Below are 114,632 nucleotides of genomic sequence, written 5' to 3'. Positions count from 1 at the left end.
GCCGTGCTCGGCTCGATCCAGTACGGCGTGGCGGAGCTGCGGGTCCCGCTGGTCCTGGTCCTCGGCCACGAACGCTGCGGCGCCGTCGCCGCCACCCTGGACCATCTCCGCTCCGGCACGCCCGTCCCGGGCCATCTGGAACTCCTCGTCGCCGAGATCGCCCCGGCCGCCCGCCGCACCAGGGCGCTGCCCGGCGACTGGGCCGAGCACACCGTGCGGGCGCACACCGCGTGGGTGCGGGACGCGATCCGGGCGGACTCCGCGTTCGCGGCGGCCTCGGTGGTCGCGGCACGGTTCGACCTGGACAGCGGTCTGGTGTCGCTGCTGCCGTGAGGGCGGACCCCCGAACGAACGCGGGGGATTACCCCAGTGCGGCGGGCGCCCCCGCTCTCTACCGTGGGCGCCATGACGGACGCGCGTGACACCGACCTGCAGAAGGACCTCGCCGCCACCCTGCACGCCCGCAGGGAGCTGGGGCCGGAGTACGAGTCGGAACTGGCCGACTCCTTCATGGAGAAGCTCGACCAGCGCATCGACGGCGCGGTGGAGCGGCGGCTGCGCCGGGGTCTGGCCGAGCAGCAGATGCGGGTGGCCCGGGGTGTGCGCCGGCCGAAGGGCACCGACTCCTGGGGCGAGCGGTTCGGTTTCGGCATCGTCTCGCTGGTGCTGGCGATCCCGCTGTCGGCGATCGGCGGTGCCTTCGGGGGCATGACGGGCCTGATCGCCACCTGGGTCGGCATCGCCGGTGTCAACGTGGCCCAGGCGGTCCGTCTCAACCCCGGCCTGTTCCGCCGGGGCGACCGCGAGGACTGAGCCCGGACCCCGGCACGGGGACCGGGGTGGGAAAAGTAATGCGCGGGGACCGCCGCACCCCCGTTACCGGGGGGCGGGACGACGGCGGTCCCCGCGAGGGACGCGAGCCGGGTCAGGGCCGGGCTTGCGCGTCCGGGCGTCCATGGAGGTCCGGGAGCCGCTCCGGAGGTCCTTGGACGTTCGGTGCCGGCCGGGGCGGGGAGCCGCTCCCGCCCTGCCGACACCCACTAATCTGCCGGACCCGTGTTAAGCGTGTGCTGCGCGGACGTGACACGCTCGTACCACTTCCGCGAAGTCCACCATTCGGACGGGAAACCGTAAGTTCCCCGGCGTCACGGCCAGTTCACCGCACGTTCGCTACTGCTTGCCGCCCTTGGCGAGAAACGCCAGCAGGTCCTGCCGGCTGACCACACCGGTCGGCTTGCCCTCGACGAGGACGATCGCCGCGTCGGCCGCGCCCAGCACCTTCATCAGGTCCGCGACCGGCTCGCCGGAGCCGACCTGCGGCAGCGGCGCGCACATGTGCTTCTCCAGCGGGTCCTCCAGCGAGGCGCGCTTGCTGAACAGCGCGTCCAGCAGCTCGCGTTCGACGACCGAGCCGACGACCTCGGCGGCCATCACGTCCGGGTGGCCGGCGCCCGGCTTCACGACGGGCATCTGCGAGACGCCGTACTCGCGCAACACCTCGATGGCCTGTCCGACGGTCTCCTCGGGGTGCATGTGGACGAGGGAGGGGATGACCCCGCCGGCCTTGTCGCTGAGCACGTCGCCGACGCGGGCGCTCGGACCCTCGTCCTCCAGGAAGCCGTAGTCGGCCATCCACTCGTCGTTGAAGATCTTGCTGAGGTAGCCACGGCCGCTGTCCGGCAGCAGGACGACCACGACGTCGTCCGGGCCGAGCCGCTCCGCGACGCGCAGCGCGGCCACGACCGCCATCCCGCAGGAGCCGCCCACCAGCAGGCCCTCCTCCTTCGCGAGGCGCCGGGTCATCTGGAAGGAGTCCTTGTCGGACACGGCGACGATCTCGTCGGCGACGGTCCGGTCGTAGGCGGTCGGCCAGAAGTCCTCGCCCACGCCCTCGACGAGGTACGGCCGCCCGGACCCGCCGGAGTAGACGGACCCCTCCGGGTCGGCGCCGACCACCTGGACGCGGCCGTCACTGGCGTCCTTCAGATAGCGGCCGGTGCCGGAGATCGTGCCGCCGGTGCCGACGCCCGCCACGAAATGGGTGATCTTCCCCGCCGTCTGCTCCCACAGCTCGGGGCCGGTCGAGTGATAGTGCGACAGGGGGTTGTTCGGGTTGGAGTACTGGTCCGGCTTCCAGGCGCCGGGCGTCTCGCGGACCAGCCGGTCGGAGACGTTGTAGTACGAGTCCGGGTGCTCCGGGTCCACGGCCGTCGGGCAGACCACGACCTCGGCGCCGTACGCCCGCAGCACGTTGATCTTGTCGGTGCTCACCTTGTCGGGGCACACGAAGATGCACTTGTACCCCTTCTGCTGGGCCACGATCGCCAGCCCCACCCCGGTGTTCCCGCTGGTCGGCTCGACGATCGTCCCGCCGGGCAGCAGCTCCCCGCTCTTCTCCGCCGCCTCGATCATCCGCAGCGCGATCCGGTCCTTCACGGACCCGCCCGGGTTGAAGTACTCGACCTTGGCGAGCACGGTGGCCCGGATGCCCTGGGTGACGCTGTTGAGTCTCACCAGCGGGGTGTTGCCGACGAGGCTGATCATCGAGTCGTGGAATCGCACCGTTGTCTCCGGTTGCTTGCAAAAGGTGTGGTCCTAGTGGTGTGGCCAGCCTAAGGCCCCGCTCCGGAGGTTCACTCCCCGTTGAGATTGACGCACGGGCTGTACGGGGCAAGGAGTGGATGAGCGGCAACGAGGAGGTGGCGGCGACGCATGACGAACATGTCGAGGGCGCGGGTGGCCCGGCGGATCGCGGCCGGGGCGGCGTACGGCGGCGGCGGGGTCGGGCTGGTCGGCGCGGCCGCGGTGGGCCTGGTGCTGGCCGAGGTGCGGATGGCCAGGACGGCGGTGGGCAACGGCAACAGCGGCGGACGGGTGCCGGCCGCCGACGGCCGTTACGGCGACGCGTACGACAGCGGTGAGCCTCCCCTGCGGCTGACGATGCTCGGCGACTCCACGGCGGCGGGGCAGGGCGTGCACCGGGGTGCCCAGACGCCCGGCGCGCTGCTGGCCTCCGGCCTCGCGGCCGTGGCCGAACGCCCGGTCGAGTTCAGCAACGTGGCGCAGCCCGGCGCCCAGTCCGACGACCTGGACCGCCAGGTGGCGCTCGTCCTGGGCACCGCCTCGCCGGTCCCCGACGTCTGCGTGATCATGATCGGCGCCAACGACGTCACCCGCCGGATGCCGCCGACCCGTTCCGTGCGCCACCTCTCGGCGGCGGTACGACGGCTGCGCACGGCGGGCGCCGAGGTCGTCGTCGGCACCTGCCCCGACCTGGGCACGATCGAGCCGGTACGACAGCCGTTGCGCTGGCTGGCCCGGCGGGCCTCCCGGCAGCTGGCGGCGGCCCAGACGATCGGCACGGTGGAGCAGGGCGGCCGCACGGTGTCGCTGGGTGACCTGCTGGGCCCCGAGTTCGCGGCGAACCCCCGCGAGCTCTTCGGCCCCGACAACTACCACCCCTCCGCGGAGGGCTACGCCACGGCGGCGATGGCCGTCCTCCCCACCGTCTGCGCGGCCCTCGGCCTCTGGCCGGCGGACGAGGAGCGCCCCGACGTCACCCGCCGCGAGGGCTTCCTCCCGGTCGCCCGCGCGGCAGCGGAGGCCGCGGCCGAGCCCGGCACCGAGGTCACCGCGGCCATGCCGACGGGGCCCCGCGGACCGTGGGCCCTGCTGAAACGGCGCCGCCGCCAGCACGTGGAGGCGCTCCCGTCCGACCAGGCTTCCGAGGAGGCGAGGTCGAGGGCGGGCACCACCGACTAGGGAGCCCGCTCCGGTAGGGAGCCCGCTCCAGCCAAGCAAGCGCTTAGAAAGTGCGGCCAGTGTCACACCCCGACACCGGTGACCGATGACATACGTACGGGTAACTTCCCAAGCACCCCTGCCAGTCCGTACAGACGTCAATGGAGCCGTGAGATGCCCGAAGCAGTCATCGTCTCGACCGCCCGTTCCCCGATCGGCCGCGCCGTCAAGGGCTCTCTGAAGGACCTGCGCCCCGACGACCTCACCGCGACGATCATCCAGGCCGCCCTCGCCAAGGTCCCCGAGCTGGACCCCAGGGACATCGACGACCTGATGCTCGGCTGCGGCCTCCCCGGCGGCGAGCAGGGCTACAACCTCGGCCGGATCGTCGCCGTACAGATGGGCATGGACTTCCTGCCCGGCACCACGATCACCCGCTACTGTTCCTCGTCCCTGCAGACCAGCCGCATGGCGCTGCACGCCATCAAGGCAGGCGAGGGCGACGTCTTCATCTCGGCCGGTGTCGAGATGGTCTCCCGCTACGCCAAGGGCAGCTCGGACGGCCTCCCGGGCACCACCAACCCGCTCTTCGACGAGGCACAGGCCCGCACGGCCGCCACCGCCGCGTCCGAGGGCTCGACCTGGCACGACCCGCGCGAGGACGGCCTGCTCCCCGACCCGTACATCGCGATGGGCCAGACCGCGGAGAACCTGGCCCGGATCAAGGGCGTCACCCGCCAGGACATGGACGAGTTCGGCGTCCGCTCCCAGAACCTCGCCGAGGAAGCCATCAAGAACGGCTTCTGGGAGCGCGAGATCACCCCGGTCACCCTCCCCGACGGCACGGTCGTCAGCAAGGACGACGGCCCGCGCGCCGGCGTCACCCTGGAGGGCGTCTCCGGCCTGAAGCCGGTGTTCCGCCCCGACGGCCTGGTCACGGCCGGCAACTGCTGCCCACTGAACGACGGCGCCGCCGCGGTCGTCATCATGAGCGACACCAAGGCCCGCGAGCTCGGCCTCACCCCGCTCGCCCGCATCGTGTCCACCGGCGTCACCGGCCTCTCCCCCGAGATCATGGGCCTGGGCCCGGTGGAGGCGAGCAAGCAGGCGCTCCAGCGCGCCGGCCTGACCATCGGCGACATCGACCTGGTCGAGATCAACGAGGCGTTCGCCGCGCAGGTGATCCCCTCCTACCGCGACCTGGACATCCCGCTGGAGAAGCTGAACGTGAACGGCGGCGCCATCGCCGTCGGCCACCCCTTCGGCATGACCGGCGCCCGCATCACCGGCACGCTCATCAACTCCCTCCAGTTCCACGACAAGCAGTTCGGCCTGGAGACGATGTGCGTGGGCGGCGGCCAAGGCATGGCGATGGTCATCGAGCGCCTCAGCTGATCCCCTGAGTGACCGTCACGGAACGCACCGTGACAGCACGGCCCGGTGTTCGAGAAAACCCCGAACACCGGGCCGATTTGTGATCCAATCTCCCTCAGGATGTGACCTATCTCCCTCTGCGGGGATATCGCCGCAGGTCAGCGCCACTGTCCGGGTAAACCCCAGGACCAAAGTCCTGTCCGTTTCGTGACGTTACGCACTGACAGCTGGATAGTCCACCCTTCAAGCTGATGTAGGAAGTCGGGGGTCGACTTTGAACCGGGAGTACGTCAGTGAGCGCCATGCCGATCGCCTTGCTGCTCACCACGGCCGCCACGGGCGCCGTGGGCGTCGCTGTCCTGCGCACCGTTCTGAAGCTGCGCCGTCAGGTCGCCGAGCTGCACACCCAGCTTGCCCAGAACCAGGCCGCGACGATGCGGGCCCTGCTGCCCGCCGCCCGCAGCCACGCCGACACGGACGAGATACGCGCCGCCGTGGCGGAGGCGCTGGCCGAGGAGCGGGAGCGGGAGCTGGCCGAGGCACGCGCCTTCTGGGCCGCGCAGGAGGCGCGTGACGTCTCCGACGCGCCGTCGCTGCTGGGCCTGGCGGACAACGAGCTGTTCCTGCCCCGGCAGAGCGACTTCGTGGGCCTGGAGCCGGTCGCCGAGCCGGCGACGGAGGCCGACGAGTTCGCCGGGGAGTCCCCGGAACTGTCCGCGGCCCGCCGCCGGCACCCGTCCCACCCGGACTTCGTACCGGTGCAGTCGCCGGTCGTGAACGACCACGAGCGGACGGTCGCGACGCTGGAGCAGCTGGCCGAGTCCCAGGTCGAACTCTCCGACGTGCGGCCCGGGCCGCTGGGCACGCTGGACGTCTATGTCTTCGCCGACGGCACGACCCTGTGCATGACGCCGGGGCACCGGGAGACCGCCGAGCGGCTGGCCGCGGCGCTGGGCGCGGGCGAGACGCCGTTCCTGCTGGGCGGCTCCGGGATCTCCGGCGCCTACACGCTGACGTTCGCGTGCGGCGAGGAGAACGTCTACATCCTGGCGGACCGGGTCATAGCGTCCCTGTGATGCGTCGGGTGCGGGTGCGTGGGGGTTGCTCGCGCAGTTCCCCGCGCCCCTGAAGGGGCGCTCGTCGCAGCGCCCCTTCTTTTGCCTTTAGGGGCGCGGGGAACTGCGCGACCAGCCACAGCGCACCCGCACCCGACGACGCACCCCTCACACCCCCGCCCTCTTCTGCGCCTCTTCCACCAGCCGCACCGCGTCGCCGACCTCGGCGTCGCTCAGCAGCACCACCGCCAGATCGTTCCCGGCCACGGTGATCTGGTCGGCGACCGCGAACATCCCCGCGTCCGGCATCTCGCGTGCCGCGGCGTCCGGTTCCTCGACGGTCCGCGCCCAGTCGGCCAACTGCCGGGCCAGCGCCAGCGCTTCCGCGGCGGCGCCCCGCTGCAGGCGGCTCTGCGGGGCCGCCCGCAACTTGTCGGCGAAGTGCTCCACGGCACGGGTCAGAGGTGTCGTATCAACCACGGCGTGAGCGTAACGCGTGCCGTCGGCTGTCCTGTCAGGACTGTTGCCAACACGCCAACACTCAGGCACGGTGACGTGAAGGACCGGCTACAACCCCCTTTGCGCACCGGAGGCGCCGATGTCCCAAGTCTTCTCCGAGGAGACCCATCGCAACATGCTCGCCCGCATCCCCCACTGCACCGGTCGTGAAGTGTCCGACTGGCTGCGTACCGTCGACGAAGGCCCGTCCCTCTTCCGCTTCGAGGAGAAGGTCAGCTGGCTCCGCCATGAACACAACCTCGCGTACGGCCACGCGAAGGCGTTGATCCACGAGTACGACCTGAGGAGGGCCGCGCGCAAACTTCTCTAGGCGCGCACGCGCACAGACGGCGAAGGGCCCCGGGGTGACGACCCCGGGGCCCTTCTCAGCTCGTCTCGCGCGGCTAGTCGCTGCTGTTGAAGATCGCCACCAGGCGCAGCATCTCGACGTAGATCCACACCAGCGTCATGGTGAGGCCGAACGCGGCCAGCCAGGACTCGTTCTTCGGGGCGCCGTAGGCGATGCCGTCCTCGATCTGCTTGAAGTCGAGGGTCAGGAAGAACGCGCCGAGCAGGATCGCGATGATGCCGACGATCGCGCCGAGCGGGCCGAAGCTGCGCAGACCGCCGTCCTCGGCGACGCCGAAGGCGACCAGCAGCAGGTTGACCGCCATGACCACCACGAAGGCGATGGCGATGGCCATGCCGATACGGGCGTAGCGGGCGGTGACCCGGATCCAGCCGGCCCGGTAGACCAGCAGGGTCGCGCCCGAGACCGCCATGGTGCCGAGCACCGCCTGGAACGGGGCGCCGCTCCACTGGGTGTTGTACATCTCGCTGATGACGCCGAGGAAGACGCCCTCGAAGGCGGCGTATCCCAGGATCAGCGCGGGTACCGGGGTGCGCTTGAAGCTCTGGATCATGGCCAGGACGAACGCGATGATCGCGGAGCCGATGGCCAGGCCGTAGCTGGTGCTGGAGACCGGCAGCAGGGCCCAGGCGAGGACCGCGCCGACGGCGACCGTGCCGAGCGTCATCGCGGAGCGCGTGATGACGTCGTCCATGGTCATCCGGCCGGTGGTGGCCGGGGCCTGCGGCGGGGCGCCCTGCTGGACGTCCTGCTGGGCGTAGGGGTTGTTCGCGTACGGGTTGCCCTGTGCGTACCCGGCCTGCGGCGCGGTGTTGAAGCCCGCGTAGCCGTTGTCGCGGCTGAACCCCCGTCGCGAGAAGACCGGGTTGCTGCTCCTCATTTCACTCCTCCATGGCCACCTCGCGTGGCCTTGGCATCAAGAGTAATGGATTGGCAAAAGATTGACCCTACTACCTGCGGAGGATCTTTCCCTCACCGTGCTGCGCAACACGCTACGCGGAGCCCTGATTCCCGGCCATGGAGACCTTCATTCCCACTTCATTCCAGCGGGAAGCCCGTGTACGCCTCCGCGAGATCGGTCTCGGCGGCCCGGGAGGAGGTGATCCGGCCGAGCCGGGCCAGCTGGAGCCGGGCGTCGAAGGGGGTGTCGCCGGGGCCGGGGTGGAGCAGGGTCGTCATGTCGTACGAGAACCGCTCGGCCTGCCACACCCGGCGCAGGCAGGTCGCCGAGTAGGACTCCAGCAGGTCCGGGGAGCCCGTCTCCCGCTCGTGGGCCAGGGCGCGGGCGAGGGTGACGACGTCGCCGACCGCCAGGTTCAGCCCCTTGGCGCCGGTCGGCGGCACGATGTGGGCGGCGTCCCCGGCGAGGAGGACCCGGCCGTGCCGCATGGGCTCATGGACGTAGGACCGCATGGGGGTGACCGACTTCTGGGTGATCGGGCCGCGCTCCAGGCGCCAGTCGTCGTCGGTCTCGAAGCGCCGCTCCAGCTCGTCCCAGATCGCCTCGTCGGTCCACGCCCCGGCGTCCGTGTCCGCCGGGACCTGGAGGTAGAGGCGGGAGACGGACGGGGAGCGCATGGACAGGAGGGCGAAGCCGCGCTCGTGGCGGGCGTAGACCAGCTCGTCGTGGGAGGGAGCGACGTCCGCGAGGATGCCCAGCCAGGCGTAGGGGTACGTGCGTTCGAAGACCCGGGAGAGGGACTCGGGGAACGCGGTGCGGGCCACTCCCCAGAAGCCGTCGCAGCCGACGACGTAGTCGCACTCCAGGACGTCCTCCCGGCCCTCGTGCCGGAACCGGATGCGCGGCCGCTCGCTCTCCGCGTCCTCCACCGCCAGCGCCTCCGCCTCGAAGAGCAGCGGGCCGCCCTCCTTGAGCTGGAGGGCGATGAGGTCCTTGCAGACCTCGGTCTGGGCGTAGACCATCACGGACCGGCCGCCGGTGAGACCGGGGAAGTCGACGCGGTGGCGCTGCCTGGCGAAGCGCAGCTCGATGCCGTCGTGGCGCAGCCCCTCGCGGTCCATGCGCTCCCCGGCGCCGGCCGCGCGCAGCACGTCCACCGTGCCCTGCTCCAGGATCCCGGCGCGCTGGCGGTGCTCGACGTAGGAGCGGTCGCGGCTCTCCAGGACGACCGAGTCGATGCCCGCGTTGTGCAGCAGCCGCGCGAGGAGGAGCCCGGCGGGTCCGGCTCCGATGATGCCGACGGTGGTGCGCATCGGTCGTTCCCTTCCCTGGACGGGGCGCCGTCGCCCCGCTCTGCCCGTGTGGTTCACATGGCTCTCGTTGTTCGCGTGGTGAAATTTCCTTCACCATGTTCCTCCGAGTCTCCGCCGGGTCGTACTCCCTGTCAATGGACGCGCCCGGCCGCCCGGCCCGCTGGAGGCGGTCGTGGGCCGGGCGGCCGGGAACGGAACGACGGGGCGGGGTCAGTGGCCCGGCCAGCCGTCCAGGTGGCGGTGCAGGGTGACGTCGGTCTTCGGGTCGCCCTTGGGGGCGTTCGCGACCGCGTCATGGAGGACGGCGGTGACCTCGGCGGCCAGTCCGTCGGCCCGCGTGCGCAGGTCGGCGGCGGGCAGGGTGGAGCGGGTCAGCTCGTCGAGCCGGCGGTGGATGTCGTCCAGCTTGCCGCGGGTGGCGGCGTCGAAGCGCAGCGCGGTCGGGGTGGAGACCACGAACTGGTAGGCGCCGGCCAGGGTCTGGCAGCCGGTGCACTCCTTGTTGGCGGCGTCGCTGAGGTTCACCGCGTTCAGGTGGGTGCGCTCCCCCGCGATCGTGACGATCTGGAAGGACAGCGCGACCGACCGGCAGTGGTCGTCCACCGAGCAGCCGGCCCCGACGGCGTTGGCCTGGTTGCGTGCGGTGGCCGCGTTCACCGTGCCGAACTGACGGACCGTGAAGGAGTCCCTGGCCTGGGTGTGGTGGCCCCGGTCGGCGTGGCTGAAGACATGGTCGGAGGCGAACGCGGCGTGCGGCGCCAGGGTGGCCGCCTGGGCCGGTACGGCGGTGGCCGCCCCGGCGACCCCGGCGGCGAACAGGCCGATCCGGAGAGCCCGCCGGGAGAGCGGACCTGAGGTGGTGCGTGGTTTTCGGTGACTGCTCATGGATTGCTCCTGCGGTAAGCGGTAAGCGGTAAGCGATGAGTGGTGCGGTGACCGAGGGGCCGGCGGACCCGGTACGGCGGCCCGGTGCCGTGCGTCAGGACGTGGCCGGGGCCGGGCTCGGCGAGTCGCTGACCGGCGGCGAGGACGGGCTGGGCGTCGGGGACACCGGGACGCTCTCCGAGGGGGTGGGCGTCAGGGACGCCGGGACGCTCTCGGACGGCGAGGGCGTCGGCGCGGTGGCCGTCCCTCCGGTGGCCGGCGCCGGCGACTTGGTGGGCCCCTGGCCGGGGCCGCCGGGCACCGACGCGGACGGCGACGCCGAGGCGGAGGCGCCCCGCGAGGTCTGCTCGGCCGAGGGCCCCGCGCCGGCCCCGGCCGAGGGCGCCGGCTCGCCGGACACGGTGTCCGACGGGGCACCGGATTCCTCCGGCTGGTCCGGGGTCGAGGCCTGCCGTGGCGGCGGTTCCTCGGTCGGCACCCCCGGCTGGAGGATCGGTGCGATCGGCGGCTGCTTGGGCAGCGGCTTCGGGGTCACCCCGGACATCCAGGCGTAGCTGAGCCCGGTGAGCCCGGCGAGGGCGAGGGCGCAGATCACCAGCCGGAGCCGGGGCCGGCCCGCGGTGGTGCGTTTCGCGGCCCGGATGATCCGCCCGCCGATCTTCACGGACAGGTAGACCACACCGGCCATCGGGCAGAGCAGCATCACGCTGCCGATCGTCCCGACCAGGCCCTCGACGATCTTCCCGTCCACGAACGCCGAGCCGGTGCCGAGGAGTTGCTCGGTCAGCGAGCGGGTCATCGTGGTGAGGATCCGGGGCAGGTTCCACAGCGCGTAGCCGAGTTCGCCGATGATCAGCGGGACCATCGTCAGCACCCAGGTGGCGACGATGGCACGCGCCGACTTCTTCAGCCCGGCGACCTCCTCGCGGGCCTTGTCGCCCTTCGCCCCCGGCACCAGCGCGAGCAGGATCGGCTTGATCTTGCCGTACAGGTCCGGCACGCCGGCCAGGTCGCCGAGGATGTAGTAGCCGTCCAGCCGTACGGCCGGCATCAGCTGTTCCATGATCTCGAAGTGCCCGAGGTACACCGTGGCCAGGAAGAACTGGGCCCCGGTGGCGAAGTAGGCGCCGACCATCGCCAGCATGAAGACGACGTTGAAGTAGACACCGCCCAGGTCGGTGCGGAGCCGGCCGCCCCGTCCGATCCGGTAGACGTCGGTGACGTCGGTGTACATCGACGGCCAGATGAGGAAGAGCCCGCACCCGATGCAGCCGGGCCGGGCTCCGCCGTATCTGCACGCGGAGGCGTGGCCGAACTCGTGGAAGACGAGGGAGGCCACGGTCAGCACGAAGACGACGAGGATCAGGACCGGCTGGTCGAGCACCTCCAGGACGGGCTCGATCGCCCCGAAGAACCCGAACAGCCACACGTCCATGGCGACGGCCGATCCCAGCACCAGCGCGACCACGGCCGGCCGGTGCAGCCACGCCAGCGAACGCGCGATCTTCGCCGTCCGCTTCTCGTTGAAGATGACCCGGTGGCCCTTGAGGGCGAGCAGCAGGTCGGAGCGCGGGGCGTCGACCTCGTCGTCCTCCTGGCCCTCCGGGACCGTCACACCCAGCGGTTCCAGCTTCTTCTCGACGAGGAAGCGGATGTTCTCCCCGCTGACCTCGCGGCCGAAGCGGGCGCTGACCCGGTGGGCGATGGCCTCGGCATCGCGCACGCCGTCGACCGACGACGCCACCAGGTACAGCAGCCTGGACAGCTGGACGACCTGCCCGTCCCCCCGACGGGCGATGTACTTGGGCTCGGTGAAGCCCGACCCCTGGTACTCGCCGTGCAGCCGCAGTCCCGCGCTCAGCCTCGGCACCGGCGAGGCCGGGTCGACCACCGGCAGGTTGCCCGTCGCCACCTGCTCGTAGGTCACCGGCCAGCCGCCGGGTCCGGGCACCGGGCCCGTGTCGTACAGCGCGGCGGTCCCGTCTCCGAGCACCGTCATATGTGGTCTCCCCCCGGATCCCGCATGCCGTTCCCCCCCCATGCCGCGAGCGCCACCGCCGGGGCGACGGCGGTGGCGCTCCCGGGAACTACTGGGTGACGCTGATCGTCTGCGCGGCCGACGACTGGGCGGACGACCAGGCCGAGTGGTCGTTCAGCGCGGCGGACTGGTTGGACGCGTCGATGTTGGCGACGTGCTTGGTGACGTTGACCGTCTTGCCGAAGCTGAACTTCAGGCGGCCGAGGGCCTCGCGGCCCGGCAGCAGCTCGGCGGACTCGTTCTCCAGCTCGTTCATGTCCATGCTCATGACGGATGTCCTTTCGTTTCGTGTGCGATGAGGTCGATGCCGATACCGGCGGTCCCGGCGCCGTGCGCGCCGGGGCGGTGTTACTGGGTGACGCTGATGGTCTGGGCGGCGCCGGAGTCGGCCACCGACCACGAGGAGTGGTCGTTCAGCGCGGCGGACTCGTTGTGGGCGCTGATGTTGGCGACGTGCTTGGTGACGTTGACCGTCTTGCCGAAGCCGAACTTCAGCCGGCCCAGGGCCTCGCGACCCGGCAGCAGCTCCGCGGACTCGGCCTCGAGCTCATGGGCGTCCATCATGATCTTTTCCCCCTCAGGGATAGACATTTCCGATCGGGACGAGTCAGGTTCCCCCCGGACTCCGTCCAATCTGGTCGGACGAGCTGTCCAACGAGATTGGACACTACGGGCTCGGGAACCCCTCGCGCAACCCCTTCGGAAAATCACCCCCTCGGCCTATCGGCTACCCGACCGTAGAATCGGGCCCGACATGGCGGACTCCGCCGGCGGCGAGCAGGAAGTGACGGTCAGTGGCCAACGCACTGCAGCAGTTGATCCGTGAGCACCTCGACCGCAAGGGCTGGTCCTACGGTGACGTAGCGCGCCGCGGCTCCATCCCCCGCTCCACCGTCCACCACCTGGCCACCACCGACCGCGTGGTCCGCATGCCCCAGACGACCACCCTGGAGGGCCTGGCCAAGGGACTGGAGATCCCCCTGGAGACGGTGCGCCGCGCCGCCGCCGAGGCCTGCGGGATCCACGTGTACGACACCTCGCCGGACGCGGATCCGAACACACCCGCCGCCGACCCCGAGGTCGCGCTGCTCATCGCGAGCGTCCAGAAGCTGTCGTCCGACGACCGCCGCCATGTCGCCGCGCTGGTCGAGTCCCTGCTGGACCGCGCCCCGCGGGAGAAGTGACCGCCCCGGACCGCGCCCCGGCGGATCGCCACCGAACAACTTTCGTACGCGCTTCCGTCAAGTCGGAAAAAGAATCCGACTCCGCACGAAAGCGGGAAGATCCAGGGCTAGTCTCTCGTTCTGCCCGGGACGCGAGAGCCGCACGACCACGGGCTCTCAGGGGGAAGATGTGTTGTTCGTGCACGGCGGACCCGCGACAGCCGTGGTCCGAAACCCCGACGGCGAGTCCGTCGTCCTGCTGTCGGGGGACCTCCCCGAGGTGCTCACCGACGCGTCGGTCGCCGAACTCCTGGACCTGGCCGCGGCCATCCTGGACGCCGGCGAACTGAGCCTCTTCGAGGAGTGCCTGGACGCCCTGCGCCGCAACGGAATGCGCGCGGGCCGCCGCATCGAGGTCGACGGCGCGGTCCTGACCGTCTACGAGGGATGAGCCGAGCAGGCCCCGACGGAGGCCCGCCCGGCCGAAGCGGGAGGCGCGCTGTCAGGGGGGCGTCTGCATGCCGCGCAGGCGGAGGCCCGGCGCGGGCAGACCTCTGCCGAAATCAGCAGGTGACGGGTCCTCCGGCCCGTATGGGCCCTGCACAACGCTGTTGTACTCACCTCCCCCGAGGCGGTCGAACAGCGGTACGGGAACGGTCGGCGCCGGAGCACCGTGCCGCCGGTCGCCGTTCCGCTCCGTCACCAGGGTGGTGAGGCGGCCGGAGGGCTCCACGCCGAGTTCGCCGACCAGCAGGGTACGAAAGCGCTGGTACTCGCGGTGGGCCTCGACGAGGTTGCCCTCCGCCAAGTGCACCAGGATGACGGCACGCCGCGCGCTCTCCCGCAGCGGGTCGCCGCGGACGGCCGCGAGTGCCGCGTCCAAGGCGGCCGCGTACTCCCCGCCCGTGCACAGTGCGGTGGCGGCCGCCTCCAGCGCGTGGAGGTGGAGTTGACGGAGCCGGTCCCGCTCGAAGACCACCCAGTCCTCGTACCATCCGGGTAATAACTCGCGGATCCTCAGATTCGGCAGGGCCCCGTTCCCGGTGCCGGCGTCGGTCGGCCGGGCGGTGACCCGGTGGACGAACTCGGTCACGTCGGCGCTGATGAAGCTCGCCAGCGCCAACTGGCGGTGCTCTCCGGTGACCAGTCCCGGAACCACATGGTTGATCCGCCACACCGTCGTCCGGAGACTGGCGAGCGCACGTTCCTCGGACACCTCCCCCCACAGAGTGCCCGCGACGACCGTTCGCGGCGACGGCCCCTGGATGGTCAGATAGGCCAGCAGCCGCTGGGCGCTGTCGGCCAGGTGAACCCCGTCCTCCCCCATCTCCAGACGGAAGCCGTCGAACAGCTTCAGGTGTCCGCGCCTGGTCATGGGCGCATCGGGCTGCTTGGGCACGACACTCATGCCACTTGCTCCCCCCTCGAAACTTGTTTAATTGCGCAAGAAATATATAGACGCGGGTGTCATCGGAGTGCAGGTTTCGCGCCGTCTTCATCACGCGTTGCACACACGGTGCAACGAATGTGACGGTCCTGTGACGGAGGCGGTCATAGCCTCGCGACCGGCGAGCCACCGGCCGCCTGACCGTCCGGCCTTCGCGCGCGGCCCGCCGCGCCGACGGCCCGGAGAGGGGAGCACCGTGACCACCAGCACTCCCTACCCCGGCGTCTACGTCCAGGAGATCGCCAGCGGGGTGCGGACCATCACCGGCGTCGCGACCTCCATCACGGCGTTCGTCGGCAGGACCCGACGTGGCCCGGTGGACCAGGCCACGGTCGTCAACGGCTTCGCCGATTACCAGCGGATCTTCGGCGGACTGTCGCCGGACAGCACGGTGAGCTCCGCGGTCCGCGACTTCTTCGCCAACGGCGGCGGGCAGGCTCTGGTGGTCCGGGTGTCCCCCGGCGCCGTCCAGGCGACCTTCGCCCGTCTCACCCGCCCGGCGGCGACGTTGAGCGGCAAGGACACCGGCGACGACAAGGACACCGGCACCGACATCGCCGCCGCCACGGGCCTGGTGCTGACGGCCGCCGAACCCGGTTCGTGGGCCAACCAGTTGACCGCCGCCGTCGTCTACGACGGCACAGTGGACCTGACCGAGGTGGCCACGAGGCTCGGCACGACACCCGACCAGCTGTTCAACCTCGTCGTCACGGACGGCAGCACCGGGCAGCAGGAGACCATCCGGAACGTCACCGTCACCGCCGGCGCCCGACGGCTGGACCAGGTGCTGCAGGCCGAGTCACGGCTGGTGCGCGTGCCCGACCCGGCGGGCCTGCCCACGCAGCGCCCCCGGGAGACGGCGGCCGGTCAGCCGCTGGCCGTCGCCGAGGCCGACGCCGGTACGGACGGCGGCGACCTGACGGAGGACGACTACACCGCCCCCGCGCTGCAGGCCACCCACGGCGGACTGTACGCCCTGGACCAGGCCGACCTGTTCAACCTGCTCTGCGTCCCGCCGCCCGTCGCCGGAGGCGACACCCCGCCGGGCGTCTACCAGGCCGCGCTCGCCTACTGCGTGCGGCGCCGGGCGGTACTCGTCGTCGACCCCCCGGGCGGGATGACCGTGGCGACCGCCGCCACGACTCTGTCCGGCCTCCAGCTCACCGGCCCGGACGCGCGCAACGCGGCGCTGTACTACCCCCGCATCCTCCAGGCCGACCCGGCGGCCGGCGGTCGGCTCGGCACATTCCCCGCGTGCGGGGCGATCGCCGGGGTCATCGCCCGTACCGACGCCTCGCGCGGAGTGTGGAAGGCCCCCGCCGGACTGGACGCCGCCCTCTCCGGCACGGCCGATCTCGCGGTCGGCCTCACCGACGCGGAGACCGGCGAGCTCAATCCGCTGGGCATCAACTGCCTGCGGTCGTTCCCCGGCGCCGGGCTGGTGGTGTGGGGCGCGCGCACGCTGCGCGGCGCGGACCAACTGGCCGACGAGTACAAGTACCTGCCCGTGCGGCGGCTGGCCCTCCACATCGAGGAGAGCCTGTACCGGGGCACGCAGTGGGCGGTCTTCGAGCCCAACGACGAGCCGCTGTGGGCGCAGATCCGGCTCGACCTGGGGGCGTTCATGCAGGGCCTGTTCCGGCAGGGGGCCTTCCAGGGCAGCACCGCCCGCGACGCCTACTTCGTCAAGTGCGACCGCGAGACCACCACGGCGGACGACGTGAACCTCGGGCGCGTCAACATCGTCGTCGGCTTCGCGCCGCTGCGCCCGGCGGAGTTCGTGATCCTGCAGATCCAGCAGATCGCCCAGGCGTAGGCCGTACCGGGCGCGAGGAGCAGACCAATGGCCCAGTTCAGCGTGAACGCACAGCGCTTCGATCCGTACAAGAACTTCAAGTTCCGGGTGCGCTGGGACGGCCGCTATGTCGCGGGCGTCAGCAAGGTCGGAGCGCTCAACCGCACCACCGAGGTGGTCACCCACCGGGACGGCGGGGATCCCAGCAGCAGCCGCAAGTCGCCGGGCAGGACCGAGTACCAGGCCATCACGCTGGAGCGCGGCGTCACCCACGACACGGACTTCGAGACGTGGGCGAACAAGGTCTGGACGCACGGTTCCGGCCTGGGCTCCGAGGTCTCCCTGCGCGACTTCCGCAAGGACATCGTGATCGAGATCTACAACGAGGCGGGCCAACTCGCCCTCGCCTACAAGGTGTTCCGCTGCTGGGTCTCGGAGTACGAGGCGCTGCCCGAGCTCGACGCGAACGCCAACGCCGTGGCCATCCAGCACCTCAAGCTGGAGAACGAGGGCTGGGAACGCGACCTCGACGTGCCCGAGCCGACCGAGCCGAGCTTCACCCCGCCCGGCGGGTGACGCGCGTGATGCGGCAGGCGGTGGACGCGGCGGACTCGTCGTGGACGCTCGCGGCCTGGGAGCGCGGGCTGCGCGAGGACCCGCTGGACCGGGCCGTGACACTGCTGTGCGCGGTCACCGGGCTGCGGCGCGAGGACGCCGAGCGCACCGAACTGGGTGACCGGGACGCGGTCCTGGCGACGGCACTGGAGCGGCTCGCCGCGGGCGCCGCCGTATGGGGTTGCGTGCACTGCGCCGGGTGCGGCGAGCGGCTCGACGTGCCGGTCCGTCCGGCGGCCCTGCCCCGCGGGCCGCGGTACGACCCGGCGCGGCCACTGGAGGTGGAGGTGGCCGGCGTCCGGATCGCCTTCCGGCTGCCCGACACCGGCGACCTGCGGGCGCTGGCCGGCACCGACGATCCTCGGGCCGGCCGGTGGCTGCTGCTCGCGCGCTGCCTGCCGGACGGCGTGGACGGCGTCGACGAGGAGGCCGCGGCGGTGATCGAGGCCGCGATGGAGAAGGCCTCACCGGGCGCCGCGGTGACCCTTGCCGTGGACTGCCCGGTGTGCGCGGCGCCGACCGTCGCGGCCCTGGACGTCCCCGCCCTGCTGTGGGCCGAGGTCCAGACCCGGGCTCTGGCACTGCTCCACGAGGTGCATGTGCTGGCCCGCGCCTACGGCTGGACCGAGCCGGACGTCCTCGCCCTCAGCCCGGCGCGGCGCGCCGCGTACCTGGAACTGGCCGCCGGATGAGCGGGCTGCTGACCGACCTCGTCGAGCGCGCCCTGGGCCTCGTACCGATGCTGGAACCACGGCCGAGATCGCGCTTCGAACCCGTGGCCGAGGACGGTTTCGAACCCGTGGCCGAGGGCGGTTTCGAGGTGGTCGCGCCCAAGCCCGTGGACGGCCTCCCGCAGGCGGACAGGGCGCCCCTGGACACGCGCCCGCCCGGCGCCGACGCGGCATCCGCGCAGGCGCCGCCACGGGGACAGCAGAGCGAGGGACCGGCTCCGACGCGGCCGGAGCCGAACGCCCCCGAACGCGAGCCCGCTGACGACGGCACGGCACCCCCGCACGCCCCGCAACGGGAACAACGGACCGAGCGACCCGTACCGGGGATCGTGCCGGTACCGGGAACCCCCGCCGGCGGCGCGGCAGCCGCGCACGCCCCGGAACCGGTCCCTCGCCCTGCTGTCCCCGTACCGGCGCCGACGGGGCCGAACGCCCCGGTGCGCGGGACCCCCGACGCCGACGCACCCCCGCACCCGCCCGCGCCGCTGCCGCTGCCCCTGCCCCTGCCCCTGCATCTGTCCGTAAGCGACGGGAAGCCTCCGCGGGGAGAGCGGGCCGCCGCGCGGCCGGCACCCGCGCCGCCCCCGAACAGGCACCGGCCGGACGCGGCGGAGCCTGCCCTTCCGGCGCCCCAGGTGCGCAACACCTTGGACCGCGACGTCCCCGAGGAGCCGCGCGCCGCCGTGGACGGGCGTCCGCGGCACCGTTCCGGCCACGGGTCCGCCGCCTCGGAAGCACCGGCCAGAACCGGCGCGGCCGCCACCGGCCCCGCCCCCGGACGGGAAGCCGCCACCGCGTCCGGCGTGCCGCGCGGCGAACACGGCCCGCCGGTCACCGGCCGGAAGGACGGTGGCGCGGCCGCTCCCCCGCCCGCCGGTGACACGCGCCCGGTCCCCGGGCCCGTCCGCCCCCCGGGAGAGCCGGCGGGCCTGCCACCCGACAACGCGGCCGCCGCCCGTGCCGTGCTGCGGCGGGCCCTCCCCGTGCAACCGGCGGCGGCCGGTCCCCCGGAGCCGCAACGGGCCACCGTGGCACCCCACATCACCGTCAACGTCGGCCGGGTGGAGCTGCGGACCGCGCCCCGGACCGCCCCTTCCGGCACCACCCGTCCCGTCGGCCCCAGGCCGGGCCACGACCCGGCCGACGGCACCCGGCCGCTGTCGCTCTCCGACTACCTCGCGGGCCGCGACCAGGGAAGTGGCGCATGAGCAACCACCTCGCCGTAGCGATGGTCACCGCCGTGATCAGCCGGCTGCTGAGCGAGTCACTGGCGGCGGCCGGGCCCGGCGGTGTGGAGAACGCCACCGTGACCACCCTGCGCCCGGGGACCCTCGCGGCAGCGTCGGACGACACCACGCACGGCATCAACGTCTACCTCTACCGGGTCGTCCCCAACGCGTCCTGGGCGGCGTCCGCACTGCCGACCCGCCGTGCCGACGGCACCCTGGTGGACCACCCCAGGCAGGCGGTCGACCTGCACTACCTCCTGACCTTCTCGGGCGACGACTCCGCGCTGGAACCGCAGCGGCTGCTCGGGCTCGCGGTCACCACGCTCGCCGCGCATCCGGTGCTCGGCCGCGAACTGGTGCGGTACGTGGTCCAGCAGGCGGCGCAGACGGACAAGGCGGGCTGGCAGCAGTACGCGGACCTGGACCAGCAGCCGGACGTGGTCCGCACGAGCCTGCTGCCGCTGGACGTGGAGGAGATGAGCAAGCTGTGGTCGATGCTCTTCCACTCCCCCTACCGGCTCTCCCTCGCCTACCAGGCGACCGTGGTGCTGCTGGACGCGCAGGAGTCCCCGGCCGCACCGGCGCCCGCGGTGGTCACCCGGGTGGTGACGGTGCAGCCGTCGACCGCGGTTCCCGCGGGCGGCGGAAGCTGAGCGCCCGATGACCGAACCCACCGAGGCCGCCGAACCCGCCGAGCCCACGGACGCCTGGCTGTCGGCCAACCACCGCTACCTGGTCGCGGCTCTGGAGACCCTGCGCCGCCGGCTCGATGCCGACGGCGATCCCGCGCCGCTGCGGAAGGCCCAGAGCACCCGCAACCGGGTGCGGCGTGCCATGTCCGAGCCGCCCGCGCTGGAGCGGATCGCGGACGGCTTCGGCCTGTCGCCGTTCGAGCGGGACGTGCTGCTGATGGCCGCGGGACCCACGCTCGACACGCCCTTCGCACACGTCTGCGCGCAGGCGCAGGGCGACGGTGCGCGCACCTACGCGACCTTCGCCCTGGGCCTGGCCAAGCTGCCCGAGGCGCACTGGAGCGCCCTCAGCCCGGCGGGCCCGCTGCGCCGGACACCGCTGCTGCGGCTCGCCCATCCCGACATCCCCACGACGAGCGCGCTGTACGTCGAGGAACGGATCCTGCACGCGCTGACCGGTGTCTCGTACCTCGACCCCGAGCTGGAACCGCACACCGCGCCGCTCGCCGAGCCCGAGGCCCTGTCCCCCGCCCTCCGGCAGGCCGCGCGGGCGGTGGCGGCGATCTGGTCGGCCGAAGGGGCACCAGGGGCGGTGCCGGTGCTGGTGCACGGTCGTCAGCGGGCCGGGCTGCGGCACACCGCGGCCGCGGCACACCGGTCGGCGGGGCTGCGGCCGGTCTGCCTGCGGGCGGCCGATCTGCCGACCGACCCGGCGGCGCGGGACCGGCTGGCGCGGCTGTGCGAACGGGAGTCCGTCCTGGGCGGGATCGGCTGGATCATCGACGTGGACGACGCGGTGCCCGAGTGCGGCCGGACGGCGATGGACCTGGCCGGCCGGCTGGCCGCGCCCGTCGTGATAACCGCACGGGAACCATTGGACGGACCGGGACCGCGCCGTCCCGTCCAGGTGGCGGTCGACCGCGCCTCGGCGGACGAACTGCGCACCGTCTGGCGACAGGCCCTCGGCCCGGCCGCCACGGGCCTGGACCGCTGGATCGACATGGCCGCCGGTCAGTTCGACCTGGACCCCGACGCCGTGGCCGCCGTGGCCGGGCAGGTTCCGCCAGCGGCCGACGGTACGGCGGCCGACCCGGACGAGGTCGGGGCGCGGTTGTGGGACGCCTGCCGCCGCCAGGCCCGGCCCGCCCTGAGCGGCCTGGCGGAACGGATCGAGCCCCGCGCCCGCTGGGCGGACCTGGTGCTGCCGGAGGTCCAGGTACGGGTGCTGCGGCAGATCGCCGCCCACGTACGGCACCGGCTCACCGTCTGGGAGGACTGGGGCTTCGCGGCCCGCAGCGGCCGGGGCCTGGGCACCGCCGCGCTGTTCTCCGGGCCCAGCGGCACCGGCAAGACGCTGGCCGCCGAGGTGATCGCGGGCGCGTTGCGGCTCGACCTGTACCGCATCGACCTGAGTCAGGTGGTCGACAAGTACATCGGCGAGACCGAGAAGAACCTCAGCCGGGTCTTCGACGCCGCCGAAGCCGGCGGTGCCGTCCTGCTCTTCGACGAGGCCGACGCGCTCTTCGGCAAGCGCAGCGAGGTCAAGGACAGCCACGACCGGCACGCCAACATCGAGGTGGGCTATCTCCTCCAGCGCATCGAGGCCTACCGGGGGCTGGCCGTCCTGACCACCAACCTCAAGGACACCCTCGACCCGGCGTTCCTGCGCAGGCTGCGCTTCACGGTCCCCTTCCCGTTCCCGGACGCGTCCGCCCGCGAGGAGATCTGGCAGCGCGTCATCCCCGAGCGAACGCCCGCCGAGGGCCTCGATCCGGCGGCCCTGGCCCGGCTGTCCGTCTCCGGCGGCACCATCCGCAACATCGCCCTCGGCGCCGCCTTCCTCGCCGCCGACGCGGGCCGCCCACTGAGCATGGACCACCTGCTGGCCGCGGCCCGCACCGAGTACGCCAAGTTGGAACGCCCGCTGACCGGTACGGAGTTGACCGGTTGGACGGTGCGGTGAGCGGAGGGGGTCGCTGATGTCCTTGGACAATAACGGGGCCGCGTCGGCCGGGTCTCGGGCACGGCTCATGCTCAAAGTTGCCCGCCGCGCCAAAAAGGCGTCGCCGGATCGCATGGACGACGAGCCGCTCCCTGCCGCGTCAGCGCTTCCGGCCCCACCCGCGCCATCTGGCGGCGGCATGGACATCAAGGCGGCCTCTTCTGCGCCGGCCACGGGAAAACGCGGCCGGGACGACAACGCCCCCCGACGGGGCAAGAAGGCCCGGGCCGAGAAACCGGAACCCGCTACATCACGAATGGACGTTGCGGCGGTCTCTTCCGGGCCCGCCACGGGAAAACGCGGCCGGGACGACGACGCCCCTGGGCAGGGCAAGAGGGCCCGGGCCGAGAAACGGGAACCCGCCACATCACAAAGCGTCATGGCAGGCCCCGCCTCGGGCCTCGATCCGATCCCTGGCGGCGGCGCGACAGGTACGGCATCCGATGGCGCCGCCACGCACCCGCCGGTCTCCGCACCGGTCCGACGCCTCGCCACTCAGATCACCGGCCTCGGCAGCGGGGGCGAGACGACGGCTCTGATGATCTCCGGACGCCCCGAGTCCCCCTTCTCGGACACCATGGGCGACCACTCCACCGCCTTCATCGTGCAGCAACAGGCGATCGCGAACGCCGTCCTGGGCCAGACGCCGGACGCTGCGGCGAAGCGAGTCCAGGAACTCCTCAAGGCATCCCGCGACCTGCCCGGATACCACTTGATCCCCTCCCTTCCCGCTGACCACGCGCAACGGCTGAAGACCTGGGAAGAACACACACACGACATCGCGCAGACGCTGGTCACCGGCCGGTCGCCCGAAGCGGACCGGGTGCTGCTGGTGCAGGAGTTGGTGTCGGCGTTCCTGAGGTTCCGCGAACTGATCCCGCTCACCACGATCAGGACCAGACAGATCGAGCCGGCCAATGCGGGCAAGGGGCACGGCGAGGCGAAATGGGCCTCGACCCTCAACGAATTCGCGGCCCTGAAGGACAGGGACAGAGCCTCCGAAGCGCGGAAGACCGAGGCGCGCGACGCGGTACTGCACCTGCTCGACACCCGGGGCCTCGCCCTCGTCGCCCTCGAGCCGGACCCGCACACACTGGCGGCGCTCGCGCCCGGAATGGGCGCGGCAGGGGACCGCAAGTCACGGCGCGACGCCATCGTCGTCCAACACATACGATCGATCGCCATGCGCCACCCTGGCGTGATCGAAACGTTGTGGGGAAGTGCGTCGCAGGCTGGTGACTGGCTCGCCGCATACGCCGATCAGCGCATGGAGCAACGCTCCCAGGAGGACCGGGAGTTCTACGGGGGCAGAGTCAAGGCCGTCGACGAGTGGATGAAGTGGCTCCTGTTGGGCGGGCACCGGCACCCCGAGACAGGGCTGCTGGACGGCGCAGACCTCGACGAGTGGACCGCGCTCGGCAATCAGCGCGCGGACCATGCCGCGCGTGTCGTCGCCAGCGGGGGAACCGTTCCGCCCGCGCCGGCGCACACGGCGAAGTCGGATGGCAGATCGCTGCGTCCCAGACTCCCGCAGTCCGCTGCGCCCAGGGGAGCGTCCACGCCCCCCGCCTCGCGCATGAGTTCAAGCTCTTCGGACTCGAGTTCTTCGAGTTCCGGCTCGGCCCCGTCGCGTTCCGGCAAGGACTCCGCGGACGAGGACGCCATGGACGTGGCCGCCGTGATGACACAACCGAAGACGGGCGAGACGGACCAGGTGGGCAACCTCGCCGCGCAACTCGTGCTGAACGGCGGAGTGATCGAGGACCTGGTGGTCGCCGGTCGACCGCATCGGGCGTTCACCGGTTCGATGGGCGCCCATACGACGGCTTGGGTCGCGCATTACGACGCGGTGCGGAACGCCGTGTTGGGACGTACCCCGGACGATGCGCTGAAGGACCTACGGGACCTGAAAAAAGCGACGGGCGATGACGAGAAGTTACTTGCCAAGGCCGGATTCAAGTTCGACAAGCACCGCGGGAATCTCATGGCCGCCCTGGAGGAGCGCCTCGACAAAGCGCTCAGCGACACCCCCAAGGCGCCGGCGGTCTTCAAACCGCTGCTCCTCCAGAAGTGCGTGGTCCTGCTCCTCGCCTACATCGAGAGTCTGCCGGGTGCCACGGTCAACGCGGCGAATACCGATGGGCACGGGGAGGGCAGGCCGCGCAACGCACTGCGGAATCCCGGCAACGTGTCCGAGAAGGAGCTCAAGGACTATGTGTGGTCTCTCCTCGACATCTCGTCACCGGAGATCACGGCCGACCAAAAGGTCGTGCTGAAGAAGATCCACAAGCGGGTCATCCGGCGCGCCTACCCGGAGGCCGCGAAAAAGATAGGGCTTTCCTAGGAGGGGAGGACGAGATCAGGTATCCGGGGCCGCTGAAACATCGCGAGGCCGTCTTCAGGGCCGGGCACGCGGAGCACCGCACACAGTTCGACCGCGTGACGCCGGACCTGACGGTCGAGATCGACACCCTGGTCGTGGAGGTGGACGAGGCGACCGCGCGCGCCGTCGCCGAGGGCCGTGTCGAGGCCCTGGCGCCGGCGCTGCTGGCCGCGCTGCGCGATCACCCGGCGTTCACGGACGCCGTCCGGCGGGTCAGCCGGCGCCCAGTCGGATGACCCACAGCGCCGGCTCGTGCAGGGACGCCATCGCTTCGGGGGCGCCGCCGCTGGCCGTGAGCTGCAGGTTGCGAGTACCCGCGAGCACCCGGGTGGTGCCGATCGCGGTGATCGGTAGCCACGTGTCCTTCGAAGCGGCCAGATAGCCCCTTCCCCACTCCACGCCTTCGCCGTCGAACGTGCCGGTGGTGACCCCGTCGACCTTGATGCGCATGGTCAGTGGGTGGTTCACGTCCGCGGTGGTGCCGTGGCCATGGCCGACGAGCAGCAGGGTGGTGTCCGTCTGGAACGGGACATCGCGGTTGATCATCTTGACCTCGGACACGGTGATGTTGTCGAAACTCGCCTGCTCCGGCGTCAGCAGTTGCACGCCGAGGGACTGAGGCGCGGTCAGCCCGCCCTGCGCCGTGAGCAGGCCGGTCACCGTGCCGCCCGTGAGGTCGAGCTTGCCGGTCTCGTGCCGCAGCACGGCTGCCGCGAGGTCGTTCCAGTCGGCTGACCGGACCGGGTCGCCGGGGGCCTTGTCGGCCGTGTTCTGGTCGAGTGTCATCGCCGTATCTCCTCATCGGCTCGCTGCCATCGGCAGATCACTGGAAAACCCCCTGGTCGAACGACGATGTGTCGAACACCGCGCCATCGCGGGAAAGCTGCACCCAGAACCAGCAGGTGAAGTCGGCTCCGCGCACGTCGTCCACGGTCGGCAGCTGCAGGTCGGTGCCACCGTCCTCGGGGCGGAAACGGGGAAGCGCCAGCCCGTTGAGGACCCGGTCGGGGTGGTCCGCGTGGACCACGGCGCGTCCGCTGACGGTGAGACGGCAGTAGAGCCGGTCGGCCGGCGCGCCGTCGAGCAGCTGGATCGCCAGCTGCTCCAGCCAGCCGTGGAGTGCGTCGGCCGGTTCCCAGGTGAGCTGCCGGCCGGTGATGGCGGTGCGGCCGGCCAGCGTCACCGGCTGGGTGCCGAGGACGGTGCCGGCCGGCAGGTGCCAGTCGGCGCGGTCGGCGGACGACAGCGGAAACGGCAGGTCCATGGTGACCGTGAGCACCGGACGGCCGGTGGTCGCCACCGGGGCGGGCGGGCCGTCCAGCGCCACGGCCAGGCCGCCCAGCAGGTCGGTCTGGCTGATCCCGGTGTCGTTGCGCAGCTCGCGGCCGGCGCCCGTCAGCAGCACCTGCACGACGTGCAGGCCGGGGGTGAAGGGCGGCGTGGACGGGTCGGGGCGTGTTTCGGCGAGCGGGGCGAACAGCGCCCGGCAGTCGTATGCCGTGGTCCAGGCGCCGTCGGTGAGGTCGAGCAGGGCGATGGCGGCGGTGTGGTGTTCGATGCCGTCCGGGGGCCGGAACGCCGGTGTGCCGTCGGGGTCGCGGGGCCATTCAACGGTGCCGGCGAGATCCGGGTCGAGGTCGGTGTCCGCCCAGGCGGCGGTCCTGGCCGGGATCAGCCAGTAGTCGCCGGTGCGGTGCCAGCGGTAGTCCTCGAACTGGACCTGTACGCCGTCCTCCAGGGCGACCCATCCGTCGCGGACGGGTAGGGCGCCGGGCGAGTCCCAGCGCCGTACGACGACCGGGTCGGCGAGGTCCCCGTCGGCCGGGGCGGGGCCGCTCCATTCCGTCACGCCCAGCGTGGTGCCGTCGGCCTCGTCGAGGCGGCCCAGGAAGCCTTGTTCGCCGCGCCGGGTGCGGGCCGGGTCGCAGACCTCCACCCAGTCGCCCTTGGCGAAGCCGAGCCGTTCGTCGCGGGCGGGGGTGTCGATCGTCAGGGTGGTGGCGGTCGCGTCGGTGGTCAGGCGGACCACCAGGGCGGCCACCGTGCCGTTGTCCCGGGACCACACGAACGACGGGACGCCGTCGTCGCTTTCGCGGATCTCGACCCGGTACAGCTGGTTCTCCAGACGGCGGTAGCCGGCGGAGGGCGGGAGGACGCACGGCGTGGTGGCGGTGGGGTCGGGCTCGGCGCGGGCCCGCATCCGCCCGGACGGCCGACTGCCGCTCGGTTCCCATGGCGCGGCGACGTCGGCGGGCACCGCCTCGGGGCCGGGGGCCGGCTCCAGCCGCACCTGCCAGACGGTACGGCTCCTGGTGCCGGTGTCGGGGCCGCCGAGGGCGACCTCGCGCAGTTCGGGGCGTTCCAGGGCGGTGAGGTGTTCGCGCCACACGTCGAGGTAGGCGACGTAGCGGCCGTTGTCGGTGGGCAGCGGGACGCCGGGCAGGTCGGGCTGGGCGGCGAGCGGCACCGGGGTCTCGATCTCGCACAGCACGCCGTTGACGTAGTAGCGCCCGGCGGACAGCGTCAGGTCCGCGCCGGGGCTGGCGGCCGGGGTGCCGCCTTCGGGAGTGGTGATCGCGAAACCGGCCGCGTCCTTGGGGCCGCCGTGGACGCCGACGGCGTCCCGGGCGGTGGTCTCGTCCAGGTGCAGCTGGATGTCCAGCTGCTCGTTCCAGTCGGCGTCGAGCGCGACCCGGCCCTGTTGCAGCAGTACGCCGCGGTAGTGGTTGCCGGGACGGAACGTCCGCCGGGTGAAGTCGCCCTTCATCGCTGTACCTCCGCCGTCGTGTAAGCCCGATCGGACCGCTCAGTCCGCAAGGAAGACACCCGCCTCCAGGCCGAACCGCACGTGGTCGTCGAGCCGGCCGGCCAGGTCGGCCAGCCGCCCGGGTTGCCGCAGGAAGCGGTACGCGCCCATCTCCTCGCCGTTCTCCGCGCCCTCGGCGATCTCCGTGGGGCAGCGTGCGGCGAGCCGCCCGAAGCCGGGCGCGGCCGGGTCGAGGGCGTCGAAGGCCGGGGCGACGCGGCGGGCCGCCGTGTCGTCGGCGGGCTGGCAGCGGTAGCGGCGCGGGACGCGGGAGTCCGGTGGCGCGTAGCTGAACCGCAGGTAGCCCTGCTGGCGCCAGACGACCTCGGCGCGGTCGCGCAGGATGCTGTCGCTGACCGTCAGAGTGCGGGCGGTGGTGCGGCCCAGTACGGTGCTCGCCTCGATCCCGGCGTCCGCCGACTGCGCGTCGAGGGCGAGCCCGTCGGCGCGGGGACCGACGATGCTGTCGGCCAGATCCAGCGTGGGGACGTCGCTCAGCCGGACTCCGGCGCAGACGGTGCGCGCCAGTCGTACGGCCAGTCGTGGATTGTCCGCAGCCGAGATCAGGCCCCCGTCGGGGAGGGTGGCGGCGCGGTCGCCGGCCAGGGTGCAGCTGGAGACCACGAGGCTGTCGAGGTTCCCGGGCGCGACGGTGATCCGGCCCTCGACCGACAGGCCGTCCAGGACCAGCTGGGACGGCTGCGCCGCCTGACCGCCGGGGGCCGCCGCCTCGATGGTGCCGGTCAGGTGCGGCCGCAGGCCGAAGGCACCCAGGGCGGCGGGGCGCCCGCCGGCGGCCAGGACGATCAGCCGGTTGCCCGGCGGGATGAGGATGCGCCGGGGGCCGGTGAGGTCCTCGTCGTAGGTGGCGCTGTCCTGGACGGCGATGACGCCGACCTGTCCGGGGCGCGGGTCGGGGCGCTCGTTCCAGGCGGTGACGGCGGCGCCGAGGGTGGTGACGGTGGGCACGGACGAGGGCGCGGACGAGGGCGCGGACGAGGGCGCGGACGAGGGCACGGACGAGGGCACGGACGGGTCGCCGGAACCGGCGGGGTCGCGGCGCACGGCGATCTGCCAGTCGGGCGCGTCGGGCCAGGGGGTGCCGGCCGCGGCGAGCGCGGTCGTCAGGGTGGCCCGGCGGTCGTACGGGCCGGCGCCGAGGTCGCCCGGGGAGCCGTACGAGTAGGCGACGCGCACCCGGTCCGGCGCGATGCCGGGCGGCAGGGTGAGCCGGCCCAGGGCCGGGTCCACGGCGATCTGCGGGGCCGCGCCGTCGGACGGTGCGGGCGGGCGGTCCCAGCCGGTGAGGTCGGCGCAGATCAGCCGGGCGGGCTCGACCGGGCCGTCGGGCAGCGTGACCGTCAGCAGTGGGTCGGGGCCGTCGAGCAGCGTGGACGGGGATCCGGTGCGGAGCGCCGTCAGTTCCTGATGGAGCCTCAGGCGGCGCAGCGGAGCCGGGACGTCGGTCTCTTCCGCGGGGGACGCGGCCGAACGGGGCCGGCTGAACAGCGGCAGGTCGCGCCCGGCCGGGTCGAACGTCCAGCGGCCGGCCGCCGCGTCCACCGCCCGGGCGTCCACGCCGGTGCAGGGGTGGGCGGTGAGCCGCCACAGGTGCAGGCCGACCACGCCGATGTTGTGCCGGCCGCGCCGGCGGTCGGCGTGGCCGGAACGGCGGTCTGCGTGGCGGACGTCCACGGTGCGGGAGGTCCGGTCGAAGGGGGTGCCGATGAGGGCCAGCCGGGCGGTGTCCCGCAGGTCGGGGGTGCGGACGTCGCCGGGGCGCGGATGGTTGACGTTCTGGGTGGTGCCCAGCAGTGGGAAGTACTCCACGACCCGGACCGGCCGGCCGGTGATGTCCCGGGCGGCCTCCTCCAGCGCGCCGGGGGTGCCCTTGCGCCGCCGGTGGGCGAGGGTGTGGGCGACCAGGGAACGGCGCGGGACCGTGCCGCCGGGGTCGCCGGTGGGGTCTCCGGGCCCCAGCAGGTCGGCGAGGTAGGGCAGCACCCATGCGGCGCAGGTCTCGACGAACCAGTTGTCGTAGAGCCCGTCGATGTCCTCGCGCAGGCGCAGCAGTTCCTCCTCGACCACCTCCAGCAGGGACCGCAGGGGGTGGCCGAGTTCGGCGTCGCGGCTGCGGTGGACCTCGGGCAGCAGCCGGTAGACGGGGCGGTCGGGTTCGGCGGGGGTCACGGCACCAGCTCCGTCACGGTGATCCGGCCGGGGTCGGCCAGCAGCAGTTCGGCGGGGAGCACCCCGGTCCGGCCGAGGCGGGCGGGGTGCGCGACGAGCACCTCGGCGACGGTGTCGCCGTCGGGGGCGTCGCCGAGGTGCAGCGCGCGTACGGTGGCGGCCAGCACGCCGGGCACCTGCTGGACCAGGGTGAGCACGCCGGAGGCGGGCACGGGCCGGGCGAAGTCGCCCCGGTCGAAGGAGTAGGCCGTGCGCAGCGCCTCCCGCACGGCGTCGGCGACCTGCTCCCGCTCCCGGTCGGGGGCGGCCAGGACGGCGACGGTGACGGCGAAGGACAGCGGCCGGTAGGTGTCCAGGCCGAGCCGGCCGGGGGGCCGTCCGGCCGCGTCCAGCGCGGCGCGCAGGGCGGCAAGGGTGTCCGCGGGCACGTCCGCCCCGCCGGGGCCGGCCACGGTGAGGTGCACGAAGGGGTGGCGCGCGCCCGGCAGGGCCGTGGCCGTGGCCTTGGCGATGCCGGCGAAGGCGCGGGCGAAGTCCTGGTGGTCGCCGAGGGAGACGACCCGGTCGAAGGTGCGCACCGACAGCGGTGCGGCGGTCCTGCCGTCGTCCGGCCCTTCGGGGGCGGTGCCGCCGGTGGCGGGCACGGGGTTGGTCACGTCCCGGACGCCCAGCGGCCGGACCAGGAGCAGGGAGAGCGCCCCGGCGGCCACGTTGCCCGCCGGGCCGGTGCCGGTGCGGTAGTCGGCCCGGACGTTGTCCTGCCCGGACGGCAGGCGGGCACCGCGCTCGCCGTCGCCGAACAGCACGCCGACGCTGCCGTCGTCGCCGATCCTGACCACGTACCCGCGGCCGTGCGGGCCCAGTTCGTACAGCGAGGCGGCCTCGGTCCACTCGACGTCGTCGACCCGGACGCTCAGCGAGTCGCGCACCCCGCCGGGCACCGCCGCGGTGGTGTGGGTGAGGTCCCCGCGCAGCAGGGTGAAGCTCTGGTTGGCGGTCGCGCCGTCGCCGCTGCCGAGGACCTCGCCGGTGACGCTCTCCCCGGCGGTGGCGGCGACGACGTTGCCCAGCACCCGTACCGAGGCCGGATCGAGCGGCAGCGCCGGCGGCTCGGCGAGGGTGAGCCGGGTGCCGTCGGCGGTGGCGGTGCTGTCGACGACGGTCACGGGCTGGGTGGTGGAGCGGCCGTCCGGGGTGCTGCCGGTCACCACCACGGTGCTGCCGCGGGTCAGCGCGAGCGGCCGGTCCAGGAGCAGTTCGGGTCCGGTCACCGGTGCGGTGACCGGCTCCTCGGCCGGCTGGAGGCGCTCGCTTCGGGCGTACACCGTCGTGGTGCGGCGGTCGAAGGGGGCGATCGGGCCGGAGCCGCGCAGCACCAGCCGGGTGGTGGTGGCGGTCAGGCCGAAGTCGGCGACGGCGGACAGGTCCGCCGTCACCACCTCGTACAGCTCCGTCAGGCCCGGGGCGCGCAGCACCAGCCAGGAGCCGGGCAGCACCTCGGGGTAGGGCGCGTCGAGTTCGAGGACCGGCTCGCCGCCGGCGGCGGGGTCGGTGAGCGCGAACCCCGGCCACTGGGTGGGCAGCGGGGTCGCCCCGCCGCCGTCCGCCGAGTCGGCGGACACGTAGTTGCGCCGGACGGTGTCGGGCATGATCCGCCAGTCCGGGGCGTTGTGGCCGAAGACCGCCGCCCGCTGCCGGAACGCGTGCACCTCCACCGGTGCCGGAACGGACTCGCCGGCGGCCGGGTCGGACAGGTCCAGCGGCTCGTCCCAGCGGACCAGCGTGGTCGCCGGGCTCCCGGAGGCGTCGGCGGGGTGCGGCTCGACGCCGGTCAGCACCCGCAGCTGCCAGGGCTGCCGGCCGTCGGGGCGGCGGACGAGCAGCGGGTCGCCGGGGCGCAGGCCGGTGATGACCCCGGAGAGCAGCACCTGGGTGGCGCCGGTGGTGATCAGCTGCGGGCGGCTCAGGCGCAGTCGCATCGCGTTGCGCTCGGCGCGGGCGGTCAGCTCCTCGGCCGTCTCGAAGGTCTGCGGCAGTCCGCCCTGGCCGGGGATGCTCTGTACCCGGGTGCCGGCCGGGACGACGGCCTGGGCGCCGGGATCGACGGCGTCCTCGACGGTGAAGGACAGCCAGGTGGCGGCCGCGACGCCGGGAGCGAGTTCGTAGCCGATCGTCCGGGCGAGTTCGAGCACCGACCGGCGCTCGGTGGCGGTGCGCAGGAAGCCCTCACGCGCGATCCGCTCCTGGTAGAAGGTGACGATGTCGGCCACCGTGGCCCAGGCGTCCAGCAGCGCGGCGGCGGGGTCGTCCGCGTCCTGCGCGGTCAGGGCGGGCAGCCGCAGGCGCAGGGCGGTCAGGGCGCGGTCCAGCACCTCGGCGTGGGTACCGGCGCGGTAGGACAGTCCGGTGCGGCCGGCGGGGGCGGCGGGCGCCGCGGTGTCGTCGGAGCTCACGCGCCGCCCTCCGTCAGGAAGTCGATCCGTCCGTGCTCCGGCCGGCTGGGGTCGCTCAGGCAGCGGGCGACCTCCTGGCGGCCCATGGCGATCAGCCCGGCCGCCCGCTCGCCCGCGGCCGGCCGTCCCCAGCGCCGGAAGCGGTTGGGGCTGGGCGGGGTGTCGTCGGTGTCGATCCAGAGCACGCCGGGGACGCCCGAGGCGGCCGCGACCACGTGGCTGAGATAGACCGGCCCGCCGAAGGCGAGGCGCGCGGGGTGGAAGAAGCCGGGGGTGCCGTCGGTCCGCAGCCCGGCGGTGAACACCTCCAGCAGGTCCTGTCGCACGTCGCTGCCCAGATGCCCGGGCGCCACGTGCGCCGTCAGGACGATGTCCAGCGCCACCGGCACGACCGCGGTCACCCGTACGTCCCCGCCGGCCATCCGGTAGTCCTCCAGGTGCGCGGCGGTCACGGCCCGGAACGCGCGGTCCGCCGGCAGGCCGTCGGCGCGCTCCACGGTGACCGTCTCGGTGTGCCACGAGCCGGTCCAGCGACGGGCGGCGACGGCCTGCCGCACCTCTGGCAGCCGGCCCGTCACCTCGGCGTAGTCGGCGTCGGTGACGGCCCGCTGCCGGACCCGGAAGGCCTGCGGCGCCCATTGCCTGACCTGCTCGACCGGTTCCGGGTCGGTGCCGCCCGCGGCCGGCAGCGGATTGCCGACGCGGACACCGGTGACCGGTACGGACAGCCGGGTGAGGGTGTCGCGGCCCACGTTGCCCGCCGTGCCGCCGCCGGTCCGGTAGGCGGCGGTGAAGGCCGTCCCCGGCACGGGGGCACGGCCGCCGTCGCCGTCGCCGAAGCGCAGGAAGGCCCGTCCGTCGTCCTCGGTCTCCACGACGCACTGCGCGGCGTACGGGCTCGCGTCCAGCAGGTCGCGCACCGCGGTCCAGGGTCCCGTCCCGTCGTGCAGCGCGGCCAGCGCGGGCAGCGCCAGGGCCGGGTCCACGGCGAGCGCCTCGGCGGCCGGCCGGCCGAGCGCCTGCCGGTGGTCGTACGGTACGGCGTGGGCGAGTCCGGGGCGCGCGAGCCGGGGCCGGTAGCGGCCGCGCACGGGGACCTCGGCCGGAACCAGCGGCTCGGGGCCGACGAGGGTGCCGTGCTCGGCCAGTACGACGTTGGCCCGGGCCACGGTGGCCCCCACGGTGCCGGAGTCGCCGTCCGGGAACCGCCACAGCCGCAGCGGGAACGGCGGCGCGTCCTGCCGGAACCAGCTCACCCGCACCAGTTCGGTGCCGGTCAGCGGATCGGTGTCCGCGACCGGGTCCGCGTCCAGGCGCACCGGGTGGCGCCGGACCGGGTCGGCCGTCCCGGCGCTTCCGTCGTCGCCGAGCACCTCCTGGAGGACCAGCACGTCGCCTGCCGTCAGGCCGAGCCCGGCAGGGGTGCCGACCAGGGTCGCCCCGGTGGCGCCGGCCGGCAGCCAGGCGCGCTCCTCGCCCCAGGCGTACAGGTCGACGGCGTTGCGGGCGGTGCGGGCGGTCAGCGGGTGCAGGGTGTGGAAGACGGCATCGGTGCCGCCGTCCGCCGCACGTGCCTCCGCGCCGGCCTCCGCGCCGGCCGGGAACGCGGTGCCGTCCGCGCCCGGGTCGGCGTCCAGGGCGAGCCAGACCCGGGCGGCGGCCCCGTCGTGCATCGGGTAGTCAAGGAGCCTGGCGTGGCGGCGCACCGACACGCGGCGGCGTGCCGTGCCGAGGTAGGCCTCGGTGGCCACCGCGTCCTGGGCGTAGGCGAGTTGGTCGCCGAGGTAGGCGAGGATCTCCATGACGGTGACGCCGAGGTCGGCCGGGCTGCGGTCGCTCCAGCCGGGCAGCCGCAGTGACAGCCGGTCCAGCAGGAGCCGGCGCAGCCCGGCGTAGTCGCGGCTGAGGTAGTCGGCGGCCGGCACGGGCGCGGGCACCGCCGGGACGGAGCGCGGCGGGCGCGGGTCGAGGTCGGCCGGGCAGTCCACCTTGAAGGTGAACGGCACCCGGGAAAGCCGCGGGTCGAAGCCGTACCGCTGCGCGTCGGCGAGCACCAGGGAGTACGGGGAGAAGTCGCCGGAGGAGCCGGTGCGCACCACCAGCAGCCGGTCGGGGTCGGGCAGCGTCGCGAAGGCCGCCACGTCCCCGGCGGTGACCCGGTCGGGGTGCGCGAGCCCGTCCTCCCCGGCGGCCTGCGCGGCGGCGAGGCCGCTGGCGGGCAGCGCCCACACCACCGGCACCGGGTTGAGCGCCCGGTCCCCGCGGACGCCGCCCGCCACCGTGAGCGAGCCGGCGTCGAGACCAGCCGGCACCGGGCGCAGGCAGCGCACCAGCAGGGTTCGCTGGGGCGGCACCTGCGGCGGATGCCCGTCGTCCACCTCCAGGCCCTCGAACGCGTTGAGCCTGCCGTCCGCGCGAACCGCCGCGAGCCGCAGCAGCGTCGCCTCGCCGGACCCGCCGGGGGCGCCGTACACCGGGGTGGCCATGTCGGACGCCGGGTCAGATGTCATGTCAGACCGCCCGGCTGATGACGGCGGTGACGGGGGCGGGCGCGCTGCGGGTGCGGTACTGCACGGTGACCCGGACGGTGGCGTCGTCGGCGACGACGTCGACGGCCTGCACCTGGATCTCGGCTCCCAGCCACTGCTGCAGCGCCGCCTGCACCAGCGCCCGGGTGGCCGTGGCCAGTTCCCCGGAGGCGGGCTGGAACAGCAGCTGGCGCAGGCCGCTGCCGAAGTCCGGCCGGTTGACGCGCTCGCCGGGCGCGGTGAACAGCACCTGCTCGATCAGCCCGCGGACGTACTCCTCGTCGTCGGGGCTCACGGTGCGGCCGCGGTGGTCGACGCGGAAGGGGAAGCCGATGTGCACGGGTCACACCCCCCGCACTCGGGTCTGGGCGCCCGCCTGCGCCCTCAGCGGGGTGCTGGTGGGCACGCACTCCGACTGGCTGTCGGGCACGGAGAGCACCACCGCCAGGCCGCCGACCCGCACCCGGATCGCGCCGCTGGTCCACCTCCCGCTGATGCACGGCACGGTGTTCGAGCAGCCGGTGACGGTGTACGGCGCGCCGACGACGATCACCGTGGACTTGTCGAGCAGGACGCGGGCGTCAACCCCGGTCGACGTCGCCAGGCCGCTGTGCGCGCAGTTCACGGTGGCACCGGCGTGCAGCAGGAAGCCGGGCATCAGGTGACCTCCAGGGCACCGTCGTTGATCGAGACATGGTCCGGGGTGAGCTTCACGCTGCGGATGCCGTTGACCAGCTCGATGGCGTCGGCGGTCAGGGCCAGCCGCAGCTCCGTGGACACCAGCGGCGGGGAGACCACGACGGTCAGCCCGCCGGAGCCGGACACGTCGTCCACGGTCACGGTCACCCCGTCGGTGCGGAACACCTTCTTCTGCGCGTCCGCCGGTGCGACGGGCAGCCGGCCCGTGCTCCAGAAGCAGCCCGCCCAGATCGGGTAGTCCGGATCGCCGCCCTCGAACTCCACCCACACGTCGGCGCCCACCGGCGGCAGCGCGAACAGCCCGACCCCGGGCCCGGCGTAGGGCACGCAGGGCATCGCCCAGACCGGGTTGCCGTCCCCCAGGACGGCCGGGCAGCCGACCTGCACCCGGCCGAGCTGCCTGGGGTCGGCGTTGCCGGTGACCTTCCCCCGGTACTTGCCGTAGAAGGGCTTCATCGCGCACCTTTCCGCGTTCGGCCGGCGGTCCTGCCGCCGTGGGTCCTGGCCCGCTTCCGGATCGTCGCGGTCACCGGCTCACCGCCCCGCCCCGGACGGCGGTGGCAGCAGCGGCACGGTGCTCCCGGTGCCCTCGCGGGACAGCGTGAACTGCTGGGTGTACCGGCCGCGGGCGAGGGCGTGGGTGACCTGCCGCACGTAGTACAGCCCGTCGTGCTCCCATCCCGCCCCGCGTACGCCCACCAGGCCGCCCGCGGTGAGCAGCGCCCCGTAGCGCGCGGTGTCCAGGGTCCCGGTGGCCACCAGCGCGTCGTTGGACGCCTCGGCCGTGCCCTGGGCACGAGCGGCCGCCTGCACCGCGCTCGGTCCGCTCTCGCGGAAGGCGACCGTGCGCACGTGGGACCGGTTCACCGCCCAGTCGGGCTCGGTCGCCAGCGGCGGCCGCACGCTGCCGGCCCCGCGCACCGGCAGCACGGTGTCGCTGAGCGGGTCGAGGACGGATCCGGAGACCTGGACCGGGGCCAGCGCGTCGCTCCGGAAGGTGATCTGCCGTACGTTGGCGGCCGGACCGGCGGCGACCGACAGGGCGGGGGCCGGCGGTCCGACGCGCTGGGGAGGCCCCCAGTAGGCGGTGTTGACCAGCGGCGCCGGACCCGGGGTGATGTGGAAGACGTAGCCGAACCGCCGGGCCATCGTCGTCAGGTACGCCAGGTCGGTGCCCTGCTGCACCGGGATCCGGTCGATCGGCAGCGGCGGGTCGATCACCGGCGGCGGGATCACCTGCGGCACCAGTCCGTACCGGGCGTAGCCGAGGATGAGCCGGGCCGCGATGGCTGCCTCGTCCTGGGCGGGGTAGGCGGCCGACTTCTCCTCCAGGTCCATCATCACGCTGACGTCCTCGCCGGTGACCGTGAGCCGGGTCGAGCCCGGGACCCTGCCCGGTATCAGCTCGCGGTGCGTCACCACCCCGTCCATCAGGACCACCGGCCGGCCGTCCGTCGTGACGATCAGGACCACGCGGTGGAACGCCTGCAGCCAGCCGCCGCCCAGCTGCGGGAAGTCGGTCAGTCCGGCACCGCGGTCCCGTCCGGCGCCCAGCACCAGCTGGAAGCCGGACCGGGCGTCGGCGGAGGACGTCACCTGGACCTCCTCGATGCACCGCACCAGCTGCGCGGGTGCGGGAACGGGCACCGACGGCCCGAGAAGCAGGGTCAGCCTCGTACTGCCCGACAGCATGCCCGGCCCTCCCCTCGTGCGGGCCGCCGTCCGCGGATCACGGCTGCGGGAACGGGACGCGGACGGTCCCGCCGATCCGGTCGTCGGCGGTGAGCTCGTCCGGGTGGATGACGAGGGCGGCGTCGCACACCCGCCAGAACAGCGTGGGATCGCCGAGGTACGCGGCCGCCACCAGGTCCGGCCGGTCGCCGCGGGCCACGGTGTGCAGCGCGAGCGTCTGCGGGCCGCCGGGCGGCGGCAGGAACCTGCGGCGCAGACAGCGCACCTCGCGGGTGCCGCCGGAGGGGTCGGGGACCTGGGCCGTCGCGATCTCGGTGGTGGCGTAGCGGCTCGTGGGGTCGATCACCGGGCCGCTCCCTCGGTGCTGCTGCCGGTCGCCGCCGCCCCGGCCGCCGAGGCTCCCAGCCGCAGGGGCACCGAGACGCTGCCGAGCACGGCCAGCGCCTCCTTCGCGACCTGATGGACGAGAAACAGGTGATATCCCGGGTCGGTGACCGGCAGGTCGTTGTAGGACAGCACCCGCAGCTCCAGATCCACCCGGGCGCGCAGCGGGGTCAGATCGGCGTCGTAGGCCTGCTCCACGATGGAGAAGTCGCTCAGCCGCACCGGCAGCACCCGGCCGGGGCCCCAGACGAAGAGCGTCAGCGGCGCCCGCGGCGGCACCACCTCGATCGTTCCCAGCAGTTCGAGCGCGTTGTTCGCGAGGACGGTCGCGCTCTTCGGGTACAGCATCGTCTCCAGAGCCGAGAGCTGCGGATACACCCCCAGCAGCGCGGCCGCCGGATCCTCCGCGGCCGCCCGGTCGTTGGCGTCCAGTTCCACGGCGAGCGAGATCGTCTCGATCGGCGCGCCCTCCAGCCGCAGCGCCTCGTCGCGAGCCCCGCCGTACGCGTCGCCGTCCGCCCCGGCGGCCGATCGCGCCCGCAGCCGACGGGTCATCTCCTCCGGGTTGTACTGGAACACCACCGTGGAGGCCACGGGGTTGCTCTCGTCCACCGCGACCAGCGCGCCCCGCAGGGCTCGCGGGGCATCCGTCACCCCCGTCATCGGCACCCACCGCACTTCCCACCCCGGATACGCATGCGGCGATGGTGACCCGGCCCCGTCACGCCGACGTCACAGTGCCGTCACCGCCCTCGTCGGCCCGGCGCCGGCAGCGGTGCCCGGTTCACTGGAGCCGTACGAGATCGCCGCTTCCGTCGAGTGCGGTTCGTCCGGAGCCACGCGGCCGTAGCGGATCCGCGGACGGAGAAGGGGTGCGCCACCGACCGGTCTCATCGGCAGCTGAACCGCAGTGGCAGCGTAAGTGCCCGGAACCGGACTTGAACCGGTACGCCCGCGAGGGGCAGCGAGGTTTAAGCTCGCCGTGTCTGCATTCCACCATCCGGGCAGGCCATGGGCTCCGCTACGAGGCTCCGACCCTATCGGGAGGCGTCCCCCGAACAGCGGACGGACGACCCGATGTTGTCTTATTTTATTGACGTCTGAGGGAGCATCAGCACCCGGAACGAGCCATCCGCACTTGCCAATAGCGTTACGCGCGGTGGGTGCGTGCGTACGTGGAATGACGGAATTTCACCGTCCGAACAAGGGGGCTCCACCTGTTCTCGACGACTGGGAGCGACCGGCTCCGGATCGCGGTCTCGGGGTCGCCGTCATCCCCAGGTATGACGCGGCACCCCCGCGGTCCGTCCTCGGTCGCCCCCCGGAACCGGAACAGCGGCTGACTACACGGGCCGCGACGGCGGAGACGATGGTGCGGTCGCCATGAACACCACCGTCCCGACAGGAGCGCCCTCCGTGTCCACCACACCCATCGCCGACCGGCGGACCACCTCCGTGGCCGCTCGTGCCACGGACCTCTCGAAGATCTACGGCCAGGGCGAGACCCAGGTGGTCGCCCTGGACCGGGTCACCGTCGAGTTCCGGCAGGCCGAGTTCACCGCGATCATGGGGCCGTCCGGCTCCGGCAAGTCCACGCTGATGCACTGCGTGGCCGGCCTCGACACCTTCTCCTCCGGTTCGGTCCGCATCGGTGACACCGAGCTGGGCTCCCTGAAGGACCGGCAGCTGACCAAGCTGCGCCGGGACAAGATCGGGTTCATCTTCCAGGCGTTCAACCTGCTGCCGACGCTGACCGCCCTGGAGAACATCACGCTGCCGATGGACATCGCGGGGCGCAAGCCGGACCAGGCGTGGCTGGACAGTGTGATCCAGATGGTCGGTCTCAAGGACCGGCTCCGCCACCGCCCCGCGCAGCTCTCCGGCGGCCAGCAGCAGCGCGTCGCCGTGGCCCGCGCCCTCGCCTCCCGGCCGGAGATCATCTTCGGTGACGAGCCGACCGGCAACCTCGACTCCCGCTCCGGCGCCGAGGTCCTCGGCTTCCTGCGCAACTCGGTGCGGGAGCTGGGCCAGACGGTGGTCATGGTGACCCACGACCCGGTCGCCGCCGCCTACGCGGACCGCGTGGTCTTCCTCGCGGACGGCCGGATCGTGGACGAGATGTACCGGCCGACCGCCGAGACGGTCCTGGACTTCATGAAGCAGTTCGACGCGAAGGGCCGGACCAGCTGATGTTCCGCACCGCCCTGCGCAACGTCCTCGCGCACAAGGCCCGGCTGCTGATGACCGTGCTCGCCGTCATGCTCGGCGTCGCGTTCGTCTCCGGCACCCTGGTCTTCACCAACACCATCTCGGACGCCTACCAGAACAGCTCCGCCAAGGGCTTCGACGGCGTCGACGTGGCCGTCCAGGCCAAGTACCAGGACTCCGAGGGCGACCGGGTCGGCAAGATCCCCGACCTCACCCAGGCCGTGCTCGACAAGGCCGCGAAGGTCCCCGGGGCGGCCTCCGCCACCGGCGTCGTCTCCGGCTTCACCGCCATCGCCGACAAGGACGGCAAGCTGATCGGCGACGGCTGGCAGTCCGAGGGCGGCAACTACTGGGGCACCAAGGACGCCCGCTACCCGCTCGTCAGCGGCCACGCGCCCAGCGGGAAGAACGAGGTCCTGATCGACTCAAGGACCGCCGAGCGGGCCGGCTACCAGGTCGGCGACACCGTGCGCATCTCGGTCGACGGCCCGGTCCTCACGCCCACCGTCGCCGGCATCTTCACCACCGACGACGGCAATGTCGCGGCCGGCGGCAGCCTCGCCCTGTTCGACACGGCGACCGCGCAGCAGCTGTTCGGCAAGAAGGGCGCGTACGACGAGATCGACGTGACCGCGAAGGCGGGCACCGGCCAGGCCGCCCTCAAGTCCCAGCTGGACGCGGCCCTTCCGAAGAAGCTCGTGGAGACCACCACGGGCCAGAAGCTCGCCGACGACCAGGCGGAGCAGATCTCCAACGGCATGAGCGGGCTCCGCCAGGGCCTGCTGGTCTTCGCCGGCATCGCCCTGTTCGTCGGCACGTTCATCATCGCCAACACCTTCACCATGCTGGTCGCCCAGCGCACCAAGGAACTCGCGCTGCTGCGGGCGGTGGGCGCCTCCCGCCGCCAGGTCACCCGCTCGGTGCTGATCGAGGCGTTCGTGGTCGGCGCGGTGGCCGGGGTGACCGGTCTGGTCGCCGGTATCGGCATCGGCGCGGGACTGCGTTCGCTGCTGGGCACGATCGGCGCGACCGTCCCGGACGGCCCGCTGGTCGTCACCCCCGGCACGGTCGCCGCGGCCCTCGCCGTCGGTGTCGTCATCACCATGCTGGCCGCCTGGCTGCCCGGCCGCCGTGCCGCGAAGATCCCGCCGGTCGCCGCGATGAGCGCGCTGCACTCGGCCCCGACCACCAAGTCGCTGGTGCTGCGCAACACGATCGGCGCGCTGTTCTCGGCGGCGGGCGCGACGGTGATCGTGGCGGCCACGACGATGAGCGGCTCGGACGGCCAGGCGCCGATGGGCCTGGGCGCCGTCCTCCTCATCATCGGCGTCTTCGTCCTCACCCCGCTGCTGTCCCGCCCGCTGATCGCGGCCGCCGCCCCGCTGCTGCGCGCCTTCGGTGTCTCCGGGAAGCTCGCGCGGCAGAACTCGGTGCGCAACCCGCGCCGTACCGCCGCCACCGCCTCGGCGCTGATGATCGGGCTGACCCTGATCACCGGTATGACGGTGATGGCGGGCAGCCTGCAGAAGTCCATCGACAAGATGGCGAGTTCGGCGATCCGCGCGGACTACGTGGTCTCGATGGCCAACGGCAACGCGCTCTCCCCGGACGTGGCGAAGAAGGTCGCGGCGACCGACGGGGTGACCGCCTCCAGCCCGCTGCGCAACGCGGCCTCCCGGATCGACGGCGGGACCGAGTTCCTGACCGGCGTCGACGGCGCGGCGATCGGCAAGCTGACCGACCTCACGGTGGACAGCGGCTCCTTCAGGGTCGGCGGCTCGGACGTCGTCGTGGACGACGACACCGCCACGTCGCACGGCTGGAAGGCCGGTTCCACCTTCACCGTCCACTACGAGGACGGGAAGTCGCAGCGGATGACGGTCGCCGCGGTCTACCAGGGCAACCAGGTGATCAACGGGATCATGATCGACAACGCCGTCCTCACCCCGCACGTGACCGACCCCGCCGACATGCAGGTCATGGCGAAGACGGCGGACGGCGCGTCGAGCGCGACCAAGGACCGGCTGGAGAAGGCGCTCGGCTCCAACCCGGCGATCAAGGTCCAGGACAAGCAGGACCTGTCGAACTCCATCGCGCAGGCGTTCACGCTGATCCTGAACATGGTCTACGGCCTGCTCGCGATGGCGGTGATCGTCGCGGTCCTCGGGGTCATCAACACCCTGGCCATGTCGGTCTTCGAGCGCTCCCAGGAGATCGGCATGCTCCGCGCGATCGGCCTGGACCGCAAGGCGGTCAAGCGGATGGTCCGCCTGGAGTCCCTGGTCATCTCGCTCTTCGGCGGGGTGCTGGGCCTCGGCCTGGGCGTGTTCTTCGGCTGGGCGGCCGGTCAGCTGGTCGGCGCGAAGATGCCGACGTACGAACTGGTCCTGCCCTGGACCCGGATGGCCGTCTTCCTCCTGCTGGCCGGCGCGGTCGGCGTCCTGGCCGCCCTGTGGCCGGCCCGGCGCGCGGCGAAGCTGAACATGCTGTCGGCGATCAAGTCCGAGTAGCGGCGCACGGCAGATATACGAATATACGAAGGGGCCCCACACGCGCCGTGGGGCCCCTTTCGTGTGCGCCCTCAGTTCCAGTCCTCAGTTCCCGTCCTCAGTTCCAGGTACGGGTCCGCAGCGGCAGCCCGGAGGCGCCCGACTCAGGGGTCCGGACGGCCAGCACCTGGTTGACGCCGATGCGGTTGTGCTCGAAGGCGAGGGCGGAGGCGGCCATGTACAGCCGCCAGACGCGGGCCCGCCCCGGGCTGGTCAGCCGCATGGCCCGGGCCCAGTCGCCCTCCAGGTTGAGCACCCACCGGCGCAGGGTGCGGGCGTAGTGCTCGCGGATCGACTCCACGTCCCGCACCTCGAACCCGGCCCGCTCCAGCTGGGTGACGGTGGTGCCGATCGGGGCCAGTTCGCCGTCCGGGAAGACGTAGGCGTCGATGAAGTCGTCCACGTCGTACGCCGACTCGTCGCGCTGCGGCCGCCGGGCGATCTGGTGGTTGAGCAGCCGCCCGCCGGGCTTCAGCAGCCCGTACAGGCTCCGCGCGTACTCCAGGTACCGCTCCGCGCCCACGTGCTCGGCCATCCCGATCGACGAGATCGCGTCGTACGGCCCGTCCCTGACGTCCCGGTAGTCCTGGACCCTGATCTCCACCCGGTCCGTCAGACCCTCGTCGGCGACCCGTTTACGGGCGTACGCGGCCTGTTCCTGGGAGAGGGTGACCCCGACGACGCTCGCCCCGTGATCGCGGGCCGCGTGGATCGCCATCGAGCCCCAGCCGCAGCCGACGTCGAGCAGCCGCCGACCGGGGGTCAGACCGAGCTTCGCGCAGACGAGTTCGAGCTTGTCGCGCTGGGCGGTCTCCAGGGTGCTGTCGTCCTCCCAGTAGGCGCACGAGTACACCATCGACGGGCCGAGGACGATCTCGTAGAAGTCGTTGCCGACGTCGTAGTGGTGGCTGATGGCCTGTTTGTCGCTGTGGCGGGTGTGCAGATGGCGGTGTCTGCGCATCTCCTCGCGGGGCGGGGCCGGCGGGAGGGGCGGTCCCGCGAGTCTCAGCAGCTCCCGGACGGCGGCCCGCACGCCGGGGTCGCGCAGTGCCTGCGCGAGCGTACGGCCGCCCTCGTCGCGCTCCCAGATCAGTCCGGACATCGCGGCCAGGGCGCTGTAGAGATCGCCCTCGATGTCCAGGTCGCCGGAGACCCAGGCGCGGGCCATGCCCAGTTCACCCGGCTTGAACAACATGCGGCGCAGGGCACGGCGGTTGCGCACGACGAGTGTCGGCGCGTCCGGCGGTCCGGCCTGCGATCCGTCCCAGGCCCGCAGCCGTACCGGGAGCGGGGCTCCCAGCACCTGCTCGGCAACACTCCTCAGCCGCGACGCGGCGTCGGCCATGGCGCACACCTCCAAGACATCGATCCCGGATGCCGGTTACCACGTAAACACCGTGGGGGCGGCAGCGCAGTCCCGCAAAGGAGTTACGACTGGGCAAAAAAGATGTAGCGAACATGTAGTTGTGCGGGCCCCCGGGAACGCCCGGGAACGCCCGGGAACGCCGAAGGACCTCCCGCACCACGGATGGCGGGAGGTCCTTCGGGTGGTTCAGCTGGTTCAGCTACCGGGTCAGGAGGCCTTGGCCTTCTCCTCGGCCTTCGGCGCGGCGACCGGCGCCGGCTTGGCCGCCTCGTAGAACTCCTCGCGGGGGTTCTCCATGGCACCCAGGGACACGACCTCGCGCTTGAGGAACATGCCGAGCGTCCAGTCGGCGAAGATGCGGATCTTGCGGTTCCAGGTCGGCATGGCCAGACCGTGGTAGCCACGGTGCATGTACCAGGCCAGACGGCCCTTGACCTTGATCTTCGTCTTGCCCAGGACGATCATCGCGACGCCCTTGTGCAGACCCAGACCGGCGACCGCGCCCTTGTTGGCGTGGCTGTACTCCTTCTGCGGGAAGCCCCGCATACCGGAGACCACGTTGTCGCCGAGGACCTTGGCCTGACGCAGCGCGTGCTGCGCGTTCGGCGGGCACCAGGCGTTCTCCACACCGGCCTTGCGGGCGGCGACGTCCGGCACCTGGGCGTTGTCGCCCGCGGCCCAGATGTAGTCGGTGCCCTGCACCTGGAGGGTGGGGGCGGTGTCCACGTGGCCGCGCGGGCCGAGCGGCAGGCCGTAGCGGGCCAGCGCCGGGTTCGGCTTCACACCCGCCGTCCACACGATCGTGTTGGAGTCGACCTCAAGGCCGTTCTTCAGCACCACGTGGCCGCCGACGCAGGAGTCCATCGAGGTGGAGAGGTAGATCTCCACACCGCGGCTCTCCAGGTGCTCCTTGCCGTACAGGCCGAGCTTGGGGCCGACCTCGGGAAGGATCTTGTCGGCGGCGTCGACGAGCACGAAGCGCATGTCCTCGCGGGACACGTTCTTGTAGTACTTGGCCGCGTCGCGGGCCATGTCCTCGACCTCGCCGATGGTCTCCGCGCCCGCGAAGCCACCGCCGATGAAGACGAAGGTGAGGGCCTTGCGGCGGATCTCCTCGTCGGTCGTGGAGTCGGCCTTGTCCAACTGCTCCAGGACGTGGTTGCGCAGGCCGATGGACTCCTCGATGCCCTTCATACCGATGCCCTGCTCGGCGAGGCCGGGGATCGGGAAGGTGCGGGAGACCGCGCCGAGCGCGATCACCAGGTAGTCGAAGGGCAGCTCGTACGCCTCGCCGACCAGCGGGGCGATCGTGGCGACCTTGCGGTCCTGGTCGATGGTGGTGACCCGGCCGGTGAGGACCTCCGCCTTCGGCAGCACGCGTCGCAGCGGGACGACGACGTGCCGAGGGGAGATGCTGCCGGCGGCGGCTTCGGGGAGGAAGGGCTGGTAGGTCATGTACGACCGGGGGTCGACGACCGTGACGGTCGCCTCGCCGTAGCGCATCTTCTTGAGAATGCGCCGAGCTGCGTACAGGCCTACGTACCCACCGCCTACTACGAGGATCCTGGGACGCTCCGTGGTGCTCATGGCATCGAGTATCCACCCGCCCCGAGGGGGGCGCTCGTGCGCCCCTTCACAAGCTTCCACAGGGGTCGTGCTACACTCCGCCGCCCACGTGACACAGGTCATGGTCAACAGCGGGAACCCACTTCCGATACGACCCGTTGTCAATGCCGCGTGAGCTGCCGCTCCAGGCTTCCGGGGGCACCACGAGGACACCCGATATCACCCACACGAGCACCTCCCGGAACACCCCCGTGACGCTCTCCTGAGCGTCCGCTCGGGCCTGTTGAGCCCCCGAACGGACCAAGACACCCCTCCGGACCCCTCACCTGCACCGAATTCCTTGTGAAGAACTTCACGAAGTTTTCCGGCGGGGTGTCGTGGCACGGCGTGTCACAGGCCGCTCGGGGCGCTCACCCGTCGTTTCGCATGCTCATCCGAGGCTGGATCACGCCGACCTGCGGGTCAGGCGACGGACCAGGCGATGCCGTCCAGAATGTCGTGCTCGCTGACCACGACCTCGTGGGCGTCCACCCGTTCCATGATCGACTGGAGGACGAGGGCGCCGGCGGCGATGACGTCGACGCGGCCGGGGTGCATGGAGGGGATCGCCGCGCGTTCGGCGTGCGTCGAGCGGAGCAGCCGGTCGGTGATCTCGCGGACCCGGGTGTAGGGGATGCGGGAGTGGTGGATGGCGGCGGAGTCGTACTCCGGGAGGTCCTGGTGGATCGCGGAGAGCGTGGTGACGGAACCGGCGAGACCGACCAGGGTGCGCGCCTCGCGCAGCGGTACGGTCTCCTCCGCGAGGTCGAGGGCGCGCTCGATGTCGGCCCGTACGGCGGCGGTCTCGGCCTCGGTGGGCGGGTCGCTGACGTGCCCCTCGTGCACCAGGTGCCGCTCGGTCATCCGCACGCAGCCGACGTCCACGGACCGCGCGGCCCGCACGTGCTCCTCGCCGACCACGAACTCCGTCGAACCGCCGCCGATGTCCACGACGAGGAACGGCTTGGCGAGGTCCTCGCGGCCGCTCAGCTCCCTGGTGGCGCCGGTGAAGGAGAACTCGGCCTCCTGGTCGCCGGTGATGACCTCGGGCTCCACGCCCAGGATGTCCAGCACGCCCCGCACGAACTCGTCGCGGTTCTCGGCGTCCCGGGAGGCGGAGGTGGCCACGAACCGCAGCCGCTCCGCGCCGTGCTCCTTGATCACCGCCGCGTACTCCCGGCAGGCCGCGAAGGTCCGCGCGAGCGCCTCGGGCGCCAGCCGGCCGGTGCGGTCGACGCCCTGCCCGAGCCGCACGATCGTCATACGGCGGTCCAGGTCGACCAGTTCACCGGTCTCCGGGTGCACGTCGGCGACGAGCAGCCGGATGGAGTTGGTACCGCAATCGATGGCGGCGACGCGGGTCACTTGTCGTCCCCCTCGGCCGACCGCGGTCCGGGCTGCGTCACGCACGCCCCCTTGGCCCACCACTGGGGCAGCATCGCGATCGCCTCGTCGCCGAGCGGGTTCACGCCGGGCCCGGCGGCCAGCGAGTGGGCGACGAGCACGTGCAGGCACTTCACCCGGTCCGGCATGCCGCCGGCGCTCGGAAAGCCCGTCAGCTCCTCGATCTCGTCCCGGCGCCGGATGTAGTCCTCGTGCGCGGCGCGGTAGGCGGCGGCCAGCTCGGGGTCGCTCTCCAGCCGCGCCGTCATCTCCTTCATCACGCCGTTGGCCTCGAGAGTGCCGATGGCGGACGCGGCCTTGGGGCACGTCAGGTAGTACAGCGTCGGGAACGGCGTCCCGTCCGGCAGCCGCGGCGCGGTCTCCACGACGTCCGGCTGCCCGCACGGGCACCGGTGCGCGATCGCCCGCAGTCCGCGCGGCGGCCGTCCGAGCTGCTGCTTGAAGGCCTCGACGTCCGCGTCGGTCGGCTCGGTACGCGGAGTGGAGGGTGGAGGCGTGTGCATGACTGGTTCTGCGTGGCTTTCTGTCGGTTCACTGGTCGGACGCGTCGGACTTGTCGACGCCGTCCCAGACGTTCGCGTACCAGGGGCGGTCGGCCGCCCCCAGATAGGCGTGCGCCTGCTTGGCCGTACCGGGGTCGATCACGACGTACCCGGTCTCGCCCGGCATCACGTAGTGCAGCCGCTGCCGGATCTGCTGCTCGGCGTACGCGTCGTCCTGCCAGCGCGCCTTGACGTCCCGCAGTTGCTCGACCCGCTGCCGGGCCTGCTGCCGCTGGCGTTCGAGATCGGCGATCTCGGCGCGCTGGGAGACGTACTGCCGCATCGGGTAGGCGAGCGCGACGATCATCGTGCAGAGCACGATCGCGAGCAGCGCCGCGCGGCCGGTGAGCCGGGAGCGGCGGGCCTGGCGCCGGGTCTGGGAGCGGTAGACCCGGGCCGCCGTCTGCTCGCCGAGCAGCTTGAGCCTGGTCGCGGTGGAGAACCGGTCCCGGTCCTTCACGGCCATGTCCCCGCCTCCCTGGTCACCCTGATACGCGCGTACGTCCCCGGACACGGTACGGGACCGGGTACGGGGACGTACGTACGACTGGCTAAGGCTCAGCTCCGTAAGGGTCAGCCCTTGAAGCGCGGGAACGCGGAGCGGCCGGCGTACACCGCCGCGTCGTCGAGGATCTCCTCGATGCGCAGCAGCTGGTTGTACTTGGCGACGCGCTCGGAGCGGGCCGGGGCGCCGGTCTTGATCTGGCCGCAGTTGGTGGCGACGGCGAGGTCGGCGATGGTGACGTCCTCGGTCTCGCCGGAGCGGTGCGACATCATGCACTTGAAGCCGTTGCGCTGGGCCAACTCGACGGCGTCCAGGGTCTCGGTGAGCGAACCGATCTGGTTCACCTTGACCAGCAGGGCGTTGGCGGTGCCCTCCTCGATGCCGCGGGCGAGGCGCTCGGGGTTGGTGACGAACAGGTCGTCGCCGACGATCTGCACCTTGTCGCCGAGCTTGTCGGTGAGGACCTTCCAGCCGGCCCAGTCGTCCTCGAACAGCGGGTCCTCGATGGAGACGAGCGGGTAGGCCGCCACGAGCTCCTCGTAGTACTCGGTCATCTCGGCGGCCGAGCGGGACTTGCCCTCGAACTCGTACTTGCCGTCCTTGTAGAACTCGGAGGCGGCGACGTCGAGCGCGAGCGCGATCTGCTCACCGGGGACGTACCCGGCCTGCTTGATCGCCTCCAGGATGAGGTCGAGGGCGTCGCGGTTGGAGCCGAGGTTCGGCGCGAAGCCGCCCTCGTCGCCGAGGCCGGTGGCCAGACCCTTCGACTTCAGGACCTTCTTGAGGGTGTGGTAGACCTCGGCACCCCAGCGCAGCGCCTCGGAGAAGGACTCCGCGCCGATCGGGGCGATCATGAACTCCTGGATGTCGACGTTGGAGTCCGCGTGCGAGCCGCCGTTGAGGATGTTCATCATCGGCACGGGCAGCAGGTGCGCGTTCGGGCCACCGAGGTAGCGGAACAGCGGCAGGTCGGACGCCTCGGAGGCGGCGTGCGCGACGGCGAGGGAGACGCCGAGGATGGCGTTGGCGCCGAGCGAGCCCTTGTTGTCGGTGGCGTCCAGGTCGAACATCGCCTGGTCGATCAGGCGCTGCTCGGTGGCGTCGTAGCCGACGAGCTCCGGGCCGATCTGCTCGATCACGGCGAGGACGGCCTTCTCGACGCCCTTGCCCAGGTAGCGGTTGGGGTCGCCGTCACGGAGCTCGATGGCCTCGAAGGCACCGGTGGAGGCGCCGGACGGAACGGCGGCACGACCCGTGCTGCCGTCGTCGAGGCCGACCTCGACCTCGACCGTGGGGTTGCCTCGGGAGTCCAGGATTTCCCGGGCTACGACGACGTCGATGGACGGCACGAGCATCTCCTTCTTGGGATGTGACGCTGGTTGTGCGGGGCGCACGCGGGCCTTGTCGGCCCTTGCTCAGCCTTGCGACTAGAGCCTAACCGCCCCGGGGCCGTCGGCCGTCGACCGACCGTCCCGTGGACAAGGACAGACGGTATCTATTGTTCACCCTCGGAACAAAGGGGGGCCGGATGAAGAACGGGAGAAGAACCGGCCAAAGAGAAACCCCGCCCCGGTGCGTACGGGGGAAAACGCACCGAGACGGGGGCCCGTGGGGGACGGGGGTGACCCTCACGTGGTCCCCACTATGAGGACCACGGTTGTGAGAGGGCTGTGGTTCAGCTGGGCGCCCCGTATTTCTTGCGGGGCTCCGCCTGTGTCCTACTTCAGGTGCAGCTGCTGGCCGGGGTAGATGAAGTCGGCGTCGTCGACGATGTCCTTGTTCAGCTTGAACAGCGCCTGCCAGCCGCCCTTGACCTTGTGCTTCTCGGCGATCGAGCTGAGGGTGTCGCCCTTGACGACCTTGTACTCGCCGTCGCCCTTCTTGACCTTCTTGCCGGTCGGGGTGGTGACGGTCTTCTTGGCGGCCGGACGCTCGGCGGAGCGGGAGGCGGCCTGGGTGTCGGTCGAGCGGGTGCTGGTGCTGGTGCTGCCGCTCGACGAGTTGGAGGAGCCGGTGCTGCCGCCCGTGTAGGCGGCGCTGGACAGGCCCGTGCCGCAGACCGGCCAGGCGCCCTTGCCCTGCGCGGCGAGGACCTTCTCGGCGATCGTGATCTGCTGCGCCTTGGTGGCCTGGTTGGCCTGCGCGGCGTAGGCGGTGCCGCCGTACGCGGCCCAGGTCGAGGCGGAGAACTGCAGGCCGCCGTAGTAGCCGTTGCCGGTGTTGATGGACCAGTTGCCGCCGGACTCGCACTGGGCGACGGTGTCCCACTCGGAGGCGGTGGCGGCGGAGGCGCTGCCGGCCGCCATCAGCGGGGCGGCGACGGCGACGCCGGTGACCCCGGCGACGGCGATGGCGCGGACGGCCTTGGACGGACGGCGGTGCTTGCCCTTGCCGGAAAACAGCATGGATCGATCCCCTCACCGACGCCTGCGAGGTGAGCTGTCGGGTTCGGGCCGGTTGAGTTGCCCGGCCGCACACCTGTCTGTCGGTGCGCGGCTTCACCCCGAGCCGGTTCCGGCGGCCTTTCGGCCATGAGGCCCCTGAGGGCTCAACTGCCGGACCCGGCACTTACCTTGGGTCCCCCGCTCCTGCCTACGGCGCTTGACGCGACGACTGTTCCCGGACGGCCGCTGGCAGGACTCGGCGTTGCGACGGCCGGGGCTCGTGGTGACGAGCGGCCTTGACCGTAAACAGGGCATCAGGTGAATTTCAAAGATGATCAGGGCTTCTGAGACTCATCCCACACTTTCACCAAACCGGACATTCAACTCGAAGCGGGGCGTCAACTCCCGCTGCTTTTCGCCCGATTAGCTGCTGAGTTTCAGGGTCTGACCGGGGGCGATGGCGTTCGGGTCGGCGCCGATGTCCGCCTTGTTCGCGGCGTAGAGCGCGCGCCATCCGCCGTCGAGGTCAAGGGAGTCGGCGATGGAGGCGAGGGTGTCGCCATCCCGGACGGTGTAGGTGCCGCTGTCGCGGGAGGCGTGACGGCCGGAGGAGGCGGCTTCCTGACCGTTTGTCGCGCTTTCGTCCGCCGAGCCGCCGCGGTGCTTGCCGCCGGTGCTCGCGGTACCCGTGTCGACCAGGCTCCAAGAGCCGCCGGTCTGCCACGAATTGTCCGAGTCGTCACTCTGGGGCACGACGGGGTTCTCGTCGGCCTTCGAGGTGTCGGACTTGGAGGATTCCGACTTGTCCGTCTTGGTGGATTTGCTCGGGGTGTCCGTCTTGGAGTCGCCGCTCGCGCTCGCGCTCGGGGAAGGAGTGGCGGAGGCGTCCCCGGAGTCAGTGCCGTCCGAGGAGGAGTCGGAGCCCGAGGAGGAGGAGTCCGACAGCCCGGAGGACGAGTCCGACGAGTCGGAGGAACCGGACGAATCATCCGATCCGTCACCACCCGGGTCGACGTTCACCGAGGCGTCGTCCGACGAGAGCCCGGCGAGCAGGGCACAGGTCCGCCAGGGCTTGGTGCCCTGGTCGGCGAGGATCTTCTCGGCGACCGCGATCTGCTGCGAACGGCTCGCCAGGTCGGGCGTGGTGGCGTACTGCGTGCCGCCGTACGTGTCCCAGTCGTCCTGCGACATCTGCAGGCCGCCGTAGTAGCCGTTGCCGGTGTCCATGCTCCAGGAGCCGCCGCTCTCGCAGTTGGCCACCTGATCCCAGGTGGTGCCGTCGGCCGCGTTGGCGCTCGCCGCGCCGAGCAGCGGGAGGGCGATGGCGGAGCCGGTCACTCCGGCCGCGACGAGCAGGGCCGGAGCCTGACGGGGGCGACGGTGACGACCGTTCCCGGAGAGCATGCGGAAACCTTTCGAGCGACAGCGGTGACCGGTGCGGCGGGTCCCGCAGGGCGCCGCACTGATGGGTGAACGTATAGGCAGACGATCACTTGTCACAAGTTAATGCCGCGCAGATCACGTGAAGATCACAGACTTGAGTGCTGGTCACCTTTGGCCGGCAAGGGACTTACCGGTGACTTACCGGGCGACGGGGGTGAACTCCACCGGAAGGGTGCGCAGTCCGCGCATGATGAGCCCGCCGCGCCAGCGCAACTCGCCCGGATCCGCCGCGAGTCGCAGATCGGGCAGCCGGGTGAGGAGGGTGGCGAGCGCGGTCTGGCCCTCCAGCCGGGCGAGCGGGGCGCCCAGGCAGTAGTGGATGCCGTGGCCGTATCCGAGGTGCTGGTTGTCCCGCCGCGAGAGGTCCAGGGTGTCCGGCCCGGCGAACCGCTCCGGGTCCCGGTCCGCCGCGGCCAGTACGACCAGCACCGGGTCGCCGGCCGCGATGCGCTGCCCGCCGATGCCGAGCGGCTCGGTGGCGAACCGCCAGGTGGCCAGCTCCACCGGCCCGTCGTAGCGCAGGAGTTCCTCGACGCCGGTCTCCAGCAGACCGCGCTCGCCGGCGCCCAGGGAGTCCTGCAGCCGGACCCGCTGCTCCGGGTGGGTGAGCAGGGCGTACGTCCCGTTCCCGATCAGGTTGACGGTCGTCTCGAACCCGGCGAACAGCAGAATGAAGGCCATCGCGGCGGCCTCGTTCTCGGTGAGGTGCTCGCCGTGGTCCGAGGCCCGGATGAGCCCGGAGATCAGATCCTCGCCCGGACCGGCCTCGGCGGGCAGCGCCTCCCGCTTGCGGTGGATCAGCTCGGCCAGATAGCCGCGCATCTTCTTCACCGACCGCGCGACCCCGCCCCGCGGCCCGCCGCCGTGCCGGATCATCATTCCCGCCCAGTCCCGGAAGTCGTCCTGGTCCTCGCGCGGGACGCCCAGCAGGTCGCAGATGGCGTAGATGGGGAGCGGAAAGGCGAACTCGTGGATGAGGTCCGCCTCCCCCTTCTCCGCGAACCCGTCGATGAGCCGGTCGGTCAGCTCCTGCACCCGGGGCGCGAACTCGGCCACCCGGCGCGGCGTGAACGCCTTGCTGACCAGCCGGCGCAGCCGGGTGTGGTCCGGCGGGTCGATGTTCAGCAGATGCGTCATCAGCTCGGCCTTGCGCTCCCCCGGGATCCCGGTCTTCCCCTTGGCGTGCGCCGGCTCGTCGTGATGCGCCGGGTTCTTGGAGAGCCGGGGGTCGGCGAGCGCCTGCTTGGCATCCGCGTAACGCGTCACCAGCCACGCCTCCACCCCACTGGGGAGCGTGGCCCGGTGAACGGGCGCGTGGTCACGCAGCCAGGCGTACGCCGGGTAGGGGTCGCTCGCGAACTCCCAGGTGAAGAGCTCGGGGGCGGTGTCGTCGGGGCGGGGCTGGTGGGTCACTTGTCGACGGTATCGGGTGGCCGGCGGTCAGCCCTCCACGCCCTCCGCCCCCTCCGCCCCCTCCAGCACCCCTTCCGCCGCCCGCACCGCGTCCCGGTAGGACCGGGCCGCCGCGCGTAGTGCGGCCTCGGGGTCCACGCCGTCCGCCTCGGCGCGGGCGGCGAGGGCGAGCAGGTCGTAGCCGATGCCCTCGCCGGCCGGGAGGGGGACGTCGAGACCGGCCGTGCGGACGCGGGAGGTGAGCTTGGCGGCGAGGGCGAGGCCGGGCTGGCCGAGGGGGACGCCGTCGGTGACCGAGGCGCGGCGCTTCTCCTGGGCCTTGGTGCGCAGCCAGTGCTCCTTTACCTCCTCCGGGGTGGAGGCGGTCTCGTCGCCGAAGACGTGCGGGTGGCGGTGGATGAGCTTGGCGACGATGCCGCCCGCCACGTCGTCGACGGAGAAGGGGGCGTCGGGGTCCTCCTCCGCGATGCGCGCGTGGAAGACGACCTGGAGCAGCACGTCGCCCAGTTCCTCCCGGAGTTCGTCGCGGTCGCCGTCCTCGATCGCCTCGACGAGTTCGTACGCCTCCTCGATGGCGTACTTCGCCAGCCCCTTGTGGGTCTTCCGGGACGACCAGGGGCACTCCACGCGGATGCGGTCCATGACCTGGACGAGGTCGAGGAGGCGGGCGCCGGGCAGGTCGTAGGAGGCGGGGAGCAGCTCCAGCTCGGGCATGTGGACCCGGCCGGAGCCGGCGAGGCGGGCCAGGCCGTCGGTGAGCGCGGGCTCGCCCTCACCGGTCGCGACCACCACCACCGTGCGGCCGCCGGCGCAGGCGTCGACCAGCTCCTGGGCGGTGGGGGCGGCCTCGTGCACCGCTATGCCGGCCTGCCGCAGATAGGGCAGCTGCGGATGCGCGCCGTCCGCGCACAGCACCCGGTCCGCCGCCCGCAGCGCCTGCCAGGCGGGCCAGGACAGCAGGCCGGGGGCGACCCGGTGGCTGGTGGTGAGCAGCACGACGCGGCCGGTCTCGGCGGCCTCGGGGGCGGGAGAGGGTTCCGGGGTGGCGGGTTCGGGCCTGGTGGTGTTCACGCTCCGAACGTAACGCACGACCGCCGCCGACCTCGCGGTTCATCCACAGGGCAGGGACGATCAAGTGATCGTACGACTGCCCGTCCCTGCCATCGGGCCATCAGGCCATCGGGCCACCGGCCCGCTCCCCCCGGGGCTACGCCGACGTCTGCGTCCCGCCGGTCGTGACCTCCCGTACCCACGGCGTCTTGGCGTCCACCCGGCTGCTCTTCTGGACGTCCCAGGCGCCGTAGCGCGGGTTGAGGTCGACGCGCAGTTCCTTGGAGGCCTTGGCGAGGGCCTGCCAGAAGACGGGCTGCGAGGTGTCGGTGCCGAGCAGCTGGGCGAGCTTCTTGGCCTCCACCTGGAAGCGCAGGTTGTCGTCCAGGCGCTGGGGCGCGACGCCGTACTTCTGCAGCCAGGCGGTCCGCAGCGCCTCGGCGCCGCCGGCCTGCTGTTCGAGGCCGGAGCGCATCTCCTCGACCTCCTTGCGGCTGACGCCGATGCCGGCGTCCTGGGCGGCCCGGTGCAGCACCTGGTCGAGGACCATGCTGTACAGGGTGTCCCGGGTGAGGCTGCTGGTGGCGGCGAGCACCTGCTGGTACTGCGTCTCGTCCGGCACCGCCGCGCGCTGTGCCCGGCGCACCTCGCTCACGCGGTTCTCCAGCTGCGCCACGGTGATCCGCTGACCGCCGACGACGGCCGCCGCGCCCGGGTGCGCGTCGCTTCCGCAGGCGGTGAGAAGGGGGGCCGCGGCGGCGATCGCGGCGGACAGGACGAGCGCGGTGCGACGGCGGCGGTGCAAGGATGCCTCCCGAGGAGATTGTGCGACGGTGCACAAAGTCTTGCGGTGATCGATGGTAGGCAGTGGGCAAGCTCTGGCCAACCCATTCGACCAACGATTCACAGCCGCTTCCGGCACCGCCGCGCCACCCCCCGGAAGGGTTTGCGGATCAGCCCGTGATCGCGATCGGTGCGTCCCAGGCGTCCCGGTCCACGGTGATCGTGTAACCGCCGCGGGTCTCCTTGCTGTTCACCATGTACTGGTGGGCCCGGCTGTGCCCGGTGTACTGGGTCGCGCCGAACGGCCAGTCCGTCGTGGTGGTGTTCTTCTTGTCCCACAGCGCGTACCAGAGGTTGCCCGGCAGGTCCGTCTTGTCGGTGGCGTTGGCGATCGCCTTGGCGCTGGAGCTGGTGAAGCCGTAGAAGCCCGCGCGGTACGTCTTCGCGCGCAGCTGCTTGTCGAAGGCGCGCACATAGGTGAGCACGGCGTTGTTGCACGACGTGTTCGTCGTGTCGTACGCCTCCATGTCGAGGTAGATCGGGCTGCCGGCCTTCATGCCGAGGGCGGCGGCCTTGGTGACCGCGTCGGTGGCGTCCGCGGTGCCGAGGGAGGCGGCGTTGGCGGTCGTCATCTTCTCCGGGTTGGAGCCGGTCTGGCAGGACGGCTGGGCGCCGACGTAGAGCGGGATGAGCTTCCAGCCGACGGTGGTGACGGACTTGACCCAGGAGGCGGTGAGGTTGGGCTGGGCGCAGCCGCGGTTCTTGCCGCCGATGTAGACGGCGGCGGCGCCGTAGAGGCCGCCGTACCAGGCCTTCATCGCGGCGAGGGAGGGCGCGGCGCAGGTGTCGAAGGCACGGCCGGTGTACGTCTTCTGGGCGGGCCAGGTGGTGGCCGCCATGGAGGTCTGCGCGGCGATCCCGGCCCCGGCGAGGACGGCGGCACCCGCGACGCCCCAGGTGACGTATCTGCGCTTCTTCGACTGCCGATGGCTGGACATGCCGGACCCCACCCCTGTGTGTTCAGTATGCAAGGAAGTTCGAGGAAAACGGACGGCAACCTATCAGGGGCCGTACGGCTAGCCGCGCACCTGCCCCAGCCACAGCAGTGTCCGCCGGATCTCGCCCGCCGTCGGGTGGCCGGGCCCGTGCAGCCGCTCCACTTCGAACAGCAGCCGCGCGAGCGTGTCGTGGGCGGCCGGCCGGTCGCCGAGGGCGAGCAGCAGATGCCCGATCCGGCGCCGTACCTCGTGCGCTAGCTGGGGGTCGCCTGCCACGTACTGGTTCTCGTAGTACGGCAGCAGCGCGCGGTACTCGGCGAGCGCCGCGGCCGGTTCGCCGAGCTGTTCCAGGCACTGGGCGGCCTCGTAGCGGAACCGCAGCGACTGGGTGTCGGCCTGGCCGGCCTCGGCGGCGCGTTCGTCGGCGAGCCGGCGCAGTTCGGGCAGCGCGCGCCGGTACTGGCCGTCGTCCATCAGGGTGGCCGCGTACTGCTTGCGCAGGGTCCGTACGACCGTGGAGTGCTCGCCGTGCTGGTCGGCGGCGACCGGCAGGATCGCGCCCAGGATGTCGACGGCCTGGGTGATGCGTCCCTCCCCGAGCAGCCGTTTCACCTCGTCGACCGCGGCGGCGACATCGGGCGCCGCGGGCCCGGCGGGTACGGCGGCCACGGGCGCGGCGGGCTGCGGCGCGGGCGTCCGCGCACGGTCCGGCCAGGGGGCGTGCGGGCGCAGGAAGGGGCGGGTGGGATCCAGCGGCGCCCCGGTGTGGCTGCCGCGCGCGGGCAGCAGCGGGACGAGGTCCTCGTACACCTCCTGCGCGGAGGCGGGCCGGTGCTGGGGGTCCTTGGCGAGCAGCCGCAGCACCAGGGCCTCCAGCTGCTCGGGCACCTCGGCGCGGTGCCGGCGCACGGGCACCGGCTGCTCGTACAGGTGCCGGTGCAGCACCCCGAGCGAGGTGGAACCGGCGAACGGCACCTCCCCGCTGAGCAGTTCGTGCAGCAGCACCCCGAGCGCGTAGAGGTCCGTGTACGGGCCGACCGCGCCGCCCATCGCCTGCTCGGGCGCCATGTAGGCGGGCGAGCCGATGGGGGTGCCGGTGTGGGTGAGGCGGGTGGTGTCGGTGTCCATCACGGAGGCGACACCGAGGTCCAGGACGGTGATGGTGCCGTCCTGCTTGACCATGAGGTTGCGCGGCTTGAGGTCGCGGTGGACGATCGGCACCGCGTGCACGGCGCTCAGCACGGCGCACAGCTGGGCGGCGACCGCGACCGCCCACGGCCAGGGGTACGGGGCGTGCTCGGCGAGGTGGCCGGCCAGGTCGGTGCCGTCCACGTACTGCATGACGAGGAACAGCTCCTCGCCCTCGGTGCCCGCGTCGTGCACCGTGACCAGGCCGGGGTGGTCGACCTGTGCGGTCACCCGGCACTCCCGCAGGAACCGCCGGCGCAGTTCGTCGGCGTCGGCGCCCGCCACCTTGTCGGGGCGCAGCAGCTTCACCGCCACCCGCCGGTCCAGCCGCTGGTCGTACGCCGTCCAGACCTGGCCCATGCCGCCCTGCCCGATGAGCGCGGACAGCTCGTACCGGTCGGCGACGACCCGTCCCGCGCCCACGGTCATCTACCGCCCTCGTCCCGGCCGTCGTGCTTGCGCAGGTAGTCGCTGAGCTCGTCGAGCTCGGCGCGCACCTGCTCGATCCGCGCGGGCGCCGGACGCTGGGGCGGCGCGGGTATCGGGGGCTGGGCGAGCGGCGGTTGGGCGTGCGGTGGCCGGGAGACCGGCGGCACGGTGTGCGGGGGCGGGGTGTGCGGGGGCTGCGCGCCGAGGGGTGTCGTGGTGGTGGCGTACGGGGAGACGGGGTGCGGGTAGCCGTACGCCTGCGCCGCGTACGCCTCGCGCCGGCGCTGGAAGTGGCGTACGTCGGCGGCGAGGTAGTAGACGACCGTGGCCAGGAGCCCGCCGAACAGCAGCGTGATGCCCAGGTAGCCGCCAGGGGTGTGGACCTCCTCGCCGGGTTCGCTGGCCAGCAGCACGACGCTGAGGATGTCGGCCGCCATCACCGTCACCAGCAGGCCGAAATCCACCGACCTGCGGGTCACGACGGCGAGCCGCAGCATCATCACCCAGGCCAGGAAGCCCGCGCTGAACACTCCGAGCGCCACGAACACCACACGCAACAGGACCAGTACCGCGTCGTGCGGCGGCCGCTGCACCGGCTGCGCATGGCCCTGGCCTTGCATGATCGCTCCTGTGTTGCCTGTTTTGCCGGAAAAGGGCGTACGTGCCCGTCCGATGCGGTCCGCTCGCGGACAACATCGGACGCGCGATGGTCGCTTCGAGCATATGGCCCGACACCGACGTGCGGTCCGGGTTGTATCGAACCGTTGTCGTGCCGAGCGCCGGACGCGACCGCGCACACCACGGCGCGGAGCCAGAGCGCACCGGAGTGAGTGCGCCGGGCACCTCGAACAGCGCGGCTCAGCGCGCCGTGAGTCAGCGCGCCTTGAACCGCGAGGGCGCCTTGGTGGGGTTGCCGCCCGAGGGGAGCTTCTGGCCGGGGCAGTCGGCGAGGACCTTCTTCATCGCGGCCTTCTCGGCGGCGGTGACCCACAGGCCGTACTTCTTCTTCACGGCGACCTGCGCGGCGACATAGGTGCAGCGGTAGGCCTTGTCGGGCGGGAGCCAGGTGGCCGTGTCGCCGTCGCCCTTGCCGCGGTTCGCGCTCGCGTCGACGGCCAGGAGGTTGAGCGGGTCGTTGGCCAGGGCTATGCGCTTGCTGGCGTCCCAGTACTTGGCGCCCTTCTGCCAGGCGTCCGACAGGGCGACGAGGTGGTCTATGTCCACCAGGCTGCGGCCCCGCGTGTAGGTGATCTCCTTGCCGGAGTAGGGGTCCGGCCTCAGCACCCCGGAGGAGACCTTGCAGTCGCCGTCGGTGAACTTCACGTCCTTCAGGTCCCGCTTCAGTATGTCGTCGCGGGTGTCGCAGGAGTTGGAGTCGGTGTCCGCCCAGGCCGAGCCGAACTTCTCCCGGGAGTAACCGGTCTTCGGCGCCCGCCCCTTGACCGGGAGCGCGTCGGCGGCGGCCAGTGCCGCGCCCCCGCCCCCACCCCCGCTGCCCTGGGCTCCCGAACTCCCCTTGTCCTGAAGGTCCTTGCATCCGCCTACGGCGAAGACCATGACGACGGCGATGACCGCGCCGCCCTTCAGACGCGCCACGTGCGCCCCCTCTTTCCTGCCCGTGTCCGCCTCCGCACCGGCGGATCTCTGCTGGTCCCACGCTATCGGCCGGGTTGTCGGGGCCGGCCGGGGCCCAGAAGCACGGATACCCCCAACCCGGCCGGACCATCACCCCGTTGTCCCCCGGGCGGAAGCCCGGGCCGCGCTCCCGCACTCCGGCTCACCCCCGGCCGGGACCTCAGCCGCTCCCGGGCGGGGCGAAGGCAACGGTCACCGTGGCGTCCTGGCCGAGGTCCGGCCCGCCGTGGTCTCAATGCCCGATGCCCGCGCCGCTGCCCACGCCACGGGCTCGTGCCACTGCCGGTGCCGCCCGCCCGATCACCGTGCCGGCCGACGAGGAAGGGGCGCGGCCGGTGTCAAGGAAACCGGCGGAGGCCGCGCCCCGGTAGAGCCCGCGCCGGGGGGCTACGAGCCCAGGACGGAGGCCAGGAACTCGCCCACCCAGCCCAGCAAGTCCCGTCCGACCAGCGGCTTTCCGCCGACCTTCGCGGTCTTCGGGCGGGGCACCAACACCTGGTGGACGGCCGGCTTGATGACGGTCCCCGGGTACAGGCGCTTGAGGCGCAGCTCCTGCGACTCGCGCAACTCCACCGGCGCGAACCGGATGTTGGTGCCCTGGAGGACGATCTCGCCGACCCCGCACGCGCGGGCGAGCATCCGCAGCCCGGCGACGAGCAGCAGGTTCTCCACCGGCTCGGGCAACTTGCCGTAGCGGTCGGTGAGTTCCTCGCGGACCGCCCTGATGTCCTCCTCCGAGTTGGCGGCGGCGATGGACCGGTAGGCCTGCAGGCGCAGCCGCTCGCCGGGCGCGTAGTCGTGCGGGACGTGCGCGTCGACGGGCAGCTCGATCTTCACCTCGAGCGGAGCCTCCTCCTCGATCCCGCCGGTCTCCAGCTGCCGCCGGTAGTCGGCGACCGCCTCGCCGACCATGCGGACGTACAGGTCGAAGCCGACGCCCGCGATGTGCCCGGACTGCTCGCCGCCGAGCAGGTTTCCGGCGCCGCGGATCTCCAGGTCCTTCATCGCCACGTACATGCCGGCGCCCATCTCGGTGTGCTGGGCGATGGTGGCGAGCCGTTCGTGCGCGGTCTCGGTCAGCGGCTTCTCCGGCGGGTACAGGAAGTACGCGTACCCGCGCTCGCGGCCCCGGCCGACCCGGCCGCGCAGCTGGTGCAGCTGGGAGAGGCCGAAGGTGTCGCCGCGCTCCACGATGAGCGTGTTGGCGTTGGAGATGTCGATGCCGGACTCGACGATCGTGGTCGAGACGAGGACGTCGAACTTCTTCTCCCAGAAGTCCACGACGACCTGTTCGAGGGTCGACTCGGACATCTGGCCGTGGGCGGTGGCGATCCGCGCCTCGGGGACGATCTCGCGGAGTCGGGCCGCCGCGCGGTCGATGGACTCGACCCGGTTGTGGATGTAGAAGACCTGGCCCTCGCGCAGCAGTTCACGGCGGATGGCGGCGCCGATCTGCTTCTCCTCGTACGGCCCGACAAAGGTGAGCACCGGGTGCCGCTCCTCCGGCGGGGTGGTGATCGTGGACATCTCGCGGATGCCGGTGACCGCCATCTCCAGGGTGCGCGGGATCGGGGTGGCCGACATGGTCAGCACGTCGACGTTGGCGCGCAGCTTCTTCAGCTGCTCCTTGTGCTCGACGCCGAAGCGCTGCTCCTCGTCGACGATGACCAGGCCGAGGTCCTTGAACTTGGTCTCGGAGGAGAACAGCCGGTGGGTGCCGATGACGACGTCGACCGCGCCCTCGCGCAGGCCCTCCAGGGTCCCCTTCGCCTCGGTGTCGGTCTGGAACCGGGAGAGCGCCTTCACGCTCACCGGGAACTGCGAGTACCGCTCGGAGAAGGTGCCGAAGTGCTGCTGCACCAGCAGGGTGGTGGGCACGAGGACGGCGACCTGCTTGCCGTCCTGGACGGCCTTGAAGGCGGCCCGGACCGCGATCTCCGTCTTGCCGTAGCCGACGTCGCCGCAGATCAGGCGGTCCATGGGGATCGACTTCTCCATGTCCTCCTTGACCTCGGCGATGGTGGTCAGCTGGTCGGGGGTCTCCGCGTACGGGAACGCGTCCTCCAGCTCGCGCTGCCACGGCGTGTCCCCGCCGAAGGCATGCCCCGGCGCGGCCATGCGGGCGCTGTAGAGCTTGATCAGGTCGGCGGCGATCTCCTTGACGGCCTTCTTGGCGCGCGCCTTGGTCTTCGTCCAGTCCGCGCCGCCCAGGCGGTGCAGGGTGGGCGCCTCGCCGCCGACGTACTTGGTGATCTGCTCCAGCTGGTCGGTCGGGATGTACAGCCGGTCGCCGGGCTGGCCGCGCTTGGCGGGGGCGTACTCGACGACCAGGTACTCGCGGGTGGCGCCCTGGACGGTGCGCTGGACCATCTCGATGTAGCGGCCGACTCCGTGCTGTTCGTGGACGATGTAGTCGCCCGGCTCCAGGGTGAGCGGGTCGATGGTCTTGCGGCGGCGGGCCGGCATCCGGGCGCCGTCCTTGCCGGCCGCCTTCTGGCCGGAGAGGTCGGTCTCGGTGAGGACGGCGAGTCTGAGCGCCGGATCGACGAAGCCGTAGTCGATCGAGCCGCACGACACGTGCACCACCGACGGGCTGACCTCGCCCAGGTCGACGTCCAGGCGGGCGGCGATGCCCTCGCCGCCGAGCACCTCGACGGTGCGGGAGGCGGGGCCGTGGCCCTCGGTGACGTACACCGTGCGCCAGCCGTCGGCCAGCCAGCCCTTGGTGTCGGCGAGGGCCTTGGCGGTGTCGCCGCGGTAGGTCTCGGGGGCGTGCATGCCGAGCTTGAGGGTGTCGGCGGACAGCTCCTCGTCGGCGGCGAACGGGGACACCGACCACCACATCATGTCCAGCTCGCGCGCGCGGTCGCGGACGTCCGCGATCGACCACAGGGAGGCCGCGCCGACGTCGATGGGCGCCTCGCCGCCACCGGCCGTGGCCGCCCAGGAGGCCTGCAGGAACTCCTGGCTGGTCGCGACCAGGTCGGCGGCGCGCGTGCGGACCCGCTCCGGGTCGCAGACGACGGCCATCGCGCCCTTGGGCAGCACGTCGAGCAGCAGCTCCATGTCGTCGACGAGGACCGGGGCGAGGGACTCCATGCCCTCGACCGCGATCCCCTCGGCGATCTTGTTCAGCAGTTCGCCCAGCTCGGGGTGTTCCTCGGCGAGGGCCCGCGCGCGGGCGCGGACGCCCTCGGTCAGCAGCAGCTCACGGCAGGGCGGTGCCCACAGACCGTGCTCGGCGACCTCCAGGGAGCGCTGGTCGGCGACCTTGAAGTAGCGGATCTCCTCGACGTCGTCGCCCCAGAACTCGACGCGCAGGGGGTGTTCCTCGGTGGGCGGGAAGACGTCCAGGATGCCGCCGCGGACGGCGAACTCGCCGCGCTTCTCGACGAGCTCCACGCGCGCGTAGGCGGCGGCCGCGAGGGCTTCCACCACCTCGTTCAGGTCGGCGCTCTGCCCGGTGCGCAGCGCCACCGGCTCCAGGTCGCCGAGGCCCTTGACCTGCGGCTGGAGCACGGATCGTACGGGCGCGACGACCACGGAGACGGGGCCGGTCTCGGGGTCGTCGGGGCGGGGGTGGGCGAGGCGGCGCAGGACGGCGAGGCGGCGGCCGACGGTGTCGCTGCGCGGGCTGAGCCGCTCGTGCGGGAGCGTCTCCCAGGAGGGGTACTCCGCGACGCCCTCGGAGGGCAGGAGCGTGCGCAGGGCTGCTGCCAGGTCCTCGGCCTCGCGGCCGGTGGCGGTGACCGCGAGCACGGGGCGGCCGGTCTCGCGGGCCAGGGCGGCGACCGCGAAGGGGCGGGCCGCCGGGGGGCCGACCAGGTCGACGTGCATGCGGTTGCCGTCCCCGGCTGCCTTGATCGCTTCCGCGAGGGCGGGGTCCTTGACGACGGCGTCGAGCAGACCGTGCAGGCTCATTCAGGGCGGCTTTCGTCCGAGGGTTTCCGGGGGTGGGCAACGCGAAGTGCCCGGCGCGGGCTGCGACCGGGGGGTCTCCAGCGTACGACTACGCGGGCGCGGGCGCCGGGGCTGTGGATAACGTCCGCTGTCCTTGCCGTACCAGGGGGCTCCGCCTCCTGGCCCCCCGAAGCCTATGCCCGGTGCCGGAGAGTCCCCACGACTCCCCGGCACCGGGCCTTCCCCCGCAACCCCCGTATGCGGTGGCTCTCGCTGTCCTCTCAGTCCGTTCAGTCCGTTCAGTCCGTGGCGATGGCGTTGAGGACGTTCATGCGGCCCGCGCGGAACGCCGGGATCAGGGCGGCGAAGAGGCCGACGAAGGCGGATCCCACGAAGACCCCGATGATGGTCGGCCAGGGGATCTCCAGGACCTTGAGGCCCTGCAGGGCGAGCAGCTTCTGGGCGGTCGCGCCCCAGCCCATGCCGAGCCCCAGGCCCAGCAGGGCGCCGAAGAGGGCGATGACCACGGACTCCATGCGGATCATGCGGCGCAGCTGGCGGCGGGAGAGGCCGATGGCCCGCATCAGGCCGATCTCGCGGGTCCGCTCGACGACGGAGAGGGCCAGGGTGTTCACCACGCCCAGGACCGCGACGATGATGGCGAGGGCGAGCAGGCCGTAGATCAGGTTCAGCAGCTGGCCGATCTGGTCCTTGAGCGCCTGCTTGTAGTCGGTCTGGTCGCGCACGGTGTACTGCGGGTAGTCGTGCAGGGCGGACTTGAGGGCCGTGTACGCGGCGTCCTGCTGCCCGTCCTTGGCGGTGGCGAAGACCAGCTCGTCGAGGGGCATCTTGGCGGCCGGCACGTACTTGGCGAGGGTGGCGATGGAGATGTACTTGGCGCCCTGGTCGATGACGACGTCGCTGCTGGTGATCGCGCGGACGGTGAGGCGGGCCGTGCCGCCGTCCTTGAACTTGACGGTGATCTTCGAGCCGAGGTGGATGCCGTGCGCCTCGGCGAACTTCTCGTGGACGGACATCGAGTCGGGCAGGTAGGCGTTCTTGAGGTCGCCGGCGACGGTCTTGGTGCGCAGGTCGGTGGCGTACGTCGGGTCGGCCGCCGTGATGTCGGTGTCCTTGAGGGTCTTGCCGTCGGGCGTGGTGTAGTCGGCGGTGGTGTCCCGGTACTCGGTGACCCGGGCGAGCCCCGGCACGTCCTTGACGGCCCTGACCGCCTGCGGGGTGATCCGCTGGCCGCTGTCGGACTGGATGATGAAGTCCGTGCCGACGGTCTTGTCGAGCTGGTCGCTGGCGGAGGCGACCATGGAGGAGCCGACCACCGAGAGGCAGGCGACCAGCGCGAGGCCGATCATCAGGGCGGCGCCCGTGGCGCCGGTGCGGCGCGGGTTGCGCAGCGCGTTGCGCTCGGCCATGCGTCCGACGGGGCCGAACATCCGCAGCAGGACGGCGCCCAGGACGCGTACCACTCCGGCGGCGAGCAGCGGGCCGATGACGACGAACCCGATGAGCGAGAGCACGATGCCGAGGCCGAGCCAGCCGGCGCCCGTCTTGGCCTGGTCCGCCTGCGAGGCCAGGTAGAGGCCGTAGCCGCCGCCGGCCGTCAGCAGGAGGCCCAGCAGGGCGCGGACGAGACCGGCCCGGGCGTCGGCGGGGGCGCCCGCGTCGCGCAGCGCGGCCATCGGGGAGACCTTGCCGGCCCGCCGCGCGGGGAGGTAGGCGGCGAGGACGGTGACGACGACACCGAGGGCGAGGCCGACCACCGGGGTCGTCCAGGCGACCGTCAGATCGCTCGTCGACAGGTGCATGCCCATGGAGCCCATGAGCTTCATCAGGCCGACCGCGATGCCGACGCCCGCGCCGACGCCGAGGACCGAGCCGACCGTGCCGAGCAGCAGGGCCTCCACGAGCACGGACCGGTTGACCTGACGGCGGCTTGAGCCGATGGCCCGCATCAGACCGATCTCGCGGGTGCGCTGGGCGACCAGCATCGAGAAGGTGTTGATGATCAGGAAGATGCCGACGAGGAACGCGATCCCGGCGAAGCCGAGCATCGCGTACTTCATGACGTTCATGAAGCTCTCGACGTCCTTCTGGTTGGCGTCGGCGGTCTCCTTGGCCGTCTGCACCTTGTAGCGGGCGCCGAGTTCGCCGGTCACGTTCTTCTTCAGCTGCGGGTCGGTCACGCCCGGCGCGGCCGTCACGTTGACGTTGGTGAAGACGCCGGTCTGCCCGACGAGCGTCCGCTGCGCGGTCCTCGTGTCGAGGTAGAAGATCGCGGCACCGGGGTTGGTGACGGTGAAGTCGGCGATGCCGGAGATCTTCGCGGTGTGGGTGCCGACCGCGCTGATCACGCCGATCTCGTCGCCGAGCTTCAGGTGGTGCTTGTCGGCGGTGTCGGCGTCGACCATGATCTGGCCGGAGTTGGCGGGCGCCGTACCGGAGCTGATCTTCATGGTGCGGGCGTCGTTGGAGTTCCAGCTGCCGACGATGGTCGGCGCGCCGCTGGACGGCGACAGGCTGTCCTTCTTCGCGTCGACGACGGTGACGGACGTCGAGAAGACCGTCCCCTGCGCCGACTTGACGCCGTCCGCCGCGCGGACCTCGGCCACGACCGAGGCCGGCATGACCGGCGGCCTGCCGTTGTCGGAGGTGGTCTCACCGGTGTCGGAGGCGCTTCGGGCGCTGACCGTGACATCGGCCGAGGTCGCCGCGAACAGCTTGTCGAACGTCGTGTTCATGGTGTCGGTGAACACGAGAGTGCCGCACACGAACGCCACGGACAGCAGCACGGCTGTCGCCGAGAGGGCCATGCGCCCCTTGTGCGCGAAGAAGTTGCGCATCGAGGTCTTCATGACGGTCATGACGTACGCCCCCGCGCGTCGAAGTCCTTCATGCGGTCCAGGACGGCGTCCGCGGTCGGCCGGAACATCTCGTCGACGATCCGGCCGTCGGCGAGGTACAGGACACGGTCCGCGTAGGAGGCGGCGACCGGGTCGTGGGTGACCATGACGATGGTCTGGCCCAGCTCGTCGACGGAGGTCCGCAGGAAGCCCAGCACCTCCGCGCCGGCCCGGGAGTCGAGGTTTCCGGTGGGCTCGTCGCCGAAGATGATCTCGGGGCGCGCGGCGAGGGCGCGCGCCACGGCCACGCGCTGCTGCTGGCCGCCCGAGAGCTGCGTGGGACGGTGCTTGAGCCGGTCCGCGAGCCCCACGGTGTCGACCACGCGCCCCAGCCACTCCTTGTCGGGCTTTCGCCCGGCGATGTCCATGGGCAGCGTGATGTTCTCCAGCGCGTTCAGCGTGGGCAGCAGGTTGAAGGCCTGGAAGATGAACCCGATCCGGTCCCGGCGCAGCTGCGTGAGCTTCTTGTCCTTGAGTCCGGTTATCTCGGTCTCGTCCAGGTAGATCTGACCGCTGGTCACGGTGTCGAGCCCGGCGAGGCAGTGCATCAGGGTGGACTTTCCGGACCCCGAGGGGCCCATGATCGCGGTGAACTGGCCCCGCGCGATGTCCACGTCGACGTGGTCGAGGGCGACGACCCGGGTCTCTCCGGCCCCGTACGCCTTGACGACCTGCCGCGCCCGCGCGGCAACGGCCGTTCGCCCTCCAGTACCCCCGTGCCTGGGAATGGTCACAGCCGATGTCACGGTATGTCTCCTAAGTCGGTCAGCGAAGGGACAGCGGTGTGCTGCGCCCTGCTGTGCTGCGTTCGGTACGACGATGAGTCTCGCGGTCGGCGGGGTCGCTCCGCGCTGGTGCGAAGCCCCGTCTTGCCCGGGGGAAAACCCCACCCCCGCCGGTTCGGTCAACCGCCCCCCGACGGCGTAAAGCCAGGTTAAGGACGGACGGGGTGCCGTCTCCTCCTCCGGCGGAACGAACCCTCCCCGAGCCGTAGTACGGAGGCCCCCCTAGGGGACGTCCACCGCCGGGTGGAGTCCTTCTCGGGGTCGGGCTCCACCCTTGGACCGGGGCAGCCTCCACCCTCCCGTGGCGTGAGGGTCAAGTCGCCGCCCGTTGCCGCCGGGTGGCGGCCCGTTCTTGCCAGGTGGACGCCCACTCCCGCCGGGTGCCGGCGGATGGGAAGCTGTCGTACACGACATAGATGCATGAGGGACACATGGGGAGGGGATCCGGGGTGGGGAGCACGACACCCGCGATACGCACGGCGGGCCGGGAGACGGGAACGGGCCGGCGCGGGGCCGTGGTGGCCGCGCTGATGCTCTCGATGGCGCTGGCGGCGCTCGACTCCACCGTCGTCTCCACCGCCGTACCGCAGATCGTCGGCGACCTCGGCGGCTTCTCCGTCTTCTCCTGGCTGTTCTCGGGCTATCTGCTGGCCGTGACGGTGACCCTGCCGGTGTACGGCAAGCTCTCCGACACCTTCGGCCGCAAGCCGGTGCTGGTCGCGGGCGCCGCGCTGTTCCTGCTGGGGTCGCTGCTGTGCGCGGTGGCCTGGAACATGGCCGCGCTGATCGCGTTCCGGATCGTGCAGGGCCTCGGCGGCGGGGCGCTGCAGGGCACCGTGCAGACCCTCGCGGCCGACCTGTACCCGCTGGAGGAGCGGCCGAAGATCCAGTCGAAGCTCTCCACGGTGTGGGCGGTGTCAGCGGTGGCCGGGCCGGGGCTCGGCGGGGTGCTGGCCGCGTACGCGGACTGGCGGTGGATCTTCCTGATCAACCTGCCGATCGGCGTGGCGGCGCTCTGGCTGATAGTGCGTCACCTCCACGAGCCGGAGCGCGCGCCGCGCACGCCCCCGAAGGTGGACTGGGCGGGCGCGCTGGCGGTCTTCGCCTGCGGGGGCGTGCTGCTGACGGCGCTCGTGCAGGGCGGGGTGGCGTGGGCGTGGTGGTCCGCGCCGTCGTGCGCGCTGTTCGCCGGCGGGCTGGCGCTGGCGGGGCTCGTGGTGTGGATCGAGCGCCGGGCGGCCGAGCCGATCATCCCGGGGTGGGTGTGGCGCCGCCGTACGATCGCGGCCGTCAACCTGGCGCTCGGCGCGCTGGGCCTGCTGATGGTGGCGCCGACGGTGTTCCTGCCGACGTACGCGCAGTCGGTCCTCGGCCTCGCGCCGGTGGCCGCCGGCTTCGTGCTGTCGGTGTGGACGCTGAGCTGGCCGGTGTCGGCCGCCCTCAGCCAGCACGTCTACCGGCGCATCGGCTTCCGTGACACCGCGCTGCTCGGCATCGGCGCGGCCGCGCTGATCCTGTTCGCCTTCCCCTTCCTGCCCTATCCGGGGTCGGCCTGGCAGCCGATGCTGCTGATGCTCCTGCTGGGCGCCGCGCTCGGCCTGTTCCAGCTGCCGCTGCTGGTGGGTGTGCAGTCGACGGTGGGCTGGGCGGAGCGGGGCACCACGACCGCGTCGGTGCTGTTCTGCCGGCAGACCGGGCAGACCGTCGGCGCCTCGGTGTTCGGCGCGGTCGCCAACGGGGTGCTGGCGGCCCGGCTGGGCGGTGCGGGCGACCTCGACTCGGTCACCCGCACGCTGGACGACGGCACGGCTCCCGAGGCCACCCGGCACGCGATCGCGGACGCGGTGCACGCGGTCTACCTCGGAGCGGCGTGCGCGGCCGCACTGGCGTTCCTGGTGCTGCTGTTCGTCGCGCCGCGACGCTTCCCGGTCCTCAAGGACTGACTCCCGCCCCGTAGTTAACGCGGGTAACACCCCAGGTCAACAACGGTCCCGCACAGTAAGCGCATACCGACCGGCCAGTTGCCGGAAAAGGCCGCGCGCCCCGGATACCTACGAGTAACGTGCGTGCCCCGCTCCCCACCTCTCCCTGCGGTCCGCCGCCACGGACCCGAGCCACGCAAGGAGCACCGGGATGTCCTACGACCCGTCCCCGACCTCCCCACCGCCGTCCCCGCGCGAGCCGTCGTACACCTACCCCTGGCAGCCGCTGCCGCCGGAGCCGCCGCGGCCCCGCCATGTACCGCACCGGGAGCCGGTCGGGCACCACAGCGACCTGCGGGTGCTGCGCGGCGCCTACCGGCTGCAGCGGCGCACCGCGACCCTCACCGCGCTCGGCTACTTCACCCTCTTCCTGGTGCTGTCGGCGTTCGCCCCGTCCGTGATGACCAGCACGGTCGCCGACGGCGTCCCCACCGGCCTGCTCCTCGCGCTCCTCCAACTCCCCGTCACCTGGCTGGCGATCGCCCTGTACGAGCACACCGCGCGCCGCCATGTCGACCCGCTCGCCGACCGCATCCGCAGAACCGCGGAGCTGGACGCCCGGCGGGGGGCCGTACGGTGAGCGGCTTCAGCGGCACCGCGCAGTCCATGTCGCTGGTCGCCTTCACCGTCGTCGCCACCCTCACCCTCCTGCTGTGCGTGCTGACCGGCCCGGACCGCGACGACCTCGCCGAGTTCTACACCGGCTACGGCTCGCTCTCCCCGCTCCGCAACGGCCTCGCGATCGCCGGCGACTACATCTCCGCGGCCACCGTCCTCGGCACCGGCGGGGTGATCGCCCTGTGCGGCTACGACGGTGTCGTGCTCGCCCTCAGCACGGCCCTGTCGCTGATGCTGCTGATGTTCCTGCTGGCCGAACCGCTGCGCAACGCGGGCCGGTTCACCATGGGCGACGCGCTGGCCCGCCGGATGCCCGGCCGGAGCGTGCGGATCGCGGCCTGCGCGGTGACCATCGCCGCGCTGCTGCCGCTGATGCTGGTCCAGCTCGCCGGCGCCGGGCAGCTGATGGCCTTCCTGCTCGGCTTCTCCAACGAGGCCGTGCAGACCGGCTGTGTCGTCGGCCTGGGCGCCCTGATGATCAGCTACGCGGCCATCGGCGGCATGAAGGGCACCGCCCTCATCCAGATCCTGAAGATCGTGATGCTGCTCGGCTCCGGCACGGTCGTCGCCCTGCTGGTCCTGCACCGCTTCGACTGGGACCCGGGCGCCCTGCTCACCGCGGCGGCCCGGGGCAGCGGCGCCGGTCCCGCCTTCCTGCACTCGGGGCTCCAGTTCAGCGGCGGGCCCGCCCCCCGCCTCGACATGATCACCTCGGAGCTGACCATCGTCCTCGGCGGCGCCTGCCTGCCGCACATCACGATGCGCATGTACACCGCCGCCGGCGCCCGCCAGGTACGCCGCTCGATGTCCTGGGCGGTGTCGAGCGTGGCCCTGTTCGTGCTGATCATCAGCGTGATCGGGTTCGGCGCCACCGCCCTGGTCGGCCGGAGCGCGATCGCCGCGGCCGACCCGCAGGGCAACACCGCCTACCTGCTGGGCTCCCGCGCGGCGTTCGGCACCGACGTGTCGACGGCGGAGACCCTGCTCTTCACCACCGTCACCACGGCGATCTTCCTGACCCTGCTCGCCTCCGTCGCCGGCATGATCCTCGCCTGCGCCAACTCCCTCGCCCACGACGTCTTCGCGACCCGCGCCCGGGAGCTGCCGGCCCGCCGCGAGATGACCCTGGCCCGGGCCTCGGCACTCGCCATAGGGGTGCCCACGATCCTGTTGGCGACCCTGGTGCAGCACCACAGCCTGCAGCCCCTGATCACCCTCTCCTTCTGCGTGGGCGCCTCCGCCCTCGCCCCGGCCCTGGTCTACGGCCTCTTCTGGCGCCGCTACACCCGCACCGGCCTGCTGTGCACGCTGCTCGGCGGCACCCTCACCGTGCTGCTGCTGATGCCGGGCACCAACCTGGTCTCGGGCTCGCCGGGCGCCGCCTTCCCGCACGCCGACCTCAACTGGTTCCCCTTCACCACCACCGGCATCGTCTCCATCCCGGCCGGCTTCTTCCTGGGGTGGCTGGGGACGGTGACCTCCGGCCGGCGCCGGGCCGCGGAACAGCGGCGGCAGTACGAGGCGGTGGAGGGCCGCATCCTGGCGGGCGCTACTCCGCCGTCGCGCGTCCCGTCAGGGTCATGAGGCTGTCGCGCATGTGATCCATGTGCGCCTGGACGTCGTCCCAGGTCTCCCCGTGCTCGCGCAGCACCCGCTCGGTCTCCCGCGCGATCCGGTCCTCCCGGACCCGCGCCTCCTCCAGGATCTCGGCGGCCCGCACCCGGGCCGCCTCCTGGTACCGGCGTTCCGAGTCCTCCGCCTCCACCCGGGCCCGCTCCGCCTCGGCCAGCGCCGCCTCCGCGCGGGCGATGCGTTCCGCGTTGTGCGCGTCGACCGCGGCGGCGCTGGCGGCCTCCTCGCGCTCCGCCTCGGCCCAGCGTTCGGCGTGCTCCTTGGCCTGGTCCGCGAGCATCCCGATGGTGCCCTGCCGCACCTCGCGCAGCGCCCCGAGGGCCTCGCCGCGCCGCTCCTTCACCTCCAGGCGGGCGCCGATGCGCAGGTCGTCGGCCTCGGCGCGGGCGGCGAGGAGCAGCTGGCGGGAGCGTTCCTCGGCGTCCGCGCGGAGCGCGTCGGCCCGCTCCCGCACCGCGCGGCACATGCTCTCGGCGCGCTCCTCGACCTCCGCGACCCCTTCCGTCAGCTCCCGCCGGGCGCTGTTGCGGACGGCCGCCGCCTCGTCGAGCACCAGCCGGAACACCCGCTGCGCGCGGTCCCCGAGTGTCTCGTACGTCTGCGGCGGGAGCTCCGCGACGACGACCCGCAACCGCTCGGCCTCCGCGTCCATCTCCTTGGCGAGCACGGTGAGCCGCGCGGCCCGCTCCCACGCGGCGTCCCGGTCCTCCGAGAGCGCCGCCATGAACGTGTCGACCTGCTCGGGGCGGTAACCACGCCCCCGGACGGTCACGAAGCCGTTCGGCGACACCGATGCGCTGCTCACCCTGGAACCCCTCTCCGCAGACCCGCACGAAATGATGATTTCGCGCACATCTTGATGGATAGGGCTTAAGTGTTCATAACGCGACACTCCGCAGAGATGTCACGGCCGAAACACCGCACGGGTCGTTTCCGGAGCGCGGAAGCATCCGGGGGCGCGAAAACTCAGCCGCGCGCCCTGCGGCCGGGCCAGGAAGGGCCGTGGTGTGGCCGATGGCGCGGTCGCGCCGGAACACCTCGAAGATCCCGTGATCGACCGGCGGACGCGCCACTCCGCGCTCGAAGACCACCGGCTCCGCGTCACACCACCCGGCGGCCGACGAGCGCGGCCACTTCGGTGAAGTACGCGCGGAACAGCGGCTCGTCGCCGCGCGGCACCCGGAGCGCCTCCGTGGACGTGTACCCGAAGGCCGCCAAGTCGGTGCCGTACAGGGCGGCGTTCGGGTCCCGTACGACCCCGAAGATCAGCTCGCCCGGCTTGTTCGGCCTCTTGTAGTGCACCAGCACCCCGAGCCGGTGCAGCGGGACCCTGAGCGTGTGCGGCATGCCGCTGCCCCGCAGTGGGAACAGTTCGAACACCCCTCGGTCCACGCGCACATGCAGGTCCTCGTAGTCGAACGTGAGCGGATCCATGCCGGAAAGATACCCCCGCGCACACCGCTCCTCCCCGGGCGTCACAGGTCCGTGGTGAGGACGGCGGGATCGTCGGGCGTGCAGCGGATCGTGACGCCCCGGCCATAGGACTTCGCGTGGTGGGGCAGTCCGTCCGGGCAGTAGGCGGTGACGGCCGTGCCCTCGTGCGTGGTGAAGGCGATGACCGGCGGGTGGCTGCTGGAGGTGAAGCCCTCGCTGTCGGTGCCGGTGTCCGCGAGCACGGCGATGACACGGCCCTGAACAGGGAGGCGGGAGGTCGGCGCGTCGAGACGGCGGTTCACGACGGGTGCGACCTGTGGCAGGTAGAGCGCGGTGACGGCCGTCCAGGGTCCGCCCGCACCGATCGGGGCCCACGGCCAGGACCGGTCGATCGCGGCGAAGACCACCGGGCCGACGTAGATCAGGAAGACGGCGAGGTTCGGCCACCCGAGCCCGCGTCCGCCCTGCGGGAGATCGTGCACGAAGCGGTAGGCATGCGGTCTCCCGCGTGGGTAGCGGACACCGATCTCCCGGCCCGCCCAGGCCGCCTGGATCCTCTCGCCGTGGCCGGTGTCGTTGGTCACGGCGACCTCCTCGCCGCTGGACGGGTCCCGGAACGCGACGACCACGCGCCCCTCGCGGAGCTTCCGTGCCGGGGCTCGCGGACCCGCTCGATCCTCCCCACGACCCGCACCGCCCGCTGCGCCTTCGTCGTCCCGGCCGGTGACCGGGCGTACCCGACCACCGCGACGGTGCCGAACACCGGGCACCACAGCACCAGATGTCCGCGCAGGTCCGTGTGCCTCCTTCTCCTCAGCGAGCCGGGGTGCGCCGCACCACGGTGCCGTCGCCGTCCGCCTCCAGCGAGGCCGTTCCGTCCGGGCCCGTCACGCCGACCCTGACCGTGAGCGAACCCGTGAGACGTTCCACGGTGATCTGCCAGGTCTGCGGGGAACCGACCCCCAGCCCGGTCCTCGCCTCCTCGACCAGGGCGGGAAGACGTTCGTACGGCAGCGAATCCAGGGCGAACGTCGGCGCCTCGGAGCCGGTGGGCGCGTACACGACGGACAGCAGCCGGTCCTGTACGACGACGGTGAGCGCCGCGCGTGCGTCCGTGCCCTTGGTGAGCGCGCCGACGGCCTTGCGCAACTCGCCCTTGTCGAGGAACGACTGGCCCGGGCCGAGGGAGACCGTGCCGGAGGCCGACGACACCACGGTGGTGGACGAGGACGTGGACGAGGACGTGGACGAGGAGGAGCCGGACCCCGCGGAAGCGCCCTCGTCGAACAGCTCGGCGCGGAACCCCAGGACCACACCGGCCGCGGCGAGCAGCAGGGCGACCAGCATGACGAGGCCTACGGCACAACTCTTGGGAGTCTCGCTCACCATGGCCGGACCGGGCGCCGAGTCGAGGCGCGCGTCGGCCACCCGTTCCTCCCACAGCGGTGTCGGCCGTTTCACGATCCTCACCCGCCACGGCCGGTCCGGCGGATACTGGACCACCACGACGGCACCCGGCCGGTAGTCGGCTAGGTCCACGAGGTTGACGTTCTGCGTGAACGCGACCCGGTAGGCCGGTACGTCGTCCGGCGCGACGGTGAGATCGAACCGCACCGCCACATCGCTCGTCGCCTCGCCCCCGACGGCCTCCCGGCTCTCGACCATCGCGAGCGCCATGTGCGGGGCGATCGCCGCCTCCCGGGCCAGCCTCGGCACCCCGGCCAGGAGGACGAGCAGGACGTAGGCGACGGGCAGGACCAAGCCCGCGACGAACAGCGGCGCGCTCTCGATGACGGCACCGACGACGACGGCGGCCAGCGACGCCCCGACGACCCCTCCGGTCAGGATTCCCCGGGCGAGGGCGACGAGGGTGTTGCGCGGGGGCGGGGACACGGTGCCCGTGGTGATCGTCATAGCAGTGATGGTGTCCGGCTCGGGTGACGACCGGTAGATCTCCGGGCGTCCGGCTCGGGGCTCATTTGAGGCCCGAGCGGGCCAGGCCCTCGACGAACCGGCGCTGGGCGACGACGAAGACGACCAGGACCGGCAGGACGGTCATGGTGGCGGCCGCCAGCCGGGTGTTCCACATCTCGCCCCCGCAGGAGTCGGTGAAGCGGGTGAGCGCCCGCGGCAGCGTGAACAGCTCCGGCGAGGTGAGGTACTGGTACAAGTCCCCACAGGCGGACCATGGTTACGACGTCGCCGGCTACCGCGAGATCGACCCCCTGTTCGGCTCGCTCGCCGAGTCCGAGCAGCTCATCTCCGAAGCCCACGCGCACGGCATCCGGATCGTCCCCGACCTCGTCCCCCACCACACCTCCGACCAACACGCCTGGTTCCGGCCGGCGTTGGCCGCAGCCACCGGCAACCCCGAGCGCGAGCGCCACATCTTCCGCCCCGGACGCGGCCCCGACGGCACCACGGCCTCGCCTTGGCTGCCCCAGCCCGCTGACTGGGCACCGTGCACGGTGGAAGCCCAGACCGGCGACCCGACCTCCCTGCTGGAGCTCTACCGCGCCGACCTCCGCCTGCGCCGCGAACATCCCGCCCTCGGCGACGACACCCCCACCGCAGTCATCGCCTTCCGCCGCGGACCCGGCTTGATCTGCCTGGGCTGGCCAGCGGTCCCGTCGAAAACGACCGGCTGGCCCCGGACCAGGCGGCTTGGCTCGCGGTGTAGCAAGCCCCCGGACTGCCAGGGCCTTCACCAGCGCATGACCGCCGATTTACTGCCCGCCGCAGTGCAGTGTTCGAACGAGGTTACCGACCAGCCGCACACAGGCGAGGGACTCGCCCCGGTACGGCGCGAAGTCCGCCCGCCCGTCATGCCCGCGGGGGTGCGGGGCCGGCCGGCCCGGTCACCCGACCGGACCGGCCCCGCACGGCCGTCCTCACTGCCCGCTACGGCACCCCGGCTACAGCAGGCCGTCCCACATCTGCTCCAGCAGCACCGACCACCAGCTCTCCGGCGAACCGAGCGCCGCCGGGTCCAGGGAGGCCAGCTGGGCCTGGAAGTCGACGGTCCAGCGGCCCGCCTGCTCCTGGTTCAGACCGAACCTGAGCCGCCACATCCGGCCCAGCAGCGCCAGGCAGCGCGCGAACTCCGGGAGCCCGGTGTTGACGAACTGCGGCGCCACGGAGGCCCCTCCCGGGCCCGCCTCCACCGGCACGGCCACGATGTTCGCGGTGCCGTACTGCACACAGAGCGCCTTGCCGAAGTCGGTGCCCATGACGAGGTACGACGCCGCGTCCGGCGAGGGCCGCACCCCGCGCTCCTGCGCCAGTTCGGCCAGCGTCGGCACCGGGCGGCCCGGCTGGGCCTGCGCCCAGAAGAACGGCCCCATGTCCAGCGGCAGCCCCGCCGCCACCAGCGTGTGCGCCACGACCGGCGGCACACCCTGCCGGTCCACCGCCGCCTGCTCGAACCGGAACACGCCCGGCCCGAACGCCGCCGCCAGTTCCTGCGCGATCGCCTCCGGCGGGATCGGCGGCGCCGCCTGCACCGGCGGCAGCGGCGCCCGCACCGGCGCGGGACGCGCGGGACCCGCCGCGACCTGGTGCAACTCGCCCTGGTGGGCGAGGAGTTGCCGCATGCCCTGCTGCCGGCTCGCGTGATCCGTCCCGTACGGCGCGATGCTCGCGAGCCGGGCCTGCGGCCACTGCTCCCGGATCATCCGCGCGCAGTAGGCGCCCGGCAGTTCGCAGGACTCCAGCTCCGTGTGCAGCTCCAGCACCTGGTCCGGCGGCACGTTCATGGCGCGCAGCTCGTGGAAGATCTGCCACTCCGGGTGCGGGGTGCCCGGCGCCGAACGCCGGATCAGCTGCTGCTCCGAACCGTCCTGCGCCCGGTAGCGCAGCACCGCCTGGTAGCCGGGGCCCACGGTCGGCTGCCCCTGCTGCGGATACCCGTACGCCGGCGGCTGCTGCCCCGGCACGGGCTGTCCCGGGGGCGGCGGCATCGCACCGGCCGGCATCGACGACGGCGCCTGCGGAGCGCCCGGAGGCATGCCGGGGGCGCCCAGGGCGTGTGGTGCGCCGGGGGCGGACGGGGGCGGGGGCGAGTATCCGCCCGGGACGTTCACCGGCGGCGCCGCCAGCACGGTCTCCGCATGGTGCACCGCCCCGCCCGCACCTCCGGCGGAGGCCTGGGGAGCGCCACGGGGAGTGCCCTGCGGCGCGGGCGCGGGAGGCATACCGGGGGCGCCCGGGGGCTGCGGGGCGCCGGGAGCAGCCGGAGCGCCCGGGTTGCTTGGAGCGCCCGGAGTGCCTGGGGCTTGTGGTGCGCCGGGCGCGAAAGGTGCACCCGGAGCGCCGGGGGTGCTCGGCGGCTGCGGGGCACCCGGAGCGCCCGGGGCCTGTGGTGCGCCAGGCGCGAAACGTGCACCCGGACCGCCGGGAACGCCTGGAGGCTGCGGGCCACCCGGAGCGCCTGGGGCTTGTGGTGCGCCGGAGGCGAAAGGTGCACCCGGAGCGCCGGGGGTGCTCGGCGGCTGCGGGGTACCCGGGGCGGGGGGTACGTGTGGGGCGCTCGGGGCTCCGGGAGGGCCGGGCGGGTTGGGCGTGCCGGGAGCGCCCCCTCCCAGTGCGTTCGGGTCGGCCAGCATCGTGGCCGCGCGATGGGCGTCGCCGGGAGGGGTACCGGGTGGAGTGCCCGGCATGCCGGGCGAGTTGGGGGCGCCCGGCGTCGGTGCCGCGCCCGCCGGACCGTCCGGTCCCTCGGGACCCAGCGAGGACACCATCTGCGTCGGCACATACCCGCCCACCGGCCCACCCGGCGCGGGCGGCTGAGGCGCACCACCGGGGTACGTGCCCGGAGTTCCGGGTGCGCCCGGCGGCGGAGGCGGCGCACCGGCACCGCCACGTGCCCTGCGCGGAGGCGGCGCGGCCCTGCTCGTCGCGGCGTCCGCTATGTCACCCGCGTTCGGCGCGAGCGGCCGACTCGGGGTGGCCGGGGTGGCCGGGGTCGCTGGAGCGGCCGGTGGTTGGGGCGCCTGCGGATAGCCGTACCCCGGAGCACCGGGCCCCTGCGGGTAGCCGTAGGAAGGCGCGGGCGGCTGGGGATACCCGGGCGCGCCCGGGGGAGGCGTGCCCGGAGCCGACGGTGCCTGCGGGTAGCCGTACGACTGGGCACCCGGCGGAGACGGCGGAGGCGTGCTGCCGCCCTGCGGTGTGCCGGGCGCCCCGGGCACCCCCGCCGGCGTCTCCGTGCCGTCCAGCGCGGGGGACACCGCCGTGGGCGGCAGTTGGCTGCCGCCCGCCATCAGTGCCGTCTCGGCGTCGCCCAGGGCGCCGTCGTCGGCGTCGCTCAGCGGGGGCGCGAAGACGGTGGCGGGGAGCGGGACGGAACGGTCGTCACCGGCGTCGGCGTTGGTGTCGGTACCGGCCCAAGGAGTCGCACCGGCGGGCACGTTGAGCGCACCGGCGCTCACGCCCGCGCTCACCCCCGCACCCGCGCCGCCGGAAGCCGCCGGCACCCCCGCCTGTGTCTCGGCGAGCCCGACCGGTGTCTCACCGTCGGCCCCCGCTCGCCGGTCCGGAATACCCAGCTTGTCCGCCGCCTCCTGGAGCCACTCCGGGGGACTCAACAGGAACGACGTCTGGTTGAGGTCGACCCGGGCCGCCGGTGCCGGTACCGCGTCGGCGACCTCGGCCTCACGGCCGTACTCCTCCTCGTACCGGCGGATCACCTCGCCCACCGGCAGCGCCGGCCAGAGCGTGGCCTCGCCGCTGTCGCGGGCGATGACCAGCCGCTGCCCGCCCGCGTCGGAGCGCGGGCCCTCCGCCCGGTCCTCGCCCCACACCACGAACCCGAGGCCGAACTCCCGTACCCGCACCTCACGATGCTGGTACGCGGGCACGTCCCCGTTGACCCATTCCTCCGCGCGCTCCTGCGCCTGCGCGAACGTCACCATGCCGAACTCACTCCCCCGCGCCGGCGGGAACGGCGTGCGCGAAACCGCCGTCCACCATCAGGTTCGCCACCGTCTCCAGCTCCGGCGGGGAGCCCGCCAGCCGCGACAGGAACACGTCGAAGTCCTCACCGCAGGGCAGCAGCAGCCGCTCCACGCGCTCGGCCGGCGACCACGACGGGTCCACGTCGCGCACGTCGTCGTACGCGCAGAACCACACCGAGCCCAGCCGGTCGCCCTTCACCTTCACCGCGACCAGACCGCCCTGGACGAAGGTGACGCCCAGGTAGTCCTTGGTCAGATGGTCGCGCAGGCACTTGTTGACGTACACGAGGTCGTTCACCGCCGCCTCGTCGCGGACCGTGAAGAACGGCTGGTCCAGCAGGAGTCCGAGTTCGGCGTCGAGGGCCGTGCCCACCGGCGCGCAGCCGCCCGCCGCCTTCAGGAACGAGCGGTAGGCGCCCGGCAGCCGGTACCCGAGGTCCTCCTCGACCCCCTGCACCTGCGACTCCGTCACCGCCAGACCCGACTTCGGCAACCCGAAGTGCGCCGGACGCGTCTCCTGCAGCGGCCGGGTCCCGCGCTTGCCCTGGTCGACCCGTGTCGTCGCCACCCCGCCGTGGTGCCGCAGCAGCGCCTTCACCTCGACCGGGACCAGCTCCAGCCGGCGCGAGCCCACCACGTGGTGCCAGGTCCAGCCGTGCGGGGTCGCCACCGCCGGCACCGTGTCCCACAGCTCATGGCCGGAGGCCGCCTGCACCGCGTTCGCGGACACGAAGTCCGTCAGCCGCAACTCGTCGACGCCGAAACCCTCCGGCGGGTCGGCGATCTCCGCCGCCGCACGCGCGTAGGGCGAGAAGTCGGGGTAGCCGCGCTCATCGACACGTACCCCTCTCGGGTGACGTGCCGCCCGGACCGGATCCGGGAAATGCACGACCTGCCCGGCGTAGGCCACGTTCGGCGGCGCGGCCTGCCCGAGCCGACCTGTCGTCATGACGGTTGCCCCCTGCGGCACTCTGTACGAACCGGTACCACACCCCTGCGGCGCGCCACGGCCCGTATCCGGCTGTCTCTCCCACGTCCCAGACGCGTCGACCGCGCCCATCGCGGTGCCGACAGCCTATGCGGTACGCGAACCCCGGTCATCGGCCCTCCGGTTCCGTGACCAGCCGTCACCCCGCCGTGACAGCGTGCCCAAACCCGGGCGTGTCGCACCGCCCCAGCTACCGCACCCGCCACGGGATTTGGCAGTCTGTGACTTTCGGGGGGATGCCCGGGAGGGGAAGACGATCATGAACGGCACACAGACGGGACCGCACACCGCCATGTCCGGCGCAGGCCACGGCGCCTTCAACGGCGACCCCCGCATCGGCTGGAGCAGCACCGACATACCTCCCGTGCCCACCCTCCAGCACCGCCGCGACGGCATTCTGCCCACCGTCGCCGCCGCCCTCTCGGTCCGCGGCGCCACCCTCACCGGCACCGCCGCCCGCGGCGACCAGCCGCCCCCGCTGCACCCGCTGGTCCAGGAGTTCCTCGACACCCTGCCCAGCGGGCAGCGCGACCGCTTCACCGGCCGCTGCGCCGAGGCCATCCTCATCTCCCGGCACATCAGCGCCGCGGACGGCGCCCGCAGCAAACGCGCCCTGCGCAAACCCATGACCAACGGCGAGGCCCGCAGGGCCCTCAAGCAGGCCAAGCTCACCGCCCGCCGCATACGTGAGGACGGCGACCCCCTGCACGGCAGCTTCGCCGCCCCCTGCCGGGCCTGTGCCGCGCTCACCGCCCACTTCGGGGTCCGCGTCGTCGACCCCACCGCCACCGACGACTGACGCACCCCGCGCCCCGGCCCCACGGCACACACCCGCACCCGCACCACACACGAACGAAGGGCAGATGCACCCCGACCGCACCACGACCACGCGCTTCTCCGTGCCCGTCGACGCCGCGCTGCGCGCCGCCGGCTGGCAGCCCGGACGCTGGGACATAAAGCAGGCCGAGGTCTGGGCCGACACCCTGCGCGAGCACACCTCGCCCGCCGGGCACCGGCACGCCGTGTTCCCGGCCGCCGTGGAGGCCTGGGCCGAGTTCGGGGGCCTGCGGATCACCCCCGGCGGTCCCGGCCGTCAGATCGCCCCCGCCGCCCTCCATCTCGACCCCCTGCACGGCCTCCATCTCGCCCGCACCCTCGGCGACCTCGGACGCGCCCTGCACACCGAGATCTGCCCGCTGGGCGCGGAGACCGACACCCACTCCCTGCTCGCCATCGACGCCGAGGGCCGGGTCTACACCCTCGACCACACCGGCGACTGGTACGTCGGCCCCGACATCGACCACGCGCTCACCACACTCATCGCGGGCGTCGAACCCCAGCGGCTGACCACACACAGCTGACCACGCACGCGTGACGACCCACGCGTGACGACCCACAGCCGACCACGCGTAGCTGACCATCCACGCGCGACGACCCACGCCTGACCGAACCGGCTGACCATCCACGCGCGACGACCCACGGCTGACCGACCAGCGGCCCACGCCCGACCGAAACGACGGCCCACGCCCGACCGGACCGGCCTTCAGGCCGCCGGGATCACCGCCGACACCCGGAAACCCCCGGCGTCCGTCGGCCCCGACACGAACACCCCGCCGAGCCCCAGCACCCGCTCACGCATCCCCACCAGACCGTTCCCGCCCGACGGCAGCCCCGCCGAGGCGGCCGAGGCGGGCTCCGGCGGCGGTTCGTTCTCCACCTGCATGGCGATCTCCGCCACCCGGTGCGCCAGCCGTACGTGCGTCTTCGCGCCCGCCGCGTGCTTGTGCACGTTCGTCAGCGCCTCCTGCACCACCCGGAACGCGGTCTGCTCGATCTCCACCGTGTACGAGCGGATCTCCCCCTCCACCGACAGGTCCACCACCATCCCGGCCGCCGCCGACTGCCCGATCAGCACCTCCAGCTCCGACAGCCAGGGCCCGTCGTCCTCGACCACCCGCGAGGCGGCCGCCGCGGCCGCCGCCCCGACCGCCGCCAACGGCACCGCCGCGGACGCCGGAGCGGACGCCGAGGCCGGGGCCGTACGACCGGGTATCCCCTCGCCCGAGCGCAGCACGCCCAGCATCTCGCGCAGTTCCGTCAGCGCCTGCCGCCCCATGTCGCCGACGAGCGCCGCGTTGCGCACCGCCTTCTCCGGGTCCTTGCGCGCCACCGCCTGCAGCGCCGCCGCGTGCACCACCATCAGGGACACCCGGTGCGCCACGACGTCGTGCATCTCCCGCGCGATCCGGGTCCGTTCCTCACCCCGCGCCCACTCGGCGCGTTCCTCGGCCCGCTCCGCGAGCAGCTGGAGTTCCCGCTCCAGGCTGTCCGCCCGCTCCCGCAGGCTCTCCATCAGCCGGCGCCGCGCCCCCACGTACAGGCCGAGCAGCACCGGCGGGGCGGTCAGCCCCAGCGAGGTGGTCACCGCCGCGAAGGGCACGAACCAGTCGCCGAGCGTCAGATCGCCGCGGGCCATGTCCTGCTTCACCCGCACGAAGGTCACGATCAGCATCCCGACCAGCGACATGCCCGCCAGCGCCACGATGATCCGGCGCGGCAGCTCCGCCGCGGCCAGCGTGTACAGGCCGACGATGCCCATCAGGAAGCCCATCTGGGCCGGCGTGATCGCGATCGAGACCAGGACGACGGCGATCGGCCACTTGCGCCGCAGCAGGAGCACGGATCCGGCCAGCAGCCCGAACACGATCCCCGCCGACAGCGGGACCCCCGCGTCCCGCGCGAACGGGATCCCCTCCGCTCCGCACTCCAGCGCCGACACCAGGGCGAGCGCCCCGTCCAGAACCGCACTGCGCCACCGCGACCACCACCACGGCCCGGTCAAGGCCGTCGCGTGGTCTGCCCCCGTCGTGGTCATGCGTCCAGCCTACGGGCGTGGGGGCGGGCTTTTCCGGTGAGTTTCGTCTACTGGCCTACACCACACTCCGTAACCGAACAGCACCGAAACCCACCGGTATCCCTCGAACTGCCGAACCCCGCACGTTCGACCCCGGAATCGGCCATTCCACTCGGGAGTCCCGGGAGTTGGGAGGGAAGGGGACGCGGCGGCCGCCGTCCCGCTGTGTACGGATCTGTACCGTCGCATCGAGGGCACCCGGTACGGCATAGTAGGGAGCGCCACTCGACGGCCTGGCAGAATGTCCGGTTCCGTCGATCTTATTCCCCCGTGGTGTAATTGGCAGCACCGTGGCTTTTGGTGCCATTTGTCCGGGTTCGAGTCCTGGCGGGGGAGCAACACCCGGTCCGGGCCCTGACAGCACCGTCAGGGCCCGCTCCCATGTCCCCCACGAAACGCCCCGGTATCCTGCGGATGTCACCCCCACCATCCAAAAGCCGAAGGGCAACTCCGTGAGCGCCATTCGCCCGGCAGCCGTCGTCGTTCTCGCAGCGGGTGAGGGCACCCGTATGAAGTCGGCCACACCCAAGGTCCTGCACGACATCTGTGGCCGTTCCCTGGTGGGTCATGTGCTCGCCGCCTCCCGTGAGTTGGACCCCGAGAACCTGGTCGTCGTCGTCGGGCACGCGCGGGAGCAGGTCGCCGCGCATCTCGGTGAGGTCGACGCCGACGTCCGTACCGCCGTTCAGGAGCAGCAGAACGGCACCGGGCACGCCGTGCGGATGGCGCTGGAGGAGCTGGGCGGCGCGGTCGACGGCACCGTGGTCGTGGTCTGCGGGGACACCCCGCTGCTGACGGGGGAGACGCTGACGGCGCTCGCCGGGACGCATCACGCCGACGGCAACGCCGTGACCGTGCTGACGGCGGAGGTCCCGGACGCGACGGGGTACGGCCGGATCGTGCGCGACGGCGCCTCGGGGACCGTGACGGCCATCGTCGAGCACAAGGACGCCTCCGCGGAGCAGCGGGCGATCCGGGAGATCAACTCAGGTGTGTTCGCCTTCGACGGGCAGCTGCTCTCGGACGCGCTGGGCAAGGTGCGGACCGACAACAGCCAGGGCGAGGAGTACCTGACCGACGTGCTCGGCATCCTGCGGGAGGCCGGGCACCGGGTGGGGGCCTCGGTGGCCGTCGACCACCGGGAGATCGCCGGCATCAACAACCGGGTGCAGCTGGCGGAGGCCCGCCGGATCCTCAACGACCGGCTGCTGGAGCGGGCCATGCTCGCCGGCGTGACGGTCGTGGACCCGGCGACGACCTGGATCGACGTGACGGTGACGTTCGAGCAGGACGCCGTGGTGCACCCGGCGACGCAGCTGCACGGCGCCACGCATCTGGGGCAGGGCGCGGAGGTCGGGCCGAACAGCCGGCTGAAGGACACCCGGGTCGGCGCCGGGGCGCGGGTCGACAACACGGTGGCTGATTCCGCCCATATCGGTCCGGACGCGACCGTGGGACCGTATGCCTACCTGCGGCCGGGGACCCGGCTGGGGGCGAAGGGCAAGATCGGCACGTACGTCGAGACGAAGAACGCCACGATCGGGGAGGGGACGAAGGTTCCGCACCTCTCCTACGTGGGCGACGCGACCATCGGCGACTACTCGAACATCGGTGCGGCCAGCGTGTTCGTGAACTACGACGGCGAGAACAAGCACCACACCACCGTCGGGTCGCACTGCAAGACGGGTTCGGACAACATGTTTGTGGCGCCTGTCACGGTCGGGGACGGTGCGTACACCGCCGCCGGGTCCGTGATCACGAAGGATGTGCCGCCCGGTTCGCTGGCCGTGGCCCGCGGTCAGCAGCGGAATATCGAGGGTTGGGTGGCCCGGAAGCGTCCGGGGAGCGCGGCGGCGAAGGCCGCCGAGGCGGCGTCCCGGCAGGGCGCGAGCGAGGACTGACCGGAAACAGGTGCGCCGAAGACGTCGTACCGTGATAAGTGCACACCCGCACCTAACCAGCTGATTCGGCCTCTCGCGCCCAGCCGAGAGGTCGCTGGACAGCCTGCTGTACGGCTGACACACCTCTGAGGAGACAGTGCTGTGACCGGGATCAAGACGACCGGCGAGAAGAAGATGATGTTCTTCTCCGGCCGCGCCCACCCCGAGCTTGCCGAGGAGGTCGCCCACCAGCTGGGTGTCGGGGTCGTCCCGACGAAGGCCTTCGACTTCGCGAACGGCGAGATCTACGTCCGGTACCAGGAGTCGGCGCGTGGAGCCGACTGCTTCGTGATCCAGAGCCACACGGCTCCGATCAACCAGTGGATCATGGAGCAGCTGATCATGATCGACGCGCTGAAGCGCGCGTCGGCACGCTCCATCACCGTCATCGTGCCGTTCTACGGTTACGCGCGGCAGGACAAGAAGCACCGGGGCCGTGAACCGATCTCGGCGCGCCTCATCGCCGACCTGATGAAGACGGCGGGCGCGGACCGGATTCTCACGGTCGACCTGCACACGGACCAGATCCAGGGCTTCTTCGACGGCCCGGTCGACCACCTGTTCGCCCTTGCGCTGCTCGCGGACTACGTGGGCAACAAGGTGGACAAGGACAAGCTGACGATCGTCTCCCCGGACGCCGGCCGGGTGCGGGTGGCCGACCGGTGGTGCGACCGGCTGGGCGCGCCGCTGGCGATCGTGCACAAGCGGCGCGACAAGGACGTGGCGAACCAGGTGACCGTCCACGAGGTCGTGGGTGAGGTCAAGGGGCGCGTGTGTGTCCTGGTCGACGACATGATCGACACCGGTGGCACCATCTGCGCGGCGGCCGACGCGCTGTTCGCGCACGGCGCCGAGGACGTCATCGTGACCGCCACGCACGGTGTGCTCTCCGGCCCCGCGGCGGACCGGCTGAAGAACTCCCGGGTGAGCGAGTTCGTGCTGACGAACACGCTGCCGACGCCGGGTGAGCTGAGCCGCGACCTGGACAAGATCACGGTGCTGTCGATCGCGCCGACCATCGCGAGCGCGGTGCGCGAGGTGTTCGAGGACGGTTCGGTGACGAGCCTCTTCGACGAGCAGTGAGCTGTAAAAACGCTTCTGCATGATCGCCCCGCGCCCGGCGGGCGCTGATCGATTTCTCCGTGGCCTCCCGCGCCGAGTAGACTTCTCAAGTTGCTCGGCGAGGGAGGCCACGCCTCCGTTATCGACGCGCTCTTCGTAGCAGGCCGTTCGTGGCCGGGTGACCACGTCCGCTTCTACCTCTACGAGGAGTGATCACATGGCTGAGGTCAAGATCGCCGCCGAGTCGCGCACCGAGTTCGGCAAGGGTGCCGCGCGCCGTATCCGCCGTGACAGCAAGGTCCCCGGTGTCCTGTACGGCCACGGCTCGGACCCGCTGCACCTCACCCTCCCGGGCCACGAGCTGCTGCTCGCGCTGCGCACGCCGAACGTCCTGATCTCCCTGGACATCGACGGCAAGACCAACGAGCTGGCGATCCCGAAGTCCGTGCAGCGCGACCCGATCAAGGGCTACCTGGAGCACGTCGACCTGCTGCTGGTCAAGCGCGGCGAGAAGGTCACGGTCGAGATCCCGGTGCACACCGAGGGCGAGCTGGCCCCCGGCGGCTACCTGCTGGAGCACGTGCTCAACGCGCTTCCGGTCGAGGCCGAGGCCACCCACATCCCCCAGGCCGTCACCGTCTCGGTCGAGGGCCTGGAGGCCGGCGCCTCCGTCCTCGCCAAGGACATCACCCTGCCGTCCGGCGTGACCCTGGCCGTCGAGGAGGACACCGTCGTCCTCCAGGTCCTGGCCGCGCAGGCCGAGGAGGCCCCGGAGGGCGAGGCCGCCGAGGGCGACGAGGCCGCGGAGGCCTGATCCTCACCTTCGTTTCATCGTTCGTCAGCCGCTGCTTCCTCCCGGGAGCGGCGGCTGGCGCGTATCAAGGAGACATGGACGTGACCACCCCCGCAGGCGGCTCCCCCGCCAACGCCCCCTGGCTGATCGTCGGTCTCGGCAACCCCGGGCCCGAGTACGCGGCGAACCGGCACAACGTCGGTTTCATGGTCGTGGACCTGCTCGCCGGGCGGATCGGCGGGAAGTTCAAGCGGGCCGGGAAGGCGCAGGCACAGGTCGTGGAGGGGCGGATCGGGGCGCCCGGACCGGCGAACCGGCGGGTGATCCTGGCCAAGCCGATGTCGTTCATGAACCTCTCCGGCGGGCCGGTGAACGCGCTGCGGGACTTCTACAAGGTGCCGCTCGCGGGCGTCCTCGCGATCCATGACGAGCTGGACATCGACTACGGCGTCCTCCGGCTGAAGCTGGGCGGCGGGGACAACGGGCACAACGGGCTGAAGTCGATGACGAAGGCGATGGGCCCCGACTACCACCGGGTGCGGTTCGGGATCGGGCGCCCTCCGGGCCGGATGCAGGTCGCCGACTTCGTGCTGAAGGACTTCTCCTCGACCGAGCGCAAGGAACTGGACTACTTCGTGGACCGGGCGGCCGACGCGGTGGAGGCGCTGGTGACCGAGGGTCTGGAGCGGGCGCAAAGCACGTACAACTCCTGACTTGTCACCTGCTCGTACCCTGCCTGTCCCCCACGGCAGTTGACCGACCGTAGGGAAATGGCCAATGATCCCGGCCATGCCTGCTGCCTCCGCCGCCTCCTCCCGTACGGCTCCGGTCGACGCGCTGCGTGTCGTGTCGATGGGCGCGGTCGCCGTGCTGATCCTCGTCGCCGGGGTGTGGGGGTCCTGGGGCACGGCGCAGCACGTGATGCTGACCAAGGGCAAGGAGCGGGGCACGATCGAGGTGTCCGCGTGCGGTGCGGACACCTGCACGGGCCCGTTCACACCGGTCTCGGCCGGGGCGTCGAAGCGCGCCAGTGTCGTCATCGACAAGTCGGTCGCGGTGCGCAAGGGGCAGACCTACGACGTGATCGTGAAGCCCGGCACCGACGAGGTGGTCCGGTCGGGCCCCGCCGGGGTCCTGTACTCCTGGGTGCCGCTGGGCGGCGCGCTGCTGCTGGCGTCGGTGGTGGTGGCCGGCGGGCTGCGGCTGACGCGGGTGGCGTGGATCCTCGGCGGTACCGGGATCGCGCTGCTCACCGCGGCGTTCGCCGCCCTGCAGTGAGACGACGGGTGCCCCCGGGGTGTACGACCCCGGGGGCACCGCCGTGCTGAGAACGGTCAGCCGGTGTTGCGCAGGCCCGCCGCCACACCGTTGACGGTGAGCAGCAGGGCGCGGGCGAGCAGCGGGTCGGGTTCGGTGCCCGCCGCCGCGGCGTCGCGCTGGCGCTTGAGCAGGGTGACCTGGAGGTAGGAGATCGGGTCCAGGTAGGCGTCCCGGATGGTGAAGGTCTGCTTCAGGGCCGGGGTGGCGTCCAGCAGTTCGGACTCGCCGGTGATCTTGAGGACCTCGGCGACGGTCAGCGCGTGCTCCTCGCGGATCGTGTCGAAGACGTGCTTGAGCTCGTCGGGGACGAGGGTGTCCACGTAGTGCTGGGCGATCCGCAGGTCCGTCTTGGCGAGGGTCATCTCGACGTTGGAGATGAAGTTGCGGAAGAAGTGCCACTGTTCGTGCATCTCGTCCAGGACGCCCTCTCCTCCCAATGTCGCCGTCAGACCCGCCTCGCGCAGCGCCTTCAGGCCGGAGCCGACGCCGAACCAGCCGGGGACGATCTGCCGGGACTGGGTCCAGCCGAACACCCAGGGGATGGCCCGCAGCCCGTCGAGCGAGACGCCGGAGCCGGGGCGGCGGGAGGGCCGGGAGCCCAGGTGCAGGTCGGCGAGCTGGTCCACCGGCGTCGACGCGAGGAAGTACGTCGGCAGGTCCGGGTCCTCCACCAGACGGCGGTAGGCGGCGTGGGCCGCGTCCGAGACCACGTCCATCGCCGCGTCCCAGCGGGCCAGCGACTCCACCGACTGGCGGGGGGAGGTGTGCAGGGCCGAGGCCTGCAGCGTGGCCGCGACCGTCAGCTCCAGGTTCTCCCTGGCCAGGGACGGGATGAGGTACTTGTCGGAGATGACCTCGCCCTGCTCGGTCACCTTGATCTCGCCCTCCAGGGTGCCCCAGGGCTGGGCGAGGATGGCGTCGTGGGAGGGGCCGCCGCCGCGGCCGACGGTGCCGCCGCGGCCGTGGAAGAGGCGCAGGCGGACGCCGTAGCGGTGGGCGACGTCGCGCAGCCGGCGCTGGGCGCGGTGGATCTCCCACTGGCTGGTGGTGATGCCGCCGAACTTGGAGGAGTCGGAGTAGCCGAGCATGACCTCCTGGACGTCCCCGCGCAGCGCCACCAGACGGCGGTAGGACGGGTCGGAGAGCATGTCCTCCAGGATGGTGTCGGCGGCCTTGAGCTCGTCGGTGGTCTCCAGGAGCGGCACGATGCCGACCTTGGCCCAGCCGGCGTGCAGGTCGACCAGGCCGGCCTCACGGGCGAGGACGGCGGCGGCGAAGACGTCGTCGGCGCCCTGGCACATGGAGATGATGTAGGACTCGATGACCTCGGGTCCGAAGACCTCCAGGGCCTTCTTCACGGTCTGGAAGACGCCCAGGGTCTTCTCGCCCGCCGCGTCCACCGGCGCCGGCGTCGGCGCGAGCGGACGGCGCGAGCGCAGTTCCTTCGCGAGGAGCTTGGCGCGGTACTCGCGGGGCATGTCGGTGTAGCGCCAGGACTCCTCGCCGAGGCGGTCGAAGAGCTGGCCGAGAGCGTGGTGGTGGGCGTCGGCGTGCTCGCGGACGTCCATGGTGGCGAGCTGGAGGCCGAACGCGGCCAGCGTGCGGATCGTACGGGCCAGGCGGCCGTCGGCGAACAGGCCGCCGCGGTGCTCGCGCAGGGAGGCCTGGATCAGGCGCAGGTCGCTGAGGAGTTCGGCGGTGCCGAGGTAGTCGTGGCCGGGCTCGTGCGGGGTGCCCTTGGCCAGGCGCTGCTTGGTGTTGGTCAGCTTCTGCCGGATGCAGGTGGCCTTGAGCCGGTACGGCTCCTCGGCGTTGAGGCGCTTGTAGCGGGGGCTGATCTCGGGGAGGAGCTCCAGGTCCGCGCGGAGGGACTCCAGGAGTTCCTCGGTGGCGCCCGTGTAGCGGATGGAGTTGGAGAGCAGGCCGCGCAGCTCGTCGATGGTCTGCAGGGCGTCGTTGATGCCGTGCTCGTGCTGGAGGATCAGGACGTCCCAGGTGACCTGGGGGGTGACGTTGGGGTTGCCGTCGCGGTCGCCGCCGATCCAGGTGCCGAAGGTGAGGGGGCGGGTGTCGTCGGGGAGCCTCACCCCGACCCGCTCCAGCTCGGCGGTCAGGTCCTCCAGGACGTCTCCGACCGCGTCGGCGTGCAGCTCGTCCAGGTAGTAGATGGCGTTGCGGGCCTCGTCGGCGGGCTCCGGGCGGACCACGCGCAGCTCGTCGGTCTGCCAGACCAGGTCGATGTTCTCCGCGAGGCGGATGTCGTGGCGGCGGCGGTCGGACTCGATGACGGGCGTGTCCAGGAGCGCGGCGATGCGCCGGAGCTTGTTCAGGACGGAGCGGCGCGCGGCCTCGGTGGGGTGGGCCGTGAACACCGGGCGGACGTTGAGGTTCTGGACGCTCTGGCGCAGGTGGTCGGGGTCGGCGTCCTTCAGCCGGTCCGCGGTGCGGGCCAGCAGGCCGCCCTCGGCGGCGCGGCGGGCGCGCAGTTCCCGGCCGCGGTGGACCTGCTCGGTGACGTTGGCGAGGTGGAAGTAGGTGGAGAAGGCGCGGACCAGCTTGGCGGCGGTCTCCAGTTCGGTGCCGCGCAGCAGGTCGGCGGCGGCCTCGCCGTCCTCGCGGGTCAGGCGGCGGACCCGCTCGACGAGTTCCAGCAGCTCGGGACCCTCCTGCCGGACGAGGGTCTCGCCGAGGAGGTCACCCAGTCGGCGGATGTCGGCGCGCAGCTCACTGCTGGTCGTGGTGGTCTGGTCGTCGGCACTGCTCACAGGTGCGGCTCCTTGCAGTGGTGAAGCTCGTCTGGAGGGGAACCCGGCCGTCGGCCGCGCGCTGGCGTGCGTGCCCCGCATACGGGCCGGACATCCGGGAAGGAAACAGAGCGGACCGCGCTGTCCGACCGACTCCAAGGATAGGTGTCCATGAGGACGCGCAGGCTCTCGGGCTCTTGCTGTGAGACGCCTCGCTGCCATACTTACGTCGCCGTAGGTTACGGAACCGTAGGGAAGGACCTCTATCGTCCCGTTCGGTCGCCGCGGATCGGCACCTCTCTCAACCCTCGACCCCACAGGGGACGCGCATGACCTCGTCTGGTTCCGATGTGATCGAAGACCCCCGGAAGGCGACCGACGGCCCCGTCCCGTCCGCCACCCTGGGCGGCGAGCGGAAGGGATCGCTCGAACAGATCACCCTGCTGCTGTTCATCGTCGTGCCGTTCCTCGCACTGCTGGCGGCGGTGCCGCTGGCGTGGAGCTGGGGAGGCGTGAGCTGGCTCGACCTGGGCCTGCTGGTGTTCTTCTACTACCTGGGCTGTCACGGCGTGACGATCGGTTACCACCGGTACTTCACCCACGGTGCCTTCAAGGCGAAGCGGCCGCTGCGGATCGCGCTGGCCGTCGCGGGCTCGATGGCGGTGGAGGGGCCCCTGGTGCGGTGGGTGGCCGACCACCGCAAGCACCACAAGTTCTCCGACGCGGAGGGCGACCCGCATTCGCCGTGGCGGTACGGCGAGACGGTACCGGCGCTGCTCAAGGGCCTGTGGTGGGCGCACATCGCGTGGATGTTCGACGAGGAGCGGACCCCGCAGGACAAGTACGCGCCCGACCTGGTCAAGGACCCGGCGATCCGGACGATCTCCCGGCAGTTCATCTACTGGACGATGCTGTCGCTGGCGCTGCCCCCGCTGATCGGCGGGCTGGTGACGATGTCCTGGTGGGGCGCGTTCACCGCGTTCTTCTGGGGTTCACTCGTGCGGGTGGCGCTGCTCCACCATGTGACGTGGTCGATCAACTCGATCTGCCACGCGGTGGGCAAGCGGCCCTTCAAGTCGCGCGACCGTTCGGGCAACGTGTGGTGGCTGGCGGTGCTGTCCTGCGGCGAGTCCTGGCACAACCTGCACCACGCCGACCCGACCTCGGCGCGGCACGGTGTGGAGCGGGGCCAGGTGGACTCCTCCGCGCGGATCATCCGCTGGTGCGAGCAGCTGGGCTGGGCGTACGACGTGCGCTGGCCGTCACGCTCACGTATCGATTCGCGCCGTAACACCGGGGACGGCGGCTCCCGGCAGGGGGCGGAGGCCGCGAAGGCGGCATGATTGACGGCGTGGCGACCGACTCCAGCACCCCCAGTCCCGACAGCAAGCAGCGGCGGGCGCGTCGCACCCGTATGACCGGGGCGGAGCGCCGCCAGCAGTTGTTGGAGATCGGTCGCACCCTCTTCGCGGCGAAGGGGTTCGAGGGCACGTCGGTGGAGGAGATCGCGGCGAAGGCCGGGGTCTCCAAGCCGGTGGTGTACGAGCACTTCGGCGGCAAGGAGGGGCTGTACGCGGTGGTGGTCGACCGCGAGATGCGCCGGCTGCTGGACATGGTGACCAGCTCCCTGACCGCCGGGCATCCGCGGGAACTCCTCGAACAGGCGGCCTTCGCCCTCCTCGACTACATCGAGGAGTACACGGACGGCTTCCGGATCCTGGTCCGGGACTCCCCCATCCCCCAGTCGACCGGTTCCTTCGCGTCCCTCATCTCGGACATCGCCACCCAGGTGGAGGACATCCTGGGCCGCGAGTTCAAGTCCCGCGGCTTCGACCCCAAGCTGGCCCCGCTGTACGCGCAGGCGCTGGTGGGCATGGTCGCGCTGACCGGTCAGTGGTGGCTGGACGTGCGCCGCCCGAAGAAGGCGGAGGTCGCCGCCCATCTGGTGAACCTGTCCTGGCACGGTCTGGACGGCCTGGAGCAGAAGCCGCGGCTGATAGGCCACCGGAAGGCCTAGGCGAGGGGTTCCAGGAACTCCAGGCGGTTGCCGGCGGGGTCCTCGGAGTAGAAGCGGCGGTGGCCGGGGAGGTCGTGGTCCCAGATGACGGGGGCGCCGCCCGCTTCGAGCCGGTCGGCGTAGGCCCCGATGTCCGTGACGCGCAGCCCGGGGTGGGCCTTGCGCGCCGGACGGAAGTCCCTCTCGATCCCCAGGTGCAGGTGCACGGCCCCCGCCCGGAACCAGCAGCCGCCGCGCGCCGCGAGCGCGGGCGGTTTGGGCACCTCGGTCATGCCCAGTACGCCGACGTAGTACGCGCGCAGCAGGTCCTCGCAGCCCGGTGGCGCCGCCAGCTGGACATGGTCGAGCGCGGCGAGCATCAGCGCTCCCCCTTCCGGGCCACGGCGAACACCCGCCGGAACGGGAACGGGGTGCCGTGCGGACCGGCCGGGTAGGCCTCGCGCAGGGCGGCCCGGTACTCGGCGAGGAACGCGTCCCGGGCGGCCGGATCGTCGGCGAGGGCGGTGAGGACCGGGCGCAGTCCGGTGCCCTTCACCCAGTCGAGGACCGGGTCCTCGCCGGTGAGCAGGTGGATGTACGTGGTCTCCCAGACGTCGGCGGCGCAGCCGAGGGCGGTCAGCCGCTCCAGGTTGGCCTCGGGGGTGAGGACGGCGTCGTCGTGGCGGAGGGTCCCGGCGAGGCGGTCGTGCCAGCGGGCGGAGTGGGCTAGGGCGCGCATCAGCCGGTGGCTGGGGGCGGCGAAGTTGCCGGGGACCTGGAAGGCGAAGGTGCCGCCGGGGGCGAGGGCGCCGGTCCAGTCGGCGAAGCGCTCGGCGTGCCCGGGGACCCACTGCAGCGTGGCGTTGCTGATGATCAGGTCGTACGGCCGCTCGGGCGCCCAGGTGCGGACGTCGGCGTGGGAGAAGTCCAGCCGGCCGCCGCCGGCCGTGGGGCCCTCGTACTCGACGAGCGCCTTGTCGAGCATCTCCGGCGAGTTGTCGTAGCCGGTGATGTGCGCGGCGGGCCAGCGGTCGGCGAGCAGGGCGGTCATGTTGCCGGGGCCGCAGCCGAGGTCGGCGACGACCGGGGGCCGCCCGGGCAGGTCGGGGACGCGGGCGAGGAGGTCGAGGAAGGGCCGGGCGCGGTGGCCGGCGTGCCGGAGGTACTGGGCGGGGTCCCAGGCGGGAGTCGTCATGTGTTCCACCTTCCCCGCCGGATTATCTTGATGTCAAGAAACTCGACATCAAGAGACTTCACGTCGACACAACCACTACACTGATCGTCATGGAGGACGAGGTCGATCGGCTGGTGGCTGCGTGGCGCCGGGAGCGCCCGGACCTCGACGTGGAACCGCTTGAGGTGCTCAGCCGGGTGAGCCGGCTGGCCCGGCACCTGGACCGGGCACGTCGGCTGGCCTTCGCGGAGCACAGCCTGGAGCCCTGGGAGTTCGACGTGCTGACCGCGCTGAGGCGCGCGGGGACGCCGTACCAGCTCTCCCCCGGGCAGCTGCTGACGCAGACCCTGGTGACCTCGGGCACGATGACCAACCGGATCGACCGGCTGGCCAAGAAGGGCCTGGTGGAGCGGTTGCCGGACCCCAGCGACCGGCGCGGTGTGCTGGTGCGGCTGACCGAGGAGGGCCAGGACCGCGCGGACCAGGCCCTGGCCGGACTCCTCGCCCAGGAACGAGCGATCCTCGCGGAACTCTCCCGCACCCAGCGCGCCGAACTGGCGGGACTGCTCCGCCAGTTGACGGCGCCGTTCGACAACATCCCCGGCTAGGCCCGGCGCCCCGAAGGGGCGCGGGGAACTGCGCGACCAGCCACGACGGCGCCGCAGTCGACAGACGCCATGCTGCGGCATTTTCAGCGGAGCGCGTCAGCGTTGATCAGGCGCTGCTGCTCTCCTCCGACATGATCCGCCCGGTGGGCCCCAGGTCGACCGGACCCACCCCGGCGCGGCGCGCGAGCGCCACCGCTGCCAGCGTGGAGTGGACGCCCAGCTTGCCGAGGACGTTCTGCATGTGGGTGCGGACGGTGTGCGGGGACAGGAACAGGCGCTCGGCGACCGCCTTGCGCCCCAGGCCCGCCACCATGCACCGGAGCACTTCCCGCTCTCTCGGCGTGAGGGACTCGACCAGCCGCTCGCTCTCGGTGCGGTGCTTGCGGGCGGCCGTCAACTCCCGCAGGACGCCCGTGAGCAGGGCCGGCGGCAGATGGGTCTCGTCGCGCAGGACGCCCCGGATGACGTTCAGCAGGCGGGAGAGCGAGCAGTCCTTGGCGACCCAGCCGGAGGCGCCGGCCTGCAGGGCCAGGGCCGCGCGCCGGGGGTCGTCCTTCTCGGCGAGGACCACGATCCGGACGGCGGGCTGGGCCGAGCGGACGCCCGCGACCAGCGATATCCCGTCCACGATGCCGTCCTCGTTGCCCTCCTGCACCGGCACGGCCGGGCGGCCGACGGGCAGTTGGCCGCCCAGGTCGGCGTCGACGAGCAGCACGTCGTAGCGACGGCCCTCGGCGACCGCGCGCTCCAGGCAGCGCAGCGCGGCGGGACCACTGCCCGCCGCGGAGACGTCGACGTCCGGCTCCGCGGCCAGAGCCGCGGCGAGCGACTCGGCGAAGATACGGTGGTCGTCGACGACCAGAACTCGGATACGAACCACGAAACCCCCTTCCCCAGGCTCCTTACGAGCAGGGGATACCCCAAGGTCCTCAGAACGGCCAACCACGCGGATACGACACCCACGGGAGGACGGAACCGCACGACCGCCGCCGTGCCTGAACTGCTACCCCCACCGCGGGCGTCGTACCCGACTTGTCTCGCCCCCTGATCAGCACCGGCCCCCACCGGTACCGCTCCTCAGAGTACGGCCGGGGGCCCGGAGCGGAAGGCAATTTGCAGAACTGCCCGGCCGACGCGTTTATGGTGTGCCGCATGTTTCGTATTGAGGCGGAAGTAGACAAGGAACGGCGCGATCTCCTCCGCACACGGTTGCGGGACACGAACACAGCGGCGTCCCCGGTTCTCGCGGCCCTGCGGGGCACACCCGGCGAACGCGAAGTGCCGTTGCACGTCTGGGCGATGGACGAGCGCTCGGGCGAACTGGCGGGCGGTCTGGTCGGCCACACCTGGACGTCCTGGCTGCATGTCACGTACCTGTGGGTGGACGGCCGCCACCGCGGCGCGGGACTGGGCGGCCGCCTGCTGTCCCGGGCGGAACGCATCGCCGTACGGAACCGCGGCTGCACCGCCGCCCGGCTGGAGACCTGGGACTTCCAGGCCCCGGAGTTCTACCGAAAGCAGGGCTACGAGGTGGTGTGCGTGATCCCCGACTATCCGCCGGGGATCACGGAGTACACGCTGACCAAGCGCCTGGGCTGAGGCTCAGACCTCCTGGCGGGCGCCCGCCGACGGCACCGCCTCGAATGTCCTCGGTGTCTGGAAGCCGGCGGCCGCGAAGGCCTCTTCGATCGCCTTGGTGATCGTGTCCACGTCGGCCGCCTCGGCGAGGACGATCGCCGAGCCGCCGAAGCCACCGCCGGTCATCCGGGCGCCCAGGGCGCCGGAGGCCAGGGCGGTGTCGACGACCAGGTCCAGCTCCGGGCAGGAGATCCGGAAGTCGTCGCGCAGCGAGGCGTGGCCCGCGGTGAGGACCGGACCGATCGCGCGGGTGTCGCCGGCCTCCAGGAGGGCCACCACCTGCTCCACCCGCTGGTCCTCGGTGACGACGTGGCGGACCAGGCGCCGCACCTCCTCCTCGTCGCCGAGGCGGTCGAGCGCGGAGTCCAGCTCGTCGTAGGGGATGTCCCGCAGGGCGTCGACCCCGAGCAGGGCCGCGCCCTTCTCGCAGCCCGCGCGGCGCTTGCCGTACTCGCCGCCGCTGTGGGCGTGCTTGACCTGGGTGTCGACGACCAGCAGCCGCATGCCCTCGGCCGCGAGGTCGAAGGGGATCTGCTTCTGCGAGAGGTCGCGGGTGTCCAGGAACAGGGCGTGGCCCTGCTCGCAGCAGGCCGAAGCCGTCTGGTCCATGATGCCGGTCGGGGCGCCGACGTAGACGTTCTCCGCGCGCTGGCACAGGCGGGCCAGCTGCCAGCGCTGCAGGCCCAGTTCGTAGAGGTCGTTGAGGGCGAGGGCGATCACCACCTCCAGGGCCGCGGAGGAGGACAGGCCGGCGCCGGTCGGGACCGTGGAGGCGAGGTGGACGTCGGCGCCGGTGACCGGGTGGCCGGCCTCGCGCAGCGCCCAGATCACGCCCGCCGGGTACGCCGTCCACTCCTGGTCGGTGCCGGGCTCCAGGGCGTCCAGGGCGAGTTCGACGACCCCGCCCTCGATGTCCGAGGAGTGCAGGCGCAGCACGCCGTCGGTACGGCGGGCGACCGCGGCCGTCGTCACGTGCGGCAGCGCGAACGGCATCACGAAGCCGTCGTTGTAGTCGGTGTGCTCGCCGATCAGGTTGACCCGGCCGGGCGCCGACCAGACGCCGTCGGGCGCGGTTCCGTAGAGCTCCACGAAACCGTCGTGCACCTGCTGTGCCCCCACTTACTGCTCCCTTGCTGCGCTGATGTGCTGCGCGAACTCCCAGGCGTCCGCGACGATCCCCGCGAGGTCCGCGCGGGTCGGGTTCCAGCCCAGCTTCTCGCGGGCGGTGGCCGCCGAGGCGACCAGGACGGCCGGGTCGCCGCCCCGGCGGGGGGCCACGACCTCGGGGATCGGGTGGCCGGTGACCTGGCGGACGGTCTCGATGACCTGGCGGACGGAGAAGCCCTCACCGTTGCCCAGGTTGCAGATCAGGTGCTCGCCGGGCTTCGCGGCCGCCACGGCCAGCAGGTGGGCGTCGGCGAGGTCGGCGACGTGGATGTAGTCGCGGACGCAGGTGCCGTCGGGCGTCGGGTAGTCGTCGCCGAAGACGGAGATGGCCTCGCGGCGCCCCTGGGCGACCTGGAGGACCAGCGGGATCAGGTGCGACTCGGGGTCGTGCCGCTCGCCCTGCGCGCCGTACGCCCCGGCCACGTTGAAGTAGCGCAGGGAGACCGCGCCCAGGCCGTGGGCGGCGGCCTCGCCGGTGATCATGTGGTCGACGGCGAGCTTGGTGGCGCCGTACGGGTTCGTCGGCTGCGTCGGGGCGGTCTCGACGATCGGGACCTGCTCCGGCTCGCCGTAGGTGGCCGCCGTGGAGGAGAAGACGAGCTTGCGGACGCCGGCCTCGCGCATCGCGGCGAGCAGCGCCATGGTGCCGCCGACGTTGTTGTCCCAGTACTTCTCGGGCTTCACGACCGACTCGCCGACCTGGGAGAACGCGGCGAAGTGCAGCACCGCCTCGTAGGAGGAGTCCAGCCACTTGGCGGCGTCGCGGATGTCGCCCTCGACGAAGGCGGCGCCCGCGGGGACGCCCTCGCGGAAGCCGGTGGAGAGGTTGTCGAGGACGGTGACCTCGTGGCCCGCCTCCAGCAGGTGCTGGGCGACCACACTGCCGACGTAACCCGCTCCGCCCGTCACCAGGTACTTCATCAACTCGCTACCTCTCGCAGTCGCTCGGCCGCGCGCTCCGGCGGCACGTCGTTGATGAACACGCTCATGCCTGACTCGGAACCCGCGAGAAACTTCAGCTTGCCGGACGTTCGGCGGATGGTGAAAAGCTCCAGGTGCAGCGCGAAGTCGTCGCGCGTGACACCGTCGAACTCCTCCAGCGTCCCGAACGGCGCCTGGTGCCAGGCGGCGATATAGGGCGTGGGAGGTTCACCCTCACCGAAGATACGGTCGAAGCGCCTCAAGAGTTCCAGATAAACCTGGGGGAACTCTGAGCGCGCCGCCTCGTCGAGGCCGAGCAGGTCGGGGACGCGGCGCCTCGGGTACAGGTGGACCTCGTAGGGCCAGTGCGCCGCGTACGGCACGAAGGCGACCCAGTGTTCACTCTCAAGGACGACCCGCTCGCCGGCGAGTTCACGTGCAAGGACGGCGTCGAACAGGTTCTCGCCGCCGGTCGCCTCCTTGTGGGCCGCGAGTGAGCGCAGCATCAGGGCGGTGCGCGGGGTGGTGAAGGGGTAGGCGTAGATCTGGCCGTGCGGGTGACCGAGCGTCACGCCGATCTCCTCGCCGCGGTTCTCGAAGCAGAACACCTGCTCGACGGAGGGGAGATGCGACAGTTCCGAGGTCCGGTCGGTCCACGCCTCCAGGACCAGCCTCGCCTGCTCCTCGGTCAGGCTCGCGAAGGACGCCTCGTGGTCCGAGGTGAAGCAGACCACCTCGCAGCGCCCGGAGTCGCCCGCCAGCGAGGGGAAACGGTTCTCGAAGACCACCACGTCGTACGACGAGTCCGGGATCTCGCTCAGCCGGTCGCCCTGGGTCGGGCACAGCGGGCACTGGTCGGCCGGCGGGTGGTAGGTGCGGCCCTGCCGGTGCGAGGCGATGGCGACCTGGTCGCCGAGCAGCGCGTCGCGGCGGATCTCCGAGGTGGTGTGCGTCCGCTCCAGCGGGCGGCGGTCCACCGCGTCCCGCACGGTGTCGTCGCGCAGGTCGTAGTAGATGAGCTCGCGACCGTCGGCCAGCCGGGTCGAGGTCTTCTTCACTGCGGACTCCCGAAATTCGAGCGTTGTTCGAGTCAGCCAACCATCAAACAGAACCGAACACACCAAAACACAACTCACCAGGTCAGTCAACATCGCAATCAATCAAGGTGCGACAACGAAAGTGTTGAATTACTGGGTGCAGAACCCCACAAATGCCCCCGTATCCCCCACATACCTCGCGGCAACGCTGCGGCTTCCCACCAACGGCCTGGACTACACGATCCTCGCGATCTACTTCGTCGTGGTTCTGGGCATCGGCCTCGCGGCCCGCCGTTCGGTGAAGACCAGCCTCGACTTCTTCCTCTCCGGACGGTCGCTGCCCGCCTGGATCACCGGCCTCGCGTTCATCTCGGCCAACCTGGCCGCCACCGAGATCCTCGGCATGGCCGCGAACAGCGCGCAGTACGGCGCGTACACCGTGCACTGGTACTGGATCGGCGCCATTCCGGCCATGGTCTTCCTCGGCCTGGTGATGATGCCCTTCTACTACGGCAGCAAGGTGCGCTCGGTCCCCGAGATGCTGCTGCTCCGCTTCGACAGAGCCGCACACCTGCTGAGTTCGATCCTGTTCGCCTTCGCGGCCATTCTGATCGCCGGTGTGAACCTGTACGCCCTCGCGATCGTCGTCGAGGCGCTGCTCGGCTGGCCGCAGTGGGTGGCGATCGTGGTGGCCGGCGCGTTCGTGCTGGCGTACATCACCCTCGGCGGCCTCTCCTCGGCCATCTACAACGAGGTGCTCCAGTTCTTCGTGATCCTGGCCGCCCTCATCCCGCTGTCCGTGCTCGGCCTGAAGAAGGCCGGCGGCTGGGACGGTCTGGTCGACAAGCTCACCGCCACCCACGGCCACAACTTCACGACCGCCTGGGGCGGCACCGGCATCGGCACCGTCAACCCGCTCGGCGCGAACTGGCTGACCATCGTCCTCGGCCTCGGCTTCGTGCTCTCCTTCGGCTACTGGACGACGAACTTCGCCGAGGTCCAGCGCGCCCTGTCGGCGAAGAACCTCTCCGCCGCCCAGCGCACCCCGCTGATCGCCGCCTACCCGAAGATCTTCATCGTCTTCCTGGTGATGATCCCGGGCCTGGTCGCCGCCGCGCTGGTGCCGAACATCGGCACGTCCGCGTCCGGCCTCCAGTACAACGACGCGATCCCCTACCTGATGTCCCAGCTGCTGCCCAACGGCGTGCTCGGCATCGCGGTGACCGGGCTGCTGGCGGCCTTCATGGCCGGCATGGCGGCCAACGTGTCGTCCTTCAACACCGTGTTCACCACCGACATCTGGGCGAAGTACGTGGTCAGGGGCCGGGAGGACGCCTACTACGTGCGCTTCGGACGGCTCATCACCGTGATCGGCGTCTGCGCGTCCGTCGGGACGGCGTTCCTCGCGTCGTCGTTCTCGAACATCATGAGCTACCTGCAGACGCTGTTCTCCTTCTTCAACGTGCCGATGTTCGTCGTCTTCATCGTCGGCATGTTCTGGAAGCGCGCCTCGGCGAAATCCGGCTTCTGGGGGCTGCTCGCGGGGACGGTGACCGCGATGGTCAACTACTTCGTCCTCTACAAGAAGGACATCATCGGCATCCCCTCCGACCAGGGCGCCAACTTCGTCTCCGCGATCGCCGGCTTCGTCGCCGGTGCGGTGGTGATGGTGATCGTCTCCCTGTTCACCGCGCCCAAGCCGGACGCGGAGCTCGCGGGGCTCGTCTACGGCACGACGTCCCCGGGGATGACCGAGCCGCCCGCGCCCGGCGACGAGGCCTGGTACCGCAGGCCGGCGCTGCTCGGCTGGGGCGCCGTGATCATCGCCGCCCTCTGCTACATCCCGTTCTCGTTCTAGTCCCGGTCGCGGGAGGATGGAGAGACCATGACCGACGACTCCGGGCACTCCGGGTTCCACTACTCCGAGCAGGACGTCCAGCGGGAGGTCACCGAGCTGGAGGGCAGGTCCGCGACCGCCGCGCGGATCTTCGACCTGCGGCGGATCATCGGCGGGCTGTTCGTCGTGTACGGGATCATCGTGACGATCGCCGGGATCACGGACTCGCAGGCCGAGATCGACAAGGCGCAGGGGATCAACATCAACCTGTGGACGGGCATCGGGATGCTGTTGCTCGGGGTGTTCTTCCTGGTGTGGCTGTGGTTGCGTCCTACGCCACCGCCGGTGCCTCCGGTGGAGGAGGGGGGCGAGTAGGTCGTCTTTCGGCTGCGGGTGTGTGGGGGCTGGTCGCGCCCACGCGGCGGCAGCCGCACATCGATACAGCCCCGCGCCCCTAACGGGGCGCTTGTGGGCCGCCGTTGACAGGTCCCGCCCTGTCCAGGAGCCCCGTGCGCGCGGCCAGGGCCGCTGCCTCCAGCCTCGATCCCACGCCCAGTTTCATCAGGACCCTCTGCACATGGGTGCGGGCCGTGCTGGGGGCGATGCCCATGCCGGCGGCGATGAGGCGGGTGTCCTCGCCGTCGGCGACGCGGACGAGGACCTCGACCTCGCGCGGGGTGAGCATCTGGAGGAGGCGCTGGCCCTCGTCGTCGGGCTGGGCGGCCGGGTTGAGGAGTTCGCCGAACGCGCCCTGGAGCAGGGCGGGGGCCACGGCGGCCTCCCCGGCCCGCGCCTTCATGATGGCCCGCTCGACGCCCTCTATCCGCTCGTCGTGCCGTACGTATCCGGAGGCGCCCGCGGCGAAGGCCGCCGCGATGCCGCGCGGGGACGGCACCGGGCCCAGGACCAGCACCGCGACCTGCGGCCGCTCCTTCTTGATCCGCACCACCGGGTCGAAGATGCCCGGCTCGGCCGGTGTCGCCGTACCGAGCAGGCACACCTCGGGTGCCCGTGTGATCACCAGCTCCGCCGCGCCCGCCGCCGGCGCCGCCGCGGCCAGCACCCGGTGGCCGCGCAGTTTCAGCGCCGAGGCCAGCGCCTCCGCGAGCAACCGGTGGTCGTCGACCACCATGAGCCGCACTCCCATAGAGCAACCCCCCAGTCCCCCCAATGGATGCCCCACTATGGATCCCCACTGGTCCGCATGGACAGAGGGCCCCCCGGCACCTCGTCCTTCATGCCCCCGGAAGCTACACGCTTGTTCGACGTCGCGCTGCCCCTACTGGTGAGAAGTGCCCCGGATCGGAGGAATCTCTTGCTTTTCTGGTATTCGCGCGCTTGACGTGGCCTCAGCCGCCCGCGCCGAAGGCGACGACCAGGTACGACTTCCCCGAGGACGACGAGCCGGCGGTGTGGGCGTACTCGGCGGACATGTACAGGTGCCCCTGGGAGTAGAGGACCTCCGCGTACTCCGGCGACATGCTGGTCTCCACGGCCTTGACCGCCTCGGTCGCCGGGTTCTCCAGCAGCTTGGTCTCCTTGAACGAACCGCCGTCGATGCTGACGATCTGGCCGCCCTTGTCGTACGGAGGGTTCTTGTACGCGATCACGTTCGGACCGTCCATGCGCAGCGGCGTGATCGTGTAGTTGTCACCGGCGTCGGCGCGCTGACCGGTCTGCTTGCCGGTGGCGAGGTCGAAGGCGACGATCTCGTTGGTCTTGGCGAAGTCCCCGTCGCCGTCGTGCTCCTCGGTCGCCAGGTACAGCCGGTCGTTGCCGACCGCCAGTCCCGTGCACTTCTCCACCTGGTAGATGTTGTCGCAGCGGACCGCGTACGAGCTGCCCGGAGTGGAGATACGGGTGCGCAACGCACCGGTTTTGTTGTCGATGGAGAAGACGTCGGAGAAGCCGCTGCCGTCGCCGGCGCTGTTGTTGACGTCGGCGGCCACCACCAGCGGGTCGGTCGAGACGACGCTGGCGTAGTCGATGCCCGAGGTCATCCTGTATTCGGAGACCACCTTGGCGGAGACCGGATCGAGGGTCTGGATGTGCAGCTGGCCGGAGTCGCCGCTGCCGCACTTGCGGACCGCGACCAGCTTGGCGCCGCCGCCGTACCCGGCGTCGTAGCAGCTGTCGGCCGGCTTCGGCTGCCAGCGGATCTTGCCGGAGGAGAGGTCGAAGGCGGCGCCGCCGCTGGTACCGCCGACCGCGACGGTGTGCTGGGAGACCGTCACATTGTTGAAGTTGACCGGAACATCACCGGACTTGACCGTCTGCGTCCACAGCTTCTTACCGGCGTTCAGGTCGATCGCGGCGATCCGGGTGCAGCCCGCCGTGGAGCCCTTCGGGGGCATCTTCGGCTGGAAGACGACCGCCGTCCTGCCGTCCTCGCTGACGTGCCCGCTCGCGTAGCAGACCGGGCCGGACAGCGGGACCGTCCACAGCTCGGCGCCCGAGTCGGGGTCGTAGCCGGTGATCTCGGCGACGCCGCTCTTGGCGTACACCTTGTCGGTGAGCCAGGAACCGGAGGTGACGGTGGTGTCCTTCGCCGCGGGCAGCGGGACCTGGAAGAGGAGCTTGGAGGCGGGGTCGGCGGGCACCTTCTCGCTGCCCTTGCCGCCGGCCGTGTCCTGGCCGCCGGTCGTGCCGCCGCTGGAGTGCGCGGTGTCGTTCTTCTTTCCGTCGTCGGCGGAGGAACCGGAGGAACCGGAGGACTTGGAGTACCAGATGCCGCCGCCGACGATCAGCGCGATCGCGACGACCGCGACGACGACGATGAGCAGCGTGGCCTTGTTGCCGCCGGAGCCGCCCTGCCTGCCCGGCTGGGTGGGGTAGCCGGGCGGGGGCTGCTGCGGGTAGCCGTAACCGGGCTGCTGGGCGTAGGGGTTGGCGGCCGCGGGGGGCTGCTGGGTGTACGGGTTGGGGGCGGCCGGCGGCTGCGCGGGGTAGCCGTAGCCCGGCGGGGGCGGGGGCTGCTGCGGGTAGCCGTAGCCCGGCTGGGGCTGCTGCGGCGGGCCGGCGGGGGCGCCGAAACCGGGCTGCTGCGGGGGCTGGTTGGGCGGCGGCGGGGGCGGCTGGGTCATGGCGGAGGTACCTCGGAGAACGGCGCGTGGGACGGCTGGGGACGACGCGGGCTGATGGAGGACGGCAGGGAACGGGCGCGCTCAGTCACCGAAGGCCATCATCAGCTTCTCCTTCGCGTCGTCGCTGCCGGTGAGCCGGGTGGAGGAGAGGTAGAAGCGGCCGTCGGCCCAGTCGACCGCGCCGTCGTAGAAGCCGTCCTCGATGTCGGCGGTGTGCTGCGGGTTCTGCAGCAGCGTGGTGGTGCCGTGGGCGGAGCCGGCGGTCGGAACGGACACGACCCGGCCGCCCGCGTCGTACGACGGTTTCACGTACGCGACGAGCTTGCCGCCCTCGACCCCGATCGGGTACATCGACTCGTCCGTGGGGGACTTGACGCGCCACTTGGCCTTGCCGTCGGCGAGGCTGATCGCGACGATCTCGTTGGCGCCGCCGCTGGTGTCCGTCGGCAGGTAGAGGGTGTTCGCGTCGACCGCGACACCCTGGCAGCCCTGCAGGTCACGGGCGAGGAAGGCCCAGCCGCACTCGGGCGCGAACTTCTCGTCGACCTTCACCTCGGAACGGAATGTGCCCTTGGCGTCCAGGGTGGAGATGTTCCAGGCCTTCTTGGCCTCGTTGGTCATGTAGACCACGAGGGGGTCGACGGAGTAGGTCCGCTCGACCGTCCAGCCCTTCTTCACCGGCCGGGTCCACCTGACCTTGCCGGTGGCCGGGTCGAGCTCCGAGATCTCGTCGTGCTCGTTGCCGGTGCCGGCCGCGCAGGAGGCCACCTCGATCAGCCGGTTCGTGCCGCCCGCGAAGGCCGTGGGGAAGCAGGCCGCGCCGTACTTCTCCTTGTCGTACAGCTTGTCGCCACTGGCGAGGTCGTACGCCGTGCCCGACTGGGAGCGGCCCACCATCAGGGTCCGGCCGCTGATGGTCAGCTCGACGCTGATCGCGCTGTCGAAGAGCCCGCCGTCGGCGACGGTCGCGGTCCAGCCCTTCTTGCCGGTGTCGAGGTCGATCTCCTGCAGCTGGTTGCACTTGGCCCGGTCGCTGGTGCCGTTCATGTACGCCACGACGACCTTGTCGTCCGCCGACTTGCCCGAGGTGACCGCGCAGATCTTCTGCGGGAAGGTGATCGGGGCCCAGGCCGGGTCGCCGTCGCCCACGCGGTAGCCGAAGACCTGCTTGTACGCCGCCTTCACCGCCGTCTTCCCGGTGATCCACATGCCGGGTGCGTCGGCGCCGGACGCGGGCGCGTCGGGTGCCGACTTGTACCAGAGCACCTTGGCCTCGCCGGACTTGCGGCCCTCGTTGAGGTTCTCCGGGTCCGCGCCGCCGCCGCTGCCGTCACCGGGGTCGGCCGGGGTGTCGGTGCCGGAGGCCCTGGGGTCGTCGGAGGGCTGGGCGACCGGCTTCCTGCCGCCGTCCCCGTTGCCGGTCACGGCGTACACCGTGCCGCCGACGACCAGCAGGCCCGCCACCGCCGCCGCGACGATCAGCGCGGGCTTCCCCTTGAACGGGCCGCCGCCTCCGCCGCCGGGCGGCGGGGTCATGCCCGGCCCGCCGGGGTACTGCGGCGGCTGCTGGGGGTATCCGTAACCGGGCTGCGGAGCCGTGGGCTGCTGCGGGGAGCCGTACGGGCCCGGCGCGCCGTAGGGACCTGGTGCGCCGTACGGTCCGGGAGCGCCGTAGGGGCCGGGCGGCTGCTGCCCGTAGGGGCCGCCGGGCTGGGGCGGGTAGCCGTAGCCCGGCCGGGGCGGCTGGGCGGGCGGCGGAGGCGTGCCCTGCGGCGCGCCGAAACCCCCCTGCCCCGGCTGCTGTTGCGGTGCGCCGAAGCCGCCGCCCGGCGGCGGCTGGTCCTGTGGTGTTCCGTAACCGCCCTGCTGCGGCGGCTGATTGGGTGGCTGGCTCATCAGCGGTCTTTCCCCCGTTCACTGATTTCTGGCCACATCCCGAGGCCCGTGACGGACTCAGGGCGCTCTCAGAGTGTTCTCAGACCGACCTTTCTACCACTCGGCACCGACACCCCACGGGGCCGTCCAAGCCCCCGTTCCCAAGGGAGAACCGCCCCGTGATACCTCCGTTACGCGCCTACACGCCCCCTTCACCACCCGCACGCAAGGCAATCGCGCACGGCTGGCAGCGCCCCTTTAGGGGCGCGGGGAACTGCGCGACCAGCCCCCACCCACCCGCAGCCGACCGACGACCCATCACGGCGCCCCCAGCGGAGCGCTACGCGTCCTCCGCCAGTTCCAGCCAGCGCATCTCCAGGTCCTCACGCTCGCCGGCCAGGTCGCGCAGCTGGGCGTCGAGTTCGGCGACCTTGGCGAAGTCCGTGGCGTTGGCGGCGATCTGGTCGTGCAGCTTGGTCTCCTTCTCGGAGACCCGGTCCAACTGGCGCTCGATCTTCTGGAGTTCCTTCTTGGCGGCGCGCTGGTCGGCGGCGCTGCGCTCGGCCGTGGGGGCCTTGGGGGCGACGGCGGTGGCGGCGACCGTCTCCTCCATGCGCTGCCTGCGCTCCAGGTACTCGTCGATGCCGCGCGGCAGCATCCGCAGGGTGGCGTCGCCGAGGAGGGCGAAGACGCGGTCGGTGGTCCGCTCGACGAAGAACCGGTCGTGGGAGATGACGATCATCGAGCCGGGCCAGCCGTCGAGGACGTCCTCCAGCTGGGTGAGGGTCTCGATGTCGAGGTCGTTGGTGGGCTCGTCGAGGAAGAGGACGTTCGGCTCGTCCATGAGGAGCCGCAGCAGCTGGAGGCGGCGGCGCTCACCGCCGGACAGGTCGCCGACCGGCGTCCACTGCTTCTCCTTGCTGAAGCCGAACGTCTCGCACAGCTGCCCGGCGGTCATCTCGCGCCCCTTGCCGAGGTCGACGCGCTCGCGGACCTGCTGGACGGCTTCCAGCACCCGGGTGGCGGGGTTCAGCTCGGCGACCTCCTGGGAGAGGTAGGCGAGCTTGACGGTCTTGCCGACGACGACCTGACCGGCCGCCGGCTGCGCCTCGCCGTCCGTCCGCGCGGCCTCGGCCATGGCGCGCAGCAGCGAGGTCTTGCCGGCGCCGTTGACACCGACCAGGCCGATGCGGTCGCCGGGGCCGAGCTGCCAGGTGACGTGCTTGAGCAGCACCTTGGGGCCGGCCTGAACGGTCACGTCCTCCAGGTCGAACACGGTCTTGCCGAGCCGGGACGAGGCGAACTTCATCAGCTCGGAGGTGTCCCGCGGCGGCGGCACGTCCTTGATCAGCTCGTTGGCGGCCTCGACCCGGAAGCGCGGCTTGGAGGTACGGGCGGGGGCGCCGCGGCGCAGCCAGGCCAGCTCCTTGCGGACCAGGTTCTGCCGCTTGGTCTCCTCGGTGGCCGCGATCCGCTCGCGCTCCGCGCGGGCGAAGACGTAGTCGGAGTAGCCGCCCTCGTACTCGTAGACGTCGCCGCGCTGGACGTCCCACATGCGGGTGCAGACCTGGTCGAGGAACCACCGGTCGTGGGTGACGCAGACGAGGGCCGAGCGGCGCTCGCGCAGGTGCTTGGCCAGCCAGGAGATGCCCTCGACGTCGAGGTGGTTGGTGGGCTCGTCCAGGACCAGCAGGTCCTGCTCCTCGATGAGCAGCTTGGCGAGCGCGATGCGCCGCCGCTCGCCGCCGGAGAGCGGGCCGATGACGGTGTCCAGGCCCTTGGGGAAGCCCGGCAGGTCCAGGCCGCCGAAGAGGCCGGTGAGCACGTCGCGGACCTTGGCGTTGCCGGCCCACTCGTGGTCGGCCATGTCGCCGATGACCTCGTGCCGGACGGTGGCGGCCGGGTCCAGGGAGTCGTGCTGGGTGAGGATGCCGAGGCGCAGTCCGCCGGAGTGCGTGACACGGCCGGTGTCGGCCTCCTCCTGCTTGGCGAGCATCCGGATGAGGGTGGTCTTGCCGTCGCCGTTGCGGCCCACCACACCGATGCGGTCGCCCTCCGACACGCCGAGCGAGACGCCGTCCAGCAGGGCACGGGTGCCGTAGACCTTGCTGACGTTCTCGACATTGACCAGGTTGACGGCCATTTCACTCCTGCGCACGGGGACGGTCAGCCTCCCAGCGTAATGCGCGCCGGGAGGCCGCCCCGCCGGGAGCTACTTTCCGCCCGCCCGCGCGCGTACCTCGTCGAGGAGGTCGTACATGGTCTGTCCCGGGCAGTCGGTCTGCAGCCAGTCGCGGTGGCCGGAGACCGTGGTGACGTCCCTGGTGACGCCGTTGACCGGGTTGACGTAGGTGATCCTCGCGCTCGTGTCGAGGCCCTTGAAGCGGGCGATCACCTTGACCAGCCGGGTCAGGGAGGCCTTGGCGGCGTCGGTGGGGCCCTGGTCGACGAGGGTGCCGAGGAGGGCGATGCCGAGGTTGCCGGAGTTGTAGCCGGAGGTGTGGAAGGCGGTGACCAGGTTGCCGTCGGGGTCGAAGGCGGGGATGCCGTCGGCGCCGGAGTAGCGGCCCTCGTAGACGGTGCCGGCCTCGTCGATCAGGAAGTGGTAGCCGATGTCGCCCCAGTCCAGGGTGACCGCGTGGTACTCGTAGATCGCGCGGACGGTGGCCGCCGGGTCCGGGTCGTTGTTGGGCGTGTCCGTGTGGTGGACCGTGATCGACTGCAGCGCGTAGTACTTCTCCGGCGAGTTCACCTCGCCGTTCTTGTACCGCTTCGACTCGTCGGCGCTCCAGGCCGGACGGGACAGGTACCGCACGCCCCGCACGCGGGTCGGCTCCTTCGGCACCTGGAAGGTGCGGTCCGGGCCGCCGGTGGTGTCGATCGCGAGGGAGCCGAGGCCCGTCGTGCCGTCCGGTGCCGTCAGTTCGTACGCCTTGGCGCTGCCGGCCGCTATCAGCGCCGTACGGCCGCCGTCCTCCAGGGTCGCGCAGCCGGGGGTGACGGCCTTGCCGTCACCACCCGCGAAGCGGATCGAGACGCCGTCCTCGGCGCCGTCCCAGCGGACGCCGACGAAGGCGGCGGCGAAGGCGGTGGTGGCCGTGCCGGTGCCGGTGGCGGCGGCCGTCCGGGTCGCCGGGAAGGTCTCCGGTTCGGTGCCGGTGGTGTCGCTCGCCGTGCCGGAGGAGTCGGTGGCCGCGAAGACCACCGGGGTCAGCGCGGCCCCGGCGGCCACGGCGCCGGCGGCCCCGATCACGCCTCGACGGGACAGGGACGGTTTCCTGCGATGGGACGGGGTGGGGGATTCGGACACGGACGTGCCTTCCGCAGACGTTCGGATGCTCGGTCGTTCGGATGCTCGATTGAAACGTCAAGCGAACTTATCCGTCCCAGCAGCCCCACGCGTACTGCGGCAGTAGTAATCCGGGCCAATTCCCGGTGGAGATACCGCACTTGTTGTGAACGCCACGCGAAAGCGCGGCCCGCACCGGCCCGGGGGCGCCCCGCTCGTGCGCCGGAGTGCGGGCCGCGGTCAGGCTCCGGCGGGCGCCGGGGTGAGGACGGTGGCGCCCGGCGCGGGGGACGTCGTGGTGCGGGCCGTGCGGCAGGTGCCGGAGGCGAGGAGGGCTTCGGCGACCTTCTCGGCGGAGGCGGCGTCGCGGACGAGGAACGCCGTGGTCGGGCCGGAGCCGGAGACCAGGGCGGTGAGGGCGCCGGCCTCGCGGCCCGTGTCGAGGGTGGCCGCGAGTTCGGGGAAGAGGGAGAGCGCGGCGGGCTGGAGGTCGTTGGAGACGGCGGTGGCGAGCGCGTCGGGGTCACCCTTGGCGAGCGCGTCGAGGAGGTCGGCGGAGGCGACGGGTTCCGGGATGTCCCGGCCCTCGGCGAGCCGGTCGAACTCACGGAAGACGGCCGGGGTGGAGAGCCCGCGCCCGGCCATCGCGAAGACCCAGTGGAAGGTGCCGCCGACTTCCAGAGCGGTGAGGCGTTCGCCGCGCCCGGTGCCGAGGGCGGCGCCGCCGACCAGGCTGAAGGGCACGTCGCTGCCCAGCTCGGCGCAGATGGCGAGGAGTTCGGCGCGGGAGGCGCCCGCCTGCCAGAGCTCGTTGCACGCGAGCAGCGCGCCCGCCCCGTCCGCGCTCCCCCCGGCCATGCCGCCGGCGACGGGGATGTCCTTGGCGATGTGCAGGTGGACGGCCGGTTCAATGCCCCGGCGCCCGGCCAGGGCGAGGGCGGCGCGCGCGGCGAGGTTGGTGCGGTCCAGGGGGACCTGGTCGGCGTCCGGGCCCTCGCAGGTGATCGTCAGCTCGTCGGCGGGGGTGACCGTGACCTCGTCGTACAGGCCGACGGCGAGGAAGACGTTGGCGAGGTCGTGGAAGCCGTCGGGGCGGGCGGCACCCACCGCGAGCTGGACGTTGACCTTGGCGGGGACGCGTACCGTGACGCTCACTGACCGGACTCCCTGTGCTCGGCGTGCTCGGCGTGCTCGGCGATCCTCGCGAACTCCTCGACCGTCAGCGACTCCCCGCGGGCCTGCGGCGAGACCCCGGCCGCGACCAGCGCCGCCTCGGCGGCCGCCGCGGACCCGGCCCAGCCGGCGAGCGCCGCCCGCAGGGTCTTGCGCCGCTGCGCGAACGCCGCGTCGACCACCGCGAAGACCTCTCTCCTGGAGGCCGTCGTCTTGAGCGGTTCCGCGCGCCGCACGAGGGAGACCAGTCCGCTGTCGACGTTCGGCGCGGGCCAGAAGACGTTGCGCCCGATGGCTCCGGCGCGCTTGACCTCGGCGTACCAGTTGGCCTTGACGGAGGGCACTCCGTACACCTTGTTGCCGGGTGCGGCGGCGAGCCGGTCGGCGACCTCGGACTGCACCATCACCAGCGTCCGCTCGATGCTCGGGAAGGTGTCGAGCATGTGGAGCAGGACGGGGACGGCCACGTTGTAGGGGAGGTTCGCGACGAGCGCGGTCGGCGGCGGGCCCGGCAGCTCGGTGACGTGCATCGCGTCGGAGTGCACCAGCGCGAACCGGTCGGCGCGCGCCGGCATGCGCGCCGTGATCGTGGCGGGCAGCGCGCTCGCCAGGACGTCGTCGATCTCGACGGCGGTCACCCGGTCGGCGACCTCCAGCAGGGCCAGGGTGAGGGACCCCAGTCCCGGGCCGACCTCGACGACGACGTCGTCCGGGCGGACCTCGGCGGTGCGGACGATACGGCGGACCGTGTTGGCGTCGATCACGAAGTTCTGGCCGCGCTGCTTGGTGGGGCGTACACCGAGCGCGGCCGCGAGTTCGCGGATGTCTGCGGGGCCGAGGAGGGCGTCGGGGGTGGGGCTGCTCACGGGACAAGGGTACGGGCCGCCGGGAACGCCTCGGCCGGTCACCTGTGCAGGCGCGCTCCGGTCACCTGTGCAGGCGCGCTCCGCAGTGCGGCCAGGGGGTGGAGCCGCGGCTCAGGTAGAGCTTCTTCGCGCGGAACGTCTGCTCCTCGGCGGGCGCGTCCTGCGGGCGCCCGCTGCCGCCGAGGCTGTGCCAGGTGCGGGAGTCGAACTGGTACAGCCCGCCGTACGTCCCGGAGGCGTCCACCGCGTGCGGGCGGCCGCCGGACTCGCAGGCGGCGAGACCGTGCCAGTTCAGTCCGTCGGCGCCCTTGACGGAGTCCGGATGCGGCTTGGTGCCCACCATCACCAGCTGGGTACGCGGCTCGCGCACCAGCTCGGACGTCTGGCGGCGCGGCTTCTGCCGGACCCCGTTGACGGTCCGCAGGTAGTAGGTGACCCGGCGCAGGCCCGGCCGCCCCGCCTGCTCGATCACCTCGGTCCCCTTGAAGAGGGTGGGGTCGGCAGTCCGCCGCACCTCGAACGGGATCACCTCCTCGCGCACCTCCCTGCTGCCGGTGACGCGCAGCACGGTCACCGTCTGGCCGTCGCGCGGGAAGCCGTCGAGGGGCGTGGAGGTGGTGTCCTGGCCGTGCAGGGAGATCCCGGCCTCCTCGACGGCCTCGCGGACGGTCGCGGCGTTGGTGCGGATGGTGCGGGTCCGGCCGTCGGCGAGGATCGTGACGGTGCGTTCGGTGCGGACGTCGAGCGCGAGCCCGGCGCGGCCGATGTTCCGGGAGCGCGAGGCCGAGAGATACGCGCCCTCGGCACGCACCCCCAGCTGGTCGAGCGCCCCCTGCACCGTGTGCGCCGTGGTCCACACCTCGCGCCGTTCGCCGTCCAGCGTGAGCCGTACGGGGCGGCCGTAGCGCACCGCGACCTCGTCGCCGCTGGCCAGTGCCGTGCCCGGGGCGGGCGCCACCACGTCGTGCGCCCCCACCGGTACGCCCTCCTCGGTCAGCAGCTCGGTCACGTCGTCCGCGAAGGTGTGCAGGGTGCGCGGGCGGCCGTCGACGGTCAGCTCGATCGCCTTGTCCTTGGCGAGGAACGCGGTGGTGCCGCCGGCGAGGAAGGCGACGACCAGCGCCTGCGGCAGCAGCCGGCGCACGGCCGACTCCGAGCGGGTGCCGTACCGCGACTTCCGCCGCCGCCCGGCCCGCCGGCCCACCGCCTCGCGCCCGTCCGCCCCGGGGGCCCCGCCCTCCGGCATCCGCCCGCCGCCCTGCCGCGGCAGCGCCGGTTCGCCCGCCCGCCCGGGAGCCACGCCCGCCGCGGCCTCGTACGCCGGCCGGTAGGTGTCGTTCCCGTACGGCGTGGCGTAGGCCAGCGTCTCGGCATCGTGCACGCCCGGCGCACGATACGTACCGTGCGCACCCGGCGCCCCGTGCGCTCCCGGCATACCCTGCGCGCCAGGCGCGCCCTGCGTGCCGTGCGCCCCGTGCGCCCCCGGCGCGGTGTAGGGGCCGTACGCCTCAAACGTCTCGTACTGCGGTGTGCTCACGCCGACACGCTCCAGAGGGCCAGACGGGTCCGGATCGGGCCCCCAGAACCTAGCGGAGCACCGGTCACTCTCCAAAGCGGCACGACTACGCACGGTCGCGACCGGACCGGGGGAGCACCACCGTGAGCGTTATACGCCAGTTATGATCGCTATACCCTCAGTAACCAAAGGCGCGGGCCGTGTTGGCGCCCAGCGCCGCCGCCAGCGCGTCCTCGTCGATGCCGCGTACGGCGGCCATCGCGCGCACCGTGACCGGAACGAGATAGGGGGCGTTGGGCCGTCCGCGGTACGGCGCCGGGGTCAGGAAGGGCGCGTCGGTCTCCACGAGGACCAGCTCCAGCGGGGCGACGGCGAGCGCGTCCCGCAGGTTCTGCGCGTTCTTGAAGGTGACGTTGCCGGCGAAGGACATGAAGTAGCCCTCGCGGGCGCACTCCTCGGCCATCTCTGCGTCCCCGGAGTAGCAGTGGAACACGGTCCGCTCGGGGGCGCCCTCCTCCTTGAGGACGCGCAGCACGTCGGCGTGGGCGTCCCGGTCGTGGATGACCAGGGCCTTGCCGTGCCGCTTGGCGATCTCGATGTGGGCGCGGAAGGAGCGCTCCTGGGCGGCCTTGCCCTCGGGCCCGGTGCGGAAGTAGTCGAGGCCGGTCTCGCCGACACCCTTCACCTGGGGCAGCCCGGCCAGCCGGTCGATCTCGGCGAGCGCCTCGTCCAGCGCCGCGTCACCGCCGCCCGCGCGCGCCCCCTGCCGAGACCAGCCGTCGGGGTCACCGTGCACGATGCGCGGGGCCTCGTTGGGATGCAGGGCCACGGTCGCGTGCACGTTCGCGTGCGCGGCGGCGGTCTCGGCCGCCCACCGCGAGCCCTTGAGGTCGCAGCCGACCTGGACGACGGTCGTCACGCCCACCGACGCGGCCTTCGCCAGGCCTTCCTCGACCGTGCCGGACTGCATGTCGAGATGGGTGTGCGAGTCGGCGACCGGCACCCGGAGGGGTTCCGGGAGCGGCGGCGCCGCGTTCTTGTCGGCCGTGCGGGAGGCAGAGCCGGGGGCCGAGCCGGAGGCCGGTCCTGAGGCGTTCGAAGGCATGCCCCGATCCTACGAAAGGGGCATGCCCCGCCGGACCCGCGCCCGGGTCAGCTCGCCTTGCGCTGGAACGCGTGCAGCAGGTCGGACAGGTGCCAGTGGTGCGGCTCCCCGACCTCGGCGCCGGCCTCCGTCGCCTCCTCCGGCTCCGCACCGGCCGGACGGCCCTGCGCGGACGGCCGCGACGACCGCTGCGCCGCGCTCCGCACCGACGAGACCTGTCCCGCGCGCATGATGCGCACGACCTGGCCGTCGCAGTTCTGGCACGAGGGCCTGCTCAGCGGCGACGGGACGACCCGGCCGTCCGCCACGTACGTGACGAACGCGTGGTTGTCCGCGTCGGTGTGGTGCTCTATCTCGAACGACTGCTCCCAGCCGTGCCCGCATCGCATGCAGGCGAACGAATACGACTCGTGAACGACGGCTGTGGCTGCACCGCGGAGGCCCGTCTGCCCTGCGATCTCACTCATGCCAGCTCCTGCTGTCCGCTGGACAAGCGTCCCCGGCGCGGGAATTCCCCCCGGAATCCCCTGGGGACGAGGGACGGGTGCGTCCCTGCTGACCAGTGGACGCCTTCACCGACGCGAATGCGACAGGCCTGCCGAGTGTTGGAGCCGTTTTGGACTTTGCTTGCCAAATCGGCCTCGCGACGGGGGGTTCGGCTTTGCCTTTCCCGGCCTGCCTTTACCCACCCGTGGGGCGCCCGCTCATGAGAGATGCTCCCTGCTCAGAGGACACATCCCGGCAGGTCAGCAGCGCCCCGAAAGGGGCGCGGGGAACTGCGCGACCAGCCCTCCACCGCCCCGCGCCCGACTGCACAAAAGCAACCACGACGGCGCTGCGAAACCGACCTCATCCCTCAACACGCTTCGCGGCGACCACCGCGTCGAACACCACCCGCTTGGGAATCCCGGCCTCCACCGCCACCGCCGCGATCGCCTCCTTGCGCCGCTCCCCGGCCTCCTCCCGCACCCGCACCCGCCGCACCAGTTCCTCCCCGTCGAGTTCCTCGGGCCCCTTCTCCGGCGCGCCCTCGACGACCACGGTGATCTCGCCGCGCACCCCCTCGGCCGCCCACACCGCCAGCTCGGCCAGCGGACCGCGCCGTACCTCCTCGTACGTCTTGGTCAGCTCACGGCAGACGGCGGCCCGCCGCTCCGCGCCGAACACCTCGGCCATGTCGGCGAGGGTGTCGTCGAGGCGGTGCGGCGCCTCGAAGTAGACGAGGGTGCGGCGCTCCTCGGCGACCTCGCGGAGCCGCCCGCGGCGCTCGCCGGACTTGCGCGGCAGGAAGCCCTCGAAGCAGAACCGGTCGACGGGCAGCCCGGACAGCGCGAGCGCGGTGAGCACCGCGGACGGTCCCGGGACGGCGGTGACCCGGATCTCCTTCTCCACGGCGGCCGCGACCAGCCGGTAGCCGGGGTCGGAGACGGACGGCATCCCCGCGTCGGTCACGAGCAGCACGCGCGCGCCGCCGACCAGCTCCTCGACCAGCTCGGGGGTGCGGGCGGCCTCGTTGCCCTCGAAGTAGGAGACGACCCGGCCCTTGGGCGTCACCCCCAGTGCCTGGGTGAGCCAGCGCAGCCGCCGGGTGTCCTCCGCCGCGATCACGTCGGCGCCGGTCAGCTCGGCCGCGAGCCGGGGCGGCGCGTCCGCGACGTCGCCGATGGGGGTGCCTGCCAGGACAAGGGTTCCAGTCACCCCTCCATCCTCGCAGCCGTCACTGACAGCGCCGTCCCCGGAACCGGGGCCCTCGCGCCCTTATCGCAAAGGAACCCACCTCTAAGACGCCATTTCAGTTGGCGTGATCTTGCGGCAGTCTGGGGTGATGACTGCTGCGCTTGTCGAGCGGATGGCGCCGGAAGAGCTGTGGACGTTGT

General features: G+C 72.1%; 98 protein-coding genes, 2 tRNA genes, 1 pseudogene and 1 riboswitch (1 of these 102 running past the window's edge). Of the genes and pseudogenes, 36 read left to right on the top strand and 65 right to left on the bottom strand.

Going from position 1 to position 114,632, the window contains the following annotated elements:
• Positions 1-333, top strand: the 3' end of a protein-coding gene (locus tag ACGFZS_RS43530) for a carbonic anhydrase (RefSeq protein WP_393799785.1). The gene continues 354 nt to the left of window position 1, outside the view; only the last 333 of its 687 coding nucleotides appear in the window; its start codon lies beyond the left edge, outside the window; the stop codon is at positions 331-333.
• A gap of 72 nt (positions 334-405) precedes the next feature.
• Positions 406-813 carry a hypothetical protein gene (locus tag ACGFZS_RS43525; protein ID WP_393799784.1) on the top strand — a complete coding sequence of 136 codons (408 nt, stop codon included), beginning with the start codon at positions 406-408 and terminating at the stop codon, positions 811-813.
• A gap of 357 nt (positions 814-1,170) precedes the next feature.
• On the opposite strand, the gene ACGFZS_RS43520 is transcribed toward ACGFZS_RS43525, so the two are convergent.
• Positions 1,171-2,562: a cystathionine beta-synthase gene (locus tag ACGFZS_RS43520; protein WP_393799783.1), complete on the bottom strand. Its 1,392-nt coding sequence runs from the start codon at positions 2,560-2,562 to the stop codon at positions 1,171-1,173.
• A 150-nt stretch (positions 2,563-2,712) separates the two neighbouring features.
• Between ACGFZS_RS43520 and ACGFZS_RS43515 the strand changes: the two genes are divergently transcribed.
• From ACGFZS_RS43515 to ACGFZS_RS43505, 3 genes are all read left to right on the top strand, one after another.
• Positions 2,713-3,762, top strand: coding sequence for an SGNH/GDSL hydrolase family protein (locus tag ACGFZS_RS43515; RefSeq protein ID WP_393799782.1), 1,050 nt, complete (start codon positions 2,713-2,715; stop codon positions 3,760-3,762).
• 153 nt (positions 3,763-3,915) lie between these two features.
• A complete protein-coding gene (locus tag ACGFZS_RS43510) occupies positions 3,916-5,136 on the top strand; it encodes an acetyl-CoA C-acetyltransferase (protein WP_359212943.1) in 1,221 nt (406 codons plus the stop codon).
• A 272-nt stretch (positions 5,137-5,408) separates the two neighbouring features.
• The gene (locus ACGFZS_RS43505; protein WP_355716355.1) at positions 5,409-6,191 is read left to right on the top strand and encodes a hypothetical protein; all 783 of its coding nucleotides are present in this window, start codon (positions 5,409-5,411) and stop codon (positions 6,189-6,191) included.
• A 147-nt stretch (positions 6,192-6,338) separates the two neighbouring features.
• On the opposite strand, the gene ACGFZS_RS43500 is transcribed toward ACGFZS_RS43505, so the two are convergent.
• On the bottom strand, positions 6,339-6,650 hold the full coding sequence (locus ACGFZS_RS43500; RefSeq protein ID WP_359212939.1) for a hypothetical protein: 312 nt from the start codon (positions 6,648-6,650) through the stop codon (positions 6,339-6,341).
• Between the two features lie 118 nt (positions 6,651-6,768).
• On the opposite strand from ACGFZS_RS43500, the gene ACGFZS_RS43495 reads away from it, so the two are divergent.
• Positions 6,769-6,999: a DUF4287 domain-containing protein gene (locus ACGFZS_RS43495; protein ID WP_355716349.1), complete on the top strand. Its 231-nt coding sequence runs from the start codon at positions 6,769-6,771 to the stop codon at positions 6,997-6,999.
• Between the two features lie 73 nt (positions 7,000-7,072).
• Here ACGFZS_RS43495 and ACGFZS_RS43490 read toward each other — a convergent pair whose 3' ends face one another.
• From ACGFZS_RS43490 to ACGFZS_RS43465, 6 genes are all read right to left on the bottom strand, one after another.
• The gene (locus ACGFZS_RS43490; protein ID WP_393799781.1) at positions 7,073-7,918 is read right to left on the bottom strand and encodes a Bax inhibitor-1/YccA family protein; all 846 of its coding nucleotides are present in this window, start codon (positions 7,916-7,918) and stop codon (positions 7,073-7,075) included.
• Positions 7,919-8,076: 158 nt separating this feature from the next.
• Positions 8,077-9,252: a 4-hydroxybenzoate 3-monooxygenase gene (locus tag ACGFZS_RS43485; protein WP_393799780.1), complete on the bottom strand. Its 1,176-nt coding sequence runs from the start codon at positions 9,250-9,252 to the stop codon at positions 8,077-8,079.
• Positions 9,253-9,462: 210 nt separating this feature from the next.
• On the bottom strand, positions 9,463-10,137 hold the full coding sequence (locus tag ACGFZS_RS43480) for a hypothetical protein (RefSeq protein ID WP_393799779.1): 675 nt from the start codon (positions 10,135-10,137) through the stop codon (positions 9,463-9,465).
• A 94-nt stretch (positions 10,138-10,231) separates the two neighbouring features.
• Entirely contained in the window at positions 10,232-12,136 is a 1,905-nt protein-coding gene (locus ACGFZS_RS43475) for a hypothetical protein (protein WP_393799778.1), read from the bottom strand.
• 88 nt (positions 12,137-12,224) lie between these two features.
• Positions 12,225-12,443 (bottom strand): hypothetical protein, encoded by a 219-nt coding sequence (locus tag ACGFZS_RS43470; protein ID WP_355716335.1) that lies wholly within the window; start codon positions 12,441-12,443, stop codon positions 12,225-12,227.
• An 80-nt stretch (positions 12,444-12,523) separates the two neighbouring features.
• The gene (locus tag ACGFZS_RS43465; protein WP_207921928.1) at positions 12,524-12,739 is read right to left on the bottom strand and encodes a hypothetical protein; all 216 of its coding nucleotides are present in this window, start codon (positions 12,737-12,739) and stop codon (positions 12,524-12,526) included.
• Positions 12,740-12,969: 230 nt separating this feature from the next.
• Here ACGFZS_RS43465 and ACGFZS_RS43460 point away from each other — a divergent pair, with 230 nt between their 5' ends.
• Both ACGFZS_RS43460 and ACGFZS_RS43455 read left to right on the top strand, forming a co-directional pair.
• On the top strand, positions 12,970-13,359 hold the full coding sequence (locus ACGFZS_RS43460) for a helix-turn-helix transcriptional regulator (protein ID WP_362321076.1): 390 nt from the start codon (positions 12,970-12,972) through the stop codon (positions 13,357-13,359).
• Between the two features lie 202 nt (positions 13,360-13,561).
• Positions 13,562-13,789 (top strand): hypothetical protein, encoded by a 228-nt coding sequence (locus tag ACGFZS_RS43455; protein ID WP_393799777.1) that lies wholly within the window; start codon positions 13,562-13,564, stop codon positions 13,787-13,789.
• 51 nt (positions 13,790-13,840) lie between these two features.
• On the opposite strand, the gene ACGFZS_RS43450 is transcribed toward ACGFZS_RS43455, so the two are convergent.
• Entirely contained in the window at positions 13,841-14,746 is a 906-nt protein-coding gene (locus ACGFZS_RS43450) for a BTAD domain-containing putative transcriptional regulator (protein WP_393799776.1), read from the bottom strand.
• Positions 14,747-14,981: 235 nt separating this feature from the next.
• Here ACGFZS_RS43450 and ACGFZS_RS43445 point away from each other — a divergent pair, with 235 nt between their 5' ends.
• From ACGFZS_RS43445 to ACGFZS_RS43410, 8 genes are all read left to right on the top strand, one after another.
• Entirely contained in the window at positions 14,982-16,601 is a 1,620-nt protein-coding gene (locus ACGFZS_RS43445) for a phage tail sheath family protein (RefSeq protein WP_393799775.1), read from the top strand.
• A gap of 27 nt (positions 16,602-16,628) precedes the next feature.
• Positions 16,629-17,156 carry a phage tail protein gene (locus tag ACGFZS_RS43440; protein ID WP_393799774.1) on the top strand — a complete coding sequence of 176 codons (528 nt, stop codon included), beginning with the start codon at positions 16,629-16,631 and terminating at the stop codon, positions 17,154-17,156.
• Between the two features lie 8 nt (positions 17,157-17,164).
• Positions 17,165-17,887, top strand: a complete 723-nt coding sequence (locus ACGFZS_RS43435) for a hypothetical protein (protein WP_393799773.1) — start codon at positions 17,165-17,167, stop codon at positions 17,885-17,887.
• Positions 17,884-19,134: a hypothetical protein gene (locus ACGFZS_RS43430; protein ID WP_393799772.1), complete on the top strand. Its 1,251-nt coding sequence runs from the start codon at positions 17,884-17,886 to the stop codon at positions 19,132-19,134. The genes ACGFZS_RS43435 and ACGFZS_RS43430 overlap by 4 nt, the downstream gene beginning before the upstream one ends.
• Entirely contained in the window at positions 19,131-19,808 is a 678-nt protein-coding gene (locus ACGFZS_RS43425) for a DUF4255 domain-containing protein (RefSeq protein ID WP_393799771.1), read from the top strand. The genes ACGFZS_RS43430 and ACGFZS_RS43425 overlap by 4 nt, the downstream gene beginning before the upstream one ends.
• A gap of 7 nt (positions 19,809-19,815) precedes the next feature.
• Positions 19,816-21,810, top strand: a complete 1,995-nt coding sequence (locus ACGFZS_RS43420; RefSeq protein WP_393799770.1) for an ATP-binding protein — start codon at positions 19,816-19,818, stop codon at positions 21,808-21,810.
• A 178-nt stretch (positions 21,811-21,988) separates the two neighbouring features.
• Positions 21,989-24,193 carry a hypothetical protein gene (locus tag ACGFZS_RS43415; protein ID WP_393799769.1) on the top strand — a complete coding sequence of 735 codons (2,205 nt, stop codon included), beginning with the start codon at positions 21,989-21,991 and terminating at the stop codon, positions 24,191-24,193.
• A gap of 95 nt (positions 24,194-24,288) precedes the next feature.
• On the top strand, positions 24,289-24,468 hold the full coding sequence (locus ACGFZS_RS43410; protein WP_393799768.1) for a hypothetical protein: 180 nt from the start codon (positions 24,289-24,291) through the stop codon (positions 24,466-24,468).
• Here the strand turns inward: ACGFZS_RS43410 and ACGFZS_RS43405 are convergent.
• The 12 genes from ACGFZS_RS43405 to ACGFZS_RS43350 all read right to left on the bottom strand — a co-directional run bounded on the left by ACGFZS_RS43405 (position 24,446) and on the right by ACGFZS_RS43350 (position 37,990).
• The gene (locus ACGFZS_RS43405) at positions 24,446-25,018 is read right to left on the bottom strand and encodes a hypothetical protein (protein WP_393799767.1); all 573 of its coding nucleotides are present in this window, start codon (positions 25,016-25,018) and stop codon (positions 24,446-24,448) included. The two genes, ACGFZS_RS43410 and ACGFZS_RS43405, sit on opposite strands and share 23 nt — an antisense overlap.
• 37 nt (positions 25,019-25,055) lie before the next feature.
• Entirely contained in the window at positions 25,056-26,999 is a 1,944-nt protein-coding gene (locus tag ACGFZS_RS43400) for a DUF6519 domain-containing protein (RefSeq protein WP_393799766.1), read from the bottom strand.
• 39 nt (positions 27,000-27,038) lie between these two features.
• Positions 27,039-29,228, bottom strand: a complete 2,190-nt coding sequence (locus tag ACGFZS_RS43395) for a phage tail protein (protein WP_393799765.1) — start codon at positions 29,226-29,228, stop codon at positions 27,039-27,041.
• Complete coding sequence (locus ACGFZS_RS43390; protein WP_393799764.1) at positions 29,225-31,681, bottom strand: putative baseplate assembly protein; 2,457 nt, start codon at positions 31,679-31,681, stop codon at positions 29,225-29,227. The genes ACGFZS_RS43395 and ACGFZS_RS43390 overlap by 4 nt, the downstream gene beginning before the upstream one ends.
• Positions 31,678-34,191, bottom strand: a complete 2,514-nt coding sequence (locus tag ACGFZS_RS43385; protein WP_393799763.1) for a baseplate J/gp47 family protein — start codon at positions 34,189-34,191, stop codon at positions 31,678-31,680. Before ACGFZS_RS43385 ends, ACGFZS_RS43390 begins: the two co-directional genes overlap by 4 nt.
• 1 nt (position 34,192) lies before the next feature.
• Positions 34,193-34,549, bottom strand: coding sequence for a GPW/gp25 family protein (locus ACGFZS_RS43380; protein ID WP_393664548.1), 357 nt, complete (start codon positions 34,547-34,549; stop codon positions 34,193-34,195).
• A 3-nt stretch (positions 34,550-34,552) separates the two neighbouring features.
• Positions 34,553-34,867, bottom strand: coding sequence for a hypothetical protein (locus ACGFZS_RS43375; RefSeq protein ID WP_393799762.1), 315 nt, complete (start codon positions 34,865-34,867; stop codon positions 34,553-34,555).
• Positions 34,867-35,364: a phage baseplate assembly protein V gene (locus ACGFZS_RS43370; RefSeq protein ID WP_393799761.1), complete on the bottom strand. Its 498-nt coding sequence runs from the start codon at positions 35,362-35,364 to the stop codon at positions 34,867-34,869. Before ACGFZS_RS43370 ends, ACGFZS_RS43375 begins: the two co-directional genes overlap by 1 nt.
• A gap of 78 nt (positions 35,365-35,442) precedes the next feature.
• Positions 35,443-36,600, bottom strand: a complete 1,158-nt coding sequence (locus tag ACGFZS_RS43365; RefSeq protein ID WP_393799760.1) for a hypothetical protein — start codon at positions 36,598-36,600, stop codon at positions 35,443-35,445.
• A gap of 37 nt (positions 36,601-36,637) precedes the next feature.
• On the bottom strand, positions 36,638-36,946 hold the full coding sequence (locus tag ACGFZS_RS43360) for a hypothetical protein (protein WP_393664555.1): 309 nt from the start codon (positions 36,944-36,946) through the stop codon (positions 36,638-36,640).
• Positions 36,943-37,647, bottom strand: a complete 705-nt coding sequence (locus ACGFZS_RS43355; protein ID WP_393799759.1) for a hypothetical protein — start codon at positions 37,645-37,647, stop codon at positions 36,943-36,945. The genes ACGFZS_RS43360 and ACGFZS_RS43355 overlap by 4 nt, the downstream gene beginning before the upstream one ends.
• Positions 37,648-37,907: 260 nt before the next feature.
• A tRNA-Leu gene (locus ACGFZS_RS43350) sits at positions 37,908-37,990 on the bottom strand.
• 410 nt (positions 37,991-38,400) lie between these two features.
• Here ACGFZS_RS43350 and ACGFZS_RS43345 point away from each other — a divergent pair.
• Together ACGFZS_RS43345 and ACGFZS_RS43340 are read left to right on the top strand one after the other, a co-directional pair.
• Positions 38,401-39,174, top strand: a complete 774-nt coding sequence (locus ACGFZS_RS43345; RefSeq protein WP_355716271.1) for an ABC transporter ATP-binding protein — start codon at positions 38,401-38,403, stop codon at positions 39,172-39,174.
• Positions 39,174-41,702 carry an ABC transporter permease gene (locus ACGFZS_RS43340; protein ID WP_393799758.1) on the top strand — a complete coding sequence of 843 codons (2,529 nt, stop codon included), beginning with the start codon at positions 39,174-39,176 and terminating at the stop codon, positions 41,700-41,702. The genes ACGFZS_RS43345 and ACGFZS_RS43340 overlap by 1 nt, the downstream gene beginning before the upstream one ends.
• Positions 41,703-41,799: 97 nt before the next feature.
• Here the strand turns inward: ACGFZS_RS43340 and ACGFZS_RS43335 are convergent, their stop codons facing one another.
• The 18 genes from ACGFZS_RS43335 to ACGFZS_RS43250 all read right to left on the bottom strand — a co-directional run bounded on the left by ACGFZS_RS43335 (position 41,800) and on the right by ACGFZS_RS43250 (position 66,050).
• Entirely contained in the window at positions 41,800-43,086 is a 1,287-nt protein-coding gene (locus tag ACGFZS_RS43335) for a class I SAM-dependent methyltransferase (protein WP_393799757.1), read from the bottom strand.
• 228 nt (positions 43,087-43,314) lie between these two features.
• Positions 43,315-44,694: an NAD(P)/FAD-dependent oxidoreductase gene (locus ACGFZS_RS43330; RefSeq protein WP_393799756.1), complete on the bottom strand. Its 1,380-nt coding sequence runs from the start codon at positions 44,692-44,694 to the stop codon at positions 43,315-43,317.
• A gap of 441 nt (positions 44,695-45,135) precedes the next feature.
• Entirely contained in the window at positions 45,136-46,077 is a 942-nt protein-coding gene (locus ACGFZS_RS43325) for an exopolyphosphatase (protein WP_393799755.1), read from the bottom strand.
• The gene (locus tag ACGFZS_RS43320) at positions 46,074-46,619 is read right to left on the bottom strand and encodes a DUF501 domain-containing protein (RefSeq protein WP_393799754.1); all 546 of its coding nucleotides are present in this window, start codon (positions 46,617-46,619) and stop codon (positions 46,074-46,076) included. Before ACGFZS_RS43320 ends, ACGFZS_RS43325 begins: the two co-directional genes overlap by 4 nt.
• Before the next feature lie 28 nt (positions 46,620-46,647).
• Positions 46,648-47,124: a septum formation initiator family protein gene (locus ACGFZS_RS43315; RefSeq protein WP_393664580.1), complete on the bottom strand. Its 477-nt coding sequence runs from the start codon at positions 47,122-47,124 to the stop codon at positions 46,648-46,650.
• Between the two features lie 107 nt (positions 47,125-47,231).
• Entirely contained in the window at positions 47,232-48,518 is a 1,287-nt protein-coding gene (gene eno / locus ACGFZS_RS43310) for a phosphopyruvate hydratase (protein ID WP_359212902.1), read from the bottom strand.
• Between the two features lie 363 nt (positions 48,519-48,881).
• Positions 48,882-49,568 (bottom strand): transglycosylase family protein, encoded by a 687-nt coding sequence (locus tag ACGFZS_RS43305; protein ID WP_393799753.1) that lies wholly within the window; start codon positions 49,566-49,568, stop codon positions 48,882-48,884.
• A 4-nt stretch (positions 49,569-49,572) separates the two neighbouring features.
• Positions 49,573-49,773: riboswitch (cyclic di-AMP (ydaO/yuaA leader) on the bottom strand.
• Positions 49,774-49,970: 197 nt separating this feature from the next.
• Positions 49,971-50,951: a transglycosylase family protein gene (locus ACGFZS_RS43300; protein ID WP_393799752.1), complete on the bottom strand. Its 981-nt coding sequence runs from the start codon at positions 50,949-50,951 to the stop codon at positions 49,971-49,973.
• A gap of 177 nt (positions 50,952-51,128) precedes the next feature.
• The gene (locus tag ACGFZS_RS43295) at positions 51,129-52,403 is read right to left on the bottom strand and encodes a cytochrome P450 (RefSeq protein WP_393664587.1); all 1,275 of its coding nucleotides are present in this window, start codon (positions 52,401-52,403) and stop codon (positions 51,129-51,131) included.
• Positions 52,404-52,430: 27 nt separating this feature from the next.
• Positions 52,431-53,474 (bottom strand): nucleoside triphosphate pyrophosphohydrolase, encoded by a 1,044-nt coding sequence (locus ACGFZS_RS43290; protein WP_393799751.1) that lies wholly within the window; start codon positions 53,472-53,474, stop codon positions 52,431-52,433.
• A 136-nt stretch (positions 53,475-53,610) separates the two neighbouring features.
• Complete coding sequence (locus ACGFZS_RS43285) at positions 53,611-54,258, bottom strand: SurA N-terminal domain-containing protein (RefSeq protein ID WP_393799750.1); 648 nt, start codon at positions 54,256-54,258, stop codon at positions 53,611-53,613.
• 148 nt (positions 54,259-54,406) lie between these two features.
• Entirely contained in the window at positions 54,407-55,234 is an 828-nt protein-coding gene (locus ACGFZS_RS43280) for a glycoside hydrolase domain-containing protein (protein WP_393799749.1), read from the bottom strand.
• A 78-nt stretch (positions 55,235-55,312) separates the two neighbouring features.
• The gene (locus tag ACGFZS_RS43275; protein WP_393799748.1) at positions 55,313-56,851 is read right to left on the bottom strand and encodes a protein kinase; all 1,539 of its coding nucleotides are present in this window, start codon (positions 56,849-56,851) and stop codon (positions 55,313-55,315) included.
• Positions 56,848-57,471, bottom strand: a complete 624-nt coding sequence (locus ACGFZS_RS43270) for a hypothetical protein (RefSeq protein ID WP_393799747.1) — start codon at positions 57,469-57,471, stop codon at positions 56,848-56,850. Before ACGFZS_RS43270 ends, ACGFZS_RS43275 begins: the two co-directional genes overlap by 4 nt.
• A gap of 253 nt (positions 57,472-57,724) precedes the next feature.
• Positions 57,725-58,447: an HNH endonuclease family protein gene (locus ACGFZS_RS43265; RefSeq protein ID WP_393799746.1), complete on the bottom strand. Its 723-nt coding sequence runs from the start codon at positions 58,445-58,447 to the stop codon at positions 57,725-57,727.
• 426 nt (positions 58,448-58,873) lie between these two features.
• Complete coding sequence (gene mfd, locus ACGFZS_RS43260) at positions 58,874-62,407, bottom strand: transcription-repair coupling factor (RefSeq protein ID WP_393799745.1); 3,534 nt, start codon at positions 62,405-62,407, stop codon at positions 58,874-58,876.
• A gap of 278 nt (positions 62,408-62,685) precedes the next feature.
• Positions 62,686-65,265, bottom strand: coding sequence for an ABC transporter permease (locus ACGFZS_RS43255; protein ID WP_393799744.1), 2,580 nt, complete (start codon positions 65,263-65,265; stop codon positions 62,686-62,688).
• Positions 65,262-66,050, bottom strand: a complete 789-nt coding sequence (locus ACGFZS_RS43250; RefSeq protein WP_365693998.1) for an ABC transporter ATP-binding protein — start codon at positions 66,048-66,050, stop codon at positions 65,262-65,264. Before ACGFZS_RS43250 ends, ACGFZS_RS43255 begins: the two co-directional genes overlap by 4 nt.
• A 488-nt stretch (positions 66,051-66,538) precedes the next feature.
• Between ACGFZS_RS43250 and ACGFZS_RS43245 the strand changes: the two genes are divergently transcribed.
• From ACGFZS_RS43245 to ACGFZS_RS43235, 3 genes are all read left to right on the top strand, one after another.
• Positions 66,539-68,032 (top strand): MFS transporter, encoded by a 1,494-nt coding sequence (locus ACGFZS_RS43245; protein ID WP_393799743.1) that lies wholly within the window; start codon positions 66,539-66,541, stop codon positions 68,030-68,032.
• Between the two features lie 190 nt (positions 68,033-68,222).
• The gene (locus tag ACGFZS_RS43240; RefSeq protein WP_359212862.1) at positions 68,223-68,651 is read left to right on the top strand and encodes a DUF485 domain-containing protein; all 429 of its coding nucleotides are present in this window, start codon (positions 68,223-68,225) and stop codon (positions 68,649-68,651) included.
• A gap of 26 nt (positions 68,652-68,677) precedes the next feature.
• Complete coding sequence (locus tag ACGFZS_RS43235; RefSeq protein WP_393799831.1) at positions 68,678-70,273, top strand: cation acetate symporter; 1,596 nt, start codon at positions 68,678-68,680, stop codon at positions 70,271-70,273.
• Here the strand turns inward: ACGFZS_RS43235 and ACGFZS_RS43230 are convergent.
• The 5 genes from ACGFZS_RS43230 to ACGFZS_RS43210 all read right to left on the bottom strand — a co-directional run bounded on the left by ACGFZS_RS43230 (position 70,239) and on the right by ACGFZS_RS43210 (position 73,925).
• Complete coding sequence (locus ACGFZS_RS43230) at positions 70,239-71,126, bottom strand: cellulose-binding protein (RefSeq protein ID WP_393799742.1); 888 nt, start codon at positions 71,124-71,126, stop codon at positions 70,239-70,241. The two genes, ACGFZS_RS43235 and ACGFZS_RS43230, sit on opposite strands and share 35 nt — an antisense overlap.
• Before the next feature lie 296 nt (positions 71,127-71,422).
• On the bottom strand, positions 71,423-71,755 hold the full coding sequence (locus ACGFZS_RS43225; protein WP_393799741.1) for a hypothetical protein: 333 nt from the start codon (positions 71,753-71,755) through the stop codon (positions 71,423-71,425).
• Positions 71,756-71,796: 41 nt separating this feature from the next.
• Positions 71,797-72,339, bottom strand: a complete 543-nt coding sequence (locus ACGFZS_RS43220) for a DUF3592 domain-containing protein (RefSeq protein WP_393799740.1) — start codon at positions 72,337-72,339, stop codon at positions 71,797-71,799.
• A gap of 229 nt (positions 72,340-72,568) precedes the next feature.
• Entirely contained in the window at positions 72,569-73,669 is a 1,101-nt protein-coding gene (locus ACGFZS_RS43215) for a hypothetical protein (protein ID WP_393799739.1), read from the bottom strand.
• A 61-nt stretch (positions 73,670-73,730) separates the two neighbouring features.
• Positions 73,731-73,925, bottom strand: coding sequence for a hypothetical protein (locus ACGFZS_RS43210; RefSeq protein WP_393799738.1), 195 nt, complete (start codon positions 73,923-73,925; stop codon positions 73,731-73,733).
• On the opposite strand from ACGFZS_RS43210, the pseudogene ACGFZS_RS43205 reads away from it, so the two are divergent.
• Positions 73,918-74,212 (top strand): annotated as a pseudogene (locus ACGFZS_RS43205) (alpha-amylase family glycosyl hydrolase); the annotation flags it as partial. The gene ACGFZS_RS43210 and the pseudogene ACGFZS_RS43205 overlap by 8 nt on opposite strands.
• A 458-nt stretch (positions 74,213-74,670) precedes the next feature.
• On the opposite strand, the gene ACGFZS_RS43200 reads toward ACGFZS_RS43205, so the two are convergent.
• Together ACGFZS_RS43200 and ACGFZS_RS43195 are read right to left on the bottom strand one after the other, a co-directional pair.
• The gene (locus ACGFZS_RS43200) at positions 74,671-77,667 is read right to left on the bottom strand and encodes an SUKH-4 family immunity protein (RefSeq protein ID WP_393799737.1); all 2,997 of its coding nucleotides are present in this window, start codon (positions 77,665-77,667) and stop codon (positions 74,671-74,673) included.
• Between the two features lie 7 nt (positions 77,668-77,674).
• Positions 77,675-78,658: an HNH endonuclease gene (locus ACGFZS_RS43195; protein ID WP_355716192.1), complete on the bottom strand. Its 984-nt coding sequence runs from the start codon at positions 78,656-78,658 to the stop codon at positions 77,675-77,677.
• Between the two features lie 298 nt (positions 78,659-78,956).
• On the opposite strand from ACGFZS_RS43195, the gene ACGFZS_RS43190 reads away from it, so the two are divergent.
• Positions 78,957-79,496 carry a YwqJ-related putative deaminase gene (locus ACGFZS_RS43190; RefSeq protein ID WP_393799736.1) on the top strand — a complete coding sequence of 180 codons (540 nt, stop codon included), beginning with the start codon at positions 78,957-78,959 and terminating at the stop codon, positions 79,494-79,496.
• Between the two features lie 64 nt (positions 79,497-79,560).
• Complete coding sequence (locus ACGFZS_RS43185; RefSeq protein WP_393799735.1) at positions 79,561-80,058, top strand: SUKH-3 domain-containing protein; 498 nt, start codon at positions 79,561-79,563, stop codon at positions 80,056-80,058.
• A 182-nt stretch (positions 80,059-80,240) separates the two neighbouring features.
• Here the strand turns inward: ACGFZS_RS43185 and ACGFZS_RS43180 are convergent, their stop codons facing one another.
• The gene (locus ACGFZS_RS43180) at positions 80,241-81,572 is read right to left on the bottom strand and encodes a sensor histidine kinase (RefSeq protein WP_393664619.1); all 1,332 of its coding nucleotides are present in this window, start codon (positions 81,570-81,572) and stop codon (positions 80,241-80,243) included.
• 303 nt (positions 81,573-81,875) lie between these two features.
• Here ACGFZS_RS43180 and ACGFZS_RS43175 point away from each other — a divergent pair.
• From ACGFZS_RS43175 to ACGFZS_RS43150, 6 genes are all read left to right on the top strand, one after another.
• Positions 81,876-81,947: transfer RNA gene (locus ACGFZS_RS43175), tRNA-Gln, on the top strand.
• Between the two features lie 116 nt (positions 81,948-82,063).
• Positions 82,064-83,512: a bifunctional UDP-N-acetylglucosamine diphosphorylase/glucosamine-1-phosphate N-acetyltransferase GlmU gene (gene glmU / locus ACGFZS_RS43170; protein ID WP_393799734.1), complete on the top strand. Its 1,449-nt coding sequence runs from the start codon at positions 82,064-82,066 to the stop codon at positions 83,510-83,512.
• Between the two features lie 141 nt (positions 83,513-83,653).
• On the top strand, positions 83,654-84,634 hold the full coding sequence (locus tag ACGFZS_RS43165; protein ID WP_393664623.1) for a ribose-phosphate diphosphokinase: 981 nt from the start codon (positions 83,654-83,656) through the stop codon (positions 84,632-84,634).
• A gap of 196 nt (positions 84,635-84,830) precedes the next feature.
• Positions 84,831-85,427 (top strand): 50S ribosomal protein L25/general stress protein Ctc, encoded by a 597-nt coding sequence (locus ACGFZS_RS43160; RefSeq protein ID WP_393799733.1) that lies wholly within the window; start codon positions 84,831-84,833, stop codon positions 85,425-85,427.
• Positions 85,428-85,501: 74 nt separating this feature from the next.
• Positions 85,502-86,119, top strand: a complete 618-nt coding sequence (gene pth / locus ACGFZS_RS43155) for an aminoacyl-tRNA hydrolase (RefSeq protein ID WP_393799732.1) — start codon at positions 85,502-85,504, stop codon at positions 86,117-86,119.
• Between the two features lie 64 nt (positions 86,120-86,183).
• Positions 86,184-86,684, top strand: coding sequence for a hypothetical protein (locus ACGFZS_RS43150; RefSeq protein WP_365694021.1), 501 nt, complete (start codon positions 86,184-86,186; stop codon positions 86,682-86,684).
• Between the two features lie 56 nt (positions 86,685-86,740).
• Here ACGFZS_RS43150 and ppc read toward each other — a convergent pair whose 3' ends face one another.
• Complete coding sequence (gene ppc / locus ACGFZS_RS43145) at positions 86,741-89,491, bottom strand: phosphoenolpyruvate carboxylase (protein ID WP_393799731.1); 2,751 nt, start codon at positions 89,489-89,491, stop codon at positions 86,741-86,743.
• 308 nt (positions 89,492-89,799) lie between these two features.
• Between ppc and ACGFZS_RS43140 the strand changes: the two genes are divergently transcribed.
• A complete protein-coding gene (locus ACGFZS_RS43140) occupies positions 89,800-90,813 on the top strand; it encodes an acyl-CoA desaturase (protein ID WP_393799730.1) in 1,014 nt (337 codons plus the stop codon).
• On the top strand, positions 90,810-91,487 hold the full coding sequence (locus ACGFZS_RS43135; protein WP_355708689.1) for a TetR/AcrR family transcriptional regulator: 678 nt from the start codon (positions 90,810-90,812) through the stop codon (positions 91,485-91,487). The genes ACGFZS_RS43140 and ACGFZS_RS43135 overlap by 4 nt, the downstream gene beginning before the upstream one ends.
• Here the strand turns inward: ACGFZS_RS43135 and ACGFZS_RS43130 are convergent.
• A complete protein-coding gene (locus tag ACGFZS_RS43130) occupies positions 91,484-91,846 on the bottom strand; it encodes a VOC family protein (RefSeq protein ID WP_393799729.1) in 363 nt (120 codons plus the stop codon). The two genes, ACGFZS_RS43135 and ACGFZS_RS43130, sit on opposite strands and share 4 nt — an antisense overlap.
• Positions 91,846-92,661, bottom strand: a complete 816-nt coding sequence (locus ACGFZS_RS43125; protein WP_393799728.1) for a trans-aconitate 2-methyltransferase — start codon at positions 92,659-92,661, stop codon at positions 91,846-91,848. Before ACGFZS_RS43125 ends, ACGFZS_RS43130 begins: the two co-directional genes overlap by 1 nt.
• 89 nt (positions 92,662-92,750) lie before the next feature.
• Here ACGFZS_RS43125 and tamR point away from each other — a divergent pair, with 89 nt between their 5' ends.
• A complete protein-coding gene (tamR, locus tag ACGFZS_RS43120) occupies positions 92,751-93,248 on the top strand; it encodes a MarR family transcriptional regulator TamR (protein ID WP_365694029.1) in 498 nt (165 codons plus the stop codon).
• A 106-nt stretch (positions 93,249-93,354) separates the two neighbouring features.
• Here tamR and ACGFZS_RS43115 read toward each other — a convergent pair whose 3' ends face one another.
• On the bottom strand, positions 93,355-94,128 hold the full coding sequence (locus tag ACGFZS_RS43115) for a response regulator transcription factor (protein WP_355708682.1): 774 nt from the start codon (positions 94,126-94,128) through the stop codon (positions 93,355-93,357).
• A 260-nt stretch (positions 94,129-94,388) separates the two neighbouring features.
• Between ACGFZS_RS43115 and ACGFZS_RS43110 the strand changes: the two genes are divergently transcribed.
• On the top strand, positions 94,389-94,847 hold the full coding sequence (locus ACGFZS_RS43110; RefSeq protein ID WP_393664644.1) for a GNAT family N-acetyltransferase: 459 nt from the start codon (positions 94,389-94,391) through the stop codon (positions 94,845-94,847).
• Between the two features lie 3 nt (positions 94,848-94,850).
• Here ACGFZS_RS43110 and galK read toward each other — a convergent pair whose 3' ends face one another.
• From galK to galT, 3 genes are read right to left on the bottom strand one after another with little or no spacing between them, the layout of a single operon-like run.
• On the bottom strand, positions 94,851-96,005 hold the full coding sequence (gene galK, locus ACGFZS_RS43105) for a galactokinase (protein ID WP_393799727.1): 1,155 nt from the start codon (positions 96,003-96,005) through the stop codon (positions 94,851-94,853).
• Entirely contained in the window at positions 96,006-96,974 is a 969-nt protein-coding gene (gene galE, locus ACGFZS_RS43100; protein ID WP_365336306.1) for a UDP-glucose 4-epimerase GalE, read from the bottom strand.
• The gene (gene galT, locus ACGFZS_RS43095) at positions 96,974-98,032 is read right to left on the bottom strand and encodes a galactose-1-phosphate uridylyltransferase (RefSeq protein ID WP_393799726.1); all 1,059 of its coding nucleotides are present in this window, start codon (positions 98,030-98,032) and stop codon (positions 96,974-96,976) included. The genes galE and galT overlap by 1 nt, the downstream gene beginning before the upstream one ends.
• A 136-nt stretch (positions 98,033-98,168) precedes the next feature.
• Between galT and ACGFZS_RS43090 the strand changes: the two genes are divergently transcribed.
• Together ACGFZS_RS43090 and ACGFZS_RS43085 are read left to right on the top strand one after the other, a co-directional pair.
• Positions 98,169-99,869, top strand: a complete 1,701-nt coding sequence (locus tag ACGFZS_RS43090; RefSeq protein WP_393799725.1) for a sodium:solute symporter family protein — start codon at positions 98,169-98,171, stop codon at positions 99,867-99,869.
• Between the two features lie 27 nt (positions 99,870-99,896).
• Positions 99,897-100,223: a hypothetical protein gene (locus ACGFZS_RS43085; protein ID WP_393799724.1), complete on the top strand. Its 327-nt coding sequence runs from the start codon at positions 99,897-99,899 to the stop codon at positions 100,221-100,223.
• A 79-nt stretch (positions 100,224-100,302) separates the two neighbouring features.
• Here ACGFZS_RS43085 and ACGFZS_RS43080 read toward each other — a convergent pair whose 3' ends face one another.
• The 11 genes from ACGFZS_RS43080 to rsmI all read right to left on the bottom strand — a co-directional run bounded on the left by ACGFZS_RS43080 (position 100,303) and on the right by rsmI (position 114,453).
• The gene (locus tag ACGFZS_RS43080) at positions 100,303-100,995 is read right to left on the bottom strand and encodes a LuxR C-terminal-related transcriptional regulator (RefSeq protein WP_393799723.1); all 693 of its coding nucleotides are present in this window, start codon (positions 100,993-100,995) and stop codon (positions 100,303-100,305) included.
• 202 nt (positions 100,996-101,197) lie between these two features.
• Positions 101,198-102,931, bottom strand: a complete 1,734-nt coding sequence (locus ACGFZS_RS43075; RefSeq protein WP_393799722.1) for a PQQ-binding-like beta-propeller repeat protein — start codon at positions 102,929-102,931, stop codon at positions 101,198-101,200.
• A gap of 81 nt (positions 102,932-103,012) precedes the next feature.
• Positions 103,013-104,827: a PQQ-binding-like beta-propeller repeat protein gene (locus ACGFZS_RS43070; protein WP_393799721.1), complete on the bottom strand. Its 1,815-nt coding sequence runs from the start codon at positions 104,825-104,827 to the stop codon at positions 103,013-103,015.
• Between the two features lie 319 nt (positions 104,828-105,146).
• Positions 105,147-106,949, bottom strand: a complete 1,803-nt coding sequence (locus tag ACGFZS_RS43065) for an ABC-F family ATP-binding cassette domain-containing protein (protein ID WP_359212800.1) — start codon at positions 106,947-106,949, stop codon at positions 105,147-105,149.
• 69 nt (positions 106,950-107,018) lie between these two features.
• Positions 107,019-108,059: a peptidoglycan recognition family protein gene (locus ACGFZS_RS43060; RefSeq protein ID WP_393799720.1), complete on the bottom strand. Its 1,041-nt coding sequence runs from the start codon at positions 108,057-108,059 to the stop codon at positions 107,019-107,021.
• A 276-nt stretch (positions 108,060-108,335) separates the two neighbouring features.
• A complete protein-coding gene (locus ACGFZS_RS43055; protein WP_393799719.1) occupies positions 108,336-109,250 on the bottom strand; it encodes a 4-(cytidine 5'-diphospho)-2-C-methyl-D-erythritol kinase in 915 nt (304 codons plus the stop codon).
• The gene (gene rsmA, locus ACGFZS_RS43050) at positions 109,247-110,134 is read right to left on the bottom strand and encodes a 16S rRNA (adenine(1518)-N(6)/adenine(1519)-N(6))-dimethyltransferase RsmA (protein WP_393799718.1); all 888 of its coding nucleotides are present in this window, start codon (positions 110,132-110,134) and stop codon (positions 109,247-109,249) included. Before rsmA ends, ACGFZS_RS43055 begins: the two co-directional genes overlap by 4 nt.
• A gap of 61 nt (positions 110,135-110,195) precedes the next feature.
• Entirely contained in the window at positions 110,196-111,671 is a 1,476-nt protein-coding gene (locus tag ACGFZS_RS43045; RefSeq protein WP_393799717.1) for a ubiquitin-like domain-containing protein, read from the bottom strand.
• A gap of 157 nt (positions 111,672-111,828) precedes the next feature.
• Positions 111,829-112,755, bottom strand: coding sequence for a TatD family hydrolase (locus tag ACGFZS_RS43040; RefSeq protein ID WP_393799716.1), 927 nt, complete (start codon positions 112,753-112,755; stop codon positions 111,829-111,831).
• 47 nt (positions 112,756-112,802) lie between these two features.
• The gene (locus ACGFZS_RS43035) at positions 112,803-113,222 is read right to left on the bottom strand and encodes a hypothetical protein (RefSeq protein ID WP_393799715.1); all 420 of its coding nucleotides are present in this window, start codon (positions 113,220-113,222) and stop codon (positions 112,803-112,805) included.
• A 382-nt stretch (positions 113,223-113,604) separates the two neighbouring features.
• Entirely contained in the window at positions 113,605-114,453 is an 849-nt protein-coding gene (gene rsmI, locus ACGFZS_RS43030) for a 16S rRNA (cytidine(1402)-2'-O)-methyltransferase (protein ID WP_365694056.1), read from the bottom strand.
• Positions 114,454-114,632 lie beyond the last annotated feature (179 nt).

The organism is Streptomyces sp. NPDC048288, assembly GCF_043201555.1.
Lineage (GTDB): Bacteria > Actinomycetota > Actinomycetes > Streptomycetales > Streptomycetaceae > Streptomyces.
The sequence above is the reverse complement of the archived record's forward strand: the minus strand, read 5'-3'. Positions and strand labels throughout refer to the sequence as shown.

Bases quoted from the DNA above. Each gene is read 5' to 3' on its own strand.
- ACGFZS_RS43525 (WP_393799784.1), top strand. From the start codon at position 406: ATGACGGACGCGCGTGACACCGACCTGCAGAAGGACCTCGCCGCCACC.
- ACGFZS_RS43420 (WP_393799770.1), top strand. From the start codon at position 19,816: ATGACCGAACCCACCGAGGCCGCCGAACCCGCCGAGCCCACGGACGCC.
- ACGFZS_RS43365 (WP_393799760.1), bottom strand. From the start codon at position 36,600: ATGCTGTCGGGCAGTACGAGGCTGACCCTGCTTCTCGGGCCGTCGGTG.
- ACGFZS_RS43280 (WP_393799749.1), bottom strand. From the start codon at position 55,234: ATGTCCAGCCATCGGCAGTCGAAGAAGCGCAGATACGTCACCTGGGGC.
- ACGFZS_RS43485 (WP_393799780.1), bottom strand. From the start codon at position 9,252: ATGCGCACCACCGTCGGCATCATCGGAGCCGGACCCGCCGGGCTCCTC.
- ACGFZS_RS43125 (WP_393799728.1), bottom strand. From the start codon at position 92,661: ATGACGACTCCCGCCTGGGACCCCGCCCAGTACCTCCGGCACGCCGGC.
- ACGFZS_RS43225 (WP_393799741.1), bottom strand. From the start codon at position 71,755: ATGGATCCGCTCACGTTCGACTACGAGGACCTGCATGTGCGCGTGGAC.
- ACGFZS_RS43330 (WP_393799756.1), bottom strand. From the start codon at position 44,694: ATGAGCACCACGGAGCGTCCCAGGATCCTCGTAGTAGGCGGTGGGTAC.
- ACGFZS_RS43215 (WP_393799739.1), bottom strand. From the start codon at position 73,669: ATGACGATCACCACGGGCACCGTGTCCCCGCCCCCGCGCAACACCCTC.
- ACGFZS_RS43315 (WP_393664580.1), bottom strand. From the start codon at position 47,124: ATGGCCGTGAAGGACCGGGACCGGTTCTCCACCGCGACCAGGCTCAAG.
- ACGFZS_RS43080 (WP_393799723.1), bottom strand. From the start codon at position 100,995: ATGGGAGTGCGGCTCATGGTGGTCGACGACCACCGGTTGCTCGCGGAG.
- ACGFZS_RS43200 (WP_393799737.1), bottom strand. From the start codon at position 77,667: ATGGTGACGTTCGCGCAGGCGCAGGAGCGCGCGGAGGAATGGGTCAAC.
- ACGFZS_RS43185 (WP_393799735.1), top strand. From the start codon at position 79,561: ATGCACCCCGACCGCACCACGACCACGCGCTTCTCCGTGCCCGTCGAC.
- ACGFZS_RS43190 (WP_393799736.1), top strand. From the start codon at position 78,957: ATGAACGGCACACAGACGGGACCGCACACCGCCATGTCCGGCGCAGGC.
- ACGFZS_RS43430 (WP_393799772.1), top strand. From the start codon at position 17,884: ATGAGCGGGCTGCTGACCGACCTCGTCGAGCGCGCCCTGGGCCTCGTA.
- ACGFZS_RS43490 (WP_393799781.1), bottom strand. From the start codon at position 7,918: ATGAGGAGCAGCAACCCGGTCTTCTCGCGACGGGGGTTCAGCCGCGAC.
- tamR (WP_365694029.1), top strand. From the start codon at position 92,751: ATGGAGGACGAGGTCGATCGGCTGGTGGCTGCGTGGCGCCGGGAGCGC.
- ACGFZS_RS43135 (WP_355708689.1), top strand. From the start codon at position 90,810: ATGATTGACGGCGTGGCGACCGACTCCAGCACCCCCAGTCCCGACAGC.
- ACGFZS_RS43195 (WP_355716192.1), bottom strand. From the start codon at position 78,658: ATGACGACAGGTCGGCTCGGGCAGGCCGCGCCGCCGAACGTGGCCTAC.
- ACGFZS_RS43070 (WP_393799721.1), bottom strand. From the start codon at position 104,827: ATGAGCCAGCCACCCAATCAGCCGCCGCAGCAGGGCGGTTACGGAACA.
- ACGFZS_RS43235 (WP_393799831.1), top strand. From the start codon at position 68,678: ATGTCGCTGGTCGCCTTCACCGTCGTCGCCACCCTCACCCTCCTGCTG.
- ACGFZS_RS43320 (WP_393799754.1), bottom strand. From the start codon at position 46,619: ATGCACACGCCTCCACCCTCCACTCCGCGTACCGAGCCGACCGACGCG.
- galE (WP_365336306.1), bottom strand. From the start codon at position 96,974: ATGAAGTACCTGGTGACGGGCGGAGCGGGTTACGTCGGCAGTGTGGTC.
- ACGFZS_RS43450 (WP_393799776.1), bottom strand. From the start codon at position 14,746: ATGAGTGTCGTGCCCAAGCAGCCCGATGCGCCCATGACCAGGCGCGGA.
- ACGFZS_RS43305 (WP_393799753.1), bottom strand. From the start codon at position 49,568: ATGCTGTTTTCCGGCAAGGGCAAGCACCGCCGTCCGTCCAAGGCCGTC.
- ACGFZS_RS43400 (WP_393799766.1), bottom strand. From the start codon at position 26,999: ATGAAGGGCGACTTCACCCGGCGGACGTTCCGTCCCGGCAACCACTAC.
- ACGFZS_RS43340 (WP_393799758.1), top strand. From the start codon at position 39,174: ATGTTCCGCACCGCCCTGCGCAACGTCCTCGCGCACAAGGCCCGGCTG.
- ACGFZS_RS43370 (WP_393799761.1), bottom strand. From the start codon at position 35,364: ATGAAGCCCTTCTACGGCAAGTACCGGGGGAAGGTCACCGGCAACGCC.
- mfd (WP_393799745.1), bottom strand. From the start codon at position 62,407: ATGAGCCTGCACGGTCTGCTCGACGCCGTCGTCAAGGACCCCGCCCTC.
- ACGFZS_RS43065 (WP_359212800.1), bottom strand. From the start codon at position 106,949: ATGGCCGTCAACCTGGTCAATGTCGAGAACGTCAGCAAGGTCTACGGC.
- ACGFZS_RS43160 (WP_393799733.1), top strand. From the start codon at position 84,831: ATGGCTGAGGTCAAGATCGCCGCCGAGTCGCGCACCGAGTTCGGCAAG.
- ACGFZS_RS43355 (WP_393799759.1), bottom strand. From the start codon at position 37,647: ATGACGGGGGTGACGGATGCCCCGCGAGCCCTGCGGGGCGCGCTGGTC.
- ACGFZS_RS43480 (WP_393799779.1), bottom strand. From the start codon at position 10,137: ATGAGCAGTCACCGAAAACCACGCACCACCTCAGGTCCGCTCTCCCGG.
- eno (WP_359212902.1), bottom strand. From the start codon at position 48,518: ATGCTCGTGCCGTCCATCGACGTCGTCGTAGCCCGGGAAATCCTGGAC.
- ACGFZS_RS43150 (WP_365694021.1), top strand. From the start codon at position 86,184: ATGATCCCGGCCATGCCTGCTGCCTCCGCCGCCTCCTCCCGTACGGCT.
- ACGFZS_RS43130 (WP_393799729.1), bottom strand. From the start codon at position 91,846: ATGCTCGCCGCGCTCGACCATGTCCAGCTGGCGGCGCCACCGGGCTGC.
- pth (WP_393799732.1), top strand. From the start codon at position 85,502: ATGGACGTGACCACCCCCGCAGGCGGCTCCCCCGCCAACGCCCCCTGG.
- ACGFZS_RS43275 (WP_393799748.1), bottom strand. From the start codon at position 56,851: ATGACCGTGGGCGCGGGACGGGTCGTCGCCGACCGGTACGAGCTGTCC.
- ACGFZS_RS43515 (WP_393799782.1), top strand. From the start codon at position 2,713: ATGACGAACATGTCGAGGGCGCGGGTGGCCCGGCGGATCGCGGCCGGG.
- ACGFZS_RS43385 (WP_393799763.1), bottom strand. From the start codon at position 34,191: ATGACATCTGACCCGGCGTCCGACATGGCCACCCCGGTGTACGGCGCC.
- ACGFZS_RS43085 (WP_393799724.1), top strand. From the start codon at position 99,897: ATGACCGACGACTCCGGGCACTCCGGGTTCCACTACTCCGAGCAGGAC.
- ACGFZS_RS43425 (WP_393799771.1), top strand. From the start codon at position 19,131: ATGAGCAACCACCTCGCCGTAGCGATGGTCACCGCCGTGATCAGCCGG.
- ACGFZS_RS43255 (WP_393799744.1), bottom strand. From the start codon at position 65,265: ATGACCGTCATGAAGACCTCGATGCGCAACTTCTTCGCGCACAAGGGG.
- ACGFZS_RS43335 (WP_393799757.1), bottom strand. From the start codon at position 43,086: ATGGCCGACGCCGCGTCGCGGCTGAGGAGTGTTGCCGAGCAGGTGCTG.
- ACGFZS_RS43470 (WP_355716335.1), bottom strand. From the start codon at position 12,443: ATGAGCATGGACATGAACGAGCTGGAGAACGAGTCCGCCGAGCTGCTG.
- ACGFZS_RS43475 (WP_393799778.1), bottom strand. From the start codon at position 12,136: ATGACGGTGCTCGGAGACGGGACCGCCGCGCTGTACGACACGGGCCCG.
- ACGFZS_RS43465 (WP_207921928.1), bottom strand. From the start codon at position 12,739: ATGATGGACGCCCATGAGCTCGAGGCCGAGTCCGCGGAGCTGCTGCCG.
- ACGFZS_RS43180 (WP_393664619.1), bottom strand. From the start codon at position 81,572: ATGACCACGACGGGGGCAGACCACGCGACGGCCTTGACCGGGCCGTGG.
- ACGFZS_RS43140 (WP_393799730.1), top strand. From the start codon at position 89,800: ATGACCTCGTCTGGTTCCGATGTGATCGAAGACCCCCGGAAGGCGACC.
- ACGFZS_RS43415 (WP_393799769.1), top strand. From the start codon at position 21,989: ATGGACATCAAGGCGGCCTCTTCTGCGCCGGCCACGGGAAAACGCGGC.
- ACGFZS_RS43035 (WP_393799715.1), bottom strand. From the start codon at position 113,222: ATGAGTGAGATCGCAGGGCAGACGGGCCTCCGCGGTGCAGCCACAGCC.
- ACGFZS_RS43405 (WP_393799767.1), bottom strand. From the start codon at position 25,018: ATGACACTCGACCAGAACACGGCCGACAAGGCCCCCGGCGACCCGGTC.
- ACGFZS_RS43495 (WP_355716349.1), top strand. From the start codon at position 6,769: ATGTCCCAAGTCTTCTCCGAGGAGACCCATCGCAACATGCTCGCCCGC.
- ACGFZS_RS43300 (WP_393799752.1), bottom strand. From the start codon at position 50,951: ATGCTCTCCGGGAACGGTCGTCACCGTCGCCCCCGTCAGGCTCCGGCC.
- ACGFZS_RS43270 (WP_393799747.1), bottom strand. From the start codon at position 57,471: ATGCAAGGCCAGGGCCATGCGCAGCCGGTGCAGCGGCCGCCGCACGAC.
- ACGFZS_RS43075 (WP_393799722.1), bottom strand. From the start codon at position 102,931: ATGACCCAGCCGCCCCCGCCGCCGCCCAACCAGCCCCCGCAGCAGCCC.
- ACGFZS_RS43110 (WP_393664644.1), top strand. From the start codon at position 94,389: ATGGTGTGCCGCATGTTTCGTATTGAGGCGGAAGTAGACAAGGAACGG.
- ACGFZS_RS43440 (WP_393799774.1), top strand. From the start codon at position 16,629: ATGGCCCAGTTCAGCGTGAACGCACAGCGCTTCGATCCGTACAAGAAC.
- ACGFZS_RS43240 (WP_359212862.1), top strand. From the start codon at position 68,223: ATGTCCTACGACCCGTCCCCGACCTCCCCACCGCCGTCCCCGCGCGAG.
- ACGFZS_RS43040 (WP_393799716.1), bottom strand. From the start codon at position 112,755: ATGCCTTCGAACGCCTCAGGACCGGCCTCCGGCTCGGCCCCCGGCTCT.
- ACGFZS_RS43375 (WP_393799762.1), bottom strand. From the start codon at position 34,867: ATGCCCGGCTTCCTGCTGCACGCCGGTGCCACCGTGAACTGCGCGCAC.
- ACGFZS_RS43510 (WP_359212943.1), top strand. From the start codon at position 3,916: ATGCCCGAAGCAGTCATCGTCTCGACCGCCCGTTCCCCGATCGGCCGC.
- ACGFZS_RS43435 (WP_393799773.1), top strand. From the start codon at position 17,165: ATGCGGCAGGCGGTGGACGCGGCGGACTCGTCGTGGACGCTCGCGGCC.